Annotated in this window: 99 protein-coding genes and 1 pseudogene (2 of these 100 running past the window's edge); 35 read left to right on the forward strand and 65 right to left on the reverse strand. The window is 70.4% G+C overall.

All coding sequences use genetic code 11. The features are described 5' to 3' along the window. Nucleotides 1-536, reverse strand: partial view of a DNA cytosine methyltransferase gene (locus ACFC1J_RS10980; RefSeq protein WP_375905449.1) — the 5' portion only. The gene continues 673 nt to the left of window position 1, outside the view; only the first 536 of its 1,209 coding nucleotides appear in the window; the start codon lies at nt 534-536; its stop codon lies beyond the left edge, outside the window. A 113-nt stretch (nt 537-649) separates the two neighbouring features. Between ACFC1J_RS10980 and ACFC1J_RS10985 the strand changes: the two genes are divergently transcribed. Both ACFC1J_RS10985 and ACFC1J_RS10990 read left to right on the forward strand, forming a co-directional pair. Next, nucleotides 650-1,738, forward strand: a complete 1,089-nt coding sequence (locus ACFC1J_RS10985) for a ParB N-terminal domain-containing protein (RefSeq protein ID WP_375905452.1) — start codon at nt 650-652, stop codon at nt 1,736-1,738. Then, entirely contained in the window at nt 1,735-2,592 is an 858-nt protein-coding gene (locus ACFC1J_RS10990) for a hypothetical protein (RefSeq protein WP_375905455.1), read from the forward strand. The genes ACFC1J_RS10985 and ACFC1J_RS10990 overlap by 4 nt, the downstream gene beginning before the upstream one ends. 384 nt (nt 2,593-2,976) lie before the next feature. On the opposite strand, the gene ACFC1J_RS10995 is transcribed toward ACFC1J_RS10990, so the two are convergent. The 4 genes from ACFC1J_RS10995 to ACFC1J_RS11010 form a co-directional block, all read right to left on the reverse strand. Continuing rightward, nucleotides 2,977-4,143, reverse strand: a complete 1,167-nt coding sequence (locus tag ACFC1J_RS10995) for a Cmx/CmrA family chloramphenicol efflux MFS transporter (RefSeq protein ID WP_375905457.1) — start codon at nt 4,141-4,143, stop codon at nt 2,977-2,979. A 245-nt stretch (nt 4,144-4,388) separates the two neighbouring features. Then, the gene (locus tag ACFC1J_RS11000) at nt 4,389-4,673 is read right to left on the reverse strand and encodes a hypothetical protein (protein WP_375905460.1); all 285 of its coding nucleotides are present in this window, start codon (nt 4,671-4,673) and stop codon (nt 4,389-4,391) included. Next, nucleotides 4,670-4,909, reverse strand: a complete 240-nt coding sequence (locus ACFC1J_RS11005) for a hypothetical protein (protein WP_375905462.1) — start codon at nt 4,907-4,909, stop codon at nt 4,670-4,672. Before ACFC1J_RS11005 ends, ACFC1J_RS11000 begins: the two co-directional genes overlap by 4 nt. A gap of 192 nt (nt 4,910-5,101) precedes the next feature. Further along, nucleotides 5,102-5,758 carry a response regulator gene (locus ACFC1J_RS11010; protein WP_375905465.1) on the reverse strand — a complete coding sequence of 219 codons (657 nt, stop codon included), beginning with the start codon at nt 5,756-5,758 and terminating at the stop codon, nt 5,102-5,104. 353 nt (nt 5,759-6,111) lie between these two features. Between ACFC1J_RS11010 and ACFC1J_RS11015 the strand changes: the two genes are divergently transcribed. From ACFC1J_RS11015 to ACFC1J_RS11025, 3 genes are all read left to right on the forward strand, one after another. After that, nucleotides 6,112-7,245, forward strand: a complete 1,134-nt coding sequence (locus ACFC1J_RS11015; protein ID WP_375905468.1) for a sensor histidine kinase — start codon at nt 6,112-6,114, stop codon at nt 7,243-7,245. A gap of 451 nt (nt 7,246-7,696) precedes the next feature. Then, nucleotides 7,697-8,344 (forward strand): Pr6Pr family membrane protein, encoded by a 648-nt coding sequence (locus tag ACFC1J_RS11020; RefSeq protein ID WP_375905470.1) that lies wholly within the window; start codon nt 7,697-7,699, stop codon nt 8,342-8,344. A 72-nt stretch (nt 8,345-8,416) separates the two neighbouring features. Continuing rightward, nucleotides 8,417-8,932, forward strand: a complete 516-nt coding sequence (locus ACFC1J_RS11025; protein ID WP_375905473.1) for a hypothetical protein — start codon at nt 8,417-8,419, stop codon at nt 8,930-8,932. 23 nt (nt 8,933-8,955) lie between these two features. Here the strand turns inward: ACFC1J_RS11025 and ACFC1J_RS11030 are convergent, their stop codons facing one another. Next, on the reverse strand, nt 8,956-9,459 hold the full coding sequence (locus tag ACFC1J_RS11030; RefSeq protein ID WP_375905476.1) for a MarR family winged helix-turn-helix transcriptional regulator: 504 nt from the start codon (nt 9,457-9,459) through the stop codon (nt 8,956-8,958). A gap of 72 nt (nt 9,460-9,531) precedes the next feature. On the opposite strand from ACFC1J_RS11030, the pseudogene ACFC1J_RS11035 reads away from it, so the two are divergent. After that, a pseudogene (locus tag ACFC1J_RS11035) lies at nt 9,532-10,308 on the forward strand (EamA family transporter); the annotation flags it as partial. Between the two features lie 74 nt (nt 10,309-10,382). Here ACFC1J_RS11035 and ACFC1J_RS11040 read toward each other — a convergent pair. After that, entirely contained in the window at nt 10,383-11,339 is a 957-nt protein-coding gene (locus ACFC1J_RS11040) for an amidohydrolase family protein (protein ID WP_375905479.1), read from the reverse strand. Between the two features lie 183 nt (nt 11,340-11,522). Between ACFC1J_RS11040 and ACFC1J_RS11045 the strand changes: the two genes are divergently transcribed. Next, nucleotides 11,523-12,893 carry an MFS transporter gene (locus tag ACFC1J_RS11045; protein WP_375905482.1) on the forward strand — a complete coding sequence of 457 codons (1,371 nt, stop codon included), beginning with the start codon at nt 11,523-11,525 and terminating at the stop codon, nt 12,891-12,893. 261 nt (nt 12,894-13,154) lie between these two features. Beyond that, on the forward strand, nt 13,155-14,498 hold the full coding sequence (locus tag ACFC1J_RS11050) for a DUF222 domain-containing protein (RefSeq protein ID WP_375905485.1): 1,344 nt from the start codon (nt 13,155-13,157) through the stop codon (nt 14,496-14,498). Nucleotides 14,499-14,720: 222 nt separating this feature from the next. On the opposite strand, the gene ACFC1J_RS11055 is transcribed toward ACFC1J_RS11050, so the two are convergent. From ACFC1J_RS11055 to ACFC1J_RS11095, 9 genes are all read right to left on the reverse strand, one after another. Further along, entirely contained in the window at nt 14,721-15,149 is a 429-nt protein-coding gene (locus ACFC1J_RS11055) for a hypothetical protein (RefSeq protein WP_375905488.1), read from the reverse strand. Continuing rightward, complete coding sequence (locus ACFC1J_RS11060; protein WP_375905490.1) at nt 15,146-15,616, reverse strand: hypothetical protein; 471 nt, start codon at nt 15,614-15,616, stop codon at nt 15,146-15,148. Before ACFC1J_RS11060 ends, ACFC1J_RS11055 begins: the two co-directional genes overlap by 4 nt. Nucleotides 15,617-15,684: 68 nt before the next feature. After that, the gene (locus tag ACFC1J_RS11065) at nt 15,685-19,557 is read right to left on the reverse strand and encodes a LamG-like jellyroll fold domain-containing protein (protein WP_375905493.1); all 3,873 of its coding nucleotides are present in this window, start codon (nt 19,555-19,557) and stop codon (nt 15,685-15,687) included. A gap of 59 nt (nt 19,558-19,616) precedes the next feature. After that, nucleotides 19,617-21,809, reverse strand: a complete 2,193-nt coding sequence (locus ACFC1J_RS11070) for an alkaline phosphatase family protein (protein WP_375905496.1) — start codon at nt 21,807-21,809, stop codon at nt 19,617-19,619. A gap of 374 nt (nt 21,810-22,183) precedes the next feature. Beyond that, nucleotides 22,184-22,924 (reverse strand): GntR family transcriptional regulator, encoded by a 741-nt coding sequence (locus ACFC1J_RS11075; RefSeq protein WP_375905499.1) that lies wholly within the window; start codon nt 22,922-22,924, stop codon nt 22,184-22,186. Nucleotides 22,925-23,051: 127 nt separating this feature from the next. Beyond that, a complete protein-coding gene (locus ACFC1J_RS11080; RefSeq protein WP_375905502.1) occupies nt 23,052-23,411 on the reverse strand; it encodes an SHOCT domain-containing protein in 360 nt (119 codons plus the stop codon). 523 nt (nt 23,412-23,934) lie between these two features. Then, nucleotides 23,935-24,597 carry a response regulator gene (locus tag ACFC1J_RS11085; protein ID WP_375905505.1) on the reverse strand — a complete coding sequence of 221 codons (663 nt, stop codon included), beginning with the start codon at nt 24,595-24,597 and terminating at the stop codon, nt 23,935-23,937. Further along, on the reverse strand, nt 24,594-25,805 hold the full coding sequence (locus tag ACFC1J_RS11090) for a sensor histidine kinase (RefSeq protein ID WP_375905508.1): 1,212 nt from the start codon (nt 25,803-25,805) through the stop codon (nt 24,594-24,596). Before ACFC1J_RS11090 ends, ACFC1J_RS11085 begins: the two co-directional genes overlap by 4 nt. A gap of 88 nt (nt 25,806-25,893) precedes the next feature. Continuing rightward, nucleotides 25,894-26,085, reverse strand: a complete 192-nt coding sequence (locus ACFC1J_RS11095; protein ID WP_045249567.1) for a hypothetical protein — start codon at nt 26,083-26,085, stop codon at nt 25,894-25,896. Between the two features lie 148 nt (nt 26,086-26,233). Here ACFC1J_RS11095 and ACFC1J_RS11100 point away from each other — a divergent pair, with 148 nt between their 5' ends. The 5 genes from ACFC1J_RS11100 (at nt 26,234) to ACFC1J_RS11120 (ending at nt 29,921) form a co-directional block, all read left to right on the forward strand. Further along, nucleotides 26,234-26,632, forward strand: a complete 399-nt coding sequence (locus tag ACFC1J_RS11100) for a RidA family protein (RefSeq protein WP_375905512.1) — start codon at nt 26,234-26,236, stop codon at nt 26,630-26,632. Between the two features lie 142 nt (nt 26,633-26,774). After that, the gene (locus tag ACFC1J_RS11105) at nt 26,775-27,725 is read left to right on the forward strand and encodes an ABC transporter ATP-binding protein (RefSeq protein WP_375905515.1); all 951 of its coding nucleotides are present in this window, start codon (nt 26,775-26,777) and stop codon (nt 27,723-27,725) included. 1 nt (nt 27,726) lies between these two features. After that, a complete protein-coding gene (locus ACFC1J_RS11110; protein WP_375905518.1) occupies nt 27,727-28,545 on the forward strand; it encodes an ABC transporter permease in 819 nt (272 codons plus the stop codon). Between the two features lies 1 nt (nt 28,546). After that, a complete protein-coding gene (locus tag ACFC1J_RS11115; RefSeq protein WP_375905521.1) occupies nt 28,547-28,699 on the forward strand; it encodes a hypothetical protein in 153 nt (50 codons plus the stop codon). Between the two features lie 58 nt (nt 28,700-28,757). Next, nucleotides 28,758-29,921 carry a xylanase gene (locus ACFC1J_RS11120; RefSeq protein ID WP_375905524.1) on the forward strand — a complete coding sequence of 388 codons (1,164 nt, stop codon included), beginning with the start codon at nt 28,758-28,760 and terminating at the stop codon, nt 29,919-29,921. Nucleotides 29,922-29,975: 54 nt separating this feature from the next. Here the strand turns inward: ACFC1J_RS11120 and ACFC1J_RS11125 are convergent, their stop codons facing one another. Beyond that, entirely contained in the window at nt 29,976-31,145 is a 1,170-nt protein-coding gene (locus ACFC1J_RS11125; protein ID WP_375905527.1) for a glycosyltransferase, read from the reverse strand. 171 nt (nt 31,146-31,316) lie between these two features. Between ACFC1J_RS11125 and ACFC1J_RS11130 the strand changes: the two genes are divergently transcribed. The 3 genes from ACFC1J_RS11130 to ACFC1J_RS11140 are packed head-to-tail and all read left to right on the forward strand — an operon-like array spanning nt 31,317 to nt 34,795. Continuing rightward, entirely contained in the window at nt 31,317-31,580 is a 264-nt protein-coding gene (locus ACFC1J_RS11130; protein WP_105689145.1) for a glutaredoxin domain-containing protein, read from the forward strand. A gap of 55 nt (nt 31,581-31,635) precedes the next feature. Then, nucleotides 31,636-33,012, forward strand: a complete 1,377-nt coding sequence (locus ACFC1J_RS11135; RefSeq protein ID WP_375905531.1) for an MFS transporter — start codon at nt 31,636-31,638, stop codon at nt 33,010-33,012. A 58-nt stretch (nt 33,013-33,070) separates the two neighbouring features. Continuing rightward, nucleotides 33,071-34,795, forward strand: coding sequence for an aldehyde dehydrogenase family protein (locus ACFC1J_RS11140; protein ID WP_375905534.1), 1,725 nt, complete (start codon nt 33,071-33,073; stop codon nt 34,793-34,795). A gap of 45 nt (nt 34,796-34,840) precedes the next feature. On the opposite strand, the gene ACFC1J_RS11145 is transcribed toward ACFC1J_RS11140, so the two are convergent. Continuing rightward, nucleotides 34,841-35,728 carry a neutral zinc metallopeptidase gene (locus ACFC1J_RS11145; protein ID WP_375905537.1) on the reverse strand — a complete coding sequence of 296 codons (888 nt, stop codon included), beginning with the start codon at nt 35,726-35,728 and terminating at the stop codon, nt 34,841-34,843. Between the two features lie 84 nt (nt 35,729-35,812). On the opposite strand from ACFC1J_RS11145, the gene ACFC1J_RS11150 reads away from it, so the two are divergent. Continuing rightward, the gene (locus ACFC1J_RS11150) at nt 35,813-36,805 is read left to right on the forward strand and encodes a malate dehydrogenase (RefSeq protein ID WP_375905540.1); all 993 of its coding nucleotides are present in this window, start codon (nt 35,813-35,815) and stop codon (nt 36,803-36,805) included. Between the two features lie 464 nt (nt 36,806-37,269). On the opposite strand, the gene ACFC1J_RS11155 is transcribed toward ACFC1J_RS11150, so the two are convergent. Both ACFC1J_RS11155 and ACFC1J_RS11160 read right to left on the reverse strand, forming a co-directional pair. After that, nucleotides 37,270-37,554: a GIY-YIG nuclease family protein gene (locus ACFC1J_RS11155; RefSeq protein ID WP_375905543.1), complete on the reverse strand. Its 285-nt coding sequence runs from the start codon at nt 37,552-37,554 to the stop codon at nt 37,270-37,272. 216 nt (nt 37,555-37,770) lie between these two features. Next, nucleotides 37,771-38,811: an NAD(P)-dependent alcohol dehydrogenase gene (locus ACFC1J_RS11160; protein ID WP_375905546.1), complete on the reverse strand. Its 1,041-nt coding sequence runs from the start codon at nt 38,809-38,811 to the stop codon at nt 37,771-37,773. Between the two features lie 130 nt (nt 38,812-38,941). Here ACFC1J_RS11160 and ACFC1J_RS11165 point away from each other — a divergent pair, with 130 nt between their 5' ends. Continuing rightward, a complete protein-coding gene (locus ACFC1J_RS11165; RefSeq protein WP_375905549.1) occupies nt 38,942-39,427 on the forward strand; it encodes a recombinase family protein in 486 nt (161 codons plus the stop codon). Between the two features lie 64 nt (nt 39,428-39,491). On the opposite strand, the gene ACFC1J_RS11170 is transcribed toward ACFC1J_RS11165, so the two are convergent. The 27 genes from ACFC1J_RS11170 to ACFC1J_RS11300 all read right to left on the reverse strand — a co-directional run bounded on the left by ACFC1J_RS11170 (nt 39,492) and on the right by ACFC1J_RS11300 (nt 74,260). Then, entirely contained in the window at nt 39,492-40,145 is a 654-nt protein-coding gene (locus ACFC1J_RS11170) for a hypothetical protein (protein ID WP_375905552.1), read from the reverse strand. Between the two features lie 32 nt (nt 40,146-40,177). Continuing rightward, nucleotides 40,178-40,972, reverse strand: coding sequence for a hypothetical protein (locus ACFC1J_RS11175; RefSeq protein ID WP_375905555.1), 795 nt, complete (start codon nt 40,970-40,972; stop codon nt 40,178-40,180). Next, the gene (locus ACFC1J_RS11180) at nt 40,969-41,574 is read right to left on the reverse strand and encodes a hypothetical protein (RefSeq protein WP_375905557.1); all 606 of its coding nucleotides are present in this window, start codon (nt 41,572-41,574) and stop codon (nt 40,969-40,971) included. Before ACFC1J_RS11180 ends, ACFC1J_RS11175 begins: the two co-directional genes overlap by 4 nt. A 64-nt stretch (nt 41,575-41,638) precedes the next feature. Then, nucleotides 41,639-42,853 (reverse strand): hypothetical protein, encoded by a 1,215-nt coding sequence (locus tag ACFC1J_RS11185; protein WP_375905560.1) that lies wholly within the window; start codon nt 42,851-42,853, stop codon nt 41,639-41,641. Next, entirely contained in the window at nt 42,853-43,191 is a 339-nt protein-coding gene (locus tag ACFC1J_RS11190; RefSeq protein WP_045272667.1) for a hypothetical protein, read from the reverse strand. The genes ACFC1J_RS11185 and ACFC1J_RS11190 overlap by 1 nt, the downstream gene beginning before the upstream one ends. 148 nt (nt 43,192-43,339) lie before the next feature. Then, the gene (locus tag ACFC1J_RS11195; RefSeq protein WP_052674178.1) at nt 43,340-43,627 is read right to left on the reverse strand and encodes a WXG100 family type VII secretion target; all 288 of its coding nucleotides are present in this window, start codon (nt 43,625-43,627) and stop codon (nt 43,340-43,342) included. A gap of 123 nt (nt 43,628-43,750) precedes the next feature. After that, nucleotides 43,751-48,262 carry an FtsK/SpoIIIE domain-containing protein gene (locus ACFC1J_RS11200; RefSeq protein WP_375905565.1) on the reverse strand — a complete coding sequence of 1,504 codons (4,512 nt, stop codon included), beginning with the start codon at nt 48,260-48,262 and terminating at the stop codon, nt 43,751-43,753. A 64-nt stretch (nt 48,263-48,326) separates the two neighbouring features. After that, entirely contained in the window at nt 48,327-49,754 is a 1,428-nt protein-coding gene (locus ACFC1J_RS11205; RefSeq protein WP_375905568.1) for an RDD family protein, read from the reverse strand. Nucleotides 49,755-49,871: 117 nt separating this feature from the next. Continuing rightward, complete coding sequence (locus ACFC1J_RS11210; RefSeq protein WP_052674178.1) at nt 49,872-50,159, reverse strand: WXG100 family type VII secretion target; 288 nt, start codon at nt 50,157-50,159, stop codon at nt 49,872-49,874. A gap of 129 nt (nt 50,160-50,288) precedes the next feature. Continuing rightward, nucleotides 50,289-50,927, reverse strand: coding sequence for a hypothetical protein (locus tag ACFC1J_RS11215; protein ID WP_375905571.1), 639 nt, complete (start codon nt 50,925-50,927; stop codon nt 50,289-50,291). A gap of 70 nt (nt 50,928-50,997) precedes the next feature. After that, nucleotides 50,998-52,680: an alpha/beta hydrolase gene (locus ACFC1J_RS11220; RefSeq protein WP_375905573.1), complete on the reverse strand. Its 1,683-nt coding sequence runs from the start codon at nt 52,678-52,680 to the stop codon at nt 50,998-51,000. Continuing rightward, entirely contained in the window at nt 52,677-52,973 is a 297-nt protein-coding gene (locus ACFC1J_RS11225; RefSeq protein WP_375905576.1) for a hypothetical protein, read from the reverse strand. The genes ACFC1J_RS11220 and ACFC1J_RS11225 overlap by 4 nt, the downstream gene beginning before the upstream one ends. Nucleotides 52,974-53,039: 66 nt before the next feature. After that, on the reverse strand, nt 53,040-53,714 hold the full coding sequence (locus ACFC1J_RS11230; protein ID WP_375905579.1) for a hypothetical protein: 675 nt from the start codon (nt 53,712-53,714) through the stop codon (nt 53,040-53,042). A gap of 33 nt (nt 53,715-53,747) precedes the next feature. Then, complete coding sequence (locus ACFC1J_RS11235; protein WP_375905582.1) at nt 53,748-54,596, reverse strand: hypothetical protein; 849 nt, start codon at nt 54,594-54,596, stop codon at nt 53,748-53,750. Continuing rightward, complete coding sequence (locus ACFC1J_RS11240; RefSeq protein ID WP_375905585.1) at nt 54,593-55,180, reverse strand: hypothetical protein; 588 nt, start codon at nt 55,178-55,180, stop codon at nt 54,593-54,595. The genes ACFC1J_RS11235 and ACFC1J_RS11240 overlap by 4 nt, the downstream gene beginning before the upstream one ends. Continuing rightward, nucleotides 55,180-56,508 (reverse strand): hypothetical protein, encoded by a 1,329-nt coding sequence (locus ACFC1J_RS11245; protein WP_375905588.1) that lies wholly within the window; start codon nt 56,506-56,508, stop codon nt 55,180-55,182. Before ACFC1J_RS11245 ends, ACFC1J_RS11240 begins: the two co-directional genes overlap by 1 nt. Before the next feature lie 11 nt (nt 56,509-56,519). Then, nucleotides 56,520-56,864 carry a hypothetical protein gene (locus tag ACFC1J_RS11250; RefSeq protein WP_375905591.1) on the reverse strand — a complete coding sequence of 115 codons (345 nt, stop codon included), beginning with the start codon at nt 56,862-56,864 and terminating at the stop codon, nt 56,520-56,522. Between the two features lie 113 nt (nt 56,865-56,977). Then, nucleotides 56,978-57,265 carry a WXG100 family type VII secretion target gene (locus tag ACFC1J_RS11255; RefSeq protein WP_052674178.1) on the reverse strand — a complete coding sequence of 96 codons (288 nt, stop codon included), beginning with the start codon at nt 57,263-57,265 and terminating at the stop codon, nt 56,978-56,980. 111 nt (nt 57,266-57,376) lie between these two features. Then, nucleotides 57,377-58,123 (reverse strand): hypothetical protein, encoded by a 747-nt coding sequence (locus tag ACFC1J_RS11260; RefSeq protein ID WP_375905594.1) that lies wholly within the window; start codon nt 58,121-58,123, stop codon nt 57,377-57,379. Then, entirely contained in the window at nt 58,120-59,844 is a 1,725-nt protein-coding gene (locus ACFC1J_RS11265) for a serine/threonine-protein kinase (RefSeq protein WP_375905597.1), read from the reverse strand. The genes ACFC1J_RS11260 and ACFC1J_RS11265 overlap by 4 nt, the downstream gene beginning before the upstream one ends. Beyond that, nucleotides 59,841-61,229: an FHA domain-containing protein gene (locus ACFC1J_RS11270; protein ID WP_375905600.1), complete on the reverse strand. Its 1,389-nt coding sequence runs from the start codon at nt 61,227-61,229 to the stop codon at nt 59,841-59,843. The genes ACFC1J_RS11265 and ACFC1J_RS11270 overlap by 4 nt, the downstream gene beginning before the upstream one ends. Beyond that, the gene (locus ACFC1J_RS11275) at nt 61,229-62,068 is read right to left on the reverse strand and encodes a PP2C family protein-serine/threonine phosphatase (RefSeq protein ID WP_375905603.1); all 840 of its coding nucleotides are present in this window, start codon (nt 62,066-62,068) and stop codon (nt 61,229-61,231) included. Before ACFC1J_RS11275 ends, ACFC1J_RS11270 begins: the two co-directional genes overlap by 1 nt. After that, nucleotides 62,065-63,360, reverse strand: a complete 1,296-nt coding sequence (locus ACFC1J_RS11280) for an RDD family protein (protein ID WP_375905606.1) — start codon at nt 63,358-63,360, stop codon at nt 62,065-62,067. The genes ACFC1J_RS11275 and ACFC1J_RS11280 overlap by 4 nt, the downstream gene beginning before the upstream one ends. Next, nucleotides 63,357-65,852 (reverse strand): transglutaminase family protein, encoded by a 2,496-nt coding sequence (locus ACFC1J_RS11285; protein ID WP_375905609.1) that lies wholly within the window; start codon nt 65,850-65,852, stop codon nt 63,357-63,359. The genes ACFC1J_RS11280 and ACFC1J_RS11285 overlap by 4 nt, the downstream gene beginning before the upstream one ends. Then, complete coding sequence (locus ACFC1J_RS11290; RefSeq protein WP_375905612.1) at nt 65,849-67,099, reverse strand: DUF58 domain-containing protein; 1,251 nt, start codon at nt 67,097-67,099, stop codon at nt 65,849-65,851. Before ACFC1J_RS11290 ends, ACFC1J_RS11285 begins: the two co-directional genes overlap by 4 nt. Before the next feature lie 65 nt (nt 67,100-67,164). Beyond that, nucleotides 67,165-68,136 (reverse strand): AAA family ATPase, encoded by a 972-nt coding sequence (locus ACFC1J_RS11295; RefSeq protein WP_375905615.1) that lies wholly within the window; start codon nt 68,134-68,136, stop codon nt 67,165-67,167. A 61-nt stretch (nt 68,137-68,197) separates the two neighbouring features. After that, on the reverse strand, nt 68,198-74,260 hold the full coding sequence (locus tag ACFC1J_RS11300) for an Ig-like domain-containing protein (protein ID WP_375905618.1): 6,063 nt from the start codon (nt 74,258-74,260) through the stop codon (nt 68,198-68,200). Between the two features lie 207 nt (nt 74,261-74,467). Between ACFC1J_RS11300 and ACFC1J_RS11305 the strand changes: the two genes are divergently transcribed. Then, nucleotides 74,468-75,001: a hypothetical protein gene (locus ACFC1J_RS11305; protein WP_375905621.1), complete on the forward strand. Its 534-nt coding sequence runs from the start codon at nt 74,468-74,470 to the stop codon at nt 74,999-75,001. Between the two features lie 22 nt (nt 75,002-75,023). Here the strand turns inward: ACFC1J_RS11305 and ACFC1J_RS11310 are convergent, their stop codons facing one another. From ACFC1J_RS11310 to ACFC1J_RS11320, 3 genes are all read right to left on the reverse strand, one after another. Next, a complete protein-coding gene (locus ACFC1J_RS11310; protein WP_375905624.1) occupies nt 75,024-75,590 on the reverse strand; it encodes a DNA-3-methyladenine glycosylase I in 567 nt (188 codons plus the stop codon). 97 nt (nt 75,591-75,687) lie between these two features. Next, entirely contained in the window at nt 75,688-76,530 is an 843-nt protein-coding gene (locus ACFC1J_RS11315) for a PfkB family carbohydrate kinase (RefSeq protein WP_375905627.1), read from the reverse strand. A 41-nt stretch (nt 76,531-76,571) separates the two neighbouring features. Continuing rightward, complete coding sequence (locus tag ACFC1J_RS11320) at nt 76,572-77,351, reverse strand: GntR family transcriptional regulator (RefSeq protein WP_375905630.1); 780 nt, start codon at nt 77,349-77,351, stop codon at nt 76,572-76,574. A 155-nt stretch (nt 77,352-77,506) separates the two neighbouring features. Between ACFC1J_RS11320 and ACFC1J_RS11325 the strand changes: the two genes are divergently transcribed. After that, a complete protein-coding gene (locus ACFC1J_RS11325) occupies nt 77,507-78,895 on the forward strand; it encodes an MFS transporter (protein ID WP_375905633.1) in 1,389 nt (462 codons plus the stop codon). A gap of 71 nt (nt 78,896-78,966) precedes the next feature. Then, complete coding sequence (locus tag ACFC1J_RS11330; RefSeq protein WP_375905635.1) at nt 78,967-79,926, forward strand: nucleoside hydrolase; 960 nt, start codon at nt 78,967-78,969, stop codon at nt 79,924-79,926. Between the two features lie 235 nt (nt 79,927-80,161). On the opposite strand, the gene ACFC1J_RS11335 is transcribed toward ACFC1J_RS11330, so the two are convergent. Next, entirely contained in the window at nt 80,162-82,225 is a 2,064-nt protein-coding gene (locus ACFC1J_RS11335) for an acyl-CoA dehydrogenase (RefSeq protein WP_375905638.1), read from the reverse strand. Between the two features lie 190 nt (nt 82,226-82,415). Next, nucleotides 82,416-84,443: a DNA helicase RecQ gene (gene recQ, locus ACFC1J_RS11340; RefSeq protein WP_375905640.1), complete on the reverse strand. Its 2,028-nt coding sequence runs from the start codon at nt 84,441-84,443 to the stop codon at nt 82,416-82,418. A gap of 146 nt (nt 84,444-84,589) precedes the next feature. On the opposite strand from recQ, the gene ACFC1J_RS11345 reads away from it, so the two are divergent. From ACFC1J_RS11345 to ACFC1J_RS11370, 6 genes are all read left to right on the forward strand, one after another. Continuing rightward, entirely contained in the window at nt 84,590-84,898 is a 309-nt protein-coding gene (locus ACFC1J_RS11345) for a GNAT family N-acetyltransferase (protein ID WP_375905643.1), read from the forward strand. Beyond that, nucleotides 84,895-85,836: a pirin family protein gene (locus ACFC1J_RS11350; protein ID WP_375905646.1), complete on the forward strand. Its 942-nt coding sequence runs from the start codon at nt 84,895-84,897 to the stop codon at nt 85,834-85,836. The genes ACFC1J_RS11345 and ACFC1J_RS11350 overlap by 4 nt, the downstream gene beginning before the upstream one ends. 51 nt (nt 85,837-85,887) lie before the next feature. After that, nucleotides 85,888-86,433: an ECF transporter S component gene (locus tag ACFC1J_RS11355; RefSeq protein WP_375905648.1), complete on the forward strand. Its 546-nt coding sequence runs from the start codon at nt 85,888-85,890 to the stop codon at nt 86,431-86,433. 75 nt (nt 86,434-86,508) lie between these two features. Then, nucleotides 86,509-88,275, forward strand: a complete 1,767-nt coding sequence (locus ACFC1J_RS11360; protein ID WP_375905651.1) for an ABC transporter ATP-binding protein — start codon at nt 86,509-86,511, stop codon at nt 88,273-88,275. Continuing rightward, entirely contained in the window at nt 88,272-89,075 is an 804-nt protein-coding gene (locus ACFC1J_RS11365; RefSeq protein ID WP_375905654.1) for an energy-coupling factor transporter transmembrane component T family protein, read from the forward strand. The genes ACFC1J_RS11360 and ACFC1J_RS11365 overlap by 4 nt, the downstream gene beginning before the upstream one ends. 32 nt (nt 89,076-89,107) lie before the next feature. After that, nucleotides 89,108-89,983 (forward strand): siderophore-interacting protein, encoded by an 876-nt coding sequence (locus ACFC1J_RS11370; protein WP_375905657.1) that lies wholly within the window; start codon nt 89,108-89,110, stop codon nt 89,981-89,983. A 151-nt stretch (nt 89,984-90,134) separates the two neighbouring features. Here ACFC1J_RS11370 and ACFC1J_RS11375 read toward each other — a convergent pair whose 3' ends face one another. From ACFC1J_RS11375 to ACFC1J_RS11410, 8 genes are all read right to left on the reverse strand, one after another. Next, nucleotides 90,135-90,899, reverse strand: a complete 765-nt coding sequence (locus ACFC1J_RS11375) for an ABC transporter permease (RefSeq protein ID WP_375905660.1) — start codon at nt 90,897-90,899, stop codon at nt 90,135-90,137. Beyond that, entirely contained in the window at nt 90,896-91,699 is an 804-nt protein-coding gene (locus tag ACFC1J_RS11380; RefSeq protein ID WP_375905663.1) for an ABC transporter ATP-binding protein, read from the reverse strand. The genes ACFC1J_RS11375 and ACFC1J_RS11380 overlap by 4 nt, the downstream gene beginning before the upstream one ends. Before the next feature lie 2 nt (nt 91,700-91,701). Next, nucleotides 91,702-92,067: a DUF1048 domain-containing protein gene (locus ACFC1J_RS11385; RefSeq protein WP_375905666.1), complete on the reverse strand. Its 366-nt coding sequence runs from the start codon at nt 92,065-92,067 to the stop codon at nt 91,702-91,704. A gap of 1 nt (nt 92,068) precedes the next feature. Then, on the reverse strand, nt 92,069-92,428 hold the full coding sequence (locus tag ACFC1J_RS11390; protein WP_375905669.1) for a PadR family transcriptional regulator: 360 nt from the start codon (nt 92,426-92,428) through the stop codon (nt 92,069-92,071). 216 nt (nt 92,429-92,644) lie between these two features. Next, on the reverse strand, nt 92,645-92,920 hold the full coding sequence (locus ACFC1J_RS11395; RefSeq protein ID WP_375905672.1) for a type II toxin-antitoxin system PemK/MazF family toxin: 276 nt from the start codon (nt 92,918-92,920) through the stop codon (nt 92,645-92,647). Then, the gene (locus ACFC1J_RS11400; RefSeq protein WP_375905675.1) at nt 92,907-93,347 is read right to left on the reverse strand and encodes a hypothetical protein; all 441 of its coding nucleotides are present in this window, start codon (nt 93,345-93,347) and stop codon (nt 92,907-92,909) included. Before ACFC1J_RS11400 ends, ACFC1J_RS11395 begins: the two co-directional genes overlap by 14 nt. A gap of 238 nt (nt 93,348-93,585) precedes the next feature. Continuing rightward, nucleotides 93,586-94,749, reverse strand: coding sequence for an acyl-CoA dehydrogenase family protein (locus ACFC1J_RS11405; RefSeq protein ID WP_375905678.1), 1,164 nt, complete (start codon nt 94,747-94,749; stop codon nt 93,586-93,588). 208 nt (nt 94,750-94,957) lie between these two features. Next, entirely contained in the window at nt 94,958-95,917 is a 960-nt protein-coding gene (locus tag ACFC1J_RS11410) for a D-alanyl-D-alanine carboxypeptidase family protein (protein ID WP_375905681.1), read from the reverse strand. Nucleotides 95,918-96,014: 97 nt separating this feature from the next. Here ACFC1J_RS11410 and ACFC1J_RS11415 point away from each other — a divergent pair, with 97 nt between their 5' ends. Next, nucleotides 96,015-97,130: an Rv2578c family radical SAM protein gene (locus tag ACFC1J_RS11415; protein WP_375905684.1), complete on the forward strand. Its 1,116-nt coding sequence runs from the start codon at nt 96,015-96,017 to the stop codon at nt 97,128-97,130. Between the two features lie 115 nt (nt 97,131-97,245). Here ACFC1J_RS11415 and ACFC1J_RS11420 read toward each other — a convergent pair whose 3' ends face one another. Beyond that, nucleotides 97,246-98,091, reverse strand: a complete 846-nt coding sequence (locus ACFC1J_RS11420) for a phospholipase (protein ID WP_375905687.1) — start codon at nt 98,089-98,091, stop codon at nt 97,246-97,248. Nucleotides 98,092-98,333: 242 nt separating this feature from the next. Between ACFC1J_RS11420 and ACFC1J_RS11425 the strand changes: the two genes are divergently transcribed. Beyond that, nucleotides 98,334-98,813, forward strand: coding sequence for a GNAT family N-acetyltransferase (locus ACFC1J_RS11425; RefSeq protein WP_375905690.1), 480 nt, complete (start codon nt 98,334-98,336; stop codon nt 98,811-98,813). A 104-nt stretch (nt 98,814-98,917) separates the two neighbouring features. On the opposite strand, the gene ACFC1J_RS11430 is transcribed toward ACFC1J_RS11425, so the two are convergent. Continuing rightward, a complete protein-coding gene (locus ACFC1J_RS11430) occupies nt 98,918-101,182 on the reverse strand; it encodes a DEAD/DEAH box helicase (RefSeq protein WP_375905693.1) in 2,265 nt (754 codons plus the stop codon). A gap of 280 nt (nt 101,183-101,462) precedes the next feature. Between ACFC1J_RS11430 and ACFC1J_RS11435 the strand changes: the two genes are divergently transcribed. After that, nucleotides 101,463-102,365: an aldose 1-epimerase family protein gene (locus tag ACFC1J_RS11435; RefSeq protein WP_375905696.1), complete on the forward strand. Its 903-nt coding sequence runs from the start codon at nt 101,463-101,465 to the stop codon at nt 102,363-102,365. 48 nt (nt 102,366-102,413) lie between these two features. Here ACFC1J_RS11435 and ACFC1J_RS11440 read toward each other — a convergent pair whose 3' ends face one another. Next, the gene (locus ACFC1J_RS11440; RefSeq protein WP_375905699.1) at nt 102,414-103,877 is read right to left on the reverse strand and encodes a DUF222 domain-containing protein; all 1,464 of its coding nucleotides are present in this window, start codon (nt 103,875-103,877) and stop codon (nt 102,414-102,416) included. A 571-nt stretch (nt 103,878-104,448) separates the two neighbouring features. Between ACFC1J_RS11440 and ACFC1J_RS11445 the strand changes: the two genes are divergently transcribed. The 5 genes from ACFC1J_RS11445 (at nt 104,449) to ACFC1J_RS11465 (ending at nt 111,372) form a co-directional block, all read left to right on the forward strand. Beyond that, nucleotides 104,449-105,204, forward strand: coding sequence for an IclR family transcriptional regulator (locus ACFC1J_RS11445; protein WP_375905702.1), 756 nt, complete (start codon nt 104,449-104,451; stop codon nt 105,202-105,204). Between the two features lie 427 nt (nt 105,205-105,631). Continuing rightward, nucleotides 105,632-107,170 carry a xanthine dehydrogenase small subunit gene (locus ACFC1J_RS11450; protein ID WP_375905705.1) on the forward strand — a complete coding sequence of 513 codons (1,539 nt, stop codon included), beginning with the start codon at nt 105,632-105,634 and terminating at the stop codon, nt 107,168-107,170. Next, a complete protein-coding gene (gene xdhB / locus ACFC1J_RS11455; RefSeq protein WP_375905708.1) occupies nt 107,167-109,599 on the forward strand; it encodes a xanthine dehydrogenase molybdopterin binding subunit in 2,433 nt (810 codons plus the stop codon). The genes ACFC1J_RS11450 and xdhB overlap by 4 nt, the downstream gene beginning before the upstream one ends. Before the next feature lie 91 nt (nt 109,600-109,690). Continuing rightward, nucleotides 109,691-110,518 (forward strand): xanthine dehydrogenase accessory protein XdhC, encoded by an 828-nt coding sequence (gene xdhC / locus ACFC1J_RS11460; RefSeq protein ID WP_375905711.1) that lies wholly within the window; start codon nt 109,691-109,693, stop codon nt 110,516-110,518. A gap of 92 nt (nt 110,519-110,610) precedes the next feature. Then, the gene (locus ACFC1J_RS11465) at nt 110,611-111,372 is read left to right on the forward strand and encodes a class I SAM-dependent methyltransferase (protein ID WP_375905714.1); all 762 of its coding nucleotides are present in this window, start codon (nt 110,611-110,613) and stop codon (nt 111,370-111,372) included. A 145-nt stretch (nt 111,373-111,517) separates the two neighbouring features. Here the strand turns inward: ACFC1J_RS11465 and ACFC1J_RS11470 are convergent, their stop codons facing one another. Further along, on the reverse strand, nt 111,518-113,062 hold the full coding sequence (locus tag ACFC1J_RS11470; RefSeq protein WP_375905717.1) for an NCS2 family permease: 1,545 nt from the start codon (nt 113,060-113,062) through the stop codon (nt 111,518-111,520). A 28-nt stretch (nt 113,063-113,090) separates the two neighbouring features. Next, a protein-coding gene (locus ACFC1J_RS11475) for a nucleoside deaminase (protein ID WP_375905719.1) crosses the window boundary here: on the reverse strand, nt 113,091-113,573 show its 3' portion. 27 nt of this gene lie beyond the right edge of the window; the window shows 483 of its 510 coding nt (coding positions 28-510); the start codon falls outside the window, past its right edge; its stop codon occupies nt 113,091-113,093.

Genomic DNA, 113,573 nt, shown 5'->3' on the forward strand with positions numbered 1-113,573 from the left:
ACAACTATTGCGCGTTGCCGGTTCTGCGGTACACCGAAGTCAGCGGCGTTGATCATCTGAACGTAGAGCTGGTAGCGGACACCCGTTTCAGCGTTGATGTTGGCAAACTCGTTCTTCAGGTAGCCGATGGCTGCGCGCGGTCCCTGCACGAAGCCCTTGACGTTCTCGAACAGCACCGCTCGAGGCAGGAACTTGCGGACTAGCGACAGGGTGCTAACGACCGTCTCAGCTCTCGGGTCGAGCATGCCTTGTCGCCCTCTAGCCGCCCACTGGGCAGCCATGGAGAAGGGCTGACACGGAGGGCCGCCCGCCATAAGGTCCAGCTCGCCAGGAGCTAAGCCCAGTGCTCGCGGTTCCAAAACCTTCGCCAGCCCGTTTACGTCTCCGTCGCCAAGAAGTTGACCAACGTTGTTCAGCTCGAGAGTCTGCCGCTGCCGCTGCCCGATCTCGATGAGTCCTACGTGGTGGAAACCTGCCCTCTCAAGACCGACATCCATGCCGCCAGCACCAGAGAACAAGGACAAGACGCTCAGCACATGTACCATCCTCCCTCAGCTTCCGAGCTCAACAGAAATCCTGGAGGATGTCAACTTCTCCAGGCGGCGCGAGCCAGTAGTCTGACGGCGAACGCTACGAACCAGGAGTCTCCATGGCCGACCACAACGAGATCATCACGGAAGCACTCGGTGAGCTGACCAAACGAACTCTCGAGTACCTTCCGGTAGCGGAGTTGCTGCTCGACACGCGCAACCCCCGGCTTGTAACGTCGGGCACCCCGACCCAAGACAAGCTCATGCGCCTCTTGTATGAAACTGAATCGCTAGACGAACTCGCCGCATCGTTCGCGGACAACGGCTACTTCGCGGAAGAGCCACTCGTCGTGGTTCCCAGCGACTCCGGCTGGGTCGTCGTCGAAGGGAATCGACGCCTGACGACGCTCAAGATCCTGCTTTCTTCGACCTCACGAGCTGATCTCGGCATCAAGGACTGGCCGGAGCTTACCCCTGCCCAGCGCTCGTCGCTCGAGCTCGTTCCATGCGTTAAGTATGAGAAGCGCGAAGACGTATTCCCCTTTCTTGGCTTTCGGCACATCACCGGACCCAAAAAATGGGCACCCTTCCAGCGCGCAAGGTTTATTGCCCAGTTGATCGACGATGGAAAGGATCTCAACGAGATTGAGGACCTCGTCGGCGACACTGGCCAAACAGTCAAAAAGCTCTATCAGGACTACGTGGTTTTCGAGCAAGTCAAGAAGGACCTCGATCTCCCAGAACGCCCAATCCGTGAACGCTTTTCGCTACTCGAAGTCACGCTCGGACAACGTTCGATCAAGGCTTTCCTCAACATCCCGCGGCGACTCCCCGTCGAACGAGTTGACGCTCTAGTCCCTGACGATCATCTAGATCAGCTCGAAGAAGTCGTCACTTGGGTGTTCGGATCTGATGAAAAACCACCGGTGATCTCCGATTCGCGCGCGATTACGAATCGGCTTGCGCCGGTGTTGTCCAGCGAAACCGCGACCTCCTATCTTCGGAAGACTGGCGATCTCGAAGCTGCCTACGAGTTCAGCGACGGCGAGAAAGCATACCTGCTCAAGCGTATTCAAAGCGCGGAACGCGCCCTCCGTGACGTCGCAAGTCTGATCAGCATCTATCGTTCCGACGGTGACGTTGTTGCGGGCGTCGCCCGTCTTACTCAAGTCGTCGAGGGCCTCAGCGCGGTGGTAGATGCCGAGTGAACATCAGCCCGCCTTTCCCCGTGGGAACCGCGCCAAGCGCTTCGGAGGTCGCCGACTGGTGCGAATGTGTCGCGCTACTACAAGGCCGAGACCTGAAGCGTGGTGACCTTAAGTCGGTAATATCACGCGAAGACATCGGAAATCCTGATCTCCTCGAGCAGCAGGCATGGCAAGAGCTTCGAGATCGACAGATCCTATACGGCGACGGCTGGCCGCTCTCGATCACTGAAACACGCCTGGTCCCAAAGGAGGACGCCGACGACGACGCGGTCACGCTTCACACCTACTTGTGCCTCTTGGCGCTCGGCGAGATCGACCCTGAAGACCGAGCGCTATTCGAGGAACTCGTCCGCCACCTTTTCTCCCTCCGCCTAGGCGGCAGCGTAGTGCGGGTCGGACATCCTGCACGCGAGGGAATGCCCAAGTCTTTTCGCAAGCGGATCAAGGACTACGCGAAAGCGTCAAGCCTCACCAACCTCGAAGTGTTCAACGAACCGCTGCCCAAGGACAAAGACCTTGGCATGGACGTCGTCGCATGGCTTCCGTCCGTTGATAACAGAGGTGGATATTTACACTTCCTTGTGCAGTGCGCCACAGGAAAGAACTGGGACGAAAAGCTGTCGGACATAAATCTTGACGTGATTGCATCCCATGTAAAGTGGGCTGTTCACCCCGTTCGAGTGTTCTGCGTGCCCAGCGTAATCTCAGTTCCACAACCTCAGTGGATTCGCTACTCCCAACGCGCAGGGTGGATCATGGATCGCCCGCGACTGTTGAACCTGTCCGCTGGTTTCAAACTCTCCGATGAACTGCGAAGCGAGGTCAGCGCACGACTCATCGACCTCTGCGCTTAGACAAATCGTGCCGGTTCCGTGCCGGTACCGCCGCTGAAACCACCCCAAATCAGCCGCGACTATCCATGACGACTTCGGCGGAATCACGCGGAGGACGGCGATTAACGAGTACCCACTACCCCGCCGCATCCAACTGAAAGTCGAAAGGTCACCGGATCGATGCCGGTCGGAGCCACACGGGTGATCGTTACAATCATCCCAGAAACCCTCGCGTAGCTTCTACATCGCGGGGGTTTCGCCTTTTCCCTGGTTAGGTGTTCCTCCGCCGCTCCCCTGCTCCGACTCCAGTCGTTGAGCGAGCGCAACTCCCGGTCGTCGAACGAGCGAAGCTCCCGGTCGTTGAGCGAGCGCAGCGAGACGAAACGCCCTCCCCCATCGGACGGGTCAGCCCATCGCCTCCTTGGGCTTCATGAACGCCCGCCCGGTGAGGCACATGATCACGAGAGCGACCGCGGTCAGCGCCGCGGCGATCCATACCGGCGCGGACGACCCGAGGCCCGTCGTGAGCCCGAACGCACCGAGCACCGGCCCTGCGGCGGCGCCGGCGTTCAGCGCCGCGGTCGCATACGATCCGCCCATGGTCGGCGCCCCCGACGCCGCGTACAGCACACGCGTGATCACGGTGCTGCCGACGCCGAACGACAAGAGCCCCTGGATGAGGAGCAGCACGAAAAGCATGACGGGATGCGATGCGACCGCTGCCAGGGAGATCCAGCCGGTGAGCAGCAGCGGCCCGCCGACGGCGAGCACGAGACCGGGTCGTCGATCCGACAGTCGCCCCGCGATCGTGACGCCGAAGAAGGATCCGATGCCGAACATCACCAACGCGACGGAAACCCACCCTTCGGCCAGCCCGGCCGTCTCTGTCACGACGGGAGCGAAGAAGGTGAAGGCCGCGAAGGTCCCGGCATTGATCAGCGCGCCCAACGTCATGGCCAGGACGAGCCGCGGATTCGCCAATTGTTCGAGCTCGGCCCGGAGCTGAGGCGCGGCTCCGGGGGTTGTGGACTTGCTCGCGATGCCTCGGATGACCCCGAAGACCGCCGGGATGCACAGGACGACGATCGACCAGAACGTCGCTCGCCAGCCGAGCACGGTGCCGAGCAGCGCCCCTGCAGGGACGCCGGCGACGGTCGCGATCGTCGTGCCGGACAGCAGGATCGACAGGGCGCGTCCCTTCTGGTCCCCCGGCACGAGCGTGGTCGCGGTGCTCAGCGCGACGGCGAGGAAGCCCGCGTTCCCGAGAGCGCTGAGCACCCGGGTGATGAGGAGAAGCGAGAACACGGGTGTCAACGCACCGATGACGTGGCTTCCGGCGAACACGAGAAGGCAGCTGACCAACGTGAGCCGTGGCGGCCAGCGGCGAGCGAAGGCCGCCATGACGGGCGCGCCCACGGCCATGCCCACCGCGAATGCAGAGTTCAGCAGGCCCGCGGTGCCGACCGAGACGTCGAGTTCGGTTGCGATCGCGGGAAGCAGTCCCGCAAGCATGAATTCCGAAGTTCCCATGACGAAGACCGCCAGGGCAAGCAGATAGAGAGCAAAAGGCATCGAGTATTCCGAGGTGAGTGATCAAGAAGGGGTTCTTTCTTGTCACCACGGCCGGCGCCCCGGACATGCCCGGACATCCGCCCACGCAGATCGTGGGCGTCGTGATCAGTGGCTCAGGGGGCTGGCGGTGGGACCGTCAACCCCTGACCTGTTTGACTCGGGACTCGACATGCCTCAAACCTATCGCGTGTGCTGTGCGCGGATGCGGACGCGCGGTCCCCCGGCCTCAGGCGCTCCGGACCGCTTCATCGCCGGCTGTCCTCGCTGATCCGAGCCACGGGGCTCTCCTTCGTCGCGGGTCCCGGGGCCACATCGGGGTGCGTCGTCTCGCGGAGGTAGGGGATCGAGACCACCGCGGCCACGAGCAGCGTGCACGCGACGATGAACACCGCCGGCTCCGCGGCGCCCAGGAAGCCGTTGCCCGGCACGCGCGTGAGCAGCGCCGTAAGACGGCTCGCCCCGATGATCCCGAAGCCCGCAGCGGCGATCAGCCCGCCGATCAACCGGAGCCTTCTCAGAGCGGTCATCATGCCGCGGGACTCGCCGCCGGCCACATCAGTTTCAGGAAGACGGCGCCCACGCCGATGACGACGCCGGCCATGAGGAACACCTGCGCCCACAGAAGGGTCGCGGTGAAGAGAGTGGAGCCGCGCTCCATGCCGATGAGCGCATATGCGGTCATGGCCGTCCCCGCGAGGACGAGCACGGCCGTGAGACCGATCGCGGCGAACGTCGCGGTCTTCAGTTGATGGCGAGAGTCGGGCATCTGTCATCTCCTCATGGCGTCACACCCGCCGCGGAACCGGATCCAAGAACCGGCCCGTCGAGGCGTGCAGACATGGCGCGAAGGGGAACGCGCCTGCATCCATCGTCGCGAACGTGCGGTTCTGGGTGATAGGACGAAGGTGCAGACATCGCTGGACGAAGGTCTAACTCGGCGCGGCGGATGGCCGAGCGCTCAGGTGAACGAGACGAGCCCCGATCGGGCGGCGCGGATCAGCACCTGGACACGATCGCGGACGCCCCACTTCGCGATGATGTTGCCGAGGTGTGCCTTGACGGTCCCCTCTGAGACGTGCATCTCCAGGGCGATCTCGGCGTTGGAGAGGCCTGCAGCGAGAAGGCGGACCACCTCGATCTCCCGGTCTGAGAGCGCCTCGAACTCCTCGAGCGGCTCGATCGCCGGCGTTGCGGCTTCGCGGATCGAGGCGATGAGCCGGGTCGTGACCCGCGGGGACAGGACGCCGTTGCCTGCGAGCACCCCGTGCACGGCCGCGACGATGTCCTCGGGATCGGTGTCCTTGAGCAGGTAACCGGCGGCTCCCGCCCGAAGCATGGGCATGATCGACTCGATCGACCCGAACGTCGTGATCGCCAGCACCTTCGTGTCCGGCGAGTGCTCGATGATCCCTGCGGTGGCCGCGATGCCGTCGACGCCGGGCATCTGCACGTCGACCAGAGCGACGTCGGGACGGAGGCGGCGCGCGGCCGCGATCGCGTGAGCGCCGTCCGGGGATTCCTCCACGACGTCGATGCCCGCGGTGGTCAGGAACACCGCGAGCGCGCGCCGCACCAGCGGGTCGTCATCGGCGATCAACGCGGTCGTCGAGGTCATCCTCCGAGACTACGCGCGCGCGCACTCGCTGAAGGTCAGAAAAGGACTGGACAGAAGTCCTGGCAGCGCTGGCCGATGGTCCAATGTGCGCGCTCCCGCACGGATCCAGCATGCAGACACCCGACCGAGCGACCCGACGCCCGGCTCTATCTGCGAAGGAAGTGCGCCATGTTCATCGTTGCGACCTATTCCGGAATCTGGGACTGGCTCTGCAAGACGTTCGGCATCTGCAGCTAGTGGTGTCGTCGCAGGCGAGGTGGGGCAGCGCCTCACCTGCGGCCTTCACGGCCCGGAGAGGGCGACCCACGATAATGAGGGCCATGTCTTCCGAGCCGTCGCCTCCGGTCAACCGGATGAGGAGATTGCTCCGCACGTGGGCATCGTCGCCGCTGGTGAAGGCCGAACGCCTGACGCTGCTCGCGCTGACGTCTGCGGGGGTCGCCATCAGCGTCGTCCTCGTGATCGTCTCCCCCGCGGACGATCTCGTCTCCTCCGTCTTCCAGCTCGCTCTCACGGCGGTGTTCGCCCTCTTCGTGTGGTCACCGCTCCTGGCCGTCATCATGCTGCTGTCGGCGATGTGCGTCTCCTTCGCCGTCGCCAACGAGGGTGCGACGATCGTCGCGCTCGCCGTCGCCATGGGCTGTGTGGTCCGAACCGGGACCAGGCCGCTGCTGGTGACCTTCGTCGGCGGCTTCCTGCTTTCCGCCGCGGCGGCGGCGACCTTCGCGGTACCAGGGCTCACGCTGACCAACGTCGCCGCAGCCCTCGTGGTCGCCACGGTCTCCGGAGCGGTCGGGTATCTCCTCACCGTGGGATCCGCCCGCGAGCAACGACTCCAGGAGAGTCTCCGGGCGCAGGAACAGGCCGAGCAGGAAGCGGCCTTCGCCGAGCGCCAGAGGATCGCGGACGAACTGCACGACGTCATCGCCCACGATCTCACCGTCATCGCGATGTACACGCGGGTCCTGGAACAGCCCATCGACGAAGAGCTCCGCGAACAGTCCCAGCAGACGATCCGCGACGCTGCGAACAAGGCGCTCGGCGATCTGCGCCGGGTGGTCGAGCAGGCGAAAGGTCCTGCGGTCCTCGCCGACCCGCCTCGCGAGAGCCTGGCCGACGCGCTTGAGAACGCGAGGTCGGAGTTGCACGGCGTAGGGTCCGCGCTCATCCTGGACGGGGACCCTACGGACCCCCGCGTCCCCCGCGTCATCGACGCGGCCCTCGCACGCATCGCCCGCGAGTCGATCACCAACGTGCTCAAGCACGGCGGCCGCGGGGCCGTCGAGATCGCCGTGCGAGTCTCGTCCGGCACGGTGCGGATGTCCGTGCGGAGCCCCCTGGCGACGAAGGGCGCGCGAGAAGCGCTCCCGTCCGGCGGGTACGGCATCATGCGGATGACGGCCCGGGCGCAGCAGCTCGGGGGCGAGCTCACCGTCCGTTCCGAACGCCACGCCTGGATCCTCGAGGTGCAGTTCCCGCTCGTCTGAGAACCGGCGTGGGGGCCGACGGGCTGGGACGGCGCTCCGCGCGACGGCAAGTCTTGGCCAGAAGTAAGGCGATCTCTAGACCTTTGGCCATTCCGGCGGGCGCAGCGCCTTGACATCCTGAGCGGGTCGATGAGCGAAGGGCTTCACGCCAGACTTCCAGGCGGCTTCGGGGGTAACGCAGCCGTCGTCCCAGGTCTCACGCTCATCGAGTCCCCACCCGGACTTCGTGCTCGCCGCCACCCCATTGCGGACGAACCGAAGGACGGCCTGGACCGACTGGAGGACATGCGGGGAGGGGCATTACGCTCCTCCCCGCATCCACGCGCCTCCCCGCTCCCCGCTTCCCCGCTTCCCCGCTTCCCCGCACCATCGCGCGCCCCCGCACGCCCGCTTCCGCGCTGCGTCGGTACCCGAACCCGGGCCCATCCGGCGAGCCGGGTATCGTCGCATCATGACGAAGATGCCCGCGCCGCCGGTCCACGCGCAGGTCGTCGGGGTGGTACGCCTCATCGGGGGCGCCGCGGTGATCGAGGTCCTGTTCCTCACGTTCTTCCTGGGTGGAGCGGTCAGCGGCTTCAATCCCTTCGACTACTTCGGCTTCTTCACGAACCTGACGAGCCTGCTCACCGCGGTCGTCCTGATCCTCGTGGGAGCTCGCGGCCTGACCGGACGGGCCGCGCCGGGCTGGCTGGTCGATGCCCGGGCGGTGGCGACCGCGTGCATGCTGCTGGTCGCCGTGATCTACAACGGGCTGGTTCCGGGAACCGGATCTGCTCCACCCTGGGTGAGCCTCACACTGCACATCGTGTTCCCCGCGCTCCTGGCGCTGGACTGGCTGCTGGTCGGCGACCGGGAGCCGCGGCGGTGGTCCCGCCTGTGGATCCTGACCCCCTACCCCGTCCTCTGGCTCGTGGTGGTCCTCGTGCGCGGGGCCACGGACGGATGGGCGCCCTACGGATTCCTCCTGCCCGAGCGCGGCCCCGGCGCGATCGCCCTGACCGGACTGGGCCTGCTGGCCGTTCTGGGCGTGGCGGGAGCGCTCGTCTGGTGGGCCAGCCGGCTTCCCGGGCTGGTCCGGCCTGAGGTGAACGCGGGCTGACGATCCCCGCCGCGGCTCGCGCCGTCCGCTCCGACGTGCGAGGGTTGAGCAGTGATATTTCGGAACGGCCGCGTGACGGCGCTGATCGGAATCGCGGCCGCCGCCCTCCTGTTGAGCGCGTGCACGGCGAACATGAACGAGGAAAGCCCCCACCATGCCGCAGCACCCAGCGGTGTCACGGCGCAGAAGGCCGAGTCGAGGACGCCCGCGCCGGCGACCACGACGGCTCCCGCGAGACCGGGCGCTGCCGCCGCGTTCCGCGCATGGCTCGACACCTCACGGATCCCCGATGCCGTGGCCTCGTGCGCGGCGCTCTCCCCCGAACTCGCGACGCGGATGATCGCCGAGCTCAATGAGCGCGGTCCGATCCGCGTCTCGAGCTGCGAGGAGATGATCGCCGTCACGGCGGAGCTCTATCGAGCCCTCGAGCAGGACGCGTCGGTCGACATCTCCGTGCAGCAGGAGACGGCGACCGACGCGACGCTCTTCGTCACCTACCTCGCGACGGGTTCCTGCGGCACCGTCGTGATGACACGACCCGCGTCAGACTGGATCATCACCGAGCAGTCTCAGGAGTGCGCGGCCTGAGCCGAAGCCCTCCGAATGCCGCGTCAGTCGCGCGCTTCGAAGTGCGCGAGCCACCCGGCCAGTGTCGCCTCCAGCGCCGCCCGCTCCGACGCCGGCACCATCGCCAGCAGGCGCTGCTCGTTCGCGACATGATCGGCGAAGGCGGTGTCGATCAGCGCCTTGCCTTCCGCTGTCAGGGCGATGACGCGGCCCCGCGCGTCGCCGGATCCGACCCGGCGGGTGACGAGCCCCGCTCCTTCGAGCCGGTCGATGCGCTTGGACATCCCGCCGCTCGTGATCATCGTCGAGGCGGCGAGGTCCGTGGGGCTGGCCTCGTACGGCGCCCCCGAACGGCGCAGCGCCGCCATCACGTCGAAGTCGCCCTCGGACAGCCCGTGGCGGCGGTAGACCCCGACGAGTTCCTCGGTCAGGGCCAGAGCCAGGCGGTGCAGGCGCCCGATCGTACCGATCGGAGTCACGTCGAGGTCAGGACGCTCCTGCCGCCACGCCTGCTGGATCCGTGTCACCTGGTCATCGATGTCCGCCACCCCTTCACTATATCTTCCAAGGAAGCTATAGTGTCTTCCATGGAAACTAATCGGAGATGGCTCGCCGTCGCGATGATCGCGCCGATCGCCTGGGGCAGCACCTACTTCGTCACGCGCGAGTGGCTGCCCGATGCGCCCGTCTGGGGCGCGGCGATCCGCGCCCTTCCCGCCGGACTCGTGCTCCTGGCCCTGGTCCGACGCCTTCCGCGGGGCTCGTGGTGGTGGAAGTCCGCCGTTCTCGGAACCCTCAACGTCGGCGCCTTCTTCGTGCTCGTCTATGCGGCGGCACAGCTGCTGCCGACGAGCATCGCGTCGACGATCATGGCCACCTCCTCGGTCGCGATCGCCGTCGCCGCGTGGGCGATCCTGCGGGAGCGCCCGGGAATCCTGCGACTGCTCGGCGCCTTCGTCGGCATCGGCGGCGTCGCGCTCATGCTGCTGGGCACCGCGACCTCCGTCGACCCGCGGGGCGTGATCGCCTCGATCGCCGCGATGGCCATGTCATCGGTCGGATTCATCCTCGCCAAGCGCTGGAACGGCGAGGTCGGGATCCTGCCCTCCACCGCCTGGCAGCTCGTCTTCGGCGGACTCGCGCTCATCCCGTTCGCGCTCATCGTCGAGGGACCGCCGCCCGTGGTCGACGGCGCGGGCCTGGCCGCCTACGGCTACCTCACCCTCGTCGCCACTGCCCTCGCCAACGTCGCGTGGTTCGCCGCCCTGAAGCACCTGCCGGCAGGCACGGTGGGCCTCATCGGCCTGCTCAACCCGGTGACCGGCGTGCTCCTCGGCGTGCTCGTGGCGGGCGAGATCCTGGAGGGACGACAGCTCGCGGGACTCGCGCTGGTCCTCCTCGGCATCGCCGCGCCGCTCCTGTTCGACGGCCTCCTGGCACATCGCCGACGCTCGCGCGCCGCCGCCCCCGGTCAGCCCGCGAGCGTCGAATCCGGATCCGCCGACGCGACCTCGGAGACGGACCCGGATCCGGATCCGTCCATCCCCAGCAGCCGACGCGGGGTGTTCCAGAGGACATCGGTCAGCCAGCGATCACCCAGCCCCCAGCCGTCGAGCACCTCGAGCTGATGCGCGTAGGGGTACGGGATCGAGGGGAAATCGGTGCCGAGCACGATCTTGGGCCCGAGGTCAGCGAGCATCTCGACATAGCCGGGAGGCAGCGGCGCGATCCGCTCGATGTATGACGTGCCGACCATCGTCGTGTCGAGGTAGACGTTCGGATGCCGCGCGGCCAGCTCGGCGAACCCGAGATAGTCCGGAAGCCCCGCATGCGCGATGACGAGCACGAGCGAGGGATGCCGCTCGACGAGAGCGCGCACGGGTTCGAGCCCCGTGTACCTGCCCTCGTGCGGTCCGTTCCCGCAGTGGATGACGACCGGCGCCCCCGCTGCCGCCGCGCGCTCCCACGCTTCGGTCAGGAGCGGATCCAGGGGCGAGAAGTCGCCGACCTGCACGTGGATCTTGAACACTCTCGCGCCGCGTTCCAGGGCGCGCTCCGCGATCGATCCGGCGCCTGGCTCCGGGTAGAACGTCGCCGAGGGGATCGCGTCGGGATGCGCCGCCGCGAACTCCGCCGCATAGTCGTTGAGCCACTGCGCCATCCCGGGGCGATGCGCGTAGCTCAGCGTCGTGAACCGATTCACTCCGATCGCGCGCAGCTGCGCGACGCGCTCCTCGTCCGTGCCGCGATAGCGGATCGGCCACGCCGGCGCACCGCGCTCGGCCACGCCGTCGAAGAAGCCCCACACCTTCTGCTGCACCCGATCCGGCATGAAGTGCACGTGCAGATCCACGACCCCCGGCACACCCCGCTCCCGCAGCCAGGCGGGGACGGCGGCATCGGCGAGCGGCTCGGGGGAGGCGGACATCAGGGTCAGCCTATGCCGCCGCGGCGAGCGCACGCGGGCGCCCGCGTGCACGAGGGCGGCACCGGTCCAGCGATGTGCATTCCTGCACACTCCGTCCGCCGCATGTGGGCATTGTCGCATCGACGCCGTCGGCTCAGGCTGGAGAACCGACAGACGTCTCCGAGCGTGCAAAGGAGCACACACATGACGTACGAGACAGCATCCCCCTCAGGCCTGCGCCGGGTCGTGGCCGCCTCGATGGCGGGCACGGTCGTGGAGTGGTACGAGTTCTTCCTCTACGCGTCGGCGTCGACCCTCGTGCTGGGCACCGTCTTCTTCCCGCCGTCCGACGATCCCTTCAGCGGCATCATCGCGGCTTTCGTGACCTATGCGATCGGCTTCATCGCCCGGCCGCTCGGCGGGATCGTGTTCGGGCATCTGGGCGACAGGTACGGGCGCAAGAAGCTCCTGCAGGCCAGCATCCTGATTATCGGCGCGGCCACCTTCCTCATCGGCTGCCTGCCCGGCTTCACCCAGGTGGGCTACCTGGCGCCGGTGCTTCTCGTGCTGCTGCGATTCGCGCAGGGCTTCGCGATCGGCGGCGAGTGGGGCGGGGCCGTGCTCCTGGTCGCGGAGCACAGCCCCCGTGAGCGGCGCGGCTTCTGGGCCAGCTGGCCGCAGGCGGCGGTGCCCGTCGGCAACCTGCTCGCCACGCTCGTGCTCTTCGCACTCTCCGCAACCCTGCCGCAGGACGCCTTCCTGGGCTGGGGCTGGCGGATCGCGTTCTGGCTGTCGGCCGTGATCGTGCTCATCGGCTGGTACATCCGCACCAAGGTCACCGAGGCACCCATCTTCCTGGAGATGAAGGCCGCGCAGGATCAGGAGGCGTCGAAGAGCTTCGGACCCCTCGAGGTCGTTCGCCGCTACCCCCGCGGCGTGCTCGTCGCGATGGGCCTGCGCGTCGCCGAGAACATCCTCTACTACGTGGTGGTGACGTTCTCGATCGTGTATCTCACCCAGACCGTCAAGGAGGCGACCTCGGCGACGCTGCTCATCCTGGCCGGCGCCCACGTCGTGCACTTCCTGGTGATCCCGCTGTTCGGACGACTGTCCGACAGCTGGGGCCGCAAGCCCGTGTACGCGGCCGGCGCCGTGCTCGGAGCCGCCTGGGGCTTCTTCGCCTTCCCGATGATGAACACCGGCAACCCCGTCGTGATCTGGGCGGCCATCGCCCTCGGCCTCGTCTTCCACGCCGCGATGTATGCGGGGCAGCCCGCGATCATGGCCGAGATGTTCCCGACCAGGATGCGGTACTCGGGTGTCAGCCTCGGCTACCAGGTCACGTCGATCTTCGCCGGCTCGCTGGCTCCGATCATCGCGACGAGCCTGCTCGCGCAGTACGCGTCGAGCGTTCCGGTCGCGATCTACGTGGCGATCGCCTGCGCGATCACGCTCGTCGCCGTGGCAGCCGCACGCGAGACGAAGGGTGCGGATCTTCGCGCCCTCGACGCCGACGACCGCACCCGGCTGGCGGGCGGGCAGCCGGCGGAGGAGAGCGCGGCACGGCAGCGCTGAGGCGCACTCGCCTCGCAACAGCGGCGTCCCGTTCCGGGACGTCGCTGTCCTTCGCGCCGACGCACCCTTCCCGAGCTCGACCTGGCGACCCCGGGTGAACGCGCCGGGAGCGACGGCTTCGCCACCTGTTCCGCTGTCGATCCAGCCGGCCTGGATCGCGCCGGCGTTCGCCGCGTTGAAGCCGTCGAGGTTGCCGGAGTCCGTCACGATCCCCTGTGGATAACTTTCGAAGCTATCTTCTAAGATTGGTAAACTCGAGGCATGAGCAGCACACTCGATCCCCTCCTGGAGGCGACCCGCGTCCTCCAGGTCGCGTGGGGTGCCGCTCGAACATCTGCGGACCTGAGCCGCGCTCAGATGCTGGCCGTCAACGATGCGCTCGGTCTGGTGAAGCGGCTCACCGAAGGTCTGCACTCCGAGGTCGGCGGCAGGATCTCCTACGAGTCCCGCCCCGAGCTCGGCCCGCAATCACTTGCCAAGCAGCAGGGCTTCCGCACCGCGGCGCAGCTCATCGCCACCACGACCGGCGCGTCCACGGGAGAGGCCGCACGGCTGGTGAAGGTCGGCGAGGCGATCGCCCCGCAGACGAACCTCCTCGGGGAGCCGCGACCCTCGCGCTTCCCGCTGGTGCAGGCCGCGGTGCACGATGGGCGGCTGAGCGCGGCTTCGGCGAGCGCGATCATCACCTTCCTGGAGAAGATCCGGTTCGCGATCGGCGCGGCACGGGTGGCGGACGCCGAGCGGATCCTCATCGAGCGAGCGCCCGCGCTGTCCCTGGACGGCGTCCGCACCATGATCACGCGCCTCGAAGCGCAGCTCGATCCCGAGGGCGTCGCCCCTCGCGAGGACGAACTGCGCGCCAGGGCCTCACTGTCGATGTTCGAGCGTGACGGAATGCTCCACATCGCCGCGACTCTCGACCCTGCGCGCGGCGCCCCGGTCAAGGCCGCGATCCAGGGCTTCGTCTCGGCCGAGTTCGCGGCGAAGCGGGACGGGCGCGATCCATCCGCGCCCGAGGCGGACCGGCGTTCTGTCGCCGCCATCCAGGCCGACGCACTCGTGCACCTCGCCGAGCACGCGCTGACCTGCGAGAGCACCTCGTCCCTCAACGGCGCGAGCGTCGTCGTGCGCATCGGGCTCGACGACCTCAGGAACGGCACCGGTCACGGACTCATCGACGGCATCGAACAGCCGGTCAGCGCCACGACGGTGCGGAGGATGGCCGCAGGCGGCGGAGTCATCCCCTGGGTCTGCGGGGCGAAGGGCGAGATCCTCGACTGGGGACGACGGCAGCGCCTCTTCACTGCGTCCCAGCGACTCGCGCTGGCCGAACGCGACGGCGGGTGCGCGTTCTGCGGGCTCCCGCCCGGGATGACGAAGGCGCACCACATCGAGTGGTGGGCCCGAGATCGCGGCGGCACCGATCTGGACAACGGGGTGCTCCTCTGCGAGACCTGTCATCACCTCATCCACGACAACGGGTGGGACATCCGCATCGAAGGCATCGGCGTGCGGGCGAAGGTCTGGTTCCTCCCGCCTCCCTCGACGGATCCGCTCCGCACACCCCGGCTCGGTGGGAGAGCCCGTACCGAAGTGCTCGTCTGATGCACGACCGGCACGAGGATGGCGGGGTGTCCGGGACGTTGAAACCTGCGCTTCCTGGTCGTTGAGCGAGGACGGCGTACTGCACCCAGGCGGCCCGGGCGCTGCCCCAGCCGGTCTCGGCGTCCCAGCCGGCGCCGACGGATTGGGTCGTGGTGGCGCCGTTGAACGTGCGCACAGAGTAGGCGTAGCCGCCCGAGGCGTCGAGGCCGTTCGAGACTCGGCTCAGGGTGCGGCGACGTCGATCACGAGATCGCTGCTCACCGACCCCACGGCGACCCTGATCGTGATCCGGCCCGCGGCCTCGGCGTGCAGCCCGAGCGAGCTCGCCACCCCGTCGGAATCCGTGGCGGAGGTCTCGAAGCCGCCCGGATACGCCGCCGGCCCTGACAGCACCTCGAACGTCGCGTCCCGAGCCGCGAGGGGTGCGCCGTCGTCGGTCGCACGGATGACGAGCCGCACCTCGTCGCCGAGGCGCACCGCACCCTCCGGCGAGACGATGCGGATCGCCGGACCGTGCTGCGCGGCGTCGGCGGACGACGAGGCCGAGGGCTTCGCTGTTCCTGCTCCGCCCGCGGTGCACCCGGTCAGCAGGGCCGACAGGAGCACCGCCAGCAGGGCCGCCGCCCCGGCCCCCGCCGTCGCCCGGGTCACGCCGGCACCAGGGTGATCATGAAGGTCCGGCTCACCGGCCCCACGTGCACCAGCACCGGAAAGGTACCCGCGGCGAGCGCCACGATCGGAAGGATCAGGGTCCCGTCCGTGTCGATCGGGGCCGAGGCCAGCGCACCCTGCAGCAGGACCGACTCGTCCCACGACGCGATCCCGACGGCGTTCACCAGCTCCGCCGTGCCGTCGGCGGGGATCGGGCCGGCGCCGGCGACCTGGAAGATCAGCGGCGCGGTGTCCCCCGCGACCGAGAACGGATAGGTCTGCGCGTCGTCGACGGCGCCGAGGAGGTCGACCGTGATCGCGACCGAGGCCGACGCCTGCGGCAGCGCGAGCGCCGCCGCGATCACGGGCACCGACCAGACGCCGGCGGCGACGGCGCGTCGCCTGGTCCATCCGCGGTCGCTCCGAAGAGCTCCGTCCTTGTCCATCGGCGTGCCGTGGGTCGTCATGGTGCTGCCTCCTGCGTGGGTGTCTCCGCGGCGTCGGGTGCGCAGCGGGCGGGATCCGGCGTCCGCGCTCATCGCGCAGCCGGGTAGGACATCGGGATCGTGGCCATGCCGGATCCGTTCGTCAGGGTGACGGTGGCGGTCCCTGTCGGGATCGCCGCGAGCATCGTGCGGAATCCATAGGACACGGTCGCCCCCGGCGCGACCGCCGGGTATGTCTTGGTGCCGTACTTCGTGGCGATCTTCACGTCGGTCGCGGCGGATCCGGTGTTGGTCACCGCGACCGTGAGCACGACCTTGCCGGAGACGACGGCGGGGGCGACCTTCACGTCGGCCGTCAGGGTCGGGACGGGGTCGACCACCGTGATGAGAGGCAGCGTCGCGGTGCGATCGCGGAACGCCGCGGTGATCGTCACCGTCCCCGCGGTCGCGGCGGTGGCGCTCGGCGCGACGGCGATGCCGGCGGCGTTGCTGGAGACGGTCGCGGTGCTCGCTCCCCCGGCGAACACGCCGCCCGAGATGGTGAACACCACGTCGGCTCCGGAGACGCCGTTGCCGGCCGCGTCGACCACCTTCGCACCGAGACCGGTGATGGCCTCGCCGCGCAGCACGGTCTTCGCGGTGCCGAGACTCTGCACGTCCTGCCCCGCGTCGGCGCCGGTCGCCGCGAGCGTGAGGCCCGAGATCGGCCCGCTCACGCCCTGGTCCGTGGCACGGTACTCGACGAGCGCGGCGGCCGTGCCAGGCACCGCGAACGGCGCGGCATAGGGCTGCCATGCGTCGCCGTCGACGCGGTACTCGATGCCCGCCGATCCCGCAGGGATCGTGTGCAGCGTGACCGTGCGCGCGTCGGCGCTTGCGACCACCGCGGGCAGCGAGGACGGATCCGGAGCGCCCTGGCCGAGCGCGAACGAGGCCACCACGGCACGGTGGTTGCTCGCCCAGGCGTTGCGGAGCACCGCGGTCGGCGAGGGCCAGCCCGCGACGACCGTGTTCGCCCCGAGCACGCGCAGCGACGATCCGGCGTAGTGCACGGTGTCGATGCGGTCCTGCGGCTCGTCGGCGCCCGACGGCGTCTTCACGACGAGCGGCGACCAGGTGTTGCCCGGATCGATGGACGGATCCGGGTTCGCGGTGCGGTAGGCGTCCGCGAGGCCGGCCTGCTGCAGGCGGGCGGGCACGGGCCAGTCCACCGCGCCGACGCCGCAGTGCGCGTCGGCCGTGGCGGCGGTCCAGTCCGCGTCCGAGGGCGACTCCAGATCCGAGAGCACGACGACGGGGGTCGCCGCGGACGTCTCCGTCGCGATGGCCGCCGCGAGCGCGTCGACCTGGGCGTAGCGGGTGCTGCCGCGCTCCGCCGCGACGAGCGCGGCGGGGTCGGACAGACCGTCCAGGCACGCGGCCTCGGGACCGTAGCCGGTGCGGTCCAGGCCCATGGTCCACACCCGGACCTTCCGTCCCAGCACGTCCACGGTGGCGCCGAGGCCGGGCTGGTCCCCGACCACAGTGCGTGCGCTGAGCGGGTGGGGCGAGAGCAGCCCGACGCCGCCTGGGCCCTCGAGCGCGTTCCAGCCGAGCGCCTTCGCGAGCGCGGTCGCGGCGGTGCCGCCGTCCTGCTGCACACCGATCACGTCGAAGCCGTTCTCGGCGATCACGGCGAGGTTCTTCAGGGCGGCGTCGTTGACGTGCCCGCCGGCGTCCCAAAGGTTCCAGGTCACCGCGTCGAAGGGCGCGGCGGCATCGGCCCCGACCACGGGGACCTCGACCTCGATCCGCGCGGTGGTCGTGCCGTCCGTGGCCTCGACCACGATGTATCCGGGATCGGCCGGGGCCTGCGCGGGGGCCGTGCCGGTCACGACGCCCTGCGCGTCGACAGTCAGCCAGCCGTCGCCCTCGACCTTCGTGTACGAGGTCGCTGATGCGCCGTTCCAGAGTCCGGCGACGGTCTGCGCGACCGCGCCGCCGGCACGCACGGAGGGCGCGCGCAGCACGCCGGACACGAAGCCGCGGGCGAGCGTGGACCCATCGGTCACGACATCGCCCGAGTGCGTGGCCGTGTAGTCGTTCTGGATCTGCGCGGCAGAGATCGCCCGGTCGTAGAAGTCGAACGTGTCGATCGCCGCGTTCACGAAGCCGTCGCCGTCGTCGAGCAGCGATCCCTCCGCACCGACGCGGAACGGATAGCCGCTGACCAGGGAGAAGCCGGAGCCGAGGCTCGTGCTCTGCGCGGTCTGCTCGCCGTCGACGAACGTGGTCATCGTGTTCGCCGAGCGATCGACGACGACCGCGACGTGGTGCCAGGAGCCGATGACCGAGGTGCGGCTCGCATCCGCGAGGTAGTTCTGCGTCGTGGACGTCCCGTTCTGACCGAAGCAGCCGCGCAGGATCCCGGGGCTGCCTGCGGTGTTGTAGAGCGTCGCGCCGCGGTTGTAGCAGTGCCGGAAGTCCTGGTTCGAGACGATCGGCGAGTCGGAGCTCGACGAGGCCTCCTTGAGCCAGAACGCGTAGGAGAAGCTGCCGGACCCGTCGGTGTGGCCCGGGACGAGCGGCAGCGAGAAGAAGTTCACGCCGCGCGTGCTGCCCTCCGGCGCGTTGACGTAGGCCGCCTTGCCGGTGGTGCCTGCGACGTACGAGGGGGATCCGGACCAGGTCGCGTCGTTGCCGCGGCCGGAGGAGTCGGGGATCGCGGCGCCGTCGCCGGTCTCGAAGTCGTAGGAGGCGAACGGGGCGACCGCGTCGCCCGGCGCCCGCAGCCGGCTCCAGATCGCGGAGAGCGTCACCGTGGTGTTCGCGCGGACGGTGAGATCCGCCACCGTCTGGCCGTCGGAGTAGACGACCTGACCCTTCGCGCTCAGCGCCCACCCCTGGAACTGGTAGCCGGGCCGGACGAAGCCGTTGGCCGCGAGCGTCGACGTCGTGCCGATCGTGAAGGTCTGCGCCGCCATGGCACCCGAGGTCGCGCCGTTCCCGTCGAAGGCGACCGTGTAGGTGCCGGAGTCTGGTTTGAGCGCCGCGTAGTCTTCGGCGACCTGCGCCGACGGCAGCACGGCGTCGTAGAACCGGAGGTCGTCGATCGCGGCATCCACGTAGCCGTCGCTGACGTCCTTCTCGCTGCCGCTGAACCCGCCGATGTTGAACGCGAACCCGCTCTTCAGGTTCGTGGACGCGGTCACCTCACCGGCGGCGGAGCGCTTGGTCTCGACCCCATCGGTGTAGACGATGATGACGTTCGCCGTGCGGTCGACCGTGACGGCGACGTGGTGCCAGGATCCGGCGATGTTCGGCGACGCCCCGTTGAGGTAGCGCTTCGTGCCGCCGGCCGTGGTGCCCCAGCACGCCTGCAGGACCCCCTGCGTGGTCTGGTTGTAGAGCGTGAGCCCCGCGTTGTTGCACGACGCGAAGTCCTGGTTGCTCATGAGGGTGCCGTAGGAGGTGCGGTTCTGCTCCGACATCCAGAACTCGTAGGAGAAGCTCGCAGCCCCGTCCGTCTTCCCGGCGACCAGAGGCAGCTTCACGTAGTTCGTGCCGAGGCCGATCGTCGCCGCGGATCCCGAGACGCCGGGACGGTAGCCCGGGGATCCGACCCAGCGCGCATCGTTGCCGTTGCCCGAGACGTCCTTCACCGTCGACCCGCCGTCGGCGTCGAAGGTGTACGCCGCGACGGGTGAGATCGCGCCGGGCACCGCGGCGCGCGGAGCCGGCGCCACAGGAGCGGGTGCCGCCGTGGTCGGTGCGGTGGGTTCCGGCGTCGTGGTCGGCGCGGGATCCGCGGTCGGCGACGACGGCTCCGGGGCGGGAACGGGCGTCGGGGCGGCCGTGGACGACGGCGCGGGGGTCGGGTCCGCGACCGCCGCGGGCGTCGCCGCGAACGTCGAGACGACGACGGCGGCGCCCGCGAGGGCGGCGAGGGCGAGGCGGCGCAGACGCCGGCGCGGAAGGGGCATGCGGGACTCCATCGGATCGGGTGCGGGCGTGATCGGGTGCTCGGCGGGGTGGATGCGTGTCAGGCGGGCAGCTGCGCGATGCGACCGGCGTAGCGGTGCCGCCAGCCGCTGTTGGTGTCGGCGGTGACGACGACGTCGTAGTAGCCCTCGGACGTGGGCCAGGTCACGGTCTCGGTCGCGCCGGGTTTGACCCAGATGCGCTGCGCGGTGCCGGCGTGATCGTTCGGCGTGAGCGCGTAGTGCACGCTCTGGCGGCCGTCGTTGTGCAGCGCGATCGTGACGGTCGGCGTCTCCCCCGCGACGAGGTCGACGTCGATGCGGGGGACGGCGCCGCCGTTCTGGCCAGCGGGCAGGATCGTGCCGGCGTGCGCGCGGACGAATCCGTCCGGCCCGTACACCGAGAACGCATAGCGGCCGTCCTGCGCCGTGGCATCCCAGACGTGCGTCGCGGGCTTCGCGCCGGAGACCGTGTACGGGGTGTTCGCGAAGGGCAGGTACTTGTCGGGGAACGCCTGCAGGCTCAGCGCCTTGCCTGCAGGGCCTCCGACGACGCTGAGCCGCACGCTGACCCTCCCCGTCTTGCGGTCCTCCGCGAAGACGCCGTGCGGGTGGTACGACAGCGGCCGGTGCTTGAGCGGGGTGCTCGACCACTTGTCGGCCGGCGGCACCTGAGTGCCGATCGTGCCGCCCGCGCGGGCGATCTGCACGAGCGCGTCGGTGTCGGGCAGCGACGGGATGTCGATCACGGGGTGCGCGAAGTCCATCGCGCTCGTGAGGTCCCCGCTGATCCCTCGGCGCCAGGCGCTGATCGTGGTCGACATCGCCGGCGTGCCGATCGCGGTGGTCCACGTCTCGAGGAACCGGATCAGCGAAGTGTGGTCGAAGGTCTCGGTGCCGACCCAGCCGCCGCGCGTCCACGGCGAGACGAGGATCGTGGGGATGCGGGCCCCGTATCCGATCGGGGTGGATCCGTTGTACTCGCCCGGGGTGCCGGGCTCGGCGAACGGCGGCAGCACGTGGTCGAAGTAGCCGTCGTTCTCGTCGAACGTCATGATGAGCAGCGTGCTCTTCCAGATGTCCGGGTTGCTCTGCAGCGTCTGGATCACGCGATTCGAGAAGTGCGCGCCGTGCTCGGGGTTCGCCGACGGGTGCTCCGACCAGCTGTACGGCGCGACGATCCAGGAGACCTGCGGCAGCGGGTACTGAGCGCCCGGCGTGCACGCCGCGATGAAGTCCTTCAGCACGCCGTTCAGGTTGGCGTCGCTGTCGTTGTTGACGACGCCGGTCGACGCGTAGGGCGCGGACCCCGCCCGCCACACCAGGCCCGTGCCGGCCGCGTTCTTGGTCGCGTCGGCACGGTTCGCGAAGTCCTGCGCGGACCAGCCCGAGGTCGTGAAGGTGTTGAAGCCGCGGATCGGGTTGTCGGTGTAGTCGCCGACCCAGCTGGATCCGTTGTCCGTGTTGTCGACGTAGATCCGCCACGAGACGCCCGCGGCCTGCAGCGCCTCGGGGTAGGTCTGCCAAGTGCGGTTGCCGTCGGACTCGCCGCCGTTGTCGACGACGCCGCCTGAGGTGCCCGTCCACGCGTAGAGCCGGTTCGGCGTGGTCGGCCCCATGACCGAGCAGTGCCAGTTGTCGCAGATCGTGTAGGCGCTCGCGAGCGAGTACTGCCAGGGGATCTCCTCGCCGGAGACGTAGTCCATGGTGTGGGCGCCCTTGGCGCCGATCCAGTTGTTGTAGCGTCCGCCGGCCCAGGCCGACGTGCCACCCGAGTACGAGTGGTCCAGGCCCGTCGTGGTACCCGCCACGGTGGTGACCCGTCTGGGCTTGACGAAGGAGGATCCCTGCGGCTGGGAGAACACGTCGGTGCCGTTCTGGAACCGGAGGGCCTGCTTGTCGTCGAAGCCGCGCACACCCGGCAGAGCGCCGTAGTAGTGGTCGAACGAGCGGTTCTCCTGCATGAGGACCACGACGTGCTTGATGTCGGTGATGTCGCCGGAGAAGCCCTCCGGCAGCGCGTAGGCCCGGGGTGCGCCGGCGGCGGCCGCCCCCGCGCCCGCTCCCCCGGCGGCCGAGGCCGAGGAGGTCGCCGCCCCCGCGCCGAAGCCGGCACCCACGGCGGCAGCGCCGCCCATCAGACCGAGGGCGCGCAGCATGCCGCGGCGGGTCATGCCGCTGTGCAGCACCTCATCGGGGACCGTTCGCGGACGCTCATAGGGATCCGGGCGGAACGGGACGGGCTCGCTGGACATGGACGCTCCTCGGGACGACGGGGCACCCGGGGTCGGGCGCCGAGATCGAGGAGAGCAAGCCGAGGGGAACAGTCGGTGAACGCCGGAGGACGAGCCGGTGGCATCAGCCCGGTAGACCGCGGATCCGGCCGCCGAGCGTGCACACTGGGCTGTTTCCGGGTGCTCAACCCCGTCGCCGTACCGGACGCCTTGCCGGTCGCTCTGCCGGACGCCTTGCCGGACGCCTTGCCGGACGCCTTGCCGGTCGCCTTGCCGGTCGTTGAGCGAGCCGAAGGCGAGACGAAACGCAGAGCCGAAGGCGAGTCGAAACGCAGAGACGGAACGCGGTGTCTCGCGGAACAGCGTTCCTGCTCGCTCCTCGCTGTGCTCCCGGTTCAGAGCGCGGTGCGGACCGTCTGCCCCGCCTCGATCTCGAACGCGATCGCCCCGGCGCGGTAGCGGTCGACGCCGAGCTCCACGAGTCTGCCTTCGCGGGTCGTCGTGGTGCGGCCGACCTGCAGCAGCGGGCTCGAGCGGCGCACACCGAGCAGCGCCGCGTCCTCGGTGGTCGCAGCGGCGGCCTCGATCCGGTGGTTCGTCGACGCGACGCGGATCCCGGCCTCGGCGAGCGCGACCGTGGTCGAGCGCACGTCGTCCGGCAGCCGCGTGATGACCTCCGCCACCCAGGGCGCCCAGACCGAGCGCTCGATCATGACGGGCAGCCCGTCCAGCGTGCGCAGCCGCACGAACCGGAGCAGGGGCTCGCCGAGCCGGATCCGGAACTGCTGCGCCTCGCGCGCGTCCGCAGGTCCCATTGTGCGGGAGGTGATCGCGCCGCCGGGGACGCGCCCTCCCTCGCTCGCCCACTCCGTGAACGACTGCATCCGCGCGAAGCCCTGGGTCTGATGCGCGGCCTGGACGATCCATCCGCCCCGCGGCCGGGAGACGACGAGCGAGAGGCGGGCGAGACGGGCGAGCGCCCCGCGGATCACGCTGCGCGTCGTGCCGTACTCAGCGCTCAGCATCTCCTCGCTCGGCAGGCGGGTGCCGGCGGCGAAACCGCCCTCGGCGATCCGCCGGCGCAGATCCGCGGAGATCTGCGCCGTGCGCGAGCTCTCGCGGGATCCCTCGGTCACGTCCCGCTCCCGCACGCGGGACAGGGGATCGGCGGCCGGAGCATGCCCCCATTCTCGCGCACACGCACCGGCGGCCCGCCATGCCGAGGCATGACGGGCCGACCGGTCGGGCCTCCGGGTGGGCGGTTCAGGCCTCCGGGCGGTTCGCGCGGAGCACCTCGAGCCGGGCGCGGTACTCGGTCTCGTCCACGTCGCCCTTGGCGAAGCGGTCGGCGAGGATCTGCTCCGCAGTGCGGCTCTGCGCCGCGCCGCCCTGTTGAGCCGGGCCGGCCCAGGGCCCCTGCACTCCGGGAGCAGCTCCCGGGGCGCCGTGCCAGGCCCACGGACCGGGGCCGCCCCAGCGACGACGCCGCACGAGGAGGGCGATGAGCAGGCCCACGATGACGAGGAACATCAGCGGGCCGATGATGAAGAAGGGCCAGAACGGGGCCATGCCCATGCCCCAGTGCCCGGGATGCGCGGCGATGGCCGCGGCGGTTGCGATCATGAGTGACCATCCTTGGATCGGTTCGGTCGCATCTCGACCGATGGATCCAGCCTCGCGATCCCCGCCGCCCACCGAATCCGGCCCCGGGAGTGATTCCCCCTGCTCCCCCGGGAGTACGCCCCGCCCCACGCCCCCCGCTTCCGGTCGTCCCCACTTCCGAGTCGTCCCCGCTTCCGAGTCGTCCCCACTTCCGAGTCGTCCCTGCGAGCGGATCCCATAGCGGCCGCTGGTGGGGACGACTCCAAAGGAGGACCACCCCTTTTCCGAGTCGTCCCCATGAGCGGAGCTCCTAGCGTGCGCTGATAGGGACGACTCCAAATGGGGAAGTGCGCTTCCTCCCTATCCGAGTCGTCCCCGTCAGCGGGGCCCATAGCGTGCGCTCGCAGGGACGACTCAGAAAGCGGACCGCTCTCCCTCCGGGTCGTCCCCGTGAGCGGAGGCCATAGCGTGCGCTGGTGGGGACGACTCGGAGGGAGGGAGGGAGGGAGGGAGGGAGGAGGAGGAGGGAGAGCAGAGGCGGGGGCTACTGCCAGCCGGGGGCGACGAGGCCCGTTTCGTAGGCAGTGACCACGAGATGCACGCGATCGCGGGCGTGCAGCTTGGCCATGATCCGCGACACATGCGTCTTCGCGGTGAGCGGACTCAGGAACAGCCGTTCCGCGATCTCGTCATTGGTCAGCCCCAGGCCGACGAGGCGCAGCACCTCGCGCTCGCGCTCGGTGATGCCGTCCAGCACCGTCGCCTCCGGCGCATCGCGCAGCCCCACCGTGAGCCGCTCCAGCAGCCGCTTGGTAACGCCGGGCGAGAGCAGCGCGTCACCGGCCGCCACGACCCGCACCGCGCGCACCAGATCAGCGGGCTCCGTGTCCTTCACGAGGAACCCCGCCGCCCCGGCGCGCACCGCACGCACCACGTACTCGTCGAGCTCGAACGTCGTCACGATCACGACGTGCACATCCGCCAGGGCCGAGTCCGCCGCGATCTGCTCGGTGGCCCACAGCCCGTCGCCGTCTGGCATGCGGATGTCCATGAGCACCACGTCCACGGGCGTCTCACGGATCCGATCCAGCAGCTCGCGTCCGCCCGCCGCCTCCACGACGACCTCGATGCCGTCCTCCGCGTCGAGCAGCGCGCGGAACCCCGCTCGCACGAGCAGCTGATCATCCGCCAGCGCGACCCTGATCACGACGCCCTCCCCCACGGCAGCCTCGCCACGACCCGCGCCCCGCCCGCCCCGTCGTCGCCGATCGCGATCGTGCCGCCGAGCAGCGCCGCCCGCTCGCGCATCCCGAGCACTCCGCCGTGTCCGGAGACCTCCGGATCCGCTCCGCCGAAGCCTCGCCCGTCGTCGGACACCGTCACGACGAGCACCGGATCCGGCTCGTCCTGACGCTCCAGCACGACGCGCACGTGGTGGGCCTGCGCATGCCGGACGGCGTTCGTGAGCGCTTCCTGCACGATGCGGTAGGCGGCGAACTGCGCTGCACGACTGGGCGCGCGGCCGGCGAGCCGGTCGTCCAGCGCGATGTCCAGATCAGGTGCGGTGAGGCCCGCGATGAGCCGGGGGAGCTCCGCGAGCTCTGCCTGGGGCACGAGCGGCACCTCCCCGTCGCGGAGCACGCCGAGCACCCCGCGCACCTCCTCCAGCGCCAGCTTCGAGGTATCCTTCACGTTCTGCAGCGCGGTACGGGCCTGCTCTGGGTCGCGATCGAACAGGTGCAGTCCGACGCTCGCCTGCACGTTCATCTGCGACAGCGCATGCCCCAGCACGTCGTGCAGCTCGCGGGCGATGCGCACGCGCTCGCGCTCCTCGGCGCTGCGGCGGTGACGCTGCGCATCCGCGCGCATCGCCGCCATCCGCGCCCCGCGCGTGCGCACGAAGGCGCCGACCGCGAAGCTCGCCGCCAGGCCGAGCGTCGCCGCGACGATGAGCCCCGGATGCCAGATCCGGTCGACGGCGACGCCGATGAGGATTGCGGCGACCCACGCTGTCACGACGGAGACGGCCGCCCAGACCGCGGCTCCGCGGATCACGGCGATCGCGATCGCGAACGCCAGGGCGAGGTACGGCGGTCCGTAGACGGGCGTGGTGAGGACGTCGATCAGCGCGAGCGCTGAGACGAGGACGACCGTCGGCCCGGGGAATCGCCGGGCCGCGAGCAGGCCCAGCGGACCCGCGACGGCGAGTGCGAGGTGCAGCAGCACTCGCCAGTGCAGGCCGGGCCCGGCGTGCGCGGCGACCCAGATCGAGGCAGGAACCTGCACGAGCAGGCACAGCACGACCGGCGCGATCAGGCGGAAGCGCGGGGGCGGACCGACCGGGACCCGTCCGGTGTCGGGCCCGAACGCCGCCGCCCTGCCCCACACGGCGTGTTCGAGCGGCTGATCCGGCATCCTCCGATGCTAATCGCGCCGCGCGGGGGGCGGATCCGCCGAGGGCGTGCCCTCGGCGTACTCCCGGGGGAGTACGCGGTACGGAGGCTCAGTTCTCCCAGGAGCGGGAGCGCTTGGTGGCGCCACCGGGCTCGCGCATCATGTACGCGAGGGCGAGGCTGATCGCAAGGATGCCCGCGACGAAGACGGGACCCTGCCATGCGGGCAGGCCGGGGGCGATGCCCAGCAGCACGAATCCGCCGAGGAACAGAATTCCGAACACGATGTAGTGAAGGATCACCGGGCAACCTCCTGTTGAGCCTCTCGAGTCTATCGCGCCGCACCGCACCGCCTCGACCTGCCCCGGCCGCACCGCACTGCACTGCACTGCACTGCACCGCCACCGACGCATCGCCGCGATGTCGGAGCCCGTGGCTACGCTCGCGGCCATGAGCATCTCCTACCCGCACGTTCCGGGGCTCGTGGACAGCCCCGCGTTCAGTCATGTCGCCGCGATCCCGCCCGGATCCACGATGATCCACGTGGGCGGTCAGAACGGCGTCGACGAGACCGGCGCTGTCGTCTCCGACGATGTCGCCGCGCAGGCCGCCCGCGCCGTCGACAACGCGGCGGCCGCTCTGGCCGCCGCCGGCGCCACCCTTGCCGACGTCGTCAGCTGGACCGTGCTGCTCCATCAGGACGCGGATCTGCGCGCGGCCTATGGCGCGGTCGGCCCGAAGCTCGCGCGCGAGGGCGCGCCGCCGCTCGTCACCGCGGCACTCGTGGCGGGCCTCGGCGTTCCCGGCGCGCTCGTCGAGATCGGCGCCGTCGCCGCACTCGCCCCCTGACCCGCGACCCGCGACCCGCGACCCGCGACCCGCGACCCGCGACCCGCGACCCGCGACGGATATCATAGCGGATCCATAACATCGTTCATCGTGCGCCTCGCGCGGCGAGGAGCAGACTGGATGACATGAACGAGGCGACTTCATGAGCGAAACCCAGACGACGCGGACCGTCATCCAGGCCCCCGCCGCGCCGCATCCCGCGATCACCGCGACCGGGCTCACCAAGCACTTCCGCAGCTTCACGGCCGTCGACGGCGTGGACATCTCCGTCAAGCAGGGCGAGGTCGTCGCCTTCCTCGGGCCGAACGGCGCGGGCAAGACCACCACGATCGACATGCTGCTGGGCCTCTCCCAGCCCGACTCCGGGCAGGTGTCGCTGTTCGGGCTGACCCCGCGCCAGGCGATCGGCCGCGGCCTGGTCTCCGCGGTCATGCAGACCGGGGGTCTGCTCAGCGACGTCACGGTGCGCGACACCATGAAGCTCACCGCGTCGTTGTTCACACACACCACCAGCATCGACGCCGCGCTCGAGCGGGCCGGCATCGCCGACATCGCCGACCGCAAGGTGCAGAAGTGCTCGGGCGGCCAGCAGCAGCGGCTCCGCTTCGCGATGGCGCTGGTGTCGGATCCGGGCCTCATCGTGCTCGACGAGCCGACCACCGGCATGGACGTGGAGGGCCGGCACTCGTTCTGGCAGGCGATCCACGCCGACGCCCAGCGCGGGCGCACCGTGCTGTTCGCGACGCACTACCTCGAAGAGGCCGACCAGTACGCCGACCGGATCGTGCTGATCCGCAAGGGCCGCATCGTCGCGGACGGCACCACCGCCGAGATCAAGGCGATGGCCTCCGGCCGCACGGTCGAGGCGGAGTGGGACGACGCGAGCGGATCCGGCCAGGCCGAGATCGCGGCGCTGGAGGGCGTCGACTCCGTGGAGGTGCGCGGCCCGCGCATCATCATCCGCGCGAACGACTCCGATGCGGTCGCCCGCCACCTGCTCACGCGCACGTCCGCGCACGACGTGACGATCACCAGCCAGAACCTGGAGCAGGCGTTCCTGCAGCTCACGGGCGACGACACGGAAGGGGAATGACATGACCACCGCCACCGAGCGCCTGGACCGGATCGACCCGTCCTCCCGCCGCGTACCGCCCCTGGGCGGCTTCAGCCTCACCTTCCTCGGCGTCGAGCTCAAGCGCCTGTTCCGCAACTCCAGCGTGGTCGTGTTCACGCTGATCTTCCCGATCGCGATGCTGGTCATGATCGGGCTGCCGAACAAGAACACGTCCCTCTCGAACGTCCCGGTCAGCCAGGGCGGCATGTCCGCCGCCGTGCCGATCATGATCTCGATGGCCGTGTACGGCGCCATGGTCGCGAGCACCATGACCGGCGTCTCCGTCGCCGCCGAACGGGCCCAGGGCTGGAGCCGGCAGCTGCGCCTCACGCCGCTGAACCCCGTCGTCTACATCCTGGTCAAGGTCATCTGCGGCCTGGTCCTCGGCGGCATCGCCGTGCTCGTGACCCTGATCGTGGGCGCCGCGCTCGGCATCTCCGCCCCGCTCGGCAACCTGATCCCGGCCGGCGTGCTCGCCTGGCTGAGCTCGCTCATGCTGACCAGTCTCGGTCTCGCGGTCGGCTACGCCTTCCCCGCGCAGAACGCGATGCGCTACCTCGGCCCGATCCTCCCGATCCTGAGCTTCATGGGCGGACTGTTCGTCCCGCTCGCGATCATGCCGGAGGCGGTGCAGGTCGGAGCCAGGTTCACCCCGCTGTGGGGCATCGCCGAGCTCTCCCAATCGGCCGTCGTCGGGGTCGTCCCGAACGGCTGGGCCGTGCCCAACCTCATCGCCTGGTTCCTCATCTTCACGGCCCTGGCGGTGCTGATGTTCCGCCGCGACACCACGCGCGTCTGACGTGACGGACGACGCCTGCGACGAGCAGGACGTGGCCCTGCACCTCTCCGAGGGGACCACCCGGAACCATCTGTCCTCGGCGATGCAGAAGCGGGAGGCCCGGACGAGGGCGGATACCGCACGGATCGCCCAGGAGCGCGGCTGGCTGCTCTGAGCGCCGCCCCCATGATCGCGTCAGGATCCGGTCTCTCCGATCCCCTACACTCAGCACCATGACCGGAGGATCACCCGCTTCGTCGCGCCGTTCGCGCCCCTCACGTGCGGTGATCCGCCGTCGCCGCCTCGTCGTCGGGCTGATCTCCGTGCTCGCCGTCGCCCTGCTCGCCGTCGTGGGCACCATCGCGGCGCACGCCCTGCTCGGCGGAGGTCAGGACAAGGCGACCGCGACGGGTACGACCAGCACGCCGACGCCGAAGCCCACGCCGCTCACGCCTGCGCAGGCGCTGCTGAAGACCGCGGCCGACCCCGCCACCGCGTGCGCCGTGTCGTTCGCCGGCGACGGCGTCGAGAACCCGCCGATGCTGCAGACCGTGGGAGTGCTGTTTACGGGCCTGCCCATCCCCGAGCGCGCCGGATCCGTGTTCGCCGGGTGGTATCCGACTCCGGAGGCCGCTCAGGCGCAGGTGCAGACGGACCGGGTGAACGGATCGCAGCTGACCACCTGCACCGACAACCAGCGCACGCTCTACGCCGCCTGGACGACGCCGGAGCAGAACACCGCGACCGCGTCGAAGATCCCGATCCTGATGTACCACCAGTTCACGACCAAGCCCGAGGGCGAGGACAACTGGCTGCGCAACAACTACGTGTACATCGAGGACTTCAAGGCGCAGATGGACTACGTCGCCTCCCAGAAGTTCTACATGCCGACCTGGGACGAGCTGAACGCCTTCATCGACGGCAAGCTGTTCCTGCCGCAGCACTCGCTCATCATCACGGATGACGACGCGGATCCGACCTGGCTCCAGCTCGCGGTGCCGGTGGTGACGGAGCGGAAGCTGCTGACCACGTCGTTCGTGATCACGGGCGAGCGCAAGGACGGATCGCCCTCGCCCTACGTCCTGCAGCGCTCGCACACCAACGACATGCACCGCGCCGGCGACAACGGCAAGGGCCGCATGGTGAACCTGTCGGCCGATGAGGTCGCCGCCGACCTCGAGGCGTCTGCGAACGTGCTCGGCGCGAAAGAGGTGATCGCCTACCCCTACGGTCACTACAACGCGACCGCCGAGGAGGGCGTGTCCAAGGCCGGGTTCCTGCTCGCGCGCACGATCGATTTCGGCTACGTGAAGATCGGCACGAACAAGCTCCAGCTGCCGGTGGTCCGGATCAACTACGGCGACACGGTCAACGGCCTGAAGAACAACATCGGCTGACGCCGGCGCGTTCGGCTACGGGGATCCCCGTAGTTCCCCGTGGGGCGACCGAGGTCACTCCGCGGCTGCGGTCTCCGCCTCGAGCCGCACGCGACGCTCCTCGGCCTTGCGCACCTGGCGCACCGACCGGCGCGGTGCGTAGACGACGAGCGAGTGGAACAGGAAGCGCACGAAGAATGCCGCGACCAGCGAGATCGCCGCGGCCAGGATGCTCGAGATGTGCCAGCTCTCGACCATGAGCGCGAGGATCGGGATCCGCACGGCGGCCTCGACGTTGTTGAACGTGAACGACTGCGCGAAGCGCACGGCGAGCGCGGACGCATCGCCGCGCATGTCGTTGAAGACGTAGCGCTCCTGCAGGATGAAGTTGCCGACGATCGTCACCTCGGCGGCGATGATGGCGGCCCAGACGTACTCGACGCCGAAGTGCGTGAGCGCCCACATGATGACGAGGTTCGCGAGGGCTCCGACGGCCCCGATGATCGCGAACAGCGACATCTTGCCGAAGCGCAGCCGCGCCAGGTGCTTGAGGAATTGCATGCCCTGCACGAACGATGCCTTGGACTGTCCGTGCAGACGCTCGCCGAACTCCATCGGGACCTCGGCGATGCGCACGTCGGAGCGCACCAGGATCTCCAGCAGGATCTTGAAGCCGTTGGGCCGCAGGGCGTCCGGATCCACGCGGGTCCGGTCGACGAGGAAGTAGCCCGTCATCGGATCCGAGGCTCCCGAGAGCCGGATCGGGAACATCGCCTTGGTGAGGAGGGTCGCGCCCCGCGAGACGCCCACCCGCATGGCGCCGGCCAGCCCGCCGTTGTCGCCGCCGCCGATGTAGCGCGATGCGACGACGACGTCGGCATCGCCGTCCTCGTAGAGGTCGATCATGTCGGGCAGCAGCTCCGGCGGGTGCTGCAGGTCGCCGTCCATCACGATGCAGACGTCGTAGAACGCGGAACGGATCCCTTCGACCACCGCACCGCCGAGTCCGCCCTCGGGCTTGTCGCGATGCAGGAGACGCACGGGCATCGGCGCAGAGGCGGCGAGCGTGCGGATCACGTCGGGGGTGTCGTCCGAGCTGTCGTCGACGAAGAGGATCTCGCCGTCGCGATCGCTCAGCGCGGCGGAGACGCGCGAGATGAGGGCGGCGATGTTGTCCCGCTCGTTGAAGGTCGGAATGATGACCGTGGCCCCGGGGATCCTCTCCCCTGCCGACATGTCTCCCATGCCCCCTCCTCCGTTCGCATGACTCGACATGGTCCCATGCGAAACCATGCGGAACCTGCGCGTTTCCCGTCAGACACCCTGTCCCCTCCAGGCTAACGGGCGGTGAACACCGGGCAAGGCCCGCGCCTCCTCGCCGATCCCACCCCCTCGGATCCGCCGTACCCTGGATTCATGACCACCCCTGCCTCTGACACGATCACCATGTTCGGCGCCGACTGGTGCCGGGACTGCATCCGCACCAAGAAGCAGCTCGACGAGCTCGGCATCGCCTACACCTACGTCGATCTGGTCGAGGATCCCGCTGCCGCCGATGTCGCCAAGGAGATCTCCGGCCGCATGAACATCCCTGTCGTGGTGTACCCCGACTCCTCGCACCACGTCGAGCCGTCCAACGCCGACGTCGAGGCCAAGCTGCGCGAGCTGTCCCTGATCTGACCACGGGTCCGGGGCGCGGACGGGCAGCTCCTTGCCCGCCGATACACTGGCGCGCATGAGCACCGCCGCTCGCGCCGAACGAGCCCCCACGCGCCTTCCCGCCCGCACGGTCGCCCGTTACGCCACGGGATCCCTCGGCACCGGAGGCTTCGCCACGCTGCCGGGCCTGGTGCTCGCCTACTTCCTCACCGACAACCTGGGCGTCGCCGCGATCCTCGCGGGAACCATCGTCACCCTCGCGAAGATCTGGGACGTGGTGATCGACCCGGTGATCGGCGCCTGGTCGGACCGCAGCCTCATCCGCACGGGCAGCCGGAAGCGCTTCATGCTCATCGGGGCATTCACGCTGCCGGTGTTCTTCGCCCTCACCTTCGCCGTGCCGCCGGCGTTCGGTCCGGTCGCGGGCGTGATCTGCGTGCTGCTCGCGTTCCTCGCGACCGCCACCTCGTTCAGCCTGTTCCAGGTGCCCTACATCGCGCTGCCGGCCGAGCTCACCTCGAGCTACGACGAGCGCACGAGGCTGCTCAGCTGGCGGGTGATCGCGCTCACCGTGACGATCCTCCTGTTCGGAGGCGGAGGGCCGGAGCTGCGCCGCATCACCGGGGATCCGGTCATCGGCTACCTCGTGATGGGTGTGGTCGCGGGCATCGTGATCGGGGCGGGCATGCTCATCGCCGCGCGCACGGCCGACGACGCCGTGGCCGCCCCGGCATCCGTCGAGCACGTCGGGATCCGCGCGCAGTACGCGGCGGGCTTCGCCGCCGTGCGCCGGTCGCAGCCGTTCCGCGCGCTGCTCGGCACGTATCTGCTGCAGGCGCTCGCCACCGGCACGATGCTCGCGGGGGCGCAGTACGTCGCGACCTGGGTCATGCACTCCGAGAGCGCGGTCACGCTGCTGTTCGTCGCCCTCGTCGCCCCGGCCGTGATCGCGACCCCCGGCTGGGAGCGGCTGTCGCGCCGGATCGGCAAGGAGCGCGCCTTCCGGATCGCCTCGACGATCTTCCTGGTCGCCTCCGCCTCGATCGGGCTGGCGCTGTGGATGCCCGGATCCTGGATCTACGCCTCCGTGGCCGCCGCAGGGGTCGCCTATGCCGGCATGCAGGCGCTGCCGATGGCGATGCTGCCGGACGTGATCTCGCACGACGAGCGCGACAGCGGGCCGGGCAACGCCGGCACGTTCACGGGGATGTGGACGGCGTCGGAGACCGTGGGCTTCGCGCTGGGCACCACGATCGTCGCGGTCGTGCTGGCGATCACCGGCTACGTCTCGCGCACGGCGAGCGACGCGGGCGCGGTCGTGCAGCCGGGCAGCGCCGTGACCGGGATCGTGCTGATCTTCAGCGTCGTACCGGCCGCGCTCATGCTGGCGAGCCTCACCACGCTGGCCCGCTACCGGCTGCGCCGCAGCGACATCGACGGCGCCGATCGCTGAGACTCGGTCCCGCGCCGAGCGCGTACGCTGAACGAAGACCGCGCCGAAGGAGATCCCGATGCCAGACACCCTCGCCGATGACGTCCGCGCACCGATCGAGAGCGCGATCGATGATCTCCAGAAGGGATCCGCGGCCTGGTCCGCTCTCACGGTCGGCCAGCGCGTGACGCTGCTGCGCGGCGTACGGCGCACCGTCTCCGCGAACGCACGAGCCTGGGCGCGCGCCGCCGTGCGCTCGAAGCAGCTGAGCGACGACCACCCGCTCCGCGGCGAGGAGTGGCTGAGCGGCCCCTACGCGACGCTCGGCGCGCTGGACGCCTACATCGAGACGCTCGACCGCATCGCGTACGGCCGCAACCCGCTCGACGGCCTCACGATCGACCGCACCGCGAGCGGGCAGACCCGCGTGCGTGCGTTCCCGCTCGAGGGCATCGACAAACTGCTGCTCTCGGGTTTCACGGGCGAGGTGTGGCTCACCCCCGGCGTCACGCCCGGCGACGCCAGGGCCCGTGCGGGGCTCGCGCAGCGCACTCCAGCACCCGACGACGGGGGCATCGGCCTCGTGCTCGGCGCCGGCAACATCACCTCGATCCCCGTGCTCGACGTGCTCTACGAACTGCTCGCGCACGACCGCGTGGCGCTGCTCAAGGTCAACCCCACGCAGGACGCCCTCGTGCCGGTGTTCGAGAAGGCCCTCGCGCCGCTCATCGCCCCCGGCTTCCTGCGGATCGTCCGCGGCGCGGGCGACGTCGGCGCCTACCTCACCGCGCACGACGCCTTCGCGCACGTGCACATCACCGGATCCTCCCCGACCTTCGACGCGATCGTGTGGGGCACGGGACCGCAGGCCAAGCGCCGCAAGCGCGAGGACCGGCCGCGACTGAAGAAGCCGATCACGGCCGAGCTCGGCGGTGTCTCGCCGATCATCGTCGTACCGGGGCATTGGAGCGACGAGGATCTGCGCTTCCAGGCCGAGCACGTCGCCACGATGCGCCTGCAGAACGGCGGGCACAACTGCATCGCGGGCCAGGTCGTGCTCCTGTCCCGCGACTGGGCGCAGAAGGACCAGTTCCTGATCGAGCTGCGCCGCGCTTACGCGCTCGCGCCGGAGCGCCCCATCTGGTACCCGCGTTCGGACGAGCGCATGGCGCAGGCTGCCGACGCCTATCCCGACGCGCTCGTGCTGGCGGACCGGCTGCTCGTCGAGATCGGCGAGGCCGACGACCCGTCCGCTCTGGAGCAGACCGAGTACTTCGCCCCCGTGCTGGGCGTGGAGCAGCTGTCCGGCACGGGCCAGGCGTTCCTGGATGCCGCCGTCGCGCACGCGAACGAGAAGCTGCAGGGCACCCTCGGCGCGAACGTCCTGATCGACCCGGCCACGGAGGCGTCGCTCGGCGCGGGCTTCGAGCGGGCGATCACCGCGCTGCACTATGGATCCATCGCGATCAACACCTGGACCGCGTTCGGCTTCATCACCCCCACGGTGACCTGGGGCGCCTTCCCCGGCAACACGCTCGCCGATGTGGGCAGCGGGCTCGGCGTCGTGCACAACGCGCTGCTGCTGGCCGACGTCGAGCGTTCGGTCGTGCGCGGACCGTTCCGGCCGTTCCCGCGGTCGGCGTCGATCGTGCGCGACGGCGGACGGTTCACGATCCTGCCCAAGCCGCCGTGGTTCGCCTCGTCGCGCACGGCCGCCGAGGTCAGCGAGGGCCTGACCCGATTCCGCGCCCAGGGCGGCGTGCTCGCGCTGGTGCGCACGCTCGTGCAGGCGATGCGCGCGTAGCGCGGGGACGCCGCGTTTCGTCTCGCTGCGCTCGCTCAACGACCCCTACGGCGTGGCCACCGAGAACGTGTCGCACTGGCCCAGGCCGTTCTTGTAGCCGTTCGCGAACCAGTAGTCGCGCTGCTTGCTGGATCCGTGGGTCCAGCTCTCCGGGTTCGTGTAGCCCGCGGACTGCTGCTGGATGTGATCGTCGCCGACGGCCGCGGCGGCGTTCAGGGCGTCATTGATCTGCGCCTCGGTCGGTTTCTTGAAATAGGCGACGCCGTTCTTGTCCTTCTGGTCGGTCAAGTCGGCGATGAAGGCGCCCGCGTAGCAGTCGGCCTGCAGCTCGGTGCGCACGCCATTGCTGGTGGGGCCGGTCCCGTTGTTCGGATACTTCTCCATCGTGCCGGTGATGTTCTGGATGTGGTGCCCGTACTCGTGCGCCACGACGTACACCTGGGCGAGATCCCCGGCCTCTGCACCGAACTGCTGCTTGAGCAGCTGGAAGAACGTGGGGTCGATGTAGACCGTCTGATCCGAGGGGCAGTAGAACGGGCCCACGTCGTTCGATGCGGTGCCGCACGGCGTCGCGGTCGCCACGTCGACGCTGACCTGGCCCGGCTCGACGTACCCCTTCACGTGCTTGGCCCAGTACTGGTTCAGCGCGAGCTTGGTCGAGGCGACGCGGCAGTCGACGTTGCTGTTCGCGTCGGCCCCGGTGTTGCAGTTCTGCACGTAGCCTTCCGAGGAGGCCGTCGCCTGCGGCTGCCCCTGCGCGCCGGTCCCTCCGCCGAGAAGGCCGGAGAGGTCGACACCGGTGAAGGCGCTGATCAGCAGCACGACGACGGCGCCGAGACCGACCACGCCACCGCCGGCGATCGCGGCGGTGCGGCCGCCGCCACGCCGCTGGACCTTGTTGTCTGAGACATCGGCATCCGGGTTGAACGTCATGAGCACAGTTTTCCACGGTCCGCGCCCCGACGGGGAGGCATAGGCTCGCATTGAGCGTCGCGCCAGCGACCGAAGGGAGCCGAAGTGACCACCACGGTGACTCTGACCGGTGCGGGCGGGCAGATCGGCTACGCGCTGCTGTTCCGGATCGCGGCTGGCGACATGCTGGGCCCCGACGAGAAGGTGCGACTGCGGCTGCTCGAGATCCCGGCCGGGATCGCGGCTGCGGAGGGCGCTGCTCTCGAGCTCCAGGACGGCGCCTTCGGGCTGCTCGAGCACGTGGAGGTGACCGACGATCCGGCCGTGGGCTTCGACGGCGCCGACCACGCGCTGCTCGTCGGTGCGCGCCCGCGCGGCCCCGGCATGGAGCGCGGCGACCTGCTCGCCGCGAACGGCTCGATCTTCGGACCGCAGGGATCCGCGATCGCCGCGCACGCCGCGGCGGGCGTGCGCGTGACGGTGGTCGGCAATCCGGCGAACACGAATGCGCTCATCGCCGCGGCCTCCGCCGACGGCGTCCCGGCGGAGCGGTTCAGCGCGCTCACCCGGCTCGACGAGAACCGCGCCCGCGGCCAGCTCTCCGCGGCGCTCGACGCTCCGGTGGCCGACATCGCAGGCGTCACGATCTGGGGCAACCACTCCGCGACGCAGTTCCCCGACGTCGCCTACGCGACCGTCGCCGGGCGTCCCGTGCCGGAGGCTCTCGCCGCGCAGACCGGCGAGGTGCGCGCGTGGCTCGAGAGCACCTTCATCCCGCGGGTCGCCAAGCGCGGCGCCGAGATCATCCAGGTGCGCGGATCCTCCTCCGTGGCGTCCGCGGCGAGCGCGGCGATCGACCACGTGCGCGACTGGGCACTCGGCACCGGCGAACGGCGCACCAGCGCCGCCGTCGTCTCGCACGGCGAGTACGGCGTGCCGGAGGGCCTGATCAGCTCGTTCCCGGTGCGCGCGGTCGACGGCGAGTGGCGGATCGTCGAGGGGCTGGATCCCGACGCCTGGGCGCGCGAGCACATCGACCGCTCGGTCGCCGAGCTCGTCGAGGAACGCGACGCCGTCCGCGCCCTCGGGCTGATCTGACTCGGCGAGCGGTGGCCCGCCCCGGTCCCTGAGCGAGGAGCGGCAGGGTGCTCGCTGGGTGTCCGGGCACAACCGGTCCCTGAGCGAGGAGCGGAGCGACGAACTGCACAGGGGCGTCCTTCGTCTCGCTGCGCTCGCTCAGGAACCGAGGAGCGCACGGTCCCCGAGCGAGGAGCGGAGCGACGAACCGCGCAAGGGCGTCCTTCGTCTCGCTGCGCTCGCTCAGGAACCGAGGAGCGCACGGTCCCCGAGCGAGGAGCGAAGCGACGAACCGCACAGGGGCGTCCTTCGTCTCGCTGCGCTCGCTCAGGAACCGTGGAGCGCACGGTCCCTGAGCGAGGAGCGAAGCGACGAACCGCGCAAGGGCGTCCTTCGTCTCGCTGCGCTCGCTCAGGAACCGAGGAGCGCACGGTCCCCGAGCGAGGAGCGGAGCGACGAGACGATGGGCGCCGGTGGGAACGGGATCAGCGGCCGCGCGAACGCTTGCTCCACCCCTGCAGGTCGTCGTATCGCCCCTCGATCAGCGCAAGCTTCTTGGCCCGGTTCCAGCGATGGATCCTGCGCTCCCACGCGAACGCCTCATCGATGCGCTCGAACTCCGCGGTCCAGGCGAGCTCCACGGGAAGCCGGCGACGCGTGTAGTCGCCACCGAACCCTGCCTGATGCTGTTCCACCCTCCAGGCAAGATCCGTGGTGCTGCCCGTGTAGAAACTGCCGTCGACGCAACGGAGGATGTAGACGTGCGGCATGGTCGCACGGTACCGAATCGACCGCCGCACTCGCCGCGGTTATCCACAGGCGCCCTTCGTCTCGCGTAGCGGTCCCTGAGCGAGGAGCGCAGCGACGAGACGAAGGGCGCTCAGGAACCGGGAGGCGCAGGTCCGTCGTCTCGCGTAGCGGTCCCTGAGCGAGGAGCGCAGCGACGAGACGAAGGGCGCTCAGGAACCGGAGGAACGCTGCGACCGTCAGATCGTCGCGACGTCGATCACGAAACGGAACTTCACGTCGCTTGCGAGCACGCGCGCGTAGGCGTCGTTGATGCCCGCGGCGTCGATGAGCTCGATCTCGGCGGCGATCCCGTGCTCGGCGCAGAAGTCGAGCATCTCCTGGGTCTCCCTGATCCCGCCGATCGACGATCCGGCGAGCGAGCGGCGACCGCCCAGCAGCAGGCCCGCGCGGAACGACATGGGCTCCGGCGGCGCGCCGACGCTGACCATGGTGCCGTTCGTGTCGAGCAGGCTCAGGTACGCGTCCAGGGGCAGCGGGGCGCTGACGGTGTTCAGGGTCAGGTCGAACGAGCGCTTGTTCGCGGAGAACGTCTCCGGATCCGAGGTGGCGAGGTAGCGGTCGGCGCCGAGCCGGATCCCCTCGTCCTTCTTGCGCAGCGACTGCGACAGCACGGTGACCTCTGCGCCCAGGGCGTGCGCGATCTGGACGGCCATGTGTCCGAGCCCGCCGAGCCCGACGACCGCGACGCGCGTGCCGGAGCCGACGTTCCAGTGCCGCAGCGGCGAGTACGTGGTGATGCCGGCGCAGAGCAGCGGGGCCGCGCGATCGAGCGGGATCGCGTCGGGGATCCGCAGCACGAACGCCTCTGTGACGACGACCTGCCGGGAGTAGCCGCCCTGGGTGATCGTTCCGTCGCGGTCGGTCGCGCCGTAGGTGCCGGTCGCCCCGACCCTGCAGTACTGCTCCTCGCCGCGCAGGCACGCGTCGCAGGCGCCGCAGGAGTTCACCAGGCAGCCGACGCCCACCCGGTCACCCATGGCGAAGCGCGTGACGTCGGATCCTACCGCGGCGACCGTCCCGGCGATCTCGTGACCCGGGGCGAGCGGATAGTGCTGCGGACCCCAGTCGCCCTGCACCGTGTGGATGTCGGAGTGGCAGATGCCGGCGTAGGCGATGTCGATCACGACGTCGAGCGGGCCGGGCTCACGGCGCTCGATCGTGGTCGGGACGAGGGGCGCACCCTCGCTCGGTGCGGCGTAGGCGGCGACGACGGGCATGGCGCTCCTCAGGGCTCCGGGGGTGGGACAGTGCGAGCGTACTCCGCTCGGCGATGGGGCAGCTCCATCCGCACATCCCCGGACGCCGATGTCCGTGGGAGAAGGCACAATAGAGGCGGAGGCGGATGACATGGAAGCGACCACGCACGCGCACGGCGATGCGGACGGCACCACGGGTGCGCCGCTCGACGCCGCCCTCACCAGTCCGCTGCATCTCCCGCACGCGGCCGCGGAGTGCCCCAAGTGCTTCACCGAGCTGCAGCGGAACCGGGACTGGTGGTCGGCCAGGCCCGACGGATCCCGCCTGGTCGGCCTCGTCGTCGCCCGCGACGGCATGCCCTCGGTGGTGCAGCAGCGCGACGACCTCACCCGGTTCGGCGTGCCGATCGAGGGCTTCCGCCACCCCGCGCCGGACATCCTGGAGAGCTGGAACGACCGCATCGGCCGCCTCATCGACACGCTGCGTCCCGGTGACGTGCTGGTCGTCGCCAACATCCACGCCCTCGGACGCGACATCGACGAAGAGACGCGCACGGTCGCGGCCCTGCGCCGTCTCGGCGTGATGGTGAAGGTGCTCAGCCACGACGCACGCCACCTCGCCGACGCCGGGCGCTGACGCGCGCCACCCTCGCGCACGCCGGAGGCCGACGCCGTCACCGGCCCCGGACACCGAGGCCGGCTCAGGCGGAGGCGGCGCCCCCCGCAGGAAGCCACGCCAGGGTCGACACGCACAGGTCGAACAGCGTGCGCATCGCCACCATCGGCGGATCGTCCGCAGGCACGTCGACCGGACGCATGATCACGAGCACGAGCCGCAGCGCCCTGCGCCGCTGCGATCCCGGGATCGGCGTCAGGTACATCACGGTCGTGACCGCGACCCGCTCCCCCTCCAGGGTCTGCACCTCGTCGGTCTCCATGCGCAGGAAGCGCTTGTCCTCGAGCAGCGCGGTCGCGCCGCGCTCCGCGATCGCCTCTCGCACCACATCGTCGAGGTTCTCCCCGGCCGGGGCGCGCTGGATGCTGGCGGTCAGTGAGGCCGGCAGGTAGAGGGCCTCGGAGGCGTCGGCGGACGGCACGAACATCGCCACGGCCTCGACCCGGCGCATCTGCGTGAACGCATCACGCAGCAACCGGTCCATCTGCGCGTACAGGTCGGGGCGATGCGCCTGCATCAGGCGGCTGCGCATCGCGCCGAGCATGTCCTTCTCCACGGCCCCGTCCACGCTCCTGCGGGCCCACCCCGGGGGCAGCACAAGCGTGAAGTCCGGGTCGGGGGCGGCGCCCAGCTCCGCACGGAGGCTGACCCGCTCCGTCGATCCCTCGGGGGAGTTCATACGGTCTCCTTCCCGGCCCGTGCCGGCATCGTTCATGACGACATCCTCTGCGCGAGGAAGCCGGGCTCGGCCTCCAGCGCGCGCTGCGCGTCTGCGGGCGAGGCGATCCCGCGCCGGCGCAGGATCCCGATCGCCTCGGCGAGCTCGGAGCGGATCCGCTCCCGCTCCGCCGCGGGGATCGCGGCGATCGCGGCGCTGCGTCGCGCGATCGCGTCGGAGTCGGGCAGCGTCTCGGTCGCGGAATGACCGCGGCGCTCGTCTCCCTGCGTGCCGGGACGGCTCCGTCGGGCCAGCACCGCGACTGCCGCGCCGAGCAGGGCCGCCAGCACGGCGACCGCCGCCCACACCGGCCAGCCCGGCACCTGGTCGGCCGTTCCCCTGGCACTGATCATCACGGCCACGACGACGCCGACGACCGCCGCGATCCAGCCGCTCACCTCCGATTCCACGATGCTGCCGCCGAGCAGCCCGCGGATCAGCGTCACGGCCTGCCACACGGCGGAGGCGACCATCAGCCAGCCGGCGACGGAGATCGCGACGGCGGAGTCGGCGAGGACCAGCCCGAAGTCGCTCCCGCCGAGCGCGGTGAAGGCGAGCACCGGCAGCAGGACGAGCGCCAGCACGGGCAGCACCGCGAGGGTCAGCGCCAGCAGGAACCACGGGCTGCGCGCCTGTTGGCCGCGCCGCTCGAACGCCCCGGCCCCGCCGAGTTCGGCGAGCACTCTGGGACGCCCGCGGTACGCCCTCGCCTCAAGCTCCGCCCACGGCGCTCTGGCGCCGGTGGGCAGGTCGTTCGCCCACGCGGTCGCGCTGCGGTCGCGCTTCATCGGCTCTCCCCCGGCCACTCCTCGTCGGCCATCACGAGGCCGCGGTTCAGGTCGCCGCCCCGCCACGGCTCGCCGTCCACGAGGATGCGCAGATCATCCACAAGAGCCGCGACATGCGGTGTCGCGAGCAGGAAGGCGTCGGCGAGCACCGGCTCCAGCGTCACCACCGCCATGACGGCGTCATCGGCGAACACCGCCTGCCAGCCTCGTGTCGCGATCTGTTCGGATCCGGGCACCTCGCCGTCGAAGATCCACTGGCATCCGCTGCCGAGATGCTCCGAGGCCGAGACCGCACGCCAGGATGCGGCGCCCTCGCGGATGCGGCGACGGACCTCCTCCAGCCCCGGGGACTCCTGCACGGAGACCCGGACGACGAAGGGGAATCCGTCCCGCGGCCAGAGCTGCAGCGCCAGAACGTCGTGCGGCGTCACGGCCGTGGCGGCATGCGCGATGAACTCGGCGCGCAGCTCGACCGGCATCGGCGCGATGCCGGCGGCCTCGCCGAGACGCCCGGCTGCCGCAGCCACCCAGTCCGTGCCGCTGCGTCCGGTGAGCACGACGACGCGCTCCTCGTCGATCCCGACCTCGGCAACCGCTCTCATCCGCACCCCTCCGTCACCAGCATGTCATCCCCGCCGCAGCGCGGCGGACGGACGCCCTGCGGCGTCACTTGTCGCCGGCGATGGCGTGCACGATCGCGGAGTTGATCGATCCGCCGGATCCCGGGATGTTCCCGACGATCGTGTTGGCGCGGGAGTACATGGTCCACCCGACGCTGATCAGGATGTCGGGAGCGCTGGACATGTTGTTCAGCGCCGTCGCCCCCTTGCCGGTGAAGAACCGCGCGATCGAGTCGACGGCGCGGCCGTCCGCGCCGTGGTTCTGCAGCAGCGTGCCGAAGAAGTTGCGGGCTCCGGTGCCGAAGGACCCCGTGAATTTGAAGGCGGCGGTGCCGCTGCCGAAGACCCTGGCGAGTTCCTGGCGGATGGGCGCGCGGCCGGCCCCGGTGAGCAGTCCGCCGAGCGCGCTGTCGGCGAAGCCCCGCAGCCCCTTCATCCCTCCGAACAGCTTGCCCATGCTGCCGAACGGTATGACGCCGATCGCCGCGATGATGACGTCGGTGAGCCCGGCGTCGTCGCGGCTCCACTGGTAGAGCGTGAGCGCCAGGGTCGCGATCGCGACGATCGCGGCGAGGGCGGCGATGATCGGCCCGCCGATGATGATCGCGGCGACGGTGAGGATGAGTCCGACGACCTTCAGCACCTCGAGTGCTCCCGCGACGAAGCCGTCGACGTCGTCCCAGAAGCCGTCCTTGATCTTGCCGCTGGTGGCCTTGCTGATGCCGTCGACGGCGGTGTCGAACGCGGTCTCCCAGGTGTCGTACTCGGAATCGAAGATGCGCGCCTCGGCGACGAACTCCTCGTGCTTCTGCTTCTTCGACGCGTCGTCCGCTGCGTTCTCGGTCGCCTCGTCCGAGCCCTCCTTGGGCGGCACGACCCACGTCGGGCGGTCTCCGGGCAGATACCCCGGCAGCCCGGCGAAGGTCGTCCACAGCTCCTCGCAGCTCTTCACGGCCGCGTTGAGCCGGGGCTGGACCTCGGAGAGCGTCGTCGCGTAGGAGACCAGCACCGGGCCGGTCGGGCGGTACAGCTCGCCGGCGAGCCTGAGCTGCTCGTGGGTGTCGCCCACGATCTCCTGCAGCTTCTCGATCGCCTCACCCTTCTGCCCCGAGCTCTTGTCGTGCAGCGACTTCAGGAACGAGGCGCTCTCGCCCATCGCATCGCCGAGAGCCGTGATCTCCGCACCGCGCTTCGAGATCGTGTCAGCGTTGCCCTTGAGGCGCTCGATGTGGCGCCCCTTGGGCGAACGTTCCATGTACATCAGGGCGTTCCGATCTTCCGCGGCGGGTTCTGTCCGGTGGCGTCGACTTCCATGCTCTTCGCCGTGTCCTCGTCCCACTTCTTGCAACCGTCGAGCACGCCCTGGACGTGCTCCTGGACCTTCCCGATGTCCCGGGCCAGATCGTGGCGCTTGTCGTCCCAGCGCGACTCGAAGTCGCCGACCTCATCCTTGAGCTTCGACTTCCCGAAGGGCGAGTCGATGGCGTCCTGCACCGCGTCGGTGCGAGAGGACGCCCCCTCCAGCTCCGTCACGATGTCCTTGAGCTTGAGACTCACCGCGCTCAGCTCCTCGTACTTGATCCAGATGGCCTCGGCCATGCGTTCCTCCCTCCGGTCCGACAACACCAACCTATGGAACCGCGTCGCGCGCGTCGATGGGGAGGACTCCCCATCGGATCCACGACGCGCACTCACGACGGAGGGACCGGGGCCGAAGCCGCCGGTCCCTCAACGTCGTGCAGCGGTGTCAGCCGCCGGCGAGCTGCGTGTCCAGATCCTGGATCGCACGCATCATCCCCAAAAGCGACTCCGACATGTCATTGATACCGTCCACCGCCTGCTTCAGACCCGTGGTCAGCTCCCCATACCCCTCACCGAACTTCCCCGACGCATGCTGCGTCTTGAAATCCTCACCCAACAGGTTGTCCACCTGCCCCTTCAGAGTGTCCAACTGACCCTGAATATCATCACGAGCCTGCGACAACGACGACGCCACCTGCTCCATCTCCGCATAAGACGCACCGAAATCAGCCACGCCACACCTCCGATAATCACTGGACCGGACCCGAACCGGCCCGACACCAAAAACCTAACAACCCCCACCCCACCCGTCGATGGGCAGCACTACCCATACCCCCGGGGCGGCTGACCGGCCGTTTCAGGCCAGCGTCTCCCCCTCGACCAGCGGCAGCTGCATGATCACCTGGCGACCCGCCTGCACGAAGATGCCCCGCCCTTCGGGGAAGTCGGTGCGCTTCACCTTCGGGAACGGCACCTTGAACACCGCGTCCCCGTCGAAGGCGTCCGGCTTGAGCACGATGCCCTTGCGGCCCGCCTTGAAGTCGCCGATGTAGCCGAACCCGCTCGTGGCCTGCGTCACGTCGAGGTCGCCGATCAGCAGGTGGTCGCTGCGGTTGATCGCCTGGAACAGCGCCTTCATGTCGCGCTCGGCCGGGGTGTCCGCGAACTGCGGCACGTCCTCGACGACGATGAGCAGCCGCACCGGCATCGACTCGTCACCCGCGAGCTCCGCGAGTTCCGCGGCGAGCTCCTTGGCGGCCTCCGGCGTGGTCGCGCTGCGCGTCCAGTCGGCGTAGTCCTTGAGGACGGATCGGCGGCCGCCGAAGTGGAACAGCTTGACCGCGGGGTCGAAGCGGCGCATGGACGTGATGATGCCCTTGAGCGCCGTGGTCTTGCCGGACAGCGGCGGTCCCGCCACGAGGAACGTGCCGATCGGGTCGAAGTCGCGCGCGGCGAGCGTGTCCTCCGCGACTCCCAGCACCGGGAACTCCCCGATGCGGTCGGGGAGCGCCGAGACCGGCAGGCGCGTCGGCAGCGATCCGATCTCGGCGACCTCGCGTGCTCCTGCGGAGCGCAGCGCTGCGGCCATGGCCTCGAGCAGCTTCGTCTGCTCCGCCACGTTCGGGGTGCCGCCGAGGGTCGCGATCTGCGTCTCGAGTCCGTCCACGATCGCGCGGCCCGGCGCGGACCGCTCGTCGAGCACATCCTTCGGGGCGTTCAGCATCGCGTACCCCGACTCGTCCGAGAGGCGCAGCACGACCTTGCGCGACACGTTCGCGCTGACCGCGGTGGGCACGGAACCGGAGCGGTCGGCGGTCGCGATCACGTGCACGCCGAGCGGGCGCCCCTCGCCGAGGATGCGCATGAAGGTCTGGTAGAACGGCATCCGCGCCGTGGTCGACTCCCACTCGCTGCGGAACTGCGGGAACCCGTCGAGCAGGAACAGGATGCGCGGCTCGTCGATCCCGGTGAGCTCGCGGTACTCGGTGAGGCTCGCGGCGTTCGCGGCGCTGAACCGCTTGCCGCGGTCGTCGAGCACGCGCGCGAGCGAGCGCAGGATGCGCTGCACGCGCTCCGCGTCGTCGCCGGAGATGACGGATCCGACCTGCGGCAGGATCTCGAGGCTCTTCAGCGCCCCGGATCCGAAGTCCAGCGCGTACACCTCGACGTTCGTGGACGCATCCGATCCCGCGGCGATCGCGAGGGTGCGCAGCACGGTCGACTTTCCCGCCCCGCTCGTGCCGTACACGAGCAGGGAGCCGTCGCGGTCCGGGACGAAGTAGGTGGGCTCCTGCAGCTGGCGGGCCGGCACGTCGGTCTTGCCGAGCAGGATCTGCCCGTCGCCGAGCGTGGGAAGATCGCGGATGTCGACCGCGTGCTCGAGGTCGTCGAGCCACGGACGGCGCGGCGCGGGGATGCCGGCCTGCCTCGCCGCGGCGACGAGGGTCGCGACGATCCGCTTCTGGTCGTTGGGCCCGAGGTCCCCGTCGTGACTGTCGGATTCGGGCTCCTGGTCGGGTTCCCAGAGCTGGGTGGATCCGAACCGCAGCTCGGCCACGCGCACGTCGGCGACCTGCTCCTCGTCCGTGGACCAGCCGCCGGCGTAGGCGGACTGGAAGGGCACGAGGCGGCCTGGACCGGTCTTCGCGATGCCGCGGCCGGGGATCGACGGCGGGAAGGACGCGGCGACGGCGTCGTCCACGACGTCCTTGGAGTCCGACTCGTCCGCCATGCGCAGCGCCACGCGCAGGTTGGTGTTGGCGCGGAGGTTGTCCTTGATCACGCCGGCGGGGCGCTGCGTGGCCATGATCAGGTGGATGCCGAGGGAGCGACCACGCTGGGCGATGTCGACGACGCCGTCGACGAACTCCGGCACCTCGCCGGCGAGGGCGGCGAACTCGTCGATCACCAGCACGAGCGCGGGCGGGGTGTCCGGGTCGCGGCGCTTCTCGAGCTCGAGCAGGTCCTTCGCCTTCTTGCGGTTGAAGAGGTGCTCGCGGTGGTGCAGCTCGGCGCGGAGGCTCGTGAGCGCGCGGCGCACGAGGTGCGGGCTGAGGTCGGTGACCAGGCCCACGGTGTGCGGCAGGTCGACGCAGTCGGCGAACGCGGATCCGCCCTTGTAGTCGACGAAGAGGAACGTGACCCGGTCGGGGCTGTGCGCGGCGGCCATGCCGAGCACCCACGCCTGCAGGAACTCGCTCTTTCCCGCGCCGGTGGTGCCGCCGACGAGGGCGTGCGGGCCCTGGGTGCGCAGGTCGAGGGTCATCGCGTCCGTCTGCGACTGACCGATGATGGCACGAAGGTTGCCCGCCTTCTTGAGCCGCGACTGCGGCGCACCGGAGCGGTCGATGATCGTGTTGTTCTGCCGCCAGCGGTCGATCACGCTGGTGGGATCCGACGCCGTCTCGGATCCGACCAGCGAGAGGAACATGACCGAGTTCGGGATGTCGGAGGAGTCCTCCACGACGGTCGAGGCGTCCACGACCGGGGCGAGGCGCTTGGCGAACATGGTCATATAGGCGTGCGAGACGCCCTCGACCTTCACGTCGGGGTAGGCGACACCGCTGCGGACCGTGCCGACCCTCGCGTGCTCGAGACCGGCCGTCACATCGATGAAGCTGCGGCAGGCGGCCGGCAGCGCCTCCACCACGGGGGCGACGAACAGGGCGTAGACGCCGACGTCGGCGCCGCGCTCGAGGATCTGGGTGAGCCGGGCGCGATCGACGGGGGCGTCGTTGGTGACGATGACGAGCACCGCCGCCTGCCCCGCGAACGTGGATTCCTCGGCGGCGCGCTTGACGTCGGTGCCGTAGCGCATCGGATCCCAGTCGTCCCCGTAGGGCAGGCGCTGGGCCGCTGCCGCCTTGGAGCGGCGCATCACGATCTCCTCGAGCCCGTTCAGCAGCGCGGTGCCCGTGGACGCGGAGTCGGCCAGCGCCATCTCCTTGAACGGATTGCGCTCGCTCGAGGTGTGCGGCAGCCAGGTGAGCCAGTCCAGCTCGTTCGCCCAGCCGGGCTCGGTGAGCGCGACCGCGACGAGCTCGTTCGACGAGTGCATGCCGAACAGCTGCACGGCCAGTCCCCGCAGCGCATCGCCCGCGGCCGAGGTGGGACCGGCGACGCCGAGGGATCCCACGCTCTGCAGCGACTCGAGGATCGGCACGTCGTCGATCACGCGGTAGCGCTCCTCGAGGCGATCGACCCGTTCCACGAACTCGGGCAGCGCCTCGGCGGCCTCGGTGCGGGTGATCGTGGTGCGGGACAGGTCGGAGCAGGTGCCCAGTCGCACCGCGAGGAAGTTCCAGTGCTCCGGACGCCGGGTCCACAGCAGCGGCCCGAGCCGCATCGCCTCGTCGAACACGACCGCGACGGCGGGCACCTCGTTGTTGCGCACCGCGTGCTCGCGGGGGCGCGCGTGGTAGAGCTTCTCCTCGAGGCGCTCGAACTGGTCCTCGAACAGCTCGGCCTCCTTGCGCAGGCGCTGGCCGAGGTTGGTCTTCTGCGAGATGAAGTTGCCGAACATCATCATCGGGCTCGCCGCCGCCATGAGCAGCGAAAGCGGACGCTGAGTCACGGCGTACATCGTCACCGCGAGCAGGATCGGCGCGACGAGCATGGGCCAGGGGAACAGCCGCTGCACCTGGTCCCTGGGGTAGCGCGGCTCATCCACCTCCTCGCCGGCGAAGCGCTCCTCGACCCGCGGGCTGCGGTTGAACAGCAGCGCACCGCCGCGTTCGAGCACCGGATCCTGATCCGCGGCGCTGCCGTCGAAGTCGCCGACCAGGCGCACCACGATCTCGCTGTCGCCGAGCGTGAAGGGCTGCCCCGGGATCACCCGCAGGCGCTGCACCAGGCCGCCGTCGATGAGGATCCCGTTCGCCGAGTTCAGATCGACGAGTTCGACGAACGTTCCGGCGACCTCGATCCGGGCGTGCTTCTTCGAGACGAGCGGATCGGCGAGGTGCACGTCGGCGGTGGCCTCGCGGCCGATCACGAAGTGGCCGATCGGCAGGGAGAACTCCTGCCCGGCGGCGGGACCGGAGAGCACTCGCAGATGCGCCGCGGGGCGAGCGCCCGCCGTGCCGGTCGCGATCCGGTCGGCGCCGAGGTTCACGATCTCGGCGAGGAATCCGGATCCGACCGGGGCGTCGCCGATCGCGAGGTCGGGGTTCAGCGTCACCAGGCGTTCGCTCGTGGGCGGCGCGACCGAGAGCGTGAGCGTCTCGCCGTGCCCGACGCGGATCGCGCGCAGCGGATCCGTCGTCGCGATGTGGTGCGCGACATCGGCCACCGTGGCCGTGGAGTCGGCGGTGACGACGACGTCGGTGAGCGGTGCGCCCGGGCGGCGCAGGGTGAGCTTGACCTTCATCGGTGATCCTCCGGGCGGCGCTCGCGCGCTGTCGTTTCTGCGGCGGCCGCGCGGGCGCCGGGGGTCATGCCTGCTCCACGCGCAGGCTGCGATCGCCGAAGCGCAGCACATCGCCCGCGCGCAGCTCTGCGGGGTGCCCCGGGGTCAGCGGGTGCTCCGCGCCGTCGCGCACGATCGAGCTGCCGTTGGTGGAGCCGCGGTCGACGGCGACCACGCCGCGACGCGAGAGCAGGATCGCGACGTGGGTCTTGGAGACCGAGCGCGTCTCGTCGGGAACCCGCACGAGCTGGGCGTCGCCGTCTCCGTCGCCCGTCGCCGGCGCGCGCCCGATGAGCGTGGCGGTGCGCACCTCGATCCGCTCGCCGTTGTCGATCACGAGGATCGCGCGGGGGGCGTCTGGCCCGGAGGCCGTTCCCGGTGCCGGTGCGGGTGCGGGCGCGGGTGCCGGTGCGGGTGCGGGCGCGGGTGCCGGTGCGGGTGCGGGTGCGGCGGGAGTCTCCACCGGCGCGATCGTCGGAGGCTGCCAGGCAGCAGCGGCGGGCGTCGCGGGCGGGGCGAAGCCGGCGGCGGGAGCGCCGGTCGGCGCGGGTACCGGGGCCGCGGGTACCGGGGTCTCGGGTACCGGCGCAGGAGCGCCGGCCGGCGTGGCCAGGGACGGCACGCCCGCGACAGGCGCGCCGACACCGGCACCGGAGGCGGCGACCGGGGCACCGGACGCCACGGCGACCGGGGCCGCGGCGCGGTGCGCGCCCACGACCCCGCCGGAGAAGCGTCCTGTCGGCACGTACATCGCCGGGGCGTCGCGGTCGACCGGCGTGGCCAGCGAGGGCAGCTCGGGCGCGGCCTCGTGCACCTCGGCGGTGATCTGCTTGCGGGCGATGCGCATGCGCTTGCCGTCATAGGGGTTCAGCCCCCGGCGCACGTCGACGAGCCAGGTGGCCGCGGCCCGGTCGGGCCATCCGCACCCGCGCCGCTCGGGGTCGAACAGGGGAGACAGCGCGATCACGAGCAGCGGTCCCACCGCCGGCACCAGGAACGACGCCGCGAGGATCAGGTAGCGCACCACGGCGCCGCGCCAGAAGCCCGGCTTCTCCAGCGTGCGGACGTTGACGGTGCGGATCCCGCACGCGGCCTTGCCGAGCGTCACTCCCTTGAGGCCGTGCAGGATGAGCTGCACGAGCGTGTAGACGAACATGAGCGCGTAAGAGACGATCAGCGGGAGCAGGATCCAGATCAGGTCCGTGCGGGCCAGCAGCCCCGACGGATCCGCAGCGCCCTGCAGCACCAGGTTCGTGCCGGCGATCGCTCCGGGGGTGGCGATGACCAGTGCCACGACCAGCTCGAGGAGGGTCGACAACACCCGCGCACCCGCGCGGGCCGGGACGAGCCCGATCGCCTGCGCATACGCCGGATCGGGACGCCCCTGCGCATCCAGACCCTCGATGTCGGTGGTCTGGGCCGGAATCTCCCAGATGTCGTTCGACAGGCTCATATCCCCTCACGTTATCAAGGCGGCGGGCCGGAGCCCGGTACGCCGCTGCTCGCCCGCGAAACGCGGAAACGGGGGCCGGTGGACGCGCCACCCGCCCCCGCAGCACAGAGCGCGGTGTCAGCCGCCGGCGAGCTGCGTGTCCAGATCCTGGATCGCACGCATCATCCCCAGAAGCGACTCCGACATGTCATTGATACCGTCCACCGCCTGCTTCAGACCCGTGGTCAGCTCCCCATACCCCTCACCGAACTTCCCCGACGCATGCTGCGTCTTGAAATCCTCACCCAACAGGTTGTCCACCTGCCCCTTCAGAGTGTCCAACTGACCCTGAATATCATCACGAGCCTGCGACAACGACGACGCCACCTGCTCCATCTCCGCATAAGACGCACCGAAATCAGCCACGCCACACCTCCGATAATCACTGGAACCAGACCCGAACCGGCCCGACACCAAAAACCTAACAACCCCCACACAACCCCGTCGATGGGCAGCACTACCCATCGCGACGCGATCAGCGCCGGGGCGTGTGCGTCAGTCGCCGTACGGCGCCTTCGGCGGTGCCGTCACCACGGGCTGCGGCTCGACGGGGGATCCGTCCTCGTTGAAGTAGACGGGGCTGCCGACCGGGAAGTAGAAGAGCGGCACGGAGTCCGGCCCCTCGGTCGCAGGGAGCGAGCGCCAGGTCAGCGTGTCGCTCCCCCGCGCCTCGTCGTCGGTGACCATCCGCGACAGCTCGCCGGCGTTCCCCGGCGCGCACGGGGTGTCCGCCGAGACCTCCACCCGTGACGCCCCCGGAACGACCGTGACCACCACGCGGCCCAGGGCCTCGTCCTCGGCGACGAGGTTCCATTCGGCGGCGTCACCCTTCCCGTATCCCTCGGCCTCGCCCTTGAGCCCCGCATTGCGGAAAGCCGCGATCGCGGCTGCGCTCATCGTCTCTCCGTCCACGCCGGGCAGGGTGACCTCGCGTCGATAGCTGAACCGGTACCCGAGATCGCCGCCGCCTTCCAGGGAGCAGCCGATCGGCACGGCCCCGTACCCGCCGGTCGGGACGGTCCAGTCGCCCTCGTGCACGCCCATGAGCACCGTATGCATCGTCGTCGCCATCGCGAGATAGCGCTGTTCGCCGTCGCGGTAGAGCGCATCACGCTGCGGAACCTGCGCAGGCACACCGCATCCTGTCATCGTCAGCACCAATCCGGCGGCGGCTGCCGCCCACATGTGTCGCACAGCCGACACCCTAGTAGCCATACCCGTACGCCCCTGACGAGGAGAGGCCGCGAGCGAACCTGTCCCAGAAACCCTCGGCGCTGCCCTCGCCCCCGGACTCCGTCCCCGGCTCTCCTGTGGTGACGATGCTCTTCACGTTGTAGAAGGACTCGCTGCCCTTCTCCAGATACCCTCCGGACTCGTGCTCCCACGGGAAGTTCGCCCCGCCGTGCGCGCTGTGCCCCGGCGTGGACAGCAGCGGCTTCCCGGAGGAGTCGACGCCGCCATCGCTGTCGAAGTTCGTGACGCCGTCGAGGGACGACGGATCGGTGTGGTGCCCCCATCCGGTGAGCTTGCCGATCGGTGCCCAGAAGTCGTTCTCCGAGGTCGTGGCGTAGACACGCGGTCCGCCCTCCCCCTGGAGATTCGCGAGCACCTTGTCGTCGTCCGGGAGCCCCGCCGACCCGACGGTGATGAACCGGTCGACGCCGAGCCCGTCGGGAGACGAGCCGATCGCGAGAGCGGCCGTGGTACTGCCGTAGGAATGCGCGATCACGTTGATCGTCCTGGTGCCCGGCTGGGCGTCCAGCCCGAGCAGGAAGGAGCGCAGGGCCGGGGCTCCGTCCTGCGCCCTCGACATCGCCGGCTCTTCGGCGAAGTTCGGAGAGTCGTAGCCGAACCAGGCGATGGCCGCATCTCCGGTTCCGCTGATCAGGTCCCGCGCCGACGTGCCGAACTCGCCGATCCCGCCGACCTCCGACATCATTCCGGGCACCAGTGTCGACACGTTCTTCGCGTCGAACGGGCCGTACCAGAGAGCAGCCGTCGTCTGCTCCGAGCCGTTCGGATCGAAGGAGACGAGCTGCCCCTTGTTGAGCATGACCTCGTTCCAGAGCGCCGTCACCTCGTTCTTCAGCGGCTCCTCCAGGGAGCTCAGCCGGTCGTGGAGCGCGGTGAGCCTGCGCAGGTTCGCGGCCGCGCGCACATCGAACGGGATGCCGTCGAGATTGCCCACGATGTCGGGGTACTGCTGGGCGAGCGCATCGCGCAGGGCCGGATTCTCGTCCCAGAGCTTGCGCACGGCCGCCGGATCCTTCGCCGCAAGGAGGGCGTCGAGCAGAGCCTTCTCGTCGTTGGTCAGCAGCACGGAGGCGCCGGAGACCAGAGACGAGAGCGCCTTGTCGTAGGCCTCGTCCCAGGCGGTGTACAGGCCTTCCCAGGTGGCCCAGAGCGCGTCGAGGGAGGACTTCGCGGTGTCGGCGGCCGCCATGGCGTCGCGCGCGTCCTGGTTTGCCGTCGCTGCTTCGTCCTCAGGGCCGGAGCGCGACGACCACAGCGCCTTGAGCCCTGCCTGCTCTGCCTCGCCCGCTGCCCGTTTCCAGGCGGCGTGCGCGTTCTCGATCTCCTCGATCATGCGGTTCGCAGGCACGGCGGACGTGGAGTACGCGTCCGCGTACCCGGCCAGCACGCGCGAGAGCAGCTCGGCATCCGTGATGCCGGAGCGCGTCGGACCGAGGAGGGTCTGCGCGTCGCCGCGTGTCGTGGTGATGGCCTTGCCGATGCCCGGGAGCTCCGTGACGCGCTGCGCGCGGTCGCGCAGGTGACCGAGTTCTTCCGCCACCTCGTCGAAGGTGCGTACCCACGACGCCATGGAACCCGCGTTGCCGTCGATCTTCTCCAGCACGTAGCCGCGGTTCGGCGAGGACAGGCTCATGGCTGCTCCTTGCCGGTGAGCTCGACGTCGAGCTCGGAGTAGCGCTCGCTGATCGCGCGCATCCGCTCGGCGATCGCGCTCGCGTCCGTCGTGCAGGCCTCCACGACGCTCCGCAGGTCGGTGAAGCGGCGGTGCATCTCCAATCGGAGCGATGGCCGATGCGCGGGATTCTCCACCCCCACATCGCTGCCCTGCAGGGATCCCGAGCGCGCCAGAAGCGCCGTCGTCGAATCGTTCATCAATCCGGTCTCGACGATCAGGTGGTTGTAGAACACCTGTACTTCATCAGCCATGCAGCCCCCCACACGCAGTCGCGATGACGACGTCAGCTTACAGATCCTCCGAACAACCCCGCGGGATCAGTCGACGGAGTCGTCGCCCACGGGGTCCGGCGGCAGCACGGGTTCCTCGAGCTCCCGCTCCCAGGTGAACGTGGAGATCATCGCGTCGCTGAGCAGCTCCAGGGAGTCGACGACCTCGCCCGGCACGACGTCGCCGTCGGGGATCACGATCGTGGTCGTGAAGACGAGGGCCTTGCGCCGCTGCGTGCCCGGCGCGGGGATCACGTAGGTGAGGGTGCGTCCGCTCACCCCCTCGATCCGGCGTGCGTTCGCCGGTCGCTGCGGCTCCGACCGCCACCGCACGATGTGCTTCGCGTCCTCGTCGAGGAACTGCGCGCCCTTGGTGCGGAACGCCTCGGACACCCAGCCGTCGAGGTTCTCGCCGTCCGCGGCACTGAGCGCGGACGCGGTGATGGACATGGGCAGCAGCTCGTCCATCTCGACGTGCTCCTGGCGGTAGATCGCGAACACCTTCGTGCGCGCCATCGCCTGGTTGGTCTGCGCCATCAGCCCGCGGAACTCCGCGTCCAGATCCGGGCGGTTCGCCTGCCGGAAGATCGCGCTGGCCCGCTTGACGTCGTCCTCCTGCGCGGCGTTGGTCGGCACATGCTGAACCCAGCCGGGCGGCAGCACGAACCGGAAGGCGGGGATGCCGAACCTCAGCTCGACCCCGAGGTCGTTCATCGTTCCCATGTCAATTCCTCCGCCGTCGATCCATCATCCGGGTCATCCTCTGCCGCGCAGGGCGAGGCGGGAGAGCTGCGCCATGCCGAGGCGCCGTCGCGCACGACGCGCTTCCGCGGCCATCGTCGGCATCGACGCGCGCTTCACGAGGTCCCCGAGCTCGCGCCACCGGCTCAGATCGAGCCGTGACACCTCATCGCGGTGCCGCCGGTTCGCGCGCGTCAGTGCGCGCCGCGTGGTGGAGAGCACCGCCTCCTCCGTACTGTACGCATCATCCGTCCCGATCGCGCGCGCCGCGGCGATCGCCGACGTCGCCTCGTCGAGGATGCGCTCGGTCTCGTCACGGAGTCCGGTCGCGCGCTGGAGGAGCCTCTGCTCCTCGGCGACCCAGGCCGCTCCGACGGCGCTCGCACAGGGCTGACACAGGTGCTTCGGCATGATCCTGGTCTTGGCGTACCCGCAGACGCACCTGCGAGCCACGGCCGCGAGTCCGCGGTCCAACGAGTCGGATGGCGCAGCGCCGCCGCGCACGGACTCCACCGCCGCCAGCAGCCTCGCCGCTCCCGGCGCTCCGTGCACCCGTATCAGATCGTTCGTGCGCAGCAGATCGAATCGGGAGTCCGAAGGCAGCGCGGATGCGAGGTCGTGCCAGGCCCGGGTCTCCTGCTCGGAGATGAGAGCGGCTGCGCCGGACGCGTAGTCGTCCAGCAGTTCCGCACACAGCGGACCCAGGCGGGCCTCGACCTCATCGACATCGATGCTACTGTCCTCCTGCAGCGCGATTACCGCGGCTCGTGCCCGCCTCACCGCGTCCGCGTGCAGGCGGCGCAGCTGCGGGGAGCCTGCGAGGAGGGATTCCTCCTGGGCGATGAGGTCCTGCAAGGACGTCATCGGACCACCGCATCGGGAACGCTGATCCCCATGATCAGCAGAGGCAGCTGCTGCTCGAACAGCAGGAAAGCGGGGAGCGTCGTACCGAGCACATCCATCAGGATCGTCCACGTGCCGTCGTTCAGCAACACGGTCCACTGCGCGACGAGCGTCCCGCCCTGCTCCGCCTCCTCGTCGACGAGCGCGCCCCAGCGCACGACGTAGCCGACGCCGTGGGTCTCGGTGCGCAGAGGTGTGACGTCGACCGCTGTCGAGGACGTCACCCCAGCGAACAGCTCTTCCGTGCCGGGCCGATCCGCCGACGACTCGACCGCGATGCTGACCAGAAGATCGCTGTAGATGCCGGGAGGGGCGAACCACAGCCGAGCGGCGCCGGGGCGCGCAGTGCCGAGCATCATCCGAGCGGTCGCCGAGATCTGCTCGGCGGCCTCCGGAGCGTTCTCGGTCTGGATCCCGTACCGCCCAAGGGCCTCCCCGGCCCAGGCGTCGGCACCCTCGGCGTCGGCCGGGTCCAGGAAGGGGATCGCGACGAACTGGGCCGCATCGTACTGAAGATCCCAGGGCAGCTCGCCCGGATGCGGCATCAGAACAGCCCTCGGATGACCCCGACGGGCGAGAGCGTACCCGAGGGCTTGCCGTCGGCACCGACGGAGACACCGCGGTCGGTCCACTTGTAGGTGTTCCACATCGCCTCGAACGTGGAGAAGGACGGCGCGTCGGCGATGCCCTGGAAGCCCTTCGGCAGCGACTGGGTCAGCACGTTCTGGAAGAAGGTGCTGCCCGAGCTGACGCTCTCATGAAAGGCCACCGAGAACGAACGGCCGGGGCCGAAGAGCATGCGCTCGGTGACACCGTCCACGAAGCCGGTGACGGGATTGACGCCGAGCCGGCGCAGTCCCTTCACGCCCGCGTAGTACTCCTTGAAGCCTCGAGACCCGTACTCGATCCCCGCGTCCGCGAAGCTCTTCAGACCGCGCATCTGCTGAACCGGATTGCGGAACTGTCCCACGAACTCCGACCCGAACTTGCTGAGCATGTTGCCCTTGCCGGCGCCGAAGATCTTGCCGAGCTTGCCTATCGGCAGGATGCCGACGACCGCCCAGGCCAGATCCCATCCGTCCTTCCTGCCGTCGAACATGAGCGCGACCGTGAGCGCGAGCGCGATGACGCCGACGACCAGGGCCGCGATCGCGAAGAACGGGCCGCCGATGATGAGGCCCAGCACGGCGATCGCAAGGCCGATCCAGCCGACCCACTCCGAGATCACCGCGAGCACCCCCGCGATGTCCTCCCAGGTGCTGTCCTTGCCGATCTTATTGGCGTCGCCGAGCCCGTTCACCGCGTGCTCGTAGGCCTCGTCCCAGGTGTCGTACGCGGTGTCGAAGCGGCCGAGGTTGTGGTCGTGCGTCTCGTTCGCCGTCGTCAGCGTGGTGTGCGCGGACGACGCAGCGCCGGAGAGCCTCTCGCCGGCCGACTTCGACGCGTCGGCCTGGTCGGGCGCCGGCGGGTGGTCGGCGATCGAGTTGTTGTGCTGGGAGAGCGCGCTGTCCGCCGCAGTGGCGTCGGACTGCGCGGTGGCGAGAGCCTTCTCGCTCGTCTCGCAGTCGCTGACGATGGTCTTCATCTGTGCCTGGACCGTGGCGAGCACCGTCGCGTAGTCGGTGAGGGTCTTGCCCGCGGGCTTGTAGCGACGGCCCGCTTCGTCGAGGTCGCCGTGGACATCGCCGATGACGTCCTTGATCTTGTCCATCGCGTAGCCCTCGCCGACGAGCTTGCCGCTCTTGATGTCCTGCAGGGTCTGCGCCGCGGTGGTCATCTGCGTCGCGAGCGTCGTGATGGTCGTGCCGCGCTCGCTGATCGCGGCGGAGTCGCCCTCGATGACGGCGACCTCGTGCCCCTTATGCGTCTTCATCCCGCTCCCCCTCAGTTCGCCACGGCACTGCCACGGCCGCCGCCGGCGCCCTGGCCGGACTGCTGCATCGAGCCGGCCATGTCGGTGTCGGTCTTGGTGACCTCCTCGACGGTGCCCTTCACGCGATCGGAGATCTCCTTGAGCTTGGACAGCAGCTTGTCGCGGCTGTCGTTCCAGCTGCCTTCGAAGTCGTGGACGCGCGATTTCAGGCGGTCGTCGCCGTCCGGCCGTCCCACCGCCTGCTCGAGGTCGTCTCGCCGATTCGACGCCGCCTCGAACTCGTCGACGATCGCGATCAACTGCGCGCTGGTCGTCTTCAGATCGTCGATCGGGTACAGAACCCGGTCCCCCGCCATCTCATGCCCTCCGTGTCATCGCCCTGCGGGCGCCTGCTGCTTCTGCGGTTGCGTTCATCGGAGGCGCCATGCGGAACGATCCGGCACGACGCCTCCGATTGCGCGGTGCGGTGTCAGCCGCCGGCGAGCTGCGTGTCCAGATCCTGGATCGCACGCATCATGCCCAGAAGCGACTCCGACATGTCATTGATGCCGTCCACCGCCTGCTTCAGACCCGTGGTCAGCTCCCCATACCCCTCACCGAACTTCCCCGACGCATGCTGCGTCTTGAAATCCTCACCCAACAGGTTGTCCACCTGCCCCTTCAGAGTGTCCAACTGACCCTGAATATCATCACGAGCCTGCGACAACGACGACGCCACCTGCTCCATCTCCGCATAAGACGCACCGAAATCAGCCACGCCACACCTCCGATAATCACTGGACCGGACCCGAACCGGCCCGACACCAAAAACCTAACAACCCCCACACAACCCCGTCGATGGGCAGCACTACCCATCCCCCCGGGGCGTTCACTCCGCGTCGGCGGGATCCGTCTCCCCGACGTCGAGCAGCGCGAGGTCCGCCTTCGCGACCAGACGCGACGCGATCACGTGCTCGACGAGGCGCGCGCGCCGGTTCGTGGCGGATCCTCCCACGCCGCCGCGCATCCCCGGCACGCCGATCCGGTCGAACTTGTCGCAGACATTGTCGAGCTTGCGGTTGAACCGCGTCACGGTCCACCCCAGGCGTGCTGCGGCGTCGGCACTGGACGGGATGGCGCTCATGCCGGTGCCATCGCGGCGCAGCAGCGGCTCGGCGAGCGCGAGCAGCAGCTGCTTCTGGCTGAGCGTGAGCGGCACCTCGCCGATCGTGGAGTCGCCCTCGACCTCACGCTCGCGCCGGGTCTCCCGGAACGTGGGCTCGGAGGAGTGGATCGTGAACTCGTAGGTCGTCGGTCCCGCCGAGAACACGACGCTCGTGGTCGCGAACACCAGCGGGAGGCGCGCGCCGGGGGCGAGCCAGGCCTGCACACCGCCAGTAGCGTCCGTCACCGTCGCCTGCAGCCGCGCCCCGATATTGGCCAGCCACCAGAGGCTGCCGGATTCCGCGATCTCCAGGAAGTGCCGGTGCAGGAACAGGTTGTCGTCGATGGAGAGGTCGCCCTCGCGTCCCACGACGAACCGGCCGCCGGGCCGGATCGGGAAGTACTCGCCCGCGAACTCGACCGTCACGCGCGCACGCGACGGATCCTGCGTGATCTCCGGATCCAGTGTCATGGCGTCGTGCACCCCCGGACGGGTGCCGAACCGGAACCGTTCTCGCGGCGCAGCACCACGTCGACGCAGGTCTGCCCGCCCACCTGCGCCGGGATGGTGATCTCGGTCTTGTCGACCTTTGTCGTCTCCCCGTCCCCGGCGAGAGTGATGACCGTGACGAGGTAGGAGTCGCGATCCTGCGGCTTCGGGTTGGTCCAGGTGAAGTGCACGCTTCCGGCGCCGTCCGGCGTGCCCACGACGTCCTTCGGCGCCGCAGCCATGTCTCCGAGCGGATCCACGGGGTTCACGTCGGTCGAGGGGCTGGGCTTCGGCAGCGCCCGGTTCGCGTTGAGGAGGTTCACGGCCACGACCGATCCACCGATCAGGACGACGGCGACGACCGCGGCGACCAGCCCCCACAGCAGCCCCTTGCGGGATCCGCGTGCGGCAGGGGCTTCCGGCGCAGGGCCTCCTGCCGTGCCGGGAGATGCCGGCGCGAGCGCCGGGCCCAGATCGTTCGCGGCGGGGACGCCGGCGATCGGGCTGACCGTGCGCGGAGCCCGCAGCATGGTCGGATCCTCGTCCCCGTGCTCCGGGGCCGGAGCGGGGACCGGCGCGCCCGGGGCAGGGGCGGCCGCCGCCGTGGTGTCCTGCGGCACCCGGATCACGGTCTCCTCCGTGAGGGACGGATCCCCGACCGGAACGGGAGGCAGGGCGGCGTCGAAGCGCGGGCCGGGAGCATGCGGACCCGCCGGCGGCGGCATCGGGCTCGTCGTCGCCGACGGCCGGGTGGCGGTGTGGCCGGGGTCGATGCTGACGACCTCGCGCACCCTGGTCAGGCCGTCATCGTCGTCGTCGTGACCGGGCTCTGGCTGGTGGTCGTCGACGATGTCGATCGGGGTGACCGAATGGCTCAGCTCGATCTGGATCTTCTGCAGCGCCCGCGCGAACGCCACCGCGCTGCCGAAGCGGTCGTCGGGGTTCTTCGCCATGCCCCGCTCGAGCAGGCGGCCGAGGCTCTCCGGAACATCCGCGCGGCCGAGCGGCGGCAGCGGCTCGGACTCGATGCGCGCGATGAGGTCGGCGCCGCTGTTGCGCTGGCCCGGCTTCTCGAACGGGCTGCGCCCGGTGAGCAGCGTGTAGAGCGTCGCAGCGAGCGCGTACACGTCGGAGCGGACACCGCCCTGGGGCGGGTCGCCGAACGACTCCGGCGGCGACCACGGGATCGACATGCCGGCGGCCTCGCTCGCGGCACCCGTGGTCGAAGCGATGCCGAAATCGGTCAGCGCCGGCCTGTTGTAGGCCGTGACCAGGATGTTCGCGGGCTTGATGTCGCGGTGCAGCACGCCGGCGCGGTGCGCGGTCTCCACGGCTCCCGCCACCTGCACCCCGACGCGCAGCGCCTCCGCCACGCTGAACGGCTCCTTGCGGGCGCGCTGCTGCAGGTTCGGCCGCGGGCAGTACTCCATGACCAGGTACGGCCGCCCGTCGGCGGCGACGCCGGTCTGGTAGATCGTGACGATGGCCGGATGCGTCGACAGCATCGCCATGACGTTGGCCTCGTCGGCGAACTCCTGCGCGGCGCCCGACGCCAGCCGGTCTGCCAGCAGCACCTTCACGGCGACGCGGCGACGCGGCTGCTGCTGCTCGTACAGGAAGACGTCGGCGAAGCCGCCCGTGCCGAGCGGCTCGACGTAGTCGAACCCGTCCAGCTGCGGCGGCGGAGACGGCGGCCGGCTCACGGCAGCTCCTCGAAGGCGACGGTGATCCCGTCGCCGAGATCGATCAGGTCGCCGGTGACCACGATGGTCTGCTCGCCGGGGTGCAGCCGCACCGGGTCGCTTCCTGGGCGCAACAGGGTGGATCCGTTCGTAGTGTGCAGGTCGAGCACGACGACTGCATCGGTCTCGGGCCGGATCTCGAGGTGGCTGCGCGAGATGTCCTGCTGCGGGCTGTCGACGGCCACCAGGTGCGGCAGCGTGGCCCCGCTCGAGCGGGTCGCACGCGGCCGGCGGCCGATCACGACCGTGCGGTCGAGGGCGACGACCTGTCCAGAGGACAGCCGGATCCGAGGTCCCGCCGTGTGCGCCGCGGCCGCCGCGGGTTCCTCGGCGATCCCCGGCGCCGACGACACCGGCACGGCCGAGATCGGGGCCGGGACATCCGTTCCCGCGATCGGGGACGACGGATCGGAGGACAGGTCGGCCGCAAGGTCGCCGCGCATCGCGCGGGCCTGGGCGAGGGAGATCGTGGCGCCGTCGTGGTCGCCGTCGTCGACCAGCTGTGCGACCGGAGCCGCAGTCGACGCCGGGGAGAGATCGAGCGTGTGCCCGCCGAGCGGGGCGGCGATCGTGTCGGCCGGCGGGAGGATGGTCTCGACCGGCGCCGGCATGCTGAGCACGGTGTCGCCGATGTCGTCGAGGTCATCGGAGGACGGCACGGGGTCCTGCGTCGTGGTGCCCGCGAGGGTCTCGAGGACCGGAGGAGCCGGCTCGGGCTCGCCCGCCGGCTCCGCGGCGCCCGCCGGATCCGTTTCGGGCTCGGGTTCGGGCGCGAGGCCGGACACGGGCTGGGACACGGACACCGGCTCCGGAGCGGGCTCGGGCTCGGGCTCAGACGCCGGCGCGGGCGCGGACGCGACCTCGGGCTCGACCTCGGAGAGCGACTCCTCGACAGCGGGAGCGGAGGCGGCCGCACCGACCGCGATGCTCGCGGCGCGGACGATGCCGGCGACGATCGGCAGGCTCGGATCCTCGCCGCCGTCCTCGACCCTGATCTCGACGCCTGTCATCCCCGGCACGAACCGCTCGCTCCAGGTGGTGACCTCGGCGCCGGTGATCTCGCGCTCGCCGTCGGCGGTGAGCACCCGCGCGAGCACCCGTCCGCGCACGGCGACGCGCGCGTTCTCGCCCTCCCGCACGACGGCGGCGAACGGCGGGATGGCCGAGAAGGACCCGCCTCCCGCCGCGGTGAGCGCGTCGACCACGTCGGAGAACGCGACCTCGGATGCTCCGACCCGTTCCCACAGCCGCTCCACGAGAGCGGCGCCGGCGTCCGGCGGCAGCGCCACCACGGCCTCCGGACCGATCAGAGCGAACCAGGACCCTGCGCGGTAGACGGTGTTCATCAGCGCATCCCTCCCATGGCCTCGGCACGCGGTCGCGTGTCGGAGTCGATGTCCTCGTCGTCGATGCCGGTCGTGCCGTCGCTCCCCGGGCGGGTGCTGACGTGGATCGCGTCCACGACGACGGCGGTGACGTTGTCGCGCCCGCCGTGCTCGAGCGCGCGGTCGATCAGGCGGTCCGCGGCGGTCTGCGGATCCTCGTGCACGGCGAGCAGGGCCCGGATCTCGTCGTCCTCAACCTCGCTGCTCAGTCCGTCCGAGCAGACCAGGATCCGGTCTCCGACGCGGGCGGGGATCATCCAGTAGTCCGCCTCCCCTGTGCTGCCGGCGCCGATCGCACGGGTGATGATGTTGCGCCGGCGGTCCTTCACGGCGTCCGCGGCGTGCAGCTCGCCCGAGTCGACGAGCTCCTGCACGACGGAGTGGTCGACGGAGATCTGCTCCAGCACACCGCCCGAGAGCCGGTACGTGCGCGAATCCCCGATGTTCATCGCGAGCCAGTAGCCGACCCCGTCCACCGCCGCGATCGCGACGCCGCTGAGCGTTGTGCCCGCCTTCGCGACCCCGCCGTTCGCGAGCGATGCGCCGGCGATCGCGTCGACCGCCGCGCGCACGCGGGCCAGCGTGAAGCTGACGTCGTCGATCGTGAGCGCCGGGCGCCCGCGGAGGGCGGCGAAGCCTTCGATCACCGTGCCACTGGCGATGTCGCCGGCCTGATGCCCGCCCATGCCGTCGGCGACGAGGAACAGCGGCGCCTGCGCGAGGTGCGCGTCCTCGTTGAGCGCGCGGCGCAGCCCGGTGTGCGTGGAGGCGCCCGCGCGGGCGACGATGGGTCCGATCACGCGTAGCCTCCGACGGTCACGATCCGGTCGCCGATCTCGATGGCGTCGCCCAGGCGGATCCGCACCCGCTCGCCGGGAGGGCAGGCGATCCGCACGCCGTCGCGCACGATCGTCATGCCGTTGGTGGAGTGCCGGTCCATGACCCAGCCCCCTGCCGCCTCGGCGGCGGCCTCGAAGTGCGTCTTGGACAGGGAGAGCGTCTCGTCCCGGACGACCACCACCGTCGCCCCGGCCTCCGGTGCGGGGTTGCGGCCGAACAGCGTGCGTCCGGAGACCGTGGCCCGGGCGCCGTCGTCCCAGACGAACTGCAGGCGGTGCCCCGGGATCGAGATCCGAGTCTCCTCGAGGTCCTCGTCCTCGACGGGCTGGGCCACCGACGGGAGTGCCATCGCGGCCTCGACCGAGACGGGAGGAGCTGCCGGCACCGGGGGCCGCGCCGGCGCCACGGTCTCGGGCCCGGTCACCGGGACGGGCGCCGGGGCCGGCACCGACGGGCTGACCCCCGGCACCACGGTGATCATGGCGCCCTCGTGCGCGGCGTCGGCCGCAGCCTGCGCGACGGGCGAGAGCACGGTCTCATCATGCGGGTCGGCCTCAGCGGCGGCGACCGCTCCGGCCGGGACGGATCCGTCGGCACCCGGCGCCGGCGGGAGGGTGAAGCCGGTGTGCCCGTCCTGCGGGCCGACGGGCGCCGCCGACGGCGGGAACAGGGGGTCGGGCTCTGATGGCGGGAACGGCCCGCTCTGCGGTGACGGCTCGAAGGAGGCGGCCGGCCCGTCCGCAGGGACCGCAGCCGCCGGTGGCGTCGCGGCAGCGGGCGCCGGGGCCGTCGCACCGCGCGCGTCGCGCATGAGCGCTCCGGCCGCGCGGTCGTGCCAGCCCTGGAACCGGCCGGATCCGTCGAACAGCGGCGTGAAGTAGCCGACGACGATCGCGGCGCTCAGCCCGAACACGATGTTGCGCAGCAGCGCGCGGCCGAAGCCCAGCGGCACCTCGCTGCCCTCGCGCACGAGCCGGAGCTTCATGATGCGCATGCCGATCGATCCACCGGATCCCTGCAGGAAGCAGAACACGACGAACCAGGCCAGCGCGATCGTGAACGTCAGCCCCACGCCCACGACCAGTCCTGCGGCCTTGGACGCCGCGTTCTCCGCCGTGAGCCCGGACAGCGTCGTCGCCGCGGTCACGCCGTAGCCGACGAGGAGGATGAGCGCCATGATGGCGAGGTCGATCGCGCAGGCGATCGCGCGGCGCGCGAGGGGAGCGATGGGCCCGGCCTGGCTCATGGTCATGGGGTCTCGCTCTCGGATCCGGGGCGTGCGGTTCGGGTGCCGCCCGTCTTGGCTGCGGTGCTCTCGATCGTGCCAGTACTGCCGGTCGCGGCGCCAGAGCCCGCCCCGGGGCGCCGGATGCGCTCCGCCGCCGCGTCGCGCAGGCCCTGCACGCCCGCGGACAGGCGCGACCCGCCCAGCAGCGAGCGCACGCTGAGGCGTGCAAGCGTGCGTCGCCGCCAGCTCGCCTGGCTGCCGAGGCCCGCGACGATGCCGTCGACCTCGCGCCAGAACGCGTCCACGTCCTCCGTGGTCGGCTCGGTGGGGCCGAACACCTGTGCATCGGCGTGGTCGGCCAGCACCGTGACAGCCGGCACGGTGAGCGCGGTCGCGACGGTCTGCGCCTCCTCGGCCCTGGTGCCGCCCGCGGGGATCCGCGCTCCGTAGTCCACGGCCCGATCGGTGAGCTCGTCCCATCCGCCGCTGATGCGGTCGGCGGCGAGCGCCGCCGCACGACGCTTGCGCCGGCGGGCGGCCTTCCACGCGCCGATCACGATGAAGGGGGCGGCGAGGATCGCGAGCACGAGCAGCACGCCGCCGCCGATCGCGAGGATCGTGCCGATGATGTTCAGCAGGTTGTCCGGACCGTCCTGGTTGCCTCGCTGATCCGGCACGCTCGGCGGCAGGTCCACCGGTTCCTGCGGCGGGGGCGGGGGCTGCAGCACCTGCGGCTTGGGCACGACCTTGGGCTTGGTGATCTGGTCCTGCGGGACCTTGTCCTTCGGCGGGGTCGGGTCGAAGGCCACCCAGCCCGCCTTCTCGAAGTTCACCTCGACCCAGGCGTGCAGGTTGTCGCCATTGGCGGAGAACGTGCCCTTCTGGCCCTTGTCGGGGTAGAAGCCCATCACGACGCGGACCGGGATCCCCAGCGAGCGCGCCGCGAGCGCCATCGCGACGGCGTACTGCTCGTCGTCGCCGATCATCTGCTCTCCGCCGATCAGCGTGGAGATGCGCTCCTCGGTGTGCCCGGCGCGGCTCAGCGCCTCGCCGTCGAGGCCGTGGCTGAAGAACCCCTCCTCGGAGAACTTCTTCACCAGCGCCCGCACCTGGGCGATCGGGGTCTTCGCGTCGGCCACGGTGTCCGAGGCGAGCGCGGAGAGCCTCTCCGGCGCCTCTGCCTGCTTCGGCATGGCGACGGTGCCGAAGTCCAGGTCTTCGAGCTGCTTGTCGGTCCAGGTCTTCGGGATCGTGGTGTCCACGGTGTACGAGTCGCCCTTGCGCAGCTTCGAGGTGGCGACGGCCGTGCTCGTGGACTCGTTGTAGTAGGTGCCGCGGCGGAGCGCGTCGGCCCCGGATCCGTCGAACGTGATCTTGCTCACCCGGCCGGCGTCGGGCAGCCAGACGCCCGCGTACTGGTCCATCGTGAAGTCCAGCGTCGCCGGGGATCCCGTCGCATCGGCGGACATGTTGTCGCGGATCGGGCTGAACGCGCCGGACGATCCGATGCCCTTGTCCGACACGTCGTACACGACGCCGTTGTACGCGTCCATGGTTCCGACCCGGATCCTGGCGCCCTCGGGCAGCCCCTTCACCGTGAACAGGGTGTCCTTGCGGTGGTCCTTCACGTACCCGCGGTACGACTGCAAAGGGCTCGCGTACTGGTGCACGTCGAACGGCGGCAGCACCACGTCGCGGAACACGTGCCGCGGTTCGGCGAGCGTGGTCGCGGCGGCGACACCGGTGCCCGCGAGGCCGGCCACGACGAGCACGGCGGTGCCGGCCAGGATGCGCCGGCGGCGCAGGGCGGAGGAGCGGGATCCGTCGGCCGCGACGGACACGGCCGCATCGGCGTTCTCGCCGAGGCCACGGAGCGCGAGCCACGCCACCGAGACGAGGGCGAACACGACGCCCTGGGCGATCGGGGCGGCGGGATCCGGCACGCCCATCGCGATCACGAGCATGAGGTGCGCGGCCGCCGGGATGAGCGCCCAGGCGACGCGGCGCAGACGCAGCGCCAGCGCGGCGGCGACCACGCTCGACACCAGGGCGGACAGGAACGGCACCAGGGCGTAGCCGTCGCCGATCGCGACCGGGGCGACCGTGGTGAGCATGGCCTTCCAGCTCGTGACCGCTCCGGCGGACAGCGCGCCCAGGGTCTCGCCGGTGGGCACGACGCCGAAGAGCGTGGTCTGCGGCAGGGCGAGTGCTCCGCCGAAGAGGAAGTACGCGAGCAGCGTGAGCCCCGCCGTGGCCAGGATGCCCCACCCGCGCCAGGCGCAGAGGAGGGCGATGCCCGCGCCGAGGAGCATCCCGCCGATCGCGGCGGGCAGGTAGGAGCCCCCGGCGAACGAGGGCCACCAGCCCACGATGCCGACGCCGATGAGCAGGACGACCGCGAAGAGGTCGATGAGCACGCGCCGCGGGGAGAGCGGGGTGCGGGCGGCCTTCGGCGCGCGGGGCGCTTTCGGGGCCTGGGGAGAGCGGCCGGAGCCGGCCTGCGCTGGCGCGGTCATGCGAGCACCTTCCCGAGGGCGAGCGGCAGCTGCTCGAGTGCCCCCACTGTGATCACGTCGGCCTCGCCGATGCGGCGCAGCGACGGCGCCTCACCCAGGTCCGCGACGATCGCGAGCACCCGGGAGCCGAACGGGAGCCGGGCGCAGGCGGCGCGCAGCTCCTCCGGCGTGGTGCGGCTGCCGCCGACGAGGACGACGACGCTCGACAGCGGCATGTGCGCGGCGACCGTGCCGGCGAGCGTCGCCAGGCCGCCCTCCTTGGCGCGGCCCTCCTCGACCCCGGCGAGCGAGTCCAGGAGCTGCTTGCCTGTGCCGGAGGGCAGCGCTCTGCCCTGCACGCGCAGATCCACGTGCTGCGAGTCGCGGATCGCACGCAGGCCCACGGATCCGGCCAGCGAGATCGCCAGCTCGAACTCTTCCGGCTCCGCGTACTCGTTCGCCGCACGGCTCAGGCCGATCACGAAGTGGGAGCGGCGGGTCTCCTCGTACTGGCGCACCATGAGCACGCCGGTGCGCGCGGACGAGCGCCAGTGCACCCGGCGCAGATCATCGCCGGGCTGGTACTCGTTCAGCGCGTGGAACGAGACGTCGTCGCGGGACAGATCCGACGCCGGAAGGCCCTCGAGGTCGCGCAGGAACCCGAGCGACTGGCCGTCGAACACGATCGTTCGCGGGTGCACGAACAGGTCGATCGGGTCGTCCCGGCGGTGCGCCCGCTCGAAGAGCCCGAGCGGATCTCCGCGCACGACGCTGACCGGTCCGACCGAGACGACGCCGCGGCGGTGGGTGGGGATCGCGAAGAGCTCCTCCGCCTCCTCGCCCGGAGCGAGCCGTTTGATGCCGAACTCGCCGCGGCCGGCGCCGACCGGCAGCACCACGCGGGAGGGCAGGATCGCCCTGGAGCCGCGGTTGGCGAGGGTGAGCGCACCCACGGCGCGCTCCCCCACGACGACCCTGGTGCGGGCGAGGTCCAGGCTGACGTCGTAGGCGGTGCGTCCGATCAGGAACAGCGCGCACAGGACCAGCACCACGGCGATCACCAGCGCGATCACGGCGACCTCGAGCCACCCGAGCAGCAGGGCGATCACGAGGCACCCCAGGGCGATCGCGCCGAGCACCCAGGCCAGGGGCCGCACGGCGGACGCGATCAGGCGCAGCCGCGCGCCGACGCGCGCGAGCACCAGCGCGGCGATGTCGCGCCAGCCGGCCGGACGGTCGGCGCCTCGCACCTGGGCGGTCGTGGTCATTCTCGTGCTCTCTGTCTTCCAGCGATCCAGGCCCCTTCGACGAGCTCGGGGACCAGCGGGGCGGTTCAGGCCGCGGCGCGCGCCTGCGGGGCGGCGATCTTCTCGACCACGCGCGCGATGACGGTCTCAGGGGTCGTGCCGGCGAACTCGGCCTCGGGGTCGAGCAGCAGACGGTGCAGCCACACGGGTCGGGCGAGGGCCTTCACGTCGTCGGGCAGCACGTAGTGCCGCCCGTGCGCGGCCGCCCACACCTTCGCGATGCGGACCATCGCCAAGGCGCCGCGCACCGAGACGCCGAGGCGGATCGCGGAGTCGGCGCGGGTCGCCTCGACGAGCTCGGCGATGTAGCGCAGCACGGCCGGCTCCACGTGCACGGCCGCGGCGAGGTCGGCCATGTCGGCGACGGCGCTCGTGGTGATGACCGGCGTGAGCTTGGCGGAGGGGTTGCGGTCGGCCGCGCCCGCGAGGATCGCCGCGGTGACGTCGAGGTCGGGGTAGCCGATCGAGGTCTTGATCAGGAAGCGGTCGAGCTGCGCCTCGGGCAGCTTGTACGTGCCCGCCTGCTCGATCGGGTTCTGGGTGGCGATCACGAGGAAGGGGCGCCCCGCCTCGTGCGCGACGCCGTCGACCGTGACCCGCGACTCCTCCATCACCTCGAGCAGCGCCGACTGCGTCTTGGGCGAGGCGCGGTTGATCTCGTCGGCGAGCACGATCGAGGCGAACACCGGTCCGCGGTGGAACTCGAACGTGTGCGCGTTCTGGTCGTAGATCGTCACGCCGGTCACGTCGGACGGAAGCAGGTCGGGCGTGAACTGGATCCGCGAGCTGGTGCCCTGCACGGTCGCCGCGAGCGCCTTCGCGAGGCTCGTCTTGCCGGTGCCGGGGGCGTCCTCGAGGAGCACGTGGCCCTCGGCGAGCATCGAGGCGAGCACCAGGCTCACCACGTCGCGCTTGCCCTGCAGCGCACGGTCGACGTTATCGGTGAGGCGGGTGAAGGTGCCCTGGAACCAGGCCGCCTGTTCGGGGGTCATCGTCATCTCTTGTCGTTCCTCTGATCTGTGTTCGTCTGTTGTGCCGCGGGGCCGGGACGGCGCCCGGCTACGGTCTTGGCCAGAAGTGCTTCTCGGTGTCCACGGAACCCCCCCAGCCGGCGATGTCGACCCACACGTTGAGGCCGTCACGCCCCTGCCAGCAGGAGATCTGCACCGAGCCGTCACCGTTGAAGTTCACCGAGCTCCCCGAGCTGAACCCGCCCGGCCTCGCGTCCGACGCACACGTCACCTGATGAGTGCCGATGTTGAGGTTCTGGAAGTTCACGACGAAGAACCGGCAACCGTTCACGCAGCTCTCGGGAGCGGCGACGCCCTGGGTGACCCAGACGCGCGGGGCAGGCGGGCTGTTCGTCCTGGCCTGAGCGGACTCCACGCCCGACTGCTGCGGGATGTTCGTGAACGCTTGCGCGCTGATCGAGTGGGTCTGGTCGTAGCCGTTGCCGACCACCACCGATCCGCTGTCGGCGACGGACTGCCAGCCGCCGCCGTCCACGCTGATCTTCATGGTGACGTCGCGCCCGTTCTCAGCGGGGGCGTCCCACCGCAGGGTGACGCTCTGGCCGTTGTTCGTGGCGCTGACGCCGGGGCTGCCGATCGGCCCGTACGGCTGCAGCCCGCTCCTGGAGCCCGCTGCTCCCGGCTGAGACTCCTGGCCGCCGACCACGGAGTACGCCCGCACCGACACCGTGTAGGTGCCGTTGTTCGCTGCCGGGATGTTGTGACCGTCCCAGTTGCGGCTCCAGCCACCACCGGTGGAGTACTCGTACTGGATCTCGGAGCCGCTCGCACCGTTGGCATCGGCGAGCGAGTACTCCACGTAGATGTTGTTGTTGCCCTCGTCGGCACGGGTGATCGTCACGGCCCCCGGCTGCCCGAAGGCACGCTGCGCGTTCGACGTCGCCGACCACGCACCGGAACCGGCCTTGTTCTTGCCGCGCACCAGGAACGTGTAGTTCGAGGTCGAGTTGTCGACCACCACGGTCTGCGAGTTCTGCGTGCCGGCCACGTTCACGGTGTTCACGAGCTGTCCGCCGCGAAGCACCTGCAGCTCGTAGCTCGACACCGCATCGCCGTTGGGCTCGGACTTGCCCCACGTCACGGTCATCTGCGACTGGCTGCCCACCGACGGCGCGCTCTGCGCCTGCGGAGTTCCGGGCGCGGTCGGCGGGCCTGCGGGGATCTCCGAGGCCGACCAGCCCGACCAGCTGGACGGCTCGGGAGCGCGGTTCACGGCCTGCACGCGCACCTGATAGTTCGCCCCGTTCTCCAGACCGTCCCACTTCAGCGAGTTGCCGGTCACGCCGGTCTTCGTGGCCGCGCCGCTGGGCGGCGCGGGCGAGATCTCCAGGTTGTACGAGGACACCGGGGACCCCGGGGTCGTCGGCGTGGTCCACGACACGTCCAGCGACTTGTCGCCGAACTTCAGGGTCGGCGGGTTCGGGGTGTCAGGACGCGCGTCGGGGCGGGCCACGGCCGAGGTCGGCGACGGCTTGCCCTCGCCCACGCGGTTCGTGGCGGTGACGGCGAACGTGTACTCGACGTTGTTGGTCAGCCCGTCCAGCGTGCACGTCGTCGACGCGCACTGCTTGGTGTAGCTGCCGCCGCTCGTCGCACGCACGGTGTAGCCGGTGATCTCGGCGCCGTTGTTCGAGGGCGGGCTCCAGTTCAGCACCACGGTGCGGTCCTGCACGCTGGTCACCTGCGGAGCACCCGGCGCATCCGGCACGCCCTGCACCGTGACGACGATGCGGCCGTCGACCTCGCGATCCGGATCCTTCGTCGCGTCCTGCACGCGGTAGGTCGCCACGACCTGCCCGACGAACTTGCCGTCCGGCGTGACCACGATCTTGTCCCCCTGCACGGAGGCGTTGGCGTCGCCGGTCTGCACGCTCACGGACCGGATCTTCAGCGGCTTGTCCGGGAACGGGTTGACGTCGTTCTCCAGCACCGGGATCGTCACGGCCTTGCCCTGATCGGCCTGCGGCACCGTGTCCTCGTTCGCGACCGGCATGGGGCGCGTGGAGGCGGCGACCGTCACGGCGACCGTGCCCGTGACCGGCTCCGTCTTGCCGTCGGTGATGCTGAGCTGCACCGTCGACCCGCTGCCCTTCGGCGTCGACGAGTCGGCCTCGACCTTGAGCGTCGAGCCGTCCAGGCTGGCCTTGATGCCGCTGTCGGGCTGTCCGGTGATCTTGTAGCTGATCTTCTTCGCGTCGCCCGGATCCGGATCCTTCGTGAGCGCCGCGAGGTCGACCTTCTGCGCCTCCTCGCCGGGCGCGACCGACACCTGCGCGTTGGTGAACGCCGGCGGCTGGTTGTCCGGCGGGAGCACCGTGATCGGCAGGCTCAGCGTGGCCTTGCGCCCCTTGGGGTCGTCGGGGCCGGTGCCGTCCGTCACCTCGAAGGTGAGCGCGTCGTCGCCGAAGTAGCCCTGCTTGGAGGTGTACACGAGCGTGTGCTCGTCCTTCAGCAGCGGGGCGCCGTTGCTGTTGACGGCGCTGATCTTGCCGGCCTCAGTGATCCGCACCTCTCCGCCGCCGGCGACGGCGACGTACTTCGAGAGCGGGATGTCGATGGTCTCACCGCTCTTGACCTCGACCGGCTTGGTCGAGGTCAGCGTCGGCGCGAGTTCGGAGAGCGCCGGCACGAAGATGAACGCCGAGGCGGCCTGGTCGTCCTGATCGGTGATCGAGTACTGCACGAGCTGGCGCTGCTCGGTCACCGTGACCTGGATCTTGCGGTTGGGCAGCACCTTGGCCGCGGGGTCGGAGACGCCGAGCTTGAGGGCATCGACCGTGCCATCCGGATCCTCGTCGTTGTCCAGCACCGGCACCTCGACCTGCAGGCTCTCGCCCTTCACATCGGATGCCTTGATCCGGTCGTCGCGCGCGATCGGCGCCACGAGCGGCACGTCCTCGGCGACCGTGACCTGCACGGGCGCGGTCGCCGTGGCGCCGCGGGAGTCCGCCACGGTGTACTGCACCGACGTCTGCACGGCCCGGTTGGGCGCCGTGATGAGCACGCGGTCGCCGGAGACCTCCGCCTTCAGGCCGTCGACGCCCGCCGCGGTCTCGATGCCGTTCTTCACCAGGCCGATCGTGTCGCCGTCGGGATCCGAATCGTTCGTCAGCACCGCGACGGCGACCGTGCGTCCTGGCCGCATGACGATCGAGTCCTTGACCGCGTACGGCGCCTGGTTGATGTTGGCCCCGGGAGCGATGCCGACGCGGACGGCCGCCGTCGCCTCCTTGCCGAGCCGGTCGCGCACCTTGTACGTGAAGGTGTCGATGCCGCTGGCCTTGTCGAAGGCCTGGTACGTGAGGAAGTTCGCGCCGACCTCGGTGACCTGGCCCTGCTTCGGCGCGGAGTCCAGCCCGACGAGCTCGACCGAGTCGCCCTCGGAATCCAGCCCGTCCAGCGGCACGGCGATGCGGACGCTCGTGCCGCTCAGCGCGCGCACGGTGAGGTCGTGCGGGCGGGGCGCGGTGTTGGTCTTCTCATCGATCGGCAGGATCTGGATCGTGATGTAACCGGCCGCCTTCTGCCCGTTGGAGTCGACCGCCTCGTAGGTCGCGTAGACCGTGCGCGGGGTGTCGCCGGCGCGGAACCGCACGGTGTCCTGCGAGACGAACGCCTCGCCGTACTTCGGGTCGACCAGCGGCTCGATGAGGTCCGGCGCCACGTGCAGCGTCGTTCCGGGGGCGTGCTTGTCGTTCGCCAGCACGGGGATCGTCACCACGTCACCCGCGCGCACCACGGCCGTGTCGTCGTTCGCGGTCGGCGGATCGAGCTTGCTCGGCGCGGCGATCGGGATCACGATCACGTCGCCGTCGGCGGACTTGGATCCGTTCGAGATGCGGTAGCTGATCCGCACCTCCTTGTCGAGGTTGCCCTGATCGGTGATCCGCAGCGTCTCGTGGTTCAGCACCGACACCGCCACACCGCTGTGCGGCGGCACCGTCACCGACTGCACGACGAGGATTCCGCCGGCCGGGTCGACATCGTTGTTCAGCACGCCCACGAGCACGTCGCCGCCGCTCGGCAGCAGCGCCACGTCGCGCACCGCGATCGGCGGCGCCGACTCGGCGGTCTTGTCCAGCACGTCCACCCGGACGAGCCCCGGCACGGCGTTCGGCCCCGCGCTCACGAGGTACTGCATGTAGTAGGTGCCGGGCATCTCCGCCTGGAACGTGAAGGTGCCCTCGCCGAAGTTCGGCGTGATCACCGCGCCGGGGGTCTCGTCGACCCGGGTGAGGCGCAGCTGCTCCTTGCCGGAGCTGGAGTCATTCAGCAGCGGCGACACGGTGACCTGTTCGCCCGCGCGCGTCACGTAGTGGTCCGCATTGGTCTTCGGCGCCGTGGTGCCAGCCGGGCGGATGTCGAGGCGGATGGTGCCGCTCGTGAGCTCGCCCATCGCGTCGGCGACCTGGATCCGGATCTCCTTGCGGCCGGGCAGGCTGGCGACGGCGCGGTAGGTGAGCTGGCCGTCCGGCGTGAAGTCGACCTCGTCGCCCGGGGCCGCCTCGACGTCCTTCAGGTACACGTCGTCGCCATCCGGATCGATCCAGTCGGGCAGCGCGTTGTAGGTCACCGCGCCGCCCGCCTCGACGAGGAGGCCCGGTGTGCGCTTCTGCTTGGGGGCGGCGTTCGTGCTCCAGTCGTGCACGCTGAGGGCGACGTTCGCCGTGGCCTTGCCGCCGCGGCCGTCGTCGGCCTGGTACTGGAACGAGCCGGATCCGGTGGCGTCCTCCGCGACCGCGACCTGCAGGGCGCCGCCGTTGTTGATCGGCTTGACGTCTCCGAGCGGCGGCTGCTCCTGAGCGAGCGAGGCCACCAGCACGTCGCCGTCGGCGTCGGTGTCGTTGTCGAGCACGGGCAGCATCGTGGTGCGGCCGGGCCGGACACCGAACTCGTCGTCGTGCGCGATCGGCGTCGTGTTCTCCGGGGTGCGCTTGGGCAGAGTCGTCTCGACCTGGTCGTCGCTGGTCTCGTCCTGCTGCTCGGACTCGCCCTCCGGCGGGACGATGTCCTGCCAGTTGTCCACGCGCTGCAGGTTGTCCGTGGCCATCCACGCGGCACCGCTCGCGGTGTCGTTGAGCACGACCACGTCGCGGTTCACCCGGAACACCAGGGTCGTGCTGCTCTCGGCGCCTTCGATCGACGACTTCAGGTCGTTGTCGGACCCGACGCAGTCGCGCAGGAACTTCGCGGATCCGCCCCAGGCCGCGTAGGTGCAGCCGTTCAGGGAGACGGGGGCCGCGGGCGCCCCGGTGCCCCCGGCGTCCTGCACCGACGGCGCGGATCCGTCCAGCGGCACGGACACGAGCGCATCGGCGGTCGCCAGCACGGCGGAGCCGTTCTCCGCGGAGGGCTGCTGCAGCACGGCCGCGTCGAGGTTCTTGACCTCGGATCCGGTGAGCTCGGTGCGGTGCCCGGCCGCGAAGACGGTCTTGGCATCGGCGTCGAGCACGATAGGGGTGGTACCGACGACGGTGATCGTGGGCTTCGCGTTCTCCGCAAGATCGATCGTCTCGGTGGACGGCGGCTGCGGATCGCCCTGGGCGTCCACGTGCACGGTGACGACGCTGCGGTCCTTGGCGGAGACCGCGTAGACCGTGCCGTCCTTGCCCACGACGACGTCGGCCCCGGCGCCGAGGGTGGCGGAGGGCTTCGCGCCCGCGGCCTTGAAGCCGCTCAGCGCCGAGGCGGAGCGCACCCAGAGCTTGCCCTCCTTGGGATCGAGGATCGCGACGGTGGTACCGCCGAGGGCCGACTTCGCGCCGCCGGGGATGAGCACGGCGTCGCTCAGCACGACGCGTGCGGGGTCGACGCTGGTCAGGGTGGAGGCGGAGCGGTCGTCGACGAGCACGGTGCCGCCGGACTGCAGCACGTCGTAGTTCTCGCCGCCGGTGCGCAGCCCGCCGTCCAGCACGCGGGACTCGTTGTTGAAGTGGCCGACGAGCAGGCTCGAGGTCTTGGTGAGCCAGACGCCGCCGTCGTGCAGATCCACCTCGGCGGTGGGGTTGCCCTCGTAGGCGAAGGCCATGCCGGCGACGGCGACGGCCGCAGCGGTGACGCCGGCGGCGGACGCGAGGGTCTTCGGTCGCATCCGCAACCATGCGAACGACTTCACCACGGATTCCCCCCGAACGTTGTCACAGCAGTCCCATGAGGAACTATCAGGGGACCTCAAGAGTGTAAACCGCCCGACTGGGAGCCGCGATGGGGAGGACTACCCATCCATCCTTCGATCGATTTCCCCGCTGAGAGGCATGGATCCGGCTCTTCGCACAGGCCGGGACCGTACGCTCGAAACATGTTCCTCGACCCTGTGCTGCGCCGCGTGGAGCCGCTGCTGCTTCGCGTGGACCGCATCGCCGGCGGCCGCAACGCTCACGAGAAGATCGTCGAGACCGACCGCGATCACCACCGCACCGCCCGTGCCTTCCGTTGGGTGTTCTGGCTGCTCGCGGTCGAACTGCTGATCGGCATCGCCGCAGTCGTGATCGCCGTCGTGATCGCGGTGCAGGCCGGATCGATCTCCGCCGTGCCGTTCGCCGTGTGGATGCGCGCGCTCATCGTGCTCGCGATGACCGTCACGCTCTTCTACTTCGCCTGGCGCGCGGCGCTCGGCTGGCGCTGGGCCTATCAGCGACTGCGCCTGTTCGCGCAGATCTTCCCCGTCATCACGCTCGTGATGGCCGCGATCCCCGGCCTCTATCCGGCGTGGATGGTGACCGAGCAGATCGTCTTCAGCCTGATCATGATCGGCATCGCCGACTTCCTCACGAGCGACCATATGCGTCGCGTGTACCGCAGGCCGGACGCGGCGGCCGATCCCGCTACCTGACCAGCGGAACGGCCGGCCCGCGCTACACCGCGCGCCAGCATCCCTCGAGGTGGTCGTCGACCATGCCGGCCGACTGCATCAGCGCATACATCGTGGTGGGGCCGACGAAGCGGAATCCGCGCTTGCGCAGCGCCTTGCTCATCGCCTCGGACTCCGCAGTCACGGCGGGGACGTCGGACATGGACCGAGGGCGCACGCCGCTCCGCGCGGGGGCGAACGACCACATCAGCACATCGAGCTCGCCCTCCGCCATCTCCCGCACGAGGGCGGCGTTGCCGATCGTCGCCTCGATCTTCGCGCGATTGCGGATGATGCCGGCATCGGCCATGAGCCGGGCGATGTCGTCATCGCCGAACTCCGCGACGACCGCGGGATCGAACCCCGCGAACACCTCGCGGAAACGCGGGCGCTTGCGCAGGATCGTGATCCAGCTGAGCCCCGCCTGGAACCCCTCGAGCGACATCTTCTCGAACAGCGCGCGGTCGCCGTGCAGCGGCCGCCCCCACTCCTCGTCGTGGTAGCGGCGGTATTCGGGGTCGTCACCCGCCCAGGCGCAGCGCGGGAGGTCGTCGGCCGAGGTGGTGATCATGACGACCAGGCTAGGCCAGCGCACCGACGTTCCCGCCCGGCAGCACGTTTCGTCTCGCTCGGCCTGCGGCCGTGCTCGCTCAACGACCCCGGTGCGCTCACTCCGCGGGCAGGTACTCCGAGAGCCCGGCGAGCAGCGGCTGCGACCGCGGATCCGCGACCGCCGCGGCGCCCACCGCGCAGGCCGCCGACAACGCGCGCTGCGGGGCGACGCCGGAAGCGAGGCCGATCGTGAGGGCCGCGCAGAACGCGTCCCCGGCGCCGACGCTGTTCACGACGGTCGTCTTCACGGCCGGAGCGGACGCGACGAGCTCGCCGTGCTCGAAGAGCTTCGCGCCCTCGCCGCCGTAGGTCACGGCGACCCGGCGGGATGTGCGCAGGGCCGGCAGCAGCGCGTACTCCGTCTCGTTCACGATGATGAGATCCGCGCGCTCGACGACCGCCGCGGGCAGCTCGATCGCGGGGGCGGCGTTGACGGCCAGGTACCCGCGCGCGGCCGCGGCGAGCGCGGCGATCACGTCCATCGAGATCTCCAGCTGCGCCAGCACCGCCTCGTCGGATCCGAACGCCACCCCGTCCAGGGTCACCTCGCCGTTGGCGCCCTCGCACACGGCGATCTGGTTCTCGCCCTCGGCGTCCACGACGATGAGCGCGACGCCGGTGGGCTCCGCGCCGCGGCGCACCGCGTGCGTGTCGACGCCCGCGGCGGAGAGCTCCTCGATCATCCAGGATCCGTCGGCGTCGGCGCCGACCGCGCCGACCATCCGCACCGAGGCGCCCAGGCGCGCGGCCGCGGCGGCCTGGTTGGCGCCCTTGCCGCCGGCCTCGCGCGAGAGGCGCCCCCCGCCGATGGTCTCCCCGGGCTCCGGAAGCCGCGCGGTCCGGGCGGTGAGGTCGACGTTGATGCTGCCGACGACGGCGAGCGCGAGCGGTGCGGTCATGAGGACTCCAGTTCCTGAAGGGCGGGGACGAGTCGGCGCGGTCACTGCGCGGTCTGCACGACCGAGAGGACGCCCGCCTTCCCGGAGACGATGCACTTGGCGAGGTAGACGGGGACGCCGCCCGAAGAAGCGGTCTGGGTGAGGATGAGCACGGGGTCGCCCGGCGTGAGGCCGAGCAGCACGCCGCGGGTGCGGCCGACCACGTTGACCGTGATCTCGCACACCCCCGCTCCGAAGACGACGCCGCGGTCCGCGAGGGCCGTCATGAGGCTCGTCGGGTCGCCGGTCGCCTCCTCGAGCACGGCCGCGATCTGCGGGCTCGCGTCGGTCAGGTAGCGCCCCGCGGGAAGGTGCTCCTGCAGGATGGCGATGGGTTCACCGGCCCGCTCGATCACGCTCTCCCGGAACCAGGTGTTCGCCGCGTCGTCGAGGCCCAGGTGGCTCGAGACGTAGTCCGTGGTGGGCTGCACGACGAACTCGAGCTGCCGCACGCCGACATCCTCGCCGCCCTCGGCGAGCGCCGCCTCGAGCGGTCGCAGCTCTTCGAGCCCGACGGTGGGGAGGTCCTCCGCGACGAAGCGCCCGATCCCGCGCCGGGTGAGGATGAGCCCGTCCTCCTCGAGCAGCATGAGCGCCTCGCGGACGACCGTGCGCGAGACCCCCAGCGACACGCCGAGCTCGGTCTCGCGCGGCAGCGCCGATCCGAGGGAGAAGACGCCGGACCGGATCCCCTCGGCCAGGCGGGAGTACACGGCGACGCGCAGGGGCTGGCCCACGGGAGCGGTCAGCGGCCGGGCCAGGAACTGCTCGACGTCCGTCATCGGATCTCCTCCTCCGCCTGCCAGGCCTCCGGATTCGGGCCGTGCTCGCCGTTCATTCAAGCACGGAAGCACGCACTTGCAGATGTTCTACCTCAGAGGTATAACATCATATAGCCCGAGGGGCCCGCCCCCCTCCCCTTGACGAAGGAGTCACTGTGCAGCTCTCCCCCGCACCCGCGGCGCTCGATCGCCCCGCGCCGATCCGCGGCGGCCGTTCGGTCCTGCTCGTGGCGACCCTGATCCTGACGGTCGTCGCCTTCCAGCTGAACTCGAGCATGATCAGCCCCGCCCTCCCCGACATCTCGAAGCAGCTCGGCGCGCCGATGGACGCCGTCTCGCAGGTCTCGTCGCTGTTCTTCCTCGCCGGCGCGGTCGGCGGCATCGTCCTCGCCCGCTGGAGCGACTTCATCGGCCGCAAGCGCGCGCTGCTGGTGGTGCTCGCCCTCATCGTGCTCGGCACCGTGCTCTGCCTCGTCTCGCCCAACCTCCCCGTCCTGCTGCTCGGACGCGTGCTGCAGGGCGCATCGAGCGCCGCGTTCCAGATCTCCTACGTGATCCTCGCCGAGACCCTGCCCGCCGCCGTCTTCCCGACCGTGCTCGGGATCCTCACCGCCATCAACGGTGGTGTGGGCGGCGTGGACGGCTGGATCGGGGGCCTCCTCGCCGACGCCTTCGGGTTCCGCTCCCTCTTCGTCGTGATCCTCGCGGTCGCCGTGATCGCGATCCTGAGCGTGGCGCTCGCCGTGCCGCGCGACGGCGAGCCGTCCTCGACCGGGCGCATGGACTGGTGGGGCGCGGCCGCGCTCTCGCTCGGTCTGATCTGCCTCACCTACTTCGTCTCGACCGGATCCGGCCAGGGCTGGTTCGCCCCGCTGACGCTGCTCTTCCTGGCCGGCACGGCCGTGGCGCTGGTCGCCTTCGTGGCGATCGAGAAGCGCCGCCGTACGCCCCTCGTCGCGGTGCAGCACCTGCGGTCGCGTCAGGTGTGGCCGGTCATCGCCGTCACCGTGCTGACCCTGTCGAGCGTGTTCACCGTGATCAACTTCACGATCGTGATCCTCAGCCAGAACCAGGCCGTCGGCTACGACGTGAACGCGTCGACCTCCGCTCTGCTCTACCTCACGCCGCCGGCGCTGATCGGCCTCGCCGCCGCCCCGCTGTCCGGCTGGCTCGCGGGCCGCTTCGGATGGATCCGGATGCTGCGTCTCGGTCTCGTGCTCTCGATCGCGGCGCTCGTCGTGGTCGCACTGTTCCCGTTCAGCCCGTGGACCGTGTTCGCGATGTTCGCGGTGCTCGGCGTCGCCTACAACGGGGTCGTGCTCACCACCACGAACGGCCTCGGGGTGCTGCAGTCCCCGAGCGAAGCGCCGGCGATCCTGCCGAGCATGAACGGCGCCGCGTTCGGCTTCGGCGCGAGCCTCGGCATCGCGATCGTGGCGCCGTTCGTCATGTCGGGCGACTTCGTCCTGGCACTCTGGATCTCTCTGGGGATCAGCGTGCTCGCCCTCATCGCGAGCCTGTTCCTGATGCCCAAGACCGACTGACCCCGCCCGCCGACCGCCTGGTCCGCCGGTTTCCCGCCCCACGCCCCGTCCCGCATCCCGAGGAGGATCCGATGACCGAAACCCCCGCCCCGCTGTACTTCGACTGCGACACGGGCATCGACGACTCGCTCGCCCTGGCGTATCTGCTGGCGTCGCCCGAGATCGCGCTCCGAGGGATCGGCACGGTCAGCGGCAACACCTCGGCGGCCCAGGCGGCGCGCAACACGTTGGGCCTGCTCTCCCTCGCCGAGCGCGACGACGTGCCCGTGGCCGAGGGGCGGCACGACTTCCTCACCCGCGAGTACGACGGCGGCGCCCCGCACGTGCACGGCGACGACGGCGTGGGAGGGGTGGCGCTGCCGGAGCCCGCCCGCGCGGTCGAGGACGGCACCGCGGCGGACCTGCTCATCCGCCTCTCGCATGAGCACGACGGATCCCTCGAGGTGCTCGCGGTCGGCCCGCTCACGAACCTCGCCGCCGCGCTCGCGCAGGATCCGACGCTCCCCTCCCGCGTCGCGCGGGTGACGCTCATGGGTGGGGCGGCGCTCGTCCCCGGCAACATCACGGCGCTCGCCGAGGCGAACATCGGCAACGACCCCGAGGCCGCCGACGCCGTCTTCGCCGCCGGCTGGCCGGTCGTCGTCGTGCCGCTCGATGTGACCATGGAGAACGTGTTCGAGGAGGCGCACCGCGATCTGCTGGCCGCGTCCGGATCCTCCGTGGCGCGTGCCGTCGCCGCGATGCTCGACTTCTACATGGACTTCTACCGCGCGACCTACGGCCGCCGGTGCAGCGCCCTGCACGACCCGCTCGCCGCGGCGATCGCGGTCGGCCGGGTGCGCCCGACGGTCGCTCCCGCCGTGCCGGCCGTGGTCGACACGACGGACGGCCCTGGCCGCGGGCAGACCGTGTTCGACCTGCGCGGCCAGCGCCAGAGCGCCCGCGACCACGCGGACGCGACCGTGCGCGTGGTGCTCGCCACCGACACTCCGCTCGCAGACCACCTCGCGGAGCGTGTCGCCGGGGCCTGACCCGCCCGCCGGGGTCGTTGAGCGAGGACGCCGCAGGCGACCGAGACGAAACGCGGTGCTCTCGCAAGGGCACCGCGTTTCGTCTCGCTCCTCGCTGCGCTCGGTGCTCGCTCAACGACCCCGAGCGAGAGCACCGGATCCTGCCGATTGCACGGGCTGTTGACGCGCCGTTCCCGTGCACTCGGCAACAAGCCGTGCGCTCGGCGAGGAGCGGGCCCGCGGCGGGAAACCCGCGTTACAGCTGGCGGGCCTTTTTCAGGGCCTTCTCATCGACGGGCGCCTCGCCAGAGGCCTTGAGGTCGGCGTAATACGCGCGGGCCTCGTCCTGGCGGACCTGCTCCGCGCCGGAGGCGAGGGGCGCGCGCACGTGCTCGGGCTCGTAGCCGAACGCGTTCACGAGGTCGAGGGCGTGCGGGCGCAGGCGCGCGCAGAGCCGGTCGATGTAGCGCGAGACCGAGGCCGCGCGCTGCGCCGAAAGGCGGCCGTTGATGAGGTACCACGCGAGGTGCTTCTCGACGAGCTGCAGGCCGAAGAGGTCGCGCAGCCAGGTGAGCACCGCCTTGCTGTCCTCGTCCTGCACGCGGGCGAGGGCGTCGGTGAACGCCTCCCACTGCAGCAGCTCGCCGTGCGCGCGGGCCGCCTCGATGAGCTCGGCCTGGTTCTCGTTGAACAGCTTCTCGCCGAGAACCTTGTCCTTGCCGGCCGCACGCAGCCGGCCGGCGATGTCGGCCACCATCTGCTGCACGCGGTCGGTGAGCAGCTCGTGCTGCTGCTCGGCCCGCAGGCCGTTCTCGACCGAGCGGGCCGTGGATCCGAGATCCGCGACGGCCTGCCCGAACTGGCGCAGCCCCGCGCCGTGGAACACGCGGCCCGCGGTCTGCCCGACGGCGTACTTGGCGAGCGCGGCCGCGTCCTTGCCCTTGAACTGCTGGGCGTAGTCGGTGAGCAGGCGCTTGCCGACGAGCTGCAGCAGGATGTTGTTGTCGCCCTCGAACGTCACGTAGATGTCGAGGTCTGCGCGGAGGCCCACGAAGCGGTTCTCGAACATGAAGCCCGCACCGCCGCAGGCCTCGCGGCACTCCTGCAGGGTGTCGAGGGCGTGCCAGGTCGACAGCGGCTTGAGCGCGGCGGCCAGGGTCTCCAGATCCTCGCGGTCCTGCGGGGTGTCGGTGCGGCCGGAGAAGACGCCGTCGAACTTCTGCAGGAACTCGTCGTGCGCGAACAGCTGCGCGTACGTGGTCGCGAGGCGCGGCAGGAGACGGCGCTGGTGCTTGCCGTAGTCGAGCAGCGTGGTCTCCGAGCCGTCGGCGCCGTTGAACTGCCGGCGCTGCGTGGCGTAGGTGATCGCGATGTAGAGGCCGAGCGCGGAGGCCCAGGACGCGGCGCCGTCGAGCGAGACGCGCCCCTGCACGAGCGTGCCGAGCATCGTGAAGAAGCGACGGCCAGGGCTGTCGATCGCGCTCGAGTAGGTGCCGTCTGCGGCGACGTCGCCGTAGCGGTTCAGCAGGTTGGTGCGCGGGATCCGCACGTGGTCGAAGCTGAGCCGACCGTTGTCGATGCCGTTCAGCCCGCCCTTGAGGCCGTCGTCCTCGCGGCCGATGCCGGGAAGGTCCACGCCGTCCTCACTGCGCAGCGGCACGTAGAAGCAGTGCACGCCGTGGTTCACGCCGTTCGTGATGAGCTGCGCGAACACGGTCGCCGCGATGCCGTGCAGCGCCGCGTTGCCGAGGAACTCCTTGGTCGCCGCCCGGAACGGCGTATTGATCACGAACTCCTCGGTCGCGGGATCGTACGTCGCCGTGGTGCCGATCGAGGCGACGTCGGAGCCGTGCCCGATCTCGGTCATCGCGAAGGCGCCGGGGATCTCCAGGCTCATGATGCCGGGGAGCCAGCGGTCGTGGTGCTCCGCGGTGCCGAGCTGGAGGACGGCGGATCCGAACAGTCCCCACTGCACGCCCGACTTGATCTGCAGGCTGGGGTCGGCGACCACGAGCTCCTCGAACCCGGCGATGTTGCCGCCGTTGTTCTCCTCGCCGCCGAGGCGCTTCGGGAACGCACGGTGCACGGCGCGGTTCTGCACGAGCAGGTGCAGCTGGCTGAGCACGCGCTCGCGGTGCTCGTCCTTGCCGAGCGAGTCATCGCGCCAGAACGCCGGATCCTTGATCATCTCGCGCGCCTCGCGGCGGGTGTCCGCCCAGGTGCCGAGCAGCAGGTCGCCGACCGCGTCGACGTCGATGCGCGTCGCGGTGTCGTCCGGGGTGCTGTTCGCGGTGTTCGTCCGAAGGGCGGCGTCGACCATGAGGATCCTCTCGTGAGGTTTGGGGATGCTTTCATGGTAGATCTGACACAACGCGGAGCGAAGGCGGCTGTGGGGATCCCCCAATGAAGCGACCGCACGAGGATCCGCGCGATTGTCGGCTCTCCACAGGATGCCCGCCGCCGCGACGCGGGAGAGCCGGACGCGGGAGAGCCGTCAGCGGCTCAGCCCGTCAGCCCTCGGCCGCGATGACCTCCAGCACGGCCTCGCCGTAGGCCTCGCGCTTCTTCTCGCCGATGCCGCTGATGCCGACCAGGTCGGATGCCTGTGCGGGGCGGTGCTCGGCGAGGGCGCGCAGCGTCGCATCGCCGAACACGACGTACGCGGGCACCCCCTGCTCGCGCGCGGTCTGCGCCCGCCACGCCCGCAGCGCCTCGAACAGCCCGCGGTCGCCCTCGGCGAGCGCCTCCGCGGCGTTCCTCTTGGCGGAGCGCCCGCCTCCGGAGGAACCGGCGCGGGTGACCACGTCGTGACGCAGCTTCACCGCGGTCGTGCCCGCGAGCACCCCCGCGGCCGCGTCGCTCACCGCGAGCGTGCCGTACTCGCCCTGCGGCTGCATCAGGCCCTGGGCCAGCAGCTGCCGCACGACCGAGCGCCACTGCGCGTCGGTGAGATCGGAGCCGATCCCGTAAGTGGCGAGCTCGTCGTGCCGGAACTTGCGGATCTTCTCCGTCGACGCCCCGCGGAGGATGTCGATGAGATGGCCGGCGCCGAACGACTGGCGACGCTCGCGCTGCAGCCGCACGATCGTGGAGAGCAGCTTCTGTGCGGGGATCAGCCCGTCCCAGCTGTCCGGCGGGGTGAGGCAGGTATCGCAATTCCCACAGGGCGCCGAGGACTGCCCGAAGTAGCCGAGCAGGTTCTGGCGGCGGCAGTCGACGGTCTCGCACAGCGCGAGCATCGCGTCGAGGTGCTGGTTCTGCCGCTGCTTGATCATGCGGTCGCCGTCGCCCTGCTGGATGAAGCGGCGCTGCTGCACGACGTCGCCGAGGCCGTAGGCCATCCACACGACCGAGGGCTCGCCGTCGCGGCCCGCGCGACCGGTCTCCTGGTAGTAGCCCTCGACCGACTTCGGCAGGTCGACGTGCGCGACGAAGCGCACGTCCGGCTTGTCGATGCCCATCCCGAACGCGATCGTGGCGACCACGATGACGCCGTCCTCGCGGAGGAACCGGGACTGATGCGCCGCGCGCGTCCCGGCGTCGAGGCCCGCGTGGTACGGGATCGCGTCGAAGCCCTGTGCGCTGAGGTACTCGGCGGTCTGCTCGACCGAGGCGCGGCTGAGCGCGTAGACGATGCCCGCGGATCCTTCGGGCTGGCTGCGCACGAACGAGACCAGCTGCTTGCGGACGTCGACCTTGGGGTCGATCCGGTACTGGATGTTGGGCCGGTCGAAGCTCGCGACGAAGTGCTTCGCCTGCGGCAGGTGCAGCCGCTCGGTGATCTCGCGGTGCGTCTCGCGGGTCGCCGTGGCGGTGAGCGCGATCCGCGGAACGCCGGGGAAGCGCTCGGCGAGGCCGCCGAGCGCGAGGTAGTCAGGCCGGAAGTCGTGCCCCCACTGCGACACGCAGTGCGCCTCGTCGATCGCGATCACGCTGAGGGATCCGCGCTGCAGGAGTCCGAGGGTCTGCGCGTTCGAGAGGCGCTCCGGCGCGACGTAGATGAGGTCGAGGTCACCGGAGAGATACGCGCGCTCGACCTCGGCGCGGTCGGCCGCGGTCTGCGTCGAGTTCAGGTACGCGGCACGCACGCCGTTGGCGCGCAGGGCGTCGACCTGGTCGTGCATGAGCGCGATGAGCGGGCTGACCACGAGGCCCGTACCCTCACGCACGAGCGCGGGGATCTGGTAGCAGAGGCTCTTGCCGCCGCCGGTGGGCATGAGCACGACGGCGTCGCCGCCGCCCACGACCTGGTCGATGATCGCAGCCTGGTCTCCGCGGAAGGCGTCGTAGCCGTAGACCGCGGTGAGCGCGTCGAGCGGCGTCTGGTACCTGCTCGGCGCGGCGGCTGCCGCGGCGGGCGGCACCGGGAAGCTGCCCTGCGGAACCGCACCAGGGGATCCCGCCCACTCGCCCTCCTCGGGCGGGGGCGCCGCCTCCCAGGGCTCCTCCGCGAACGGCAGGTCGGCGTAGGGGTCGTCGAGGGGCGCATCGGACCACGGCAGATCCGCATAAGGGTCGCGCGGATCGTTCTGGGGCATGCCTCCAGCGTAACGAGAGGAGCCGACACCGGAGGCCGCTCTCCACAGGCCGGGCTTCCCCGTGCCGGCGGGTTCGCACGACCCCTGCACCCTCTCCCGGGCATAGGTTGGATCCGAATCCGCACGACACCGCATGAAGGAGCGCCATGCCCGAGATCGCCGTGACCCTGAACGAGGCGGAGTCCCGCTACGAGATCACCAGCGACGGGGCGCTCGCCGGGTTCGCCGAGTTCCAGCGCCGTCCCGGGACGATCCTGTTCATCCACACCGAGGTGGATCCGGCGTTCCAGGGGCAGGGTCTCGCCTCGAGGCTCGCCGCGGACGCGCTCGCCGACGCCGTCGCGACCGGCGACACGATCGTGCCGTACTGCCCGTACATCAACACGTACCTGCGCACGCACGAGGTGCCGGGCGCGAAGGTGCGCTTCCCCACGGCGCCCGGGGAGCAGGCATGAGCCTGCACGGACCGCGCGCGGTCGTGCTCGAGGCGCGAGAGGTGCCGCTCGGCGGCGTGCGGGCGATGAACGTGCTGCGCGTGCTGCCCAGCAAGGACGTGCCGACGATCGGAGCCTGGTGCTTCCTCGACCGGTTCGGACCCGCCGCGGTGCGCATGCGGGTGGAGCCGCATCCGCACATCGGCCTGCAGACGGTGACCTGGCCGCTCGTCGGCGAGATCCGTCACCGCGACACGATCGACAGCGACGTGGTGCTGCGCCGCGGGCAGCTGAACCTCATGACGGCGGGCAACGGCATCGCGCACTCCGAGTACTCGGTCGGCGAGGAGGCCGGCCCGCTCGACGCCCTGCAGCTCTGGGTGGTGCTGCCCGACGGCGCCGCGACAGGAACCCCCGGCTTCGAGCAGCACCTGTCGCTGCCGGGGCTGGCGCTTCCCGCCACGACCGGATCCGACGCCGACGTCACGGTCGTGATGGGCACGTACGCCGGCGTCGCCTCCCCCGCGACCGCCCACACGCCGATCGTGGGCGCGGAGATCCGCCTCGCACCGGGCACGACCGTCGATCTGCCGTTCGACCCCGCGTGGGAGCACGGACTGCTGCTCGTCACGGGCGACGCGCGCGTGGCGGGATCCGACCTCGCCGAGACCTCGCTCGAGGTCGACGACGTGCTGTTCCTCGGCGACTCCCGCGCGGCCGTCACGGTGACGAGCGAGGGCGGGGCGCTGCTCTTCCTCCTCGGCGGCGAGCCCTTCGAGCAGGACCTCGTGATGTGGTGGAACTTCGCCGCCCGCAGCCACGAGGAGATCGCGCAGGCGCGCGAGGACTGGGAGGCGGGATCCGCCAGGTTCGGCCATGTCGTGGGTCACGGCGACGAACGGATCCCCGCCCCGCCGATCCCTCCCGTGCGCCTCATGCCGCGGCGCCGGAGGATCTGACCTGGGATTACTCCCGGCCGATCCGTCGGACCCCGCCGGTACGCTGGACGGGTGCCCGCCGTCCGCTCCCCGCTGCCCACGCGCGTCCTGCTCGTCTGCGCCGCCATCGGAGTCGCCACGGGGCTGCTCGGCGCCGCCGCCGGCTGGGTGACGATCCCCGTGATCGCGGGCGCGCCGTTCGCCTACGGACTGGTCCTGGGCTCGCACGTGCTGCCCGGCATCATCGCGCAGGAGGTGCTGCGCCGGCCGCTCGTCGCGCTGCTCACGCACGTGCTCGCCGCCCTGGTCGCCAGCGCGTTCAACCCGATCTGGTTCCCCCGGTTCCTCGGGACGGCGCTGCTGTTCGGCCTGATCCAGGAGGGCGTCGCCGCGCTCACCCGGTACCGCTCATGGGGCGCCTGGCGGTTCTTCGTCTCGGCGGCGATCATCGGCGTGATCATCGCGGTCGTGGTGTTCTTCGCCGTCGATCTGGCGCGGCTGCCGCTGTGGGCGCGGATCGTCTACCTCCCGCTGGCCGTGCTCGGACCGATCATCTGGACGGCGATCGGCCTGCGGATCGGCATCTCGCTGCGCCGCGCCGGGGTCGCCCCGCGCTGAGCCGGCGACACGGATCCGAACCCGGCGGAGCCCTAGGTTAGGCTTGCCTAAGCAACCCTCCTCGAACGGATCCCGATGCCCGCCGTCCCGCTCCTCCGCGTGCGCGATCTCACGATCACGCACCGCGGCGCGAGCGACCCCGCCGTGCGCGACGTCTCGTTCGAGGTGCACGCGGGCGAGGTCGTGCTGCTGCTCGGCCCGAGCGGATCCGGCAAGTCCACGCTCGCGCTCGCGCTGAGCGGCCTCATCCCGCATTCGCTCGACGCGACGGTCTCCGGCAGCGTCACGGTGTGCGGGCACGACGCGGCCACGACTCCGGTCGCCACGCTGAGCAGCTCCGTGTCGACGGTGTTCCAGGATCCGGATGCGCAGATCGTCACCGGATCCGTGCTCGACGACGCGGCGTTCGCCCTGGAGAACCTGCGGTTCCCCGTCGCCGAAGTGCTCGCCCGCGCCGAAGCCGCCCTGCGGCGGATGGGGCTGTGGGAGCGCCGCGCCGAGAACCCGGACCGGCTGTCCGGCGGGGGCAAGCAGCGTCTCGCGATCGCTTCGGCGCTCGCCACCGGATCCCCGGTCCTCATCCTCGACGAGCCGACCGCGAACCTCGATCCGCAGGGCACCGCCGACGTCCACGCCGCGCTCGCAGACATCGCCGGATCCGAGGAGCGCGCCCTGATCCTGGTCGAGCACGACCTCGACGCGGCCCTGGAGATCGCGACCAGGGCGATCGTGCTGGACACCTCCGGGCGCATCGCATTCGACGGCCCCGCGCGGCGGATCCTGCGCGAGCATGCGGAGGAGATCCTCGCCCTCGGCGCATGGCTACCCTCCGCCGCACTCGCGGCTCGCGGGCTGAACGCACGGCTGCCGGTGCTCGCAGCAGCCCCGATCACGCCGCTCCCCCTCAGAGCCGAGGAGCTCGCGGTGGCCCTGCAGGGGCTCGAAGCGGAGGCGCCGACGTTCGAAACTCAGTCGACTCCGGCCCTGGCGCCCGATTCCGGCGCCACAGCGACCGGATCGACTGAGTTTCGCGCGTTCGATGCGCCGAACCCGATCATCACCGTGCGCGGCCTCGACATCGCCCGACGTCGCACCATGGTGCTGCGCGGTGTCGACCTCGACATCGAGGCGGCCTCGATCACCGCGATCATCGGCCCGAACGGCGCCGGCAAGACGACGCTCGTGCAGGCGCTCGCGGGTGTCGTGACCCCGCCCCGCGGCCGGATCTCGGTCGACGGGGTCGATCCCGCCGTCGCCTCGCCTCGTACGCTCGCCGCGCACATCGGCTTCGTCTTCCAGAACCCCGAGCACCAGTTCATCGCGCACACCGTGTTCGAAGAGCTCGCGCACGGCCTGCGGCTGCGGCGCACCCCGCCTGCCGAGATCGACGAACGCGTCGGCGCGATGCTCGAGCGGTTCGGACTCCGCAGCAAGGCCGAGGTGCACCCGTTCCTGCTCTCGGGCGGCGAGAAGCGGCGGTTGTCGGTCGGCACCGCGCTGATCACCCGCCCGCGGATCCTCGTGCTCGACGAACCGACGTTCGGGCAGGACAGGGCGCGCACCCAGGAGCTGCTCGCGCTGTTCCGGGAGCTCAGGGCCGAGGGCACGACGATCATGCTCGTGACGCACGACATGGACCTCGTGATCCGGCACGCGTCCCGCACCGTGCTCGTCGAGAACGGCCGGATCGTCGCCGCCGGCGCCACGTCGGCCCTTGTCCGCGATGCCCTGATCCCGCTCCCCGCGGCCCATCTCGCGGTCCCGCCGGAGTTGCGAGCGCTCCTCGGCGACGACGCCGTCGCCGAGGGCCGGCACGGCACGATCGCCGGATCCGGATCATGAGCGACCCGTACGCCGAGCAGGCCGCGGCGCCCGCACGCGCCTGGCTGCACCACCTGAACCCGCTCGCCAAGCTCGGCGCGGTGCTGCCTGCCATGGTGCTGCTGGTGTTCGTGCGGGACCTCGCGACGCCGATCGCGTTCCTCGTGCTCGCCTACGCCGTGCTGCTGACGGGCGCACGACTGACCGCCCGGATCTATGCCGTACTGCTGCTCGCGATTCCCGCGGGGGTCCTCGTCCTGGGGCTGTCCATGGCGCTGTGGACGGATCCGACGCAGGTCGCGTCGACCCCGACGGTGCTCCGGATCGGCACGTGGGAGCTGCACGCAGGAGCCCTCGAGAGCGGGTTCGCGACGGGACTGCGGCTGGGGGCGATCCTCGCGCTCTCACTCATCTCCGGCCTCACCACGACCGGGCCGGACGTCGTGCGCGCGGGCGTGCAGCAGCTGCGCATCCCCTACCGGTTCGGGTACACGGCGCTCGCGGCCTACCGGTTCGTGCCGCGTTTCGGCTACGAGCTGAGCGTGATCCGCGCGGCGCACCGCGTGCGCGGCACACATGGCGGACGCGGGCCGTTCGCCCGGATCGTGCGCGGCTGGGGCTACATCGTGCCATTGCTGGCGAGCGCGATCCGCCATGCCGAGCGCGTGGCGCTGGCGATGGACTCGCGCGCGTTCGGTGCGCATCCCACCCGCACCGAGCGGCACGAGGTCCCGTTCCGCCCCCGCGACGTCGTCTTCCTGTTCCTGATGCTCGCCGCCTCCGCCGCTCTCCTGACCCTGTTCTTCCCCTGGCGGCCATAGCCCCGCCCGAATCCGGACTCGAAAGGCTCCCCATGGCGTACAGCAAGATGGTCAAGCCGGCTTCGGCCGGGCTCGTTCCGCTCACGGTGCTGCGGACCGAGCGCCTCGCCCCGCACTGGGCGCGGGTCACGTTCGGCGGCGGTGAGATCGAGCGGTTCTCGCCCATGGGCTACGACCAGTGGTTCCGGCTGTTCCTGCCGGTGGGCGGCGAGGAGGCGCTGAGCCGGGTTCCCGCCAAAGCCAACCACACGCTCGGCTACCTCAAGTTCCTGCGGATCCCCGACGGCGAGCGCCCGGTGATGCGCAACTACAGCGTGCGGGCCTTCCGCCCGGCCACGGCCGAGGCCGGCGCCGAGCTCGACGTGGACTTCGTGCTGCACGGCTCCGCCGCCGAGGGCACCGCGGGGCCGGCGTCGCGGTGGGCCGAGACGTGCCGTCCGGGCGACCGCGTGCTCGTGATCGACGAGGGGCTCACGTTCAACCCCGAGCGCGGCACGGAGCGGGTCGTGCTCGTCGGCGATGAGACGGCCCTGCCCGCGATCGCCGCGATCTGCGCCTCCCTGCCCGCACATGCGACCGGATCCGTGCTTCTCGAGGCCCCTTCCGCGGAGGACGCGCTGGACTTCCCGTGCCCCGACGGCATCGACGTGCAGTGGTTCGTGCGCGAGCCTTCTGACCGACCAGGGGCGCTCGCCCTGGCGGCCTTGCGCGAGATCGCGCTGCCCGAGGCGCCGTTCCACGCCTATGCGGCGGGAGAACAGGCGCTGGCCTCCGGTGCGCGCAAGCTGCTCGTCGGCGAACGCGGCGTCGACAAGGCCCAGGTCAGCTTCTGCGGTTACTGGCGGATAGGCTCCTCCTCCCCCGCCTCCCGCGCGGCTCGCGAGACCGCGGCCCAGCCGCGGGGCTGAGCCGCCCCGAACCGCCTCGAACCCCGAACCGCCTCGAACCGCCTCCGGGCGCACGGGGCGCCGAAGGCGGTTCGATCCGGTTCGGCCCTTCGACGAGCTCAGGGACCGGGGCGGGTTGCCGAGTCTGTCGATGCACAGACATCGAGCCTGCTCAGCTGATCTTCTTCCGGTAGATGGCGATCGCGAAGCCGTAGGCGACCACGAGGATTCCGACCATCCAGGCGAGGGCGATCCAGATGCTGGATCCCACCGGCTGGCCGTTGAACAGCGCGCGGATCGTGTTCACGATCGACGTCACGGGCTGGTACTCCGCGAACCAGGCCACCGGGCCCGGCATCGACGAGGTGGGAACGAACGCCGAGCTGATGAACGGCAGGAAGATGAGCGGGTAGCTGAACGCGCTCGCGCCGTCGACGGTCTTGGCGCTCAGGCCCGCGATCACGGCGAGCCAGGTGAGCGACAGGGTGAACAGGACCAGGATCCCGACCACGGCCAGCCACGCCCCGACCGATGCCCCGGTGCGGAAACCCATCGCGAACGCGACGCCGACCACGATCGCCACCGAGACGATGTTCGCGACGAGAGAGGTGAGCACGTGCGCCCAGAGCACGCTGGATCGGGCGATCGGCATGGACTGGAACCGCTCGAAGATCCCGCCCTGCAGATCCAGGAACAGGCGGTACGAGGTGTACGCGATGCCCGACGCGATCGTGATGAGCAGGATGCCCGGCAGCATGTAGTCGATGTACGACTGGTCGGATCCGGTGCGGATCGCCCCGCCGAGGACGTAGACGAACAGCAGCATGAGCGCGATCGGGGTCACCGCGGTGGTGATGATCGTGTCGGGGCTGCGCAGGATGTGCTTGAGCGATCGGCCGGTGAGCGTGCCGGTGTCGCTGAGGACGTGGCTGGTCATTTCACTGCCTCCTTCGTGGTGTCGGTGCCGGCCGGTGCCGCGGACGGTCCGACCAGGGCGAGGAAGACCTCCTCGAGGCTGGGCTGCTTCTCGACGTACTCGACCTTCGCCTGCGGCAGGAGCCGCTTGAGCTCGGCGAGCGTGCCGTTCTGGATGATGGTGCCCTCGTGCAGGATCGCGATCCGGTCGGCCAGCTGCTCCGCCTCGTCGAGGTATTGCGTGGTGAGCAGCACGGTGGTGCCGCCGTTCGCGAGCTCCTTGACGGTGTCCCAGACCTCGATCCGCGCCTGCGGGTCGAGACCCGTGGTCGGCTCGTCGAGGAAGATCACCGGCGGATTGCCGATCAGGCTCATCGCGATGTCGAGCCGGCGCCGCATGCCGCCGGAGTAGGTGCCCGCGCGGCGGCCACCCGCGTCGGTGAGCGAGAACCGGGCGAGCAGATCGTCGGCGACGGCGCCCGGATCCTTGAGGTGACGGAGCTTCGCGACGAGCACGAGGTTCTCGCGTCCGGTGAGGATCTCGTCGACCGCGGCGAACTGGCCGGTGAGGCTGATCGCGTCGCGGACGTCGTTCGGCGCCGACGCGACGTCGAAGCCCTGCACGGTCGCGGCGCCGCCGTCGGCCTTCAGCAGCGTCGACAGGATGCGCACGAGCGTGGTCTTGCCCGCGCCGTTCGAGCCGAGCAGGGCGAAGATGCTTCCCCGCTCGACCTCGAAGTCGACGCCGCGCAGAACCTGCAGGTCCTTGAACGCCTTGGTGACGCCCTGCACGCGGATCGCGGGGGCGGTGAGGGTGGCCATGATCAGTTCCCCTTCCGTGCGGCGTCGTCGATCGCCGTCGTGAAGCGCTTGCGCTCCTTGTCGATCCACTCGCGGCCGGCGTACGCCTTGGCGAACGTCTCGGCGAAGTCGACCGGGTCGTCGCCGACGATGTCGCGGACGGGGGTGCGGTCGACGGCGGCGCGCTCCCAGAGGTCGGCCATGTCGGTGTACATCCGGATCATGGTGTCGCCGTCGGTGATGCCGCCGGCGTACATCAGGTAGCGGTGCATCGCCATGGCGGCCTCCGCGTAGGGGGCGGGGAGGCCCTCCATGCGGGCCTTGTCCTGCTTGTACTGCTTCTTCTGCTCGAGGGACCCGGTGAGGGCTTCGATCCACTTGGCGGCCATGTCAGGCTCCTTCAATCGTGTCGATGGTGCTGCTGCTGTCGGTGTGGCGGAGCTGTTCGATGTGCTCTGCGAGGAAGCTCCAGGTCCTCCAGAAGTCGGCGAGCTGATCCCGCCCCTGCGTGTTGAGCGAGTACACCTTGCGCGGCGGACCCTTCTCGGACGGGACCTTCTCCACATCCACGAGGCCCCTCTGCTCGATCCGCACCAGCAGGGCGTAGACGGTGCCCTCCGCGATGTCGGAGAACCCTCCGTCCCGCAGCCGCGTGGTGATCTCGTATCCATAGGCCGATCGCTCGGCCAGGATCGCCAGGACGATCCCCTCGAGAGTGCCCTTGAGCATCTCGGTCATCTGACTCGCCATCGCGATCGCCTCCTTCTTCTACTCAGTGATGTTGACTACCGGTAGACAGTAACACTGAGTACCGGTACATAGCAACACTGAATACCAAACTTTTTCTGTCGGGGGAACCGCCTCTCCCGAGAGGGCACTGCCACGATCGGCGCACGGCACGACGCCCCGGGATCCAGGGATCCCGGGGCGTTCGCGAAGCACGACAGCAGTGCGTGGGCGGCACGGTCAGAGTGCGAGATGGAGGCGGAGCGCCTCGTCGAGCGCGCCCATGAGCTCCGCGGGCACCCCGCCGACGGGACGGGCGATGCGTGCGACGGCGACCGTGCGCACCTGCTCGGCCTGCGCCTTGACGTCGCGCTCGAGCCCGGTCGCCCTCGCCGGCAGCAGCACCGGGAACGGCAGGATCCGTGCCGTGCTCGACGTCAGGGGGACGACCGTGACGGTCGACCGATCGCTCCGCACCGCGACCGCATTGGCCGTGTTGTTGTCACAGCACGTCATCGGCGTGCAGCTGGCGCACGCCGTGGTCGTGCAGCAGGAACTGCGCGCGCAGCGGGATCCCGAGGAGCGCAGCCTGCCGCTTCATCGCACGCGCCCAGATGCGGACATCGTCCTCGACGACCTCACCGCCGACCCGCTCCCATACGAGCACCACCGCCGCGTTGCCGGTGAGCTCGCGGAGCATGCCGATCCGCTGGGACAGCAGGTGCGCGTGCGTCACCTCGCCGAGATCCTCCGTCGTCACCGCCTCGAGCGGATCCTCGGGGTAGTCGGCCATCGGCATCAGCGGTTCGCCGATCCGGCCTCGCCCGTCGATGAAGAGCAGCCAGAGCTGGCGCTGGCTCGCCTGCTGGAGCAGCAGCTCCAGGGCGTCGCGGAGATCGTCGTCGCTTTCGAGCGCGTGCTCGCGCAGTGTTTCGGGGTTCATGACGCCAGCCTGGCGGCGCGGCGGGCGGGCGTGAGGTCCGCTCACGCAATCGGTGCGGAACTCCGCATGCGCCCCGATTGTGGAGGAGGATCCGCCCGTGCGGAAACCGGCCCCGCACGCACGAGCGCCCCCGGATCCAGGATCCGAGGGCGCCCCCGCTCCCCACGCCCCACTCCCGACGACGCTTCGCGTCGCCCGGAGCCTCCGGGGCGTATGGGCCCGGCTCAGGGACCGAAGGTCAGCGCTTGCCGGCGATCTGGCGGCCGACGAGGTCGCGCATGATCTCGTTCGTGCCGCCGTAGATGCGGTGCACCCTGGCGTCGGTGAATGCCTTCGCGATCGGGTACTCCATGATGTAGCCGTAGCCGCCGTGCAGCTGCACGCCGGTGTCGAGCACCTCCCACTCGCGCTCCGTCGTCCAGAACTTCACCTTCGCGGCGTCCTCCGCGGTGAGTTTGCTGTCCTTGTACGCCAGCAGCGCGCGGTCGACGTACGCCCACATCACCTCGGTCGTGGTGACCATGTCCGCCAGGCGGAAGCGGGTGTTCTGGAAGTCGGCGATGCGCTCGCCGAAGGCCTCGCGGTCCTTCGTGTAGGCGATGGTCCAGGCCGTGGCGGCCTGTGCAGCGGCCGCGGCGGCGACGCCGATCGACAGGCGCTCGAGCGGCAGGTTCATCATCAGCTGGATGAAGCCCTGGCCCTCCTTGCCGCTGATCAGATTCTCGTCGGGGATGAACACGTCCGTGAAGCTGAGCTCGGCCGTGTCCCAGCCGTGGAAGCCCATCTTGCTGAGCTTCTTGCCCTGGTCGAAGCCCTCCATGCCCTTCTCGACGATCAGCAGGCTGAAGGCGTCCGGCCGGTTGCCCTCGCCGGTCTTCACGAAGGTCACGACGATGTCGGCCGTGGTTCCCGAGGAGATGAAGGTCTTGGCGCCGTTGAGGATGTACCCGCCGTCGACCTTCTTGGCGTTGGTCTTGATGCCGCGCAGGTCGGAGCCCGCACCCGGATCGGTCATCGCGAGCGCGCCGAGCACTTCGCCCGTCGCCATGCGAGGCAGCCACTTGGCCTTCTGCTCCGGCGTGCCCATGTGCACGAGGTACGGCACGGCCAGATCGTCCTGGATCCCGAAGGCTCCGGCAAGGGACCCGGCGCCCGCCGCGATGACCTCTTCCATCACGATGGTGCGGAAGCGGTAGTCCTGCAGCATCCCGGCGCCGCCGAACTCCTCGGGCACGGAGAGACCGATCAGGCCGGCCTCACCCGCCGCGAGCATGGTGGCGCGATCGATCTCGCCATCCGCCTCCCAGCGCTCGATGGCCTCGTTCGTGACGTGGCGGCCGATGAAGTCCTTGACGAGACCCCGGAAAGCCTCGTGATCCTCGTCGTAGATGTCGCGTTCCATCGCGCTCCTCCAGATCGTGTGTGCGTCTTCGCTCTCGCGATCCTACGCGGAAAACCGCGGATATCGGCGCAGATTGTGGGAATGCATCCCACCGGATGTGAGACTCGGTGTCACGCTTTGTGCGATCGCTCCAGCCGAGCGCGGATCGCCGGCGACGCGACGGCGCGCACGTCCGGCTCGGCGCGACGCCTCGCGTCCGCGATGCCGGTCAGCCCAGGTAGGCGGGGGCCGCCGCCAGCCCGAAGAACTGCTCGAGCGTGGCGAATCCGCCGTCGTGATAGGCCGCCGCGAGCGGAACGCCGACGTAGCGCAGGTGCCAGGGCTCCGGGTCGTAGCCGGTGACCGGGGTCTGCCCCGCGGCATAGCGCACGATGAAGCCGTACTGCCAGCCGTTCTCCGCCACCCAGGCGCCGGCGGCGGTGCCGCCGAAGGCGTCGATGTCGCCGCAGCCACCCGCGCAGGAGACGACGTCGGCGGCGAGGCCGGTCTGATGCTCGCTGTGCCCCGGCCGCGCGGAGAGCGCATCACCTTGAGCCTGCCCGTACGTCGCGATCTGGCCCGAGTAGGTCTGCACCTGGGTGTCGTACGAGCGATAGCCGCTGGCCAGCGCGATCGAACCCGATCCCGCGGCGTCCGAGGCGGCGGAGAGCTGGTCCAGGGCGTGCGCCGCGTCGGAGCGCAGCGCGCCCGCACCGGAGACCGAGAGCGCCGGATCCCCGAAGGACGTCGGCGCGAAGGTCAACGGGTTGAGCGGCCGGGCCTTGTTCACCACGACCCAGTCGCGGTTCGGGTCGGATAGATCGATGCAGGGCGCGTTGCCTGCCGCGACCGCGGCGCGGAACGCCGCTCCCCCGCCGAACGCCGTGACCACGGCGTCGTCGCCGCCGGACGCGAGCGCCTGCTGCACCGGCGCCTGCGCGCACGGGTTCGAGGCCGCCGTCGCGTGCAGCTGCACCGAGGGAAGGCTCGTCGCGGCCTGGGGCATCGTGACCTCGACCCCCTGCGGATCCGCCTCGGCATGCCCCCCGGGACCGGCGCTCGCGGAGCCGTCCGCGAGCGCCCAGAGCGCGCCGATCAGCGCGACCGCCAGACCGATCGTGACGTACAGCCGGAACGTCACACGCGGATCCATGCGGCGAGCGCGAGTCGGGTGCCGCGGGTCTGCCACGGATCCATTCTCACCGCCAGACCTGAACATCGGCGACATTCGAACCTCTCCACGATCTCCGCTTGACTCACTATCGATGTTATGTTCGAATATCGTCATGAGGTGGCAAGGGCAGAGGATCGACGAGACCGACGCGCAGGCGCTGCCTGGCATGGAGAACCGCACCGGATTCCTGCGGACGGTGACGACGCCGGAGTTCGCGGGGATGACCTTCCACGAGGTGCTCGCGAAGTCGGCCCTGAACCATGTTCCCGGGCCCTCGAAGATGCCGTTCAACTGGACGATCAACCCGTACCGCGGATGCAGCCACGCGTGCGTGTACTGCTTCGCCCGGGGGACGCACACGTATCTGGACCTGGACGCGGGGCGGGACTTCGACTCGCAGATCGTCGTCAAGGTGAACGTGGTCGAGACCCTGGAGAAGGAGCTGCGCCGCGGATCCTGGAAGCACGAGACCGTCGCGCTCGGAACGAACACCGATCCGTATCAGCGCGCGGAGGGGCGGTACCGGCTGATGCCGGGGATCATCGGCGCGCTGGCCGATTCCGGGACGCCGTTCTCCGTGCTCACCAAGGGCACGCTGATCCGCCGCGACATCCCGGTCCTCGTCGACGCCGCGGCCAGAGTGCCCGTCGACGTGCAGCTGTCGATCGCGATGTTCGACGAGACCCTGCGCGAGGCGATCGAGCAGGGCGCTCCGTCCACGCAGGCGCGGCTCGACACCGTGCGCGCGCTCAGCGACGCCGGATTCCGGGTCGGTGTGTTCCTGATGCCGATCCTGCCGCACCTCACCGACTCGGTGAACGCGATCGACGGCGCCCTGCGACGGATCAAGGAGGCGGGGGCCGATCATGTCATCTACGGCGCCCTGCACCTGCGGGCGGGCGTGAAACCCTGGTTCCTGCAGTGGCTGTCGCAGCACAGGCCGGATCTGCTGTCGTCCTACCGGGTGCTGTATCCCGGATCCGCGGCGGAGACGCCGAAGGACTACCGGAAGTGGCTCGCGCGACGGGTCAAGCCCCTCATCCGGATGCACGGACTGGAGGCACGGCACTCCGACGACCGTCCGCTGCGGCGCAGCATGAGCGCGCCGACGGAGCCGGTCACGAACGCGATGCCGCTGTGGCTGTTCGAGCAGCCCTCGGCCGAGCCCGCGGCGTCGTCGCGGTTCGGCGCACCACGCGCGCCGGAGCCGGTGCCGACCCTGTTCTGAAGCGGGACGCCGAACGGGGCGGGCGCTCGATGCGCGCCGCCCCGTTCGAGGTTCCGTGGAGGATGAGGTTCCGTAAAGGAGGAGGTTCCTTGGAGGATGAGGTTCCGTGGAGGATTCAGTACCAGTTCGTGGCCTGCGAGTGGGCCCAGGCCGAGCAAGGGGTGCCGTAGACGCTGGAGATGTACCCGAGGCCCCACGTGATCTGCGTGGTCGCATTGGTCTGCCAGTCATCCGCGACGGTCGCCATCTTGTCGCCGGGCAGCGCCTGCGGGATGCCGGTCGCGCCGGACGGGTTGTAGGCCTGGTAGTCCCAGCCGGATTCCTTGTTCCACAGCGAGTTCAGGCACTGGAACTGGTCGTCCCCCCAGCCGTACTGGCTCGCCATGATCTGCTGAGCCGCAGCGCGCGCGCCGTCCGGAGTGTTCGCGGCGGCCTGCGCCTCGGCGGCGGCCTGCGCGGCAGCGGCCGCCTGCGCGGCGGCCGCAGCGGCCGCGGCATCCGCCGCCTGCTTCTGCGCGACGGCGTTGTTCAGGTTGGTGCGGACCTCGGCGACCTGCGACTCCACCTTCTCGGAGTGGTTCGTGATCGCCACCGCGAGCGCGGTGTTCACGGCGCCCTTGTCGGAGACCGACTCCGACAGCACCTCGCGCGCGGAGGTCAGGCCGGTCACGTCCACGAGCTTGCGCCCCTGGCCGAGATCGAGGCCGGACGACTTCACATCGGCGTTCACGGCGGCCGCATCCGCCATCGCGGTCTGGGCGGTGTCGAGCGCCGCGCGCACCTGCACCCGCTGGTTGTAGGCGGTCACGTCATCGACCGCGGCGACGGCCGGAGCGGCCGCGGCGACCGTCGGGGCGATGAGCACGGCGCCACCGACGACGAGCGCGCCGAGCACGGCGGTCGCGCCGACGATGGTGATGGTCTTACGGCGGGCAGAGCGGAAGAACGGGTTTCTCGACATGACGAAGTAACGATCCTTGAAGTCCTCGGTGCCGCTCGGGAAGCGGCGTCACGCCCTCGGGTCGGGCGTACAAGGTAACGATCCTGCATCACTGTTCCTGGGAACCCACCGAGCATCCCGGGATGTAGCAGGATACTTTGCTCGAACTCTCAGGTTTCGAGTTCGGCCGTTTCCGACCCCTCGCCCTGCCCTTCTCATCGCGCCCGCACCTTCGTGTCCGAGGTTCCGGCTAGCGTCTCGCCATGGTCACTCTCCGCCCCTGGCAGCCCGAAGATCGGCCCCTGCTCGACCGCTTCAACACTCCGGAGATGACGGCGCATCTCGTCGGCCCCGAGACCCCGGATGAGCTGGAGAGGCGGCATCGGCGCTATCTGTCGATGGAGGGACCCGGCGGCATGCTCGTCATCTGCGACGGGGACACCGCGGTCGGTTCGATCGGCTACTGGGAGGACGACGAGGATCCCGACGCCGTGGTGTGGGAGACCGGGTGGAGCGTGCTCCCCGAGCATCAGGGCCGCGGCTACGCCGGCAAGGCCCTCCTCCAGCTCCTCGACCTCGTGCGGGCGGACGGACGCCACTCCGAGATCCACGCCTACCCGGCCGTGGACAACGCGCCGTCGAACGCGCTGTGCCGACGCGCGGGCTTCGCGCTGCGCTCCTCCCGCGCATTCCCGTTCCGCGGCGAGGAGCTCCTCAGCAACGATTGGGCGTTCGTGCTCTGACCGCTGCGACGTCGCCGACGCGAAAGGGCCGGGCGGGATCCGTAGTCATTCGGATCCCGCCCGGCCCTGTCGGCGGACGATTCGCGGCGAAGGCCGCGCCGTGATCAGGCGGTGAGGTCGGACGTCGACGGCATGCGGCCGGCGATCTCCTCGATGAGGTCGTCGCCGAGACGCGCCTCCTCGAACGGGGCGTCGATCTCGGCGCGGTTCAGAAGCTCCGTCATGCGGCGACCGCGCGGACGGGTGATCAGGGTCACGACGCGCCCGGCGTTGCCCGCGCGGCCGGTGCGACCGGCCCGGTGCAGGTAGGTCTTGTACTCGTCGGGGGCGTCGGCCTGGACGACCAGGTCGATGTCGTCGACGTGGATGCCGCGGGCGGCGACGTCCGTCGCGACGAGCACGTTCACACGACCCGAGGTGAGCTTCTGCAGGTTGCGGGTGCGCTTGGCCTGGTTCAGGTCGCCGTGCAGCGAGACCGCGGGGATCCCCGCGTCCTCGAAGGCCTCGGTGAGCTGCTCCGCGTAGGCGCGGGTGCGGGAGAAGACCAGCGTGCGTCCGTCGCGATCGACGAGCGACGTGAGGATCTCGGCCTTGTCGCGGTGCTCGATCACGAGCACGCGGTGCTCGATCGTGCCCGAGTCCTGCGTCTCGCCGGCGACCTCGAAGACGGCCGGGTCCACAAGGAACTCGTCCACCAGGGCGGCGACCTCGCGGTCCAGCGTGGCGGAGAACAGCAGCTTCTGGCTGCCCTCTCCGGTGTGCCGGAGGATCCGCTGCACCGGCTCGACGAAGCCGAGCTCGCACATGTGGTCCGCCTCGTCCAGCACGGCGATCCGCACGTCGGAGAGGTCGAGCTTGCCCTGGTTGATCAGGTCCTCGATGCGACCGGGCGTGCCGATCACGATGTCGACGCCCTTCTTCAGCGCGCCGACCTGTCGCGCCTGCGGCACACCGCCGTAGATCTGCGTGGTGAACAGGCCCACGCTGCGGGCGATCGGCTGCACGGTGCGGTCGATCTGCAGCGCGAGCTCGCGCGTCGGAGCGAGGATGATCGCGCGCGGGGTGCGTCCGAACTCGCGCTTCTTGCCCTTCTGCGACTGCAGGATGCTCTCCACGAGCGGGGCGCCGAAGGCGATGGTCTTGCCGGATCCGGTGCGCCCGCGGGCGAGCACGTCGCGGCCCTCAAGCACGGCGGGGATCGACGCCGCCTGGATCGGGAACGGCGTCGCGGCGCCCATGTTGGTCAGGATCTCGACGATGTTGGATCCGAGTCCGAGGTCGCCGAAGGTCACATCCGCGACCTCTTCCGCCTGCACGGTCTGCGCTGCCAGGCGCTCGTGCACGACGTCCTCGAGCTGCTCGTGCTTCGGCGTACGGTCGGCGGTGCGGTTCCAGTCGCTGCGGCTCGGACCGTCGGTGCGGCGAGGGCGGTCGTCCCGACGCGGACGGTCATCCCGACGGGCACGGTCGTCACGGTCGAAACGGGGACGCTCGGTCCGGTCGTCCCGACGCGGACGGTCATCGCGGTCGAAGCGGGGGCGGTCGTTGCGGTCGAAACGCGGACGCTCGGCGCGGTCATCCCGGCGGGGACGGTCGTCACGATCGAAACGCGGACGGTCGCTGCGGTCGAAACGCGGACGCTCGGCACGGTCGTCACGGCGCGGACGGTCGTCACGGTCGAAACGGGGACGGTCAGCCCGGTCATCCCGGCGCGGACGGTCGTCACGGTCGAAACGGGGACGGTCAGCCCGGTCATCCCGGCGGGGACGGTCATCACGATCGAAACGCGGACGCTCGGTCCGGTCATCCCGGCGGGGACGGTCATCACGATCGAAACGCGGACGGTCAGCCCGGTCATCCCGACGCGGACGGTCGCTGCGGTCGAAACGCGGACGCTCGGCACGGTCATCCCGGCGGGGACGGTCATCACGATCGAAACGCGGACGGTCATCGCGACGGTGCGGGGTGTCGATGCGGCCCGACTCGGCACGGTTGCGGATCGAGCGGGACTCGTCGCGTCCGGCCTTCTCCTGCGCGGACCAGCGGCGCTTCGGCTCGCGGTCGGCGGGGGCGGACTCGGCACGGAAGCCGCGGTGGCCGGGCGAACGGCTGCCCGGGCGGGCATCCGCACGGCGGTCGTCGCGGGCCGGACGGGCGTCACGGTCGAAGCGGCCGCCACGATCATCGCGGGCGGGACGGGCATCGGCGCGGCCATACCGATCTGCACGATCCGCGACGCCCCGGCCGGAATCGCCGTCGCGCGCCGGGCGCCCCTGGTTGTGGCGATCGTGGAAGGAGGTCTTCTTCGCGTAGCGCGGCTCGAAGTTCGCCGAGGGGCGTCCGCCCTTGGGCTTGTGGTTCTTGGGCACGGGTATTTCCTTTATCTGGTTCTCGCACGAGAACAGCGCCCCGCCGCCCTCGTAGGGCGCGGGGAAACCCGGGCAGTCGTCGGCCGGGGGCCATTCATGTGATGGATGAAGCGCTCGGCGACGTCCGCCGAACTCACCATCGGCCCCTGGGCTCACACACAATCGCAGCACCGCGTCCGCCGGGGATCCCGGAGGTCGCGGTCGCCCGAAGCCGACCAGGGCAGTCTACCCGAGCCACCTGGGAACCCACCGCGTCACCTCGCCGCTCTACGATGGCGGCATGACCACTCCGACCGGCGTCCAGGTCCACCTCGAGGCAGGCGGCGTCCACGCCCAGATCTCGCAGGTCGGCGCATCCCTCCGGCACCTCGTCGTCGGCGGCACCACGGTCGTCCCGCCCTACCCCGACGACCGCCCTGCGCCCGCCTGCGCCGGCGTCGTTCTCGTGCCGTGGCCGAACCGGATCCGCGACGGCATCTGGGCCGACGGCGAGGAGATCAGGGCGCTGGCGATCACCGAGCCCAAGCTGAACAACGCGATCCACGGGCTGCTGCGGTACACCGCCTACGAGATCGCCGAGCAGGACGATGCGACCGTGCTGCTGCGCGCGAACGTGGTGCCGCAGATCGGCTACCCCTACCTGCTGGAGACGAGCGTGCGCTACACGCTCGACGCGAGCGGCGTCACCGCCGAGCACACCATCGTGAACCGCTCCCAGGGGGCAGCGCCCGTCGCACTCGGCACGCACCCCTTCCTCACGATCTCCGGGGCCGACCCGAAGCAGCTCCTCCTGCGCATCCCCGCCGAGACGTTCTTCGAGACCGATGACCGGCTGCTGCCGATCGGCGAGTCGCCGGTGTCCGGCGGCACGGACCTGCGCACGCCCCGGCGGCTCGCCGACGTGCAGCTCGACACCGGCTTCGCCACGCTCCGCCGCGAGGCCGACGGGCGCGTGCACAGCACCCTTTCCGCCCCCGACGGCCGCACCGTCACGCTGTGGCAGGGGCCGGGGCTCGACTACCTGCAGGCCTACACGAACACGAGTTACCCCGGGCAGGACCTCGTGGTCGCCCTCGAGCCGATGTCGGCGCCCGCCGAAGCCTTCAACTCGGGCCGGGGGTTGCGCCGCCTGGCACCGGGCGAAGCATGGACTGCGCAGTGGGGCGTGACGCTCGCTGTCTGAGAGCGAACATCCGAGAGCGGGCGACGGTCGGGGTGAACACCGTGCTGGTCAGAATCCGAGGGTCTCTGGGTCGGTTTCCGGGGGTGGGTCGGGGTCTTCGATGGTGAAGGTGACGGGTGTGGGTGGCTGGTCGGTGTAGCTGGCGCCGGTGGGGCTGGTCCATTCGAGGATGCCGGCGCCGTGTTGTTTCACTGTCCAGGCGGTCTGGTGTTTGAGGACGTGGTGGCGTCGGCAGAGTCCGCCGAGGTTTCCTTCTTCGGTGGGTCCGCCGTGGGCGGCGTCGATGGTGTGGTCGAGGTCTTGGGTGTGGGGTGGGAGTCCGCAGGTCGGGAACCGGCATCGGGAGTCTCTCGCGTGCAGGAGGCGGCGCAGGTCCGTGTTGGGCCGGTAGTGGTCGACGGCGAGGATCGCCCCGGTGATCGGGTGGGTGAGGACACGTTCCCACGCGGTGACCCGGCCGGCGAGGGTGCGGGCGGTGTGAGTGTCGATGGGTTGCCCGCCGGCGAGTTCGGCGGGTTGTGCGGTGCGGACGCGGAACGAGGGGCGGGATCCCGCCGGCGACCCGCATCCATCGACAGTAGTACCGGCAGTGCCGGCCCCTTCGGTGGCGTCCCCGGCGACGAGGGTGAGCACTGGCACGGTGACTTCGACCCGCGCCTGGATCGCACGGAGCAGTCCGGCGGTGGTGTCGTGCCCGGACGCGGCCCCGGTGAGCAGCGTGTCCGCACACAAGTCGGCGCGCAGCTGATCCATGGTCCGCTCATCGCCGGGATCGCCGAGCCCGTCCGGATCAGGGGCAGCCCCACCGGCCTCGTCCTTCTTGGCCTGCGCGTTCGCGAGAGTGATGGCTCGTGCCTGCTGGGTGAGCCGGTCATAGATCCCGTCGATCACGGCGGCGGAGTGGATCACCCCCAGCGCCTTCTGCCCGTCGCCCAGGTCTTCCCGCCACACCCGACGCAGCTCCTGTGCATCCCGGTGCCTGTCGGTGAGGCTCCGCGGTGCGAGCCGTTCCGCGACCCGCTCCACGATCCGTTTCGCCCGATGCGGGGTCTCCCCGGCACACGCCTCCACCGCAATCCCTTCGAACTCGGCCCGCACCGTCTCGTCGAGTCGGGCGCCGGCGTCTTGGATCACGCGGACGTGGGCGGCGTTGATCCGTGCTTCCCCGAACGCCCGCATGACTTCCGGGAACTTCGTCATCAGATCCGCGGCCCGCGCCATGCGGGCCTGCACGACCCGGTCCGACATCCGCAGCACCCCGGCCAGCTCGGCCGCGACCGACCGTGCCGCCAAATCCACCGACTCACCCCGCACGGAGGCGCTACCGGCGTCCCTGGCGGCGATCTCCTCGGCCACGCGCTGCGCGGCGGCGAGCTGCGCGTCCCGCAACGCCTGGAACCGGATGATCGCCCCCTCGGCCGCCGCCACGCCCTCTCTCAGCATGCGCAGCACCGTGACCGGATCCACCGGGTCAACCCCGGGATCCACCACCGCACCCGCCGAGTTCGTCATGGGTCAAGTCAACACCGGGCCACCGACATTCCCACCCCGAATTCACCAGATCAGCGCAACAAACCTCCTCAACCAGCGTCGTCCCTGTCAGCGCACGCCATAGCGTGCGCTGACAGGGACGACTCGGAGATGGAAAGGCTCCTGGTGAGCCCGACCAACCCACTGAACCCGGCCGCCCCACCGAGCGCTGACCCCGGCCGACCCACTAAGCACGCTGACCCCGGCCGACCCGCGGAGCCGGCTGAACCCCGCCGAGCCCAGTGAGCCCGGCCGTCCGCTGAGCCTGGTGAGCCCCGCCGGCCACTGAGCCGATGAGCGCAGCCGACCCAGCAATCCCAGCCGGCCCAGTGAGCCCGCTGAGCCCGCTGAGCCCGGCGAGCCAGGGCGGGCCCGGCGGGCGCGGTAGGTCCGGTGAACCCGCCGAGGCGGCTCAGCCGTGCGGGGAACCGATGACCTGTGCCGTGCGGAGAGCGGCGTCGGCCGCCTGAGGCCCCTCGTGGGATACTCTGCTCGGGAATCATCCTTCCGGCATGCGGATACTCGCGCCCGGATCAGAGCCGAGAGGATCCGCATGGCCGCTGAGGGCTCTACCGGCGTCAAGTCCGTCTCCCGCGTCTTCGACCTGCTCGAGCTCATCGCGGACGCGGGCGGCGACGCTACGATCAGTCAGCTCGCGGCCGCCGCGGAGCTGCCGCTGCCCACGATCCACCGTCTGCTGCGCACTCTGGTCTCACAGGGGTACGCCCGCCAGCTGGCCAATCGCCGCTACGCGCTCGGCCCGAAGCTCGTGCGCCTGGGCGAGGTCGCTAACCGCCAATTCGGCCAGATGGCGATGCCCCAGCTGAAGTCTCTGGTGGACCGGCTCGGCGAGACGGCGAACCTCGCCACGATCGACGGCGACAACGTCGTCTACGTCTCGCAGGCGCCGTCGCCGCACGCCATGCGCATGTTCACCGAGGTCGGCGGTCGCGCGCACCTGCACTCGACGAGCGTGGGCAAGGCGATCCTCGCGCAACTCAGCGATGACCAGGTGCGCGACATCATCGCCCGCGCCGGGATGCCGCACTCCACCGACCGTTCGCTCGACACCATCGACGAGCTGCTCGCCGATCTCGCCGTCAGCCGTGAGCGCGGCTACGCGGTCGACGACGGCGAGCACGAAGTGGGCGTGCGCTGCTTCGCGATGGCGGTGCCGAACATGCCCGTGCTCACGGCCGTCTCGGTGTCGGGTCCGATGTCGCGCGTCGGCGAGGACTTCGCCGAGCAGGCGATTCCCGTGCTGCGCGACGTCGTCGCCGAGATCTCGGCCGCGACGAACGCCCGCTGAGCCCGAGACAGGCGGATCCCGCTCTCACCAGCGGCGCGCGCTCCGCGGATGCGGTCCTGAGGGTGTGAGCGGGGCTCATCTGCGGAGCTTTCGCGCACGATGACCCGCGGCGCTTGACCTGCACCGACCTGTCGCCTTACGATTTCCATGCTCCAGAACCACTATTCCGAATCTCGGAAACTTCTGGATCGCTGAAGGCGAGGAGAGGCGATGCTGCCGAACCGTGCGAATCGTCGCGCCCCGCGCGATGCCCGACAGGACGTGACCCTCGTCCGCACATGCGCCGATCCGGGCGCACAGAACCTCGGCACCGCACCGCTGCACCGCTCCGCCGCCTTCCCGGCACGCCCCTTGTCCTGACCCTGCCCACGCGGCACGATCGCCTTAGGACAAGCGATCGAACGTGTCGCCGGATCCGAGGAGACCCATGTCTGACATCGCCGTCACCGTCAACGGACAACAGCGCCCGCTCGTGGGAACGCCCGCGCACGCCACCGCCCTGGACTGGCTGCGCGACAGCGGCCTCTCCGGCAGCAAGGAGGGCTGCGCGGAGGGCGAGTGCGGCGCGTGCGCCATGCTGCTCGCCACGCCGACGGCCGACGGCGGCACCACCTGGACCCCGGTGAACGCCTGCCTCGTGCCGGTGTACGCGCTCGACGGCCAGGAGGTCGTCACAGCCGAGGGGCTCGGGTCGGTCGAGGACCTGCACCCGGTGCAGGAGAAGCTCGCGGAGGCGGGCGGATCCCAGTGCGGCTACTGCACCCCCGGCTTCGCCTGCAGCATGGCCGGCGAGTACTACCGGGCCGACCGCACACCGGTCGAGGCCGCTTCGGCCGGCTCGGCGACCGACGCGACCGACCCAGCCGACGAGTCGTGCCCCGTCCACGATCCCGAGCACGGCCCGAACGGCTTCGACCTCCACGCGCTGAGCGGCAACCTGTGCCGCTGCACCGGATACCGTCCGATCCGCGACGCCGCCTACACGCTCGGCTCACCCGAGGCCGACGACCCGCTGCAGCAGCGCCTCGCGCGGCCCGCCCCGGAGCCGGTCGCGACCGACGCGGAGGTCGACGGGGCGCGCTTCGTCCGCCCCGCGACGCTCCCAGAGGCCCTGCGGGTCCTGCGCGACGAGAAGGACGCGCTGCTCGTCGCCGGATCCACCGACTGGGGCGTCGAGGTGAACATCCGCGGCCGTCGCGCGCCGCTCGTCGTCGCGATCGAGCAGCTCCCGGAGCTGCGCACGCTGACGATCGAAGGCGATGTCGCCTCTGGCGCCGAGGGCTACGTCGAGATCGGCGCCGCCCTCCCGCTCTCCGAGGTGGAGAAGCGCCTGGACGGGCGGATCCCCCTGCTCGCCCAGCTCTTCCCGCAGTTCGCCTCCCGCCTCATCCGCAACCGCGGCACGTTCGGCGGCAACCTCGGCACCGGATCCCCGATCGGCGACACCCCGCCGGCCCTGCTCGCCCTGCGTGCGAGCGTCGTCCTGGCCTCACTGGCCGAGGACGGATCCGGCGTCGTGCTGCGCGAGGTCGACCTGGCCGACTACTTCACCGGCTACCGGCAGACCGTCAAGCGCCCCGACGAGCTCATCAAGGCCATCCGGATCCCGCTGCCGCTCGCGACCACGACCGCCTTCCACAAGATCGCCAAGCGCCGCTTCGACGACATCTCCAGCGTCGCCGTCGCCTTCGCGCTCGACATCGACGGCGGCATCGTGACCGGCGCGACCATCGGGCTGGGCGGCGTCGCCGCCACCCCGCTGCGCGCCCGCGCCACCGAGGACGCGCTGATCGGCAAGCCCTGGAACATCGCCACCGTGAAGACGGCCGCCGAGATCCTCCGCGGCGAAGGCACGCCGATGTCCGACCACCGCGCCAGCAGCGAGTACCGCTCGCTCATGCTCAACACCGCGCTGCTCAAGCTCTACAGCGCGACCGTCATCGAGTCGAAGGAGGTGTCGGCATGAGCACACTCGCCGACCGCCCGGAGAACCCCGTCGTCGGCTTGCGGGCCGCGCACGAGAGCGCCGCCCTGCACGTCACGGGTGCGGCGATGTACACCGACGACATCGCGGAGCAGACCGCGGGGGTGCTCACCGCCTGGCCCGTGCAGTCCACGAATGCGCACGCGAAGGTCACGATCGACGCGTCAGGCGCCTACGAGGTGCCCGGCGTCGTGCGCGTGCTCACCGCCGAGGATGTGCCGGGCCTCAACGATGCGGGCATCCGCAACGACGAGCCGCTGTTCCCGAGCGAGGCGATGTTCTACGGCCACGCCCTGGTCTGGGTGCTCGGCGAGACACAGGAGGCCGCGCGCCTCGGCGCGGAGCGCGTCACGGTGGAGTACGAGCCGCTGCCGTCGCTCATCACGGTGCAGGATGCGCTCGACGCCCAGTCCTTCCAGGGCACCCCGCGCACGGTGCAGCGCGGCGACGCCGCCGCGGGTCTCGCCGCCTCGGCGCACGTCTTCGAGGGCGTGACCGAGTTCGGCGGCCAGGAGCACTTCTACCTGGAGACGCACGCGTCGTTCGCGATCCGCGACTCCGAGGGGCAGTACTTCATCCAGTGCTCCACGCAGCACCCCACCGAGACCCAGGATCTGGTCTCGCATGTGCTCGGGATCCCGGCGAACGAGATCACGGTGCAGTGCCTGCGCATGGGCGGCGGGTTCGGCGGCAAGGAGATGCAGCCGCACGGGTTCGCGGCGATCGCCGCCCTGGGCGCCAAGCTCACCGGACGCCCGGTCCGGCTGCGCCTGAACCGCACGCAGGACATCACGATGACCGGCAAGCGGCACCCGTTCCACATCGCGTGGAAGGTCGGCTTCGATGAGAACGGCCTGCTGCAGGCGCTCGACACGACCCTCACCTGCGACGGCGGCTGGTCGATCGATCTGTCCGAGCCGGTGCTGGGCCGTGCACTCTGCCACCTGGACAACTCCTACTGGATCCCCAACGTGCATGCCTACGGGCAGATCGTGAAGACCAACAAGACCTCGAACACCGCCTACCGCGGATTCGGCGGCCCGCAGGGCGTCTTCCTCATCGAGGACATCCTGGGCCGAATCGCCCCGCAGCTCGGGATCGATCCGCTCGAGCTGCGCCGGCGCAACTTCTACAAGCCGGGCCAGACCACGCCGTACGGCCAGCTCGTGAAGGACGCCGATCGGCTCGAGACGATCTGGGGCCAGCTCTCGGACGAGGCGGAGGTGGATGCGCGCCGCGAGGAGATCCGGGCGTTCAACGCCTCCAGCCCGCACGTGAAGCGCGCCCTCTCGATGACGCCGATCAAGTTCGGCATCTCGTTCAACTTCGCCGCGTTCAACCAGGCCGGCGCCCTCGTGCACGTCTACAAGGACGGCTCGATCCTCGTCAACCACGGCGGCACCGAGATGGGCCAGGGCCTGCACACCAAGATGCTGCAGGTTGCCGCGACCGCGCTCGGCGTCGAGCTGCAGCAGGTGCGCCTCGCGCCGACCCGCACCGACAAGGTACCGAACACCTCGGCCACGGCGGCGTCGTCCGGCGCCGACCTCAACGGCGGCGCGGTGAAGAACGCGTGCGAGCAGATCCGGGATCGGCTCGCGAAGGTCGCGGGGCGCATGCTCGGCGTCGACGAGCGCGACGTGCGCTTCGGCGGCGGCTTCGTGACCGCGCTCGGCGCACCGGTGAAGCGCGTCTCCTGGGGCGAGGTCGTCAAGGCGGCCTACTTCCAGCGCGTGCAGCTGTTCGCCGCCGGCTACTACCGCACCGAGGGCCTGCACTGGAATCCGGAGATCATGCAGGGCTCGCCGTTCAAGTACTTCGCGTACGGCGCCGCGGCGACCGAGGTCGAGGTGGACGAGTTCACCGGCGCCTACCGGGTGCGTCGCGTCGACATCGTGCACGACGTGGGCGACTCGCTCTCCCCGATGCTCGACATCGGCCAGATCGAGGGCGCGTACGTGCAGGGCGTGGGCTGGCTGACCCTCGAGGAGCTGCGCTGGGACACCAGCGACGGTCCGCACCGCGGCCGGCTGCAGACCCAGTCGGCGTCGACGTACAAGCTGCCGAGCTTCTCCGAGATGCCGGAGGAGTTCCACGTGCGCCTGTTCGAGAACGCGCGCGAGGAGGGAGCCGTCTACGGATCCAAGGCCGTGGGCGAGCCGCCGTTCATGCTCGCATTCAGCGCCCGCGAGGCGCTCCGCGACGCCGTGGCGGCCTTCGGTCCCGCCGGCCACTCGGTCGACCTGGGCTCCCCCGCGACGCCCGAGGCCGTATTCTGGGCCGTCCGCGCCGCCCAGGAGGCGACGTCCGGAGTTCCCGACGCCCCCGCTTCCGACGCCTTCGCTTCCGGCACCCCCGTTCCCGGCACCCCCGCGTCCGACCGCCCGCTCGTCTCCGCCGCCGGCGACTGACCACCCCACTTCCGAGTCGTCCCTGTCAGCGCACGCTATGGACTCCGCTGACGGGGACGACTCGGAAAGAGAAGAACAACTGAGGAGCATCGTGGACTGGCTGGACGCGCTGCAGGATCTGCGATCACGACGGATCCCCGCCGTGATCGTGACCCTGGCGACCGTCCGCGGCCACGCCCCGCGCAACGGCGGCGCGAAGATGGTGGTCGCCCCGGTCTCGGTGCACGGCACGGTCGGCGGTGGCAACCTCGAGCAGACCGCGATCGAGCAGGCACGGCGGATGCTCGCCGACGGATCCGCCGAACCCGAGCTGCTCACGCTCACGCTGAGCGACAAGGCCGTCACCGAGTACGGCGTGCAGTGCTGCGGAGGAGAGGTCACCATGCTGCTCGAGCCGATCCGGGTCACGCCGGCCGTCGCCGTGTTCGGGCTCGGCCACGTGGGCCTCGAGCTCGCCCGCATCCTCGCCCGGCACGAGCTCGACCTCGTGCTCGTGGACTCGCGCGAGGAGATGCTCGCCGAGGACCGGATCGGGATCCCCGGACAGCGCGGCCCGCTCGGCGACGCCGTGGCGCGCGTGCGCGTCGTGCACACGCCCGTGCCCGAAGCGGCACTCGTGGAGCTGCCCCCTGGCGCGCACGTGCTGGTCATGACGCACGACCATATCGAGGACCTCGCCATCGTCGACCAGGCGCTGCGCACGGCGGATCTCGGATCCATCGGCCTCATCGGATCCGCCTCGAAGTGGGCGCGATTCCGCACCAAGCTGCACGAACTGGGCCAGACCGACGACGACCTCGCCCGCGTCACGACCCCGATCGGGATCCCCGAGGTCGCCGGAAAGCAGCCCGCCGTGATCGCGGTGAGCGTCGCGGCCCGGATCCTGCAGCTCATCGACGAAGCCGCGCCCGCGGAGTAGGCGGCCCACCGGACGGCCGGGCGCTCCGAGAAGCCGGTTCCTCTCCACTCATTTTTATTGAACACGTTCAGTTCATCCGCTATGGTCGACCCATGACCGAGATCTCGCACCGCCCCGCCGTCGCGATCGCATCCCCCGACGCCGCCCCGCCCTACGACGCCGGCGACGTGCGGCGACTGTTCGACCGCATGGCGACCTCGTACGACCGGATGAACGTCGCCCTGTCGCTGGGCTTCGCGACGCTGTGGCGGCGGCAGCTGCTCCGACTGGTCGGCGCGACCGGATCCCCGCGCCGCGTGCTCGATCTGATGAGCGGACGCGGCGAGACCTGGACCGAGATCGAACGCCGCCTCCCGCAGGCCGAGATCACGGCGGTCGATTTCTCCGCGCAGATGATGGCACACGCCGAGACCCGGAGCCGCGCCCGCTTCGGCGGACGGGTGCGACTACGGCAGGAGGACGCGCTGAACGGAACGGCCGAGCGCGCGTCCTTCGATGTCGTCGTCAGTGCCTATGGGCTGAAGACCTTCGACGCCCCACAGCTGGAGCGCCTCGCGTCCGAGGTCGCGCGGGTGCTGCGCCCCGGCGGGTCCTTCGCCTTCATCGACGTCACCGAGCCCGCCTGCCGCGCACTGAGGATCGCCTACCTCGCATACTTGCGCTGGATCGTCCCGCTGGCGGCAGTCCTGCTGCTCTCCGATCCGGCCGAGTACCGGATGCTGCACCGCTATCTCGCGGGCTTCGGCGACGGCTCCCGCGCCGTCGAGGCCTTCCGGTCGCAGCCCGGCCTGCACGTCGAGGTGCGGCGGCTTTTCTTCGGCTGCGCGACGAGCATCAGCGGACGACGGACCTGATCGCGCGCCGCCGTCCGCAGGTCGGCGACTCGCGCCTCAACCTGCCGCCCTTCGACGACCAGGCCGGGCGCGCGACCCTCCTCGAGGAGATCAGCGCCGAAGCCCCCGATCCGCGGAGGGTGGATCGGGGGCTTCGAACGACTGCTCAACGGCTGAGGATCTGCTCCACGGGGCCGCGAACGAAGTAGAGCGCGAATCCGGCGGCGACGATCCACATCAGCCAATGGACCTTCCTGGCCCGTCCGGACAGGACGTTGATGAGCGCCCAGGAGATGCAGCCGACGCCGATGCCGTTGGCGATCGAGTAGGTCAGCGGCATCGTCACGATCGTGAGGAAGGCCGGGAGGGCGACCGCGAAGTTGGTGAACTTGATCTCGCGGATCTGTCCCATCATCATCGCGCCGACGATCACGAGAGCGGCCGAGCCGACCTCGATCGGAACCACGAGCGTGAGCGGCGTCAAGAACATCGACAGCAGGAACAGTACGCCGACCACCAGCGAGGCGAGACCCGTGCGGGCGCCCTCGCCGATGCCGGAGGCGCTGTCGACGTAGACCGTGTTCGACGAGGTCGAGGTCATGCCGCCGGCGACGGCACCGAAGCCCTCGACGACGAACGCGGAGCGCAGCCGCGGGAACGTGCCGTCCTTGTAGGCCAGACCTGCGTTCTTCGCGAGACCGGTCATCGTGCCCATCGCGTCGAAGAAGTTCGAGAACACCAGGGTGAACACGAGCATCGTCGCCGACAGCGCACCGACGTGTCCGAAGGCGCCGAACAGGTCGAACCGCCCCACCAGGCTGAAGTCCGGAACGGTGACCAGGGAGCTCGGCAGCTCGGGGATCGTCATGTGCCAGCCGTTCGGATCCTTGAATGAGGGCCCGAGCTGCAGCACCGCCTGGGCGATGAGCGCGACGATCGTGGTCGCGACGATGCCGATCAGGATGCCGCCAGGAACCTTCCGTGCGACGAGGATGCCGATGACGACGAGCCCCAGCAGGAAGATGAGCGTCGGGACCGAGGTGATGGATCCGTCGCTTCCGAGCTGCACCGGCGGGCCACCGGGGCCCGTGGTGCGGTTGACGAAGCCCGAGTCGACGAATCCGATGAAGGCGATGAACAGACCGATGCCCACGGTGATCGCGGCCTTGAGCGGCTGCGGCACGGCGTGGAAGATCGCGGTCCGGATGCCGGTGGCTCCGAACAGCACGATCAGGATGCCGTTGATGACCACGAGCCCCATGGCCTCGGCCCAGGTCACCTGGCCGACGACCGCGACCGCGAGGAAGGAGTTGATGCCGAGACCGGCGGCGAGTGCGAAGGGCAGCCGCGCGATCACGCCGAACAGGATCGTCATGACGCCGGCGGTGAGGCCGGTCGCGGCGCCGATCTGCGCCGCATCCAGGGCGTGGCCCGCGACGTCCTTCGTGCCGCCGAGGATCAGCGGGTTGAGGATGACGATGTACGCCATCGTGACGAAGGTCACGATGCCGCCCCGGATCTCACGACCGACGGTCGAACCGCGGCGGGTGATGCTGAAGAACCGGTCGAGACCGTTCTTGGGCTCGACCGCGACGGTCGAGGTGGCGCCGGTCTTCAGGGGAGGAAGTGTTTCCTCCTGGCGAGAGAACAGCGCGGTGGCCTCATTCTCGGGTGTTCCCTCGGCTTCGGGGGCGGGAGTGGGTGACGTCATTGTCTTCTCCTGGATTCTTCGGGTCGGGTCAGTACTCGATACGGGTGGCGTTGAGGTTCCACTCGGTGAAGGGCGCGACGCGCTCCTCAGCGGGCAGGGCGATGTCGGAGACGGGCATGAGCGCCTTGTCCTCCGGCCCTCCCTCGAAATAGCGGTAGAACACCGCGTCGTCGAAGCCGGCGTCGGCGGCGTCGTCACGGTTGGCCGCGAAGTACACGCGGTCGACGCGCGCCCACAGCGACGTGGCGAGGCACATCGGGCACGGCTCGCAGCTCGTGTAGAGGGTGGCGCCGGAGAGGTCGAACGTGCCCAGCTGCTGGCATGCGTTGCGGATCGCGGTCACTTCGGCGTGCGCCGACGGATCGAGGTTCGCGGTCACCCGGTTGACGCCTTCGAACACCCGGCCGTCGGCCGAGACGATGAGGGCGCCGAACGGACCTCCGGCGTTTCGGACGTTGTCCGTGGCGAGGGCGACAGCCTGAGCGAGATACTCGGCGGGCGTCGCAGCAGC

Source organism: Microbacterium sp. NPDC056052, from assembly GCF_042266785.1.
Taxonomy (GTDB): domain Bacteria; phylum Actinomycetota; class Actinomycetes; order Actinomycetales; family Microbacteriaceae; genus Microbacterium.

What these genes read in the sequence shown, in the direction of transcription:
- ACFC1J_RS10985 (WP_375905452.1), top strand. Translation starts at nt 650, where the DNA reads ATGGCCGACCACAACGAGATCATCACGGAAGCACTCGGTGAGCTGACC.
- ACFC1J_RS10995 (WP_375905457.1), bottom strand. Translation starts at nt 4,143, where the DNA reads ATGCCTTTTGCTCTCTATCTGCTTGCCCTGGCGGTCTTCGTCATGGGA.
- ACFC1J_RS11000 (WP_375905460.1), bottom strand. Translation starts at nt 4,673, where the DNA reads ATGATGACCGCTCTGAGAAGGCTCCGGTTGATCGGCGGGCTGATCGCC.
- ACFC1J_RS11005 (WP_375905462.1), bottom strand. Translation starts at nt 4,909, where the DNA reads ATGCCCGACTCTCGCCATCAACTGAAGACCGCGACGTTCGCCGCGATC.
- ACFC1J_RS11010 (WP_375905465.1), bottom strand. Translation starts at nt 5,758, where the DNA reads ATGACCTCGACGACCGCGTTGATCGCCGATGACGACCCGCTGGTGCGG.
- ACFC1J_RS11015 (WP_375905468.1), top strand. Translation starts at nt 6,112, where the DNA reads ATGAGGAGATTGCTCCGCACGTGGGCATCGTCGCCGCTGGTGAAGGCC.
- ACFC1J_RS11020 (WP_375905470.1), top strand. Translation starts at nt 7,697, where the DNA reads ATGACGAAGATGCCCGCGCCGCCGGTCCACGCGCAGGTCGTCGGGGTG.
- ACFC1J_RS11040 (WP_375905479.1), bottom strand. Translation starts at nt 11,339, where the DNA reads ATGTCCGCCTCCCCCGAGCCGCTCGCCGATGCCGCCGTCCCCGCCTGG.
- ACFC1J_RS11045 (WP_375905482.1), top strand. Translation starts at nt 11,523, where the DNA reads ATGACGTACGAGACAGCATCCCCCTCAGGCCTGCGCCGGGTCGTGGCC.
- ACFC1J_RS11050 (WP_375905485.1), top strand. Translation starts at nt 13,155, where the DNA reads ATGAGCAGCACACTCGATCCCCTCCTGGAGGCGACCCGCGTCCTCCAG.
- ACFC1J_RS11060 (WP_375905490.1), bottom strand. Translation starts at nt 15,616, where the DNA reads ATGACGACCCACGGCACGCCGATGGACAAGGACGGAGCTCTTCGGAGC.
- ACFC1J_RS11065 (WP_375905493.1), bottom strand. Translation starts at nt 19,557, where the DNA reads ATGCCCCTTCCGCGCCGGCGTCTGCGCCGCCTCGCCCTCGCCGCCCTC.
- ACFC1J_RS11070 (WP_375905496.1), bottom strand. Translation starts at nt 21,809, where the DNA reads ATGTCCAGCGAGCCCGTCCCGTTCCGCCCGGATCCCTATGAGCGTCCG.
- ACFC1J_RS11080 (WP_375905502.1), bottom strand. Translation starts at nt 23,411, where the DNA reads ATGATCGCAACCGCCGCGGCCATCGCCGCGCATCCCGGGCACTGGGGC.
- ACFC1J_RS11090 (WP_375905508.1), bottom strand. Translation starts at nt 25,805, where the DNA reads ATGCCGGATCAGCCGCTCGAACACGCCGTGTGGGGCAGGGCGGCGGCG.
- ACFC1J_RS11100 (WP_375905512.1), top strand. Translation starts at nt 26,234, where the DNA reads ATGAGCATCTCCTACCCGCACGTTCCGGGGCTCGTGGACAGCCCCGCG.
- ACFC1J_RS11105 (WP_375905515.1), top strand. Translation starts at nt 26,775, where the DNA reads ATGAGCGAAACCCAGACGACGCGGACCGTCATCCAGGCCCCCGCCGCG.
- ACFC1J_RS11110 (WP_375905518.1), top strand. Translation starts at nt 27,727, where the DNA reads ATGACCACCGCCACCGAGCGCCTGGACCGGATCGACCCGTCCTCCCGC.
- ACFC1J_RS11120 (WP_375905524.1), top strand. Translation starts at nt 28,758, where the DNA reads ATGACCGGAGGATCACCCGCTTCGTCGCGCCGTTCGCGCCCCTCACGT.
- ACFC1J_RS11125 (WP_375905527.1), bottom strand. Translation starts at nt 31,145, where the DNA reads ATGGGAGACATGTCGGCAGGGGAGAGGATCCCCGGGGCCACGGTCATC.
- ACFC1J_RS11130 (WP_105689145.1), top strand. Translation starts at nt 31,317, where the DNA reads ATGACCACCCCTGCCTCTGACACGATCACCATGTTCGGCGCCGACTGG.
- ACFC1J_RS11135 (WP_375905531.1), top strand. Translation starts at nt 31,636, where the DNA reads ATGAGCACCGCCGCTCGCGCCGAACGAGCCCCCACGCGCCTTCCCGCC.
- ACFC1J_RS11140 (WP_375905534.1), top strand. Translation starts at nt 33,071, where the DNA reads ATGCCAGACACCCTCGCCGATGACGTCCGCGCACCGATCGAGAGCGCG.
- ACFC1J_RS11145 (WP_375905537.1), bottom strand. Translation starts at nt 35,728, where the DNA reads ATGACGTTCAACCCGGATGCCGATGTCTCAGACAACAAGGTCCAGCGG.
- ACFC1J_RS11155 (WP_375905543.1), bottom strand. Translation starts at nt 37,554, where the DNA reads ATGCCGCACGTCTACATCCTCCGTTGCGTCGACGGCAGTTTCTACACG.
- ACFC1J_RS11160 (WP_375905546.1), bottom strand. Translation starts at nt 38,811, where the DNA reads ATGCCCGTCGTCGCCGCCTACGCCGCACCGAGCGAGGGTGCGCCCCTC.
- ACFC1J_RS11165 (WP_375905549.1), top strand. Translation starts at nt 38,942, where the DNA reads ATGGAAGCGACCACGCACGCGCACGGCGATGCGGACGGCACCACGGGT.
- ACFC1J_RS11170 (WP_375905552.1), bottom strand. Translation starts at nt 40,145, where the DNA reads ATGAACTCCCCCGAGGGATCGACGGAGCGGGTCAGCCTCCGTGCGGAG.
- ACFC1J_RS11175 (WP_375905555.1), bottom strand. Translation starts at nt 40,972, where the DNA reads ATGAAGCGCGACCGCAGCGCGACCGCGTGGGCGAACGACCTGCCCACC.
- ACFC1J_RS11180 (WP_375905557.1), bottom strand. Translation starts at nt 41,574, where the DNA reads ATGAGAGCGGTTGCCGAGGTCGGGATCGACGAGGAGCGCGTCGTCGTG.
- ACFC1J_RS11185 (WP_375905560.1), bottom strand. Translation starts at nt 42,853, where the DNA reads ATGTACATGGAACGTTCGCCCAAGGGGCGCCACATCGAGCGCCTCAAG.
- ACFC1J_RS11190 (WP_045272667.1), bottom strand. Translation starts at nt 43,191, where the DNA reads ATGGCCGAGGCCATCTGGATCAAGTACGAGGAGCTGAGCGCGGTGAGT.
- ACFC1J_RS11200 (WP_375905565.1), bottom strand. Translation starts at nt 48,262, where the DNA reads ATGAAGGTCAAGCTCACCCTGCGCCGCCCGGGCGCACCGCTCACCGAC.
- ACFC1J_RS11205 (WP_375905568.1), bottom strand. Translation starts at nt 49,754, where the DNA reads ATGAGCCTGTCGAACGACATCTGGGAGATTCCGGCCCAGACCACCGAC.
- ACFC1J_RS11220 (WP_375905573.1), bottom strand. Translation starts at nt 52,680, where the DNA reads ATGAGCCTGTCCTCGCCGAACCGCGGCTACGTGCTGGAGAAGATCGAC.
- ACFC1J_RS11225 (WP_375905576.1), bottom strand. Translation starts at nt 52,973, where the DNA reads ATGGCTGATGAAGTACAGGTGTTCTACAACCACCTGATCGTCGAGACC.
- ACFC1J_RS11230 (WP_375905579.1), bottom strand. Translation starts at nt 53,714, where the DNA reads ATGGGAACGATGAACGACCTCGGGGTCGAGCTGAGGTTCGGCATCCCC.
- ACFC1J_RS11235 (WP_375905582.1), bottom strand. Translation starts at nt 54,596, where the DNA reads ATGACGTCCTTGCAGGACCTCATCGCCCAGGAGGAATCCCTCCTCGCA.
- ACFC1J_RS11240 (WP_375905585.1), bottom strand. Translation starts at nt 55,180, where the DNA reads ATGCCGCATCCGGGCGAGCTGCCCTGGGATCTTCAGTACGATGCGGCC.
- ACFC1J_RS11245 (WP_375905588.1), bottom strand. Translation starts at nt 56,508, where the DNA reads ATGAAGACGCATAAGGGGCACGAGGTCGCCGTCATCGAGGGCGACTCC.
- ACFC1J_RS11250 (WP_375905591.1), bottom strand. Translation starts at nt 56,864, where the DNA reads ATGGCGGGGGACCGGGTTCTGTACCCGATCGACGATCTGAAGACGACC.
- ACFC1J_RS11260 (WP_375905594.1), bottom strand. Translation starts at nt 58,123, where the DNA reads ATGACACTGGATCCGGAGATCACGCAGGATCCGTCGCGTGCGCGCGTG.
- ACFC1J_RS11270 (WP_375905600.1), bottom strand. Translation starts at nt 61,229, where the DNA reads ATGAACACCGTCTACCGCGCAGGGTCCTGGTTCGCTCTGATCGGTCCG.
- ACFC1J_RS11280 (WP_375905606.1), bottom strand. Translation starts at nt 63,360, where the DNA reads ATGACCATGAGCCAGGCCGGGCCCATCGCTCCCCTCGCGCGCCGCGCG.
- ACFC1J_RS11285 (WP_375905609.1), bottom strand. Translation starts at nt 65,852, where the DNA reads ATGACCGCGCCAGCGCAGGCCGGCTCCGGCCGCTCTCCCCAGGCCCCG.
- ACFC1J_RS11290 (WP_375905612.1), bottom strand. Translation starts at nt 67,099, where the DNA reads ATGACCACGACCGCCCAGGTGCGAGGCGCCGACCGTCCGGCCGGCTGG.
- ACFC1J_RS11295 (WP_375905615.1), bottom strand. Translation starts at nt 68,136, where the DNA reads ATGACGATGACCCCCGAACAGGCGGCCTGGTTCCAGGGCACCTTCACC.
- ACFC1J_RS11300 (WP_375905618.1), bottom strand. Translation starts at nt 74,260, where the DNA reads ATGCGACCGAAGACCCTCGCGTCCGCCGCCGGCGTCACCGCTGCGGCC.
- ACFC1J_RS11305 (WP_375905621.1), top strand. Translation starts at nt 74,468, where the DNA reads ATGTTCCTCGACCCTGTGCTGCGCCGCGTGGAGCCGCTGCTGCTTCGC.
- ACFC1J_RS11310 (WP_375905624.1), bottom strand. Translation starts at nt 75,590, where the DNA reads ATGATCACCACCTCGGCCGACGACCTCCCGCGCTGCGCCTGGGCGGGT.
- ACFC1J_RS11315 (WP_375905627.1), bottom strand. Translation starts at nt 76,530, where the DNA reads ATGACCGCACCGCTCGCGCTCGCCGTCGTCGGCAGCATCAACGTCGAC.
- ACFC1J_RS11320 (WP_375905630.1), bottom strand. Translation starts at nt 77,351, where the DNA reads ATGACGGACGTCGAGCAGTTCCTGGCCCGGCCGCTGACCGCTCCCGTG.
- ACFC1J_RS11330 (WP_375905635.1), top strand. Translation starts at nt 78,967, where the DNA reads ATGACCGAAACCCCCGCCCCGCTGTACTTCGACTGCGACACGGGCATC.
- ACFC1J_RS11335 (WP_375905638.1), bottom strand. Translation starts at nt 82,225, where the DNA reads ATGGTCGACGCCGCCCTTCGGACGAACACCGCGAACAGCACCCCGGAC.
- recQ (WP_375905640.1), bottom strand. Translation starts at nt 84,443, where the DNA reads ATGCCCCAGAACGATCCGCGCGACCCTTATGCGGATCTGCCGTGGTCC.
- ACFC1J_RS11345 (WP_375905643.1), top strand. Translation starts at nt 84,590, where the DNA reads ATGCCCGAGATCGCCGTGACCCTGAACGAGGCGGAGTCCCGCTACGAG.
- ACFC1J_RS11350 (WP_375905646.1), top strand. Translation starts at nt 84,895, where the DNA reads ATGAGCCTGCACGGACCGCGCGCGGTCGTGCTCGAGGCGCGAGAGGTG.
- ACFC1J_RS11360 (WP_375905651.1), top strand. Translation starts at nt 86,509, where the DNA reads ATGCCCGCCGTCCCGCTCCTCCGCGTGCGCGATCTCACGATCACGCAC.
- ACFC1J_RS11365 (WP_375905654.1), top strand. Translation starts at nt 88,272, where the DNA reads ATGAGCGACCCGTACGCCGAGCAGGCCGCGGCGCCCGCACGCGCCTGG.
- ACFC1J_RS11370 (WP_375905657.1), top strand. Translation starts at nt 89,108, where the DNA reads ATGGCGTACAGCAAGATGGTCAAGCCGGCTTCGGCCGGGCTCGTTCCG.
- ACFC1J_RS11375 (WP_375905660.1), bottom strand. Translation starts at nt 90,899, where the DNA reads ATGACCAGCCACGTCCTCAGCGACACCGGCACGCTCACCGGCCGATCG.
- ACFC1J_RS11380 (WP_375905663.1), bottom strand. Translation starts at nt 91,699, where the DNA reads ATGGCCACCCTCACCGCCCCCGCGATCCGCGTGCAGGGCGTCACCAAG.
- ACFC1J_RS11385 (WP_375905666.1), bottom strand. Translation starts at nt 92,067, where the DNA reads ATGGCCGCCAAGTGGATCGAAGCCCTCACCGGGTCCCTCGAGCAGAAG.
- ACFC1J_RS11390 (WP_375905669.1), bottom strand. Translation starts at nt 92,428, where the DNA reads ATGGCGAGTCAGATGACCGAGATGCTCAAGGGCACTCTCGAGGGGATC.
- ACFC1J_RS11395 (WP_375905672.1), bottom strand. Translation starts at nt 92,920, where the DNA reads ATGACGTGCTGTGACAACAACACGGCCAATGCGGTCGCGGTGCGGAGC.
- ACFC1J_RS11400 (WP_375905675.1), bottom strand. Translation starts at nt 93,347, where the DNA reads ATGAACCCCGAAACACTGCGCGAGCACGCGCTCGAAAGCGACGACGAT.
- ACFC1J_RS11405 (WP_375905678.1), bottom strand. Translation starts at nt 94,749, where the DNA reads ATGGAACGCGACATCTACGACGAGGATCACGAGGCTTTCCGGGGTCTC.
- ACFC1J_RS11415 (WP_375905684.1), top strand. Translation starts at nt 96,015, where the DNA reads ATGAGGTGGCAAGGGCAGAGGATCGACGAGACCGACGCGCAGGCGCTG.
- ACFC1J_RS11420 (WP_375905687.1), bottom strand. Translation starts at nt 98,091, where the DNA reads ATGTCGAGAAACCCGTTCTTCCGCTCTGCCCGCCGTAAGACCATCACC.
- ACFC1J_RS11425 (WP_375905690.1), top strand. Translation starts at nt 98,334, where the DNA reads ATGGTCACTCTCCGCCCCTGGCAGCCCGAAGATCGGCCCCTGCTCGAC.
- ACFC1J_RS11435 (WP_375905696.1), top strand. Translation starts at nt 101,463, where the DNA reads ATGACCACTCCGACCGGCGTCCAGGTCCACCTCGAGGCAGGCGGCGTC.
- ACFC1J_RS11440 (WP_375905699.1), bottom strand. Translation starts at nt 103,877, where the DNA reads ATGACGAACTCGGCGGGTGCGGTGGTGGATCCCGGGGTTGACCCGGTG.
- ACFC1J_RS11445 (WP_375905702.1), top strand. Translation starts at nt 104,449, where the DNA reads ATGGCCGCTGAGGGCTCTACCGGCGTCAAGTCCGTCTCCCGCGTCTTC.
- ACFC1J_RS11450 (WP_375905705.1), top strand. Translation starts at nt 105,632, where the DNA reads ATGTCTGACATCGCCGTCACCGTCAACGGACAACAGCGCCCGCTCGTG.
- xdhB (WP_375905708.1), top strand. Translation starts at nt 107,167, where the DNA reads ATGAGCACACTCGCCGACCGCCCGGAGAACCCCGTCGTCGGCTTGCGG.
- ACFC1J_RS11465 (WP_375905714.1), top strand. Translation starts at nt 110,611, where the DNA reads ATGACCGAGATCTCGCACCGCCCCGCCGTCGCGATCGCATCCCCCGAC.
- ACFC1J_RS11470 (WP_375905717.1), bottom strand. Translation starts at nt 113,062, where the DNA reads ATGACGTCACCCACTCCCGCCCCCGAAGCCGAGGGAACACCCGAGAAT.